Annotated in this window: 107 protein-coding genes (1 of these 107 cut by a window edge); 57 read left to right on the forward strand and 50 right to left on the reverse strand. The window is 70.8% G+C overall.

Translation table 11 applies throughout. The annotated features are described in order from the left end of the window. Positions 1-127: 127 nt before the first annotated feature. On the reverse strand, positions 128-1,648 hold the full coding sequence (locus ACZ7G1_RS02905; RefSeq protein ID WP_470877896.1) for a glycosyl hydrolase family 18 protein: 1,521 nt from the start codon (positions 1,646-1,648) through the stop codon (positions 128-130). Positions 1,649-1,922: 274 nt separating this feature from the next. Between ACZ7G1_RS02905 and ACZ7G1_RS02910 the strand changes: the two genes are divergently transcribed. Continuing rightward, positions 1,923-2,690: an NPP1 family protein gene (locus ACZ7G1_RS02910; RefSeq protein ID WP_470877897.1), complete on the forward strand. Its 768-nt coding sequence runs from the start codon at positions 1,923-1,925 to the stop codon at positions 2,688-2,690. 118 nt (positions 2,691-2,808) lie between these two features. After that, positions 2,809-4,791 (forward strand): CASTOR/POLLUX-related putative ion channel, encoded by a 1,983-nt coding sequence (locus ACZ7G1_RS02915; RefSeq protein WP_470877898.1) that lies wholly within the window; start codon positions 2,809-2,811, stop codon positions 4,789-4,791. Here the strand turns inward: ACZ7G1_RS02915 and ACZ7G1_RS02920 are convergent. After that, positions 4,772-5,557 carry a class I SAM-dependent methyltransferase gene (locus ACZ7G1_RS02920; protein ID WP_470877899.1) on the reverse strand — a complete coding sequence of 262 codons (786 nt, stop codon included), beginning with the start codon at positions 5,555-5,557 and terminating at the stop codon, positions 4,772-4,774. The genes ACZ7G1_RS02915 and ACZ7G1_RS02920 overlap by 20 nt on opposite strands. Positions 5,558-5,641: 84 nt before the next feature. Between ACZ7G1_RS02920 and ACZ7G1_RS02925 the strand changes: the two genes are divergently transcribed. The 4 genes from ACZ7G1_RS02925 to ACZ7G1_RS02940 all read left to right on the forward strand — a co-directional run bounded on the left by ACZ7G1_RS02925 (position 5,642) and on the right by ACZ7G1_RS02940 (position 8,574). Beyond that, positions 5,642-6,346: a VOC family protein gene (locus tag ACZ7G1_RS02925; RefSeq protein WP_470877900.1), complete on the forward strand. Its 705-nt coding sequence runs from the start codon at positions 5,642-5,644 to the stop codon at positions 6,344-6,346. A gap of 74 nt (positions 6,347-6,420) precedes the next feature. Continuing rightward, positions 6,421-6,870, forward strand: coding sequence for a cupin domain-containing protein (locus tag ACZ7G1_RS02930; protein ID WP_470878050.1), 450 nt, complete (start codon positions 6,421-6,423; stop codon positions 6,868-6,870). Between the two features lie 127 nt (positions 6,871-6,997). Continuing rightward, on the forward strand, positions 6,998-7,897 hold the full coding sequence (locus tag ACZ7G1_RS02935) for a GNAT family N-acetyltransferase (protein WP_470877901.1): 900 nt from the start codon (positions 6,998-7,000) through the stop codon (positions 7,895-7,897). A 47-nt stretch (positions 7,898-7,944) separates the two neighbouring features. Continuing rightward, positions 7,945-8,574, forward strand: coding sequence for a class I SAM-dependent methyltransferase (locus ACZ7G1_RS02940; RefSeq protein WP_470877902.1), 630 nt, complete (start codon positions 7,945-7,947; stop codon positions 8,572-8,574). On the opposite strand, the gene ACZ7G1_RS02945 is transcribed toward ACZ7G1_RS02940, so the two are convergent. Beyond that, positions 8,544-9,827: a hypothetical protein gene (locus ACZ7G1_RS02945; RefSeq protein WP_470877903.1), complete on the reverse strand. Its 1,284-nt coding sequence runs from the start codon at positions 9,825-9,827 to the stop codon at positions 8,544-8,546. The genes ACZ7G1_RS02940 and ACZ7G1_RS02945 overlap by 31 nt on opposite strands. 197 nt (positions 9,828-10,024) lie before the next feature. On the opposite strand from ACZ7G1_RS02945, the gene ACZ7G1_RS02950 reads away from it, so the two are divergent. Continuing rightward, positions 10,025-10,585, forward strand: coding sequence for a DinB family protein (locus ACZ7G1_RS02950; RefSeq protein ID WP_470877904.1), 561 nt, complete (start codon positions 10,025-10,027; stop codon positions 10,583-10,585). Between the two features lie 120 nt (positions 10,586-10,705). Further along, positions 10,706-11,227, forward strand: coding sequence for a hypothetical protein (locus tag ACZ7G1_RS02955; RefSeq protein ID WP_470877905.1), 522 nt, complete (start codon positions 10,706-10,708; stop codon positions 11,225-11,227). Between the two features lie 144 nt (positions 11,228-11,371). Here the strand turns inward: ACZ7G1_RS02955 and thpR are convergent, their stop codons facing one another. Both thpR and katG read right to left on the reverse strand, forming a co-directional pair. Beyond that, positions 11,372-11,989 (reverse strand): RNA 2',3'-cyclic phosphodiesterase, encoded by a 618-nt coding sequence (gene thpR / locus ACZ7G1_RS02960; protein ID WP_470877906.1) that lies wholly within the window; start codon positions 11,987-11,989, stop codon positions 11,372-11,374. 177 nt (positions 11,990-12,166) lie between these two features. Continuing rightward, on the reverse strand, positions 12,167-14,389 hold the full coding sequence (gene katG / locus ACZ7G1_RS02965) for a catalase/peroxidase HPI (RefSeq protein ID WP_470877907.1): 2,223 nt from the start codon (positions 14,387-14,389) through the stop codon (positions 12,167-12,169). A 272-nt stretch (positions 14,390-14,661) separates the two neighbouring features. Here katG and ACZ7G1_RS02970 point away from each other — a divergent pair, with 272 nt between their 5' ends. Then, on the forward strand, positions 14,662-15,072 hold the full coding sequence (locus tag ACZ7G1_RS02970) for a Fur family transcriptional regulator (RefSeq protein ID WP_470877908.1): 411 nt from the start codon (positions 14,662-14,664) through the stop codon (positions 15,070-15,072). 73 nt (positions 15,073-15,145) lie between these two features. Here the strand turns inward: ACZ7G1_RS02970 and tpx are convergent, their stop codons facing one another. Beyond that, positions 15,146-15,646: a thiol peroxidase gene (gene tpx / locus ACZ7G1_RS02975; protein WP_470877909.1), complete on the reverse strand. Its 501-nt coding sequence runs from the start codon at positions 15,644-15,646 to the stop codon at positions 15,146-15,148. Positions 15,647-15,877: 231 nt separating this feature from the next. On the opposite strand from tpx, the gene ACZ7G1_RS02980 reads away from it, so the two are divergent. Further along, positions 15,878-17,143 (forward strand): ricin-type beta-trefoil lectin domain protein, encoded by a 1,266-nt coding sequence (locus ACZ7G1_RS02980; RefSeq protein ID WP_470877910.1) that lies wholly within the window; start codon positions 15,878-15,880, stop codon positions 17,141-17,143. A gap of 21 nt (positions 17,144-17,164) precedes the next feature. Here ACZ7G1_RS02980 and ACZ7G1_RS02985 read toward each other — a convergent pair whose 3' ends face one another. After that, a complete protein-coding gene (locus ACZ7G1_RS02985) occupies positions 17,165-17,944 on the reverse strand; it encodes an AraC family transcriptional regulator (protein ID WP_470877911.1) in 780 nt (259 codons plus the stop codon). 90 nt (positions 17,945-18,034) lie between these two features. Between ACZ7G1_RS02985 and ACZ7G1_RS02990 the strand changes: the two genes are divergently transcribed. Both ACZ7G1_RS02990 and ligA read left to right on the forward strand, forming a co-directional pair. After that, positions 18,035-18,877, forward strand: a complete 843-nt coding sequence (locus ACZ7G1_RS02990) for a TSUP family transporter (protein WP_470878051.1) — start codon at positions 18,035-18,037, stop codon at positions 18,875-18,877. 154 nt (positions 18,878-19,031) lie between these two features. Then, positions 19,032-21,110 (forward strand): NAD-dependent DNA ligase LigA, encoded by a 2,079-nt coding sequence (gene ligA / locus ACZ7G1_RS02995; protein WP_470877912.1) that lies wholly within the window; start codon positions 19,032-19,034, stop codon positions 21,108-21,110. Here the strand turns inward: ligA and ACZ7G1_RS03000 are convergent. After that, positions 21,061-21,690, reverse strand: coding sequence for an ankyrin repeat domain-containing protein (locus ACZ7G1_RS03000; RefSeq protein WP_470877913.1), 630 nt, complete (start codon positions 21,688-21,690; stop codon positions 21,061-21,063). The genes ligA and ACZ7G1_RS03000 overlap by 50 nt on opposite strands. 100 nt (positions 21,691-21,790) lie before the next feature. Next, on the reverse strand, positions 21,791-22,348 hold the full coding sequence (locus tag ACZ7G1_RS03005; protein ID WP_470877914.1) for a GlcG/HbpS family heme-binding protein: 558 nt from the start codon (positions 22,346-22,348) through the stop codon (positions 21,791-21,793). A 296-nt stretch (positions 22,349-22,644) separates the two neighbouring features. On the opposite strand from ACZ7G1_RS03005, the gene ACZ7G1_RS03010 reads away from it, so the two are divergent. Beyond that, entirely contained in the window at positions 22,645-23,805 is a 1,161-nt protein-coding gene (locus tag ACZ7G1_RS03010; protein WP_470878052.1) for a sensor histidine kinase, read from the forward strand. Positions 23,806-23,829: 24 nt separating this feature from the next. On the opposite strand, the gene ACZ7G1_RS03015 is transcribed toward ACZ7G1_RS03010, so the two are convergent. From ACZ7G1_RS03015 to ACZ7G1_RS03025, 3 genes are all read right to left on the reverse strand, one after another. Further along, the gene (locus tag ACZ7G1_RS03015; RefSeq protein ID WP_470877915.1) at positions 23,830-24,723 is read right to left on the reverse strand and encodes a LysR family transcriptional regulator; all 894 of its coding nucleotides are present in this window, start codon (positions 24,721-24,723) and stop codon (positions 23,830-23,832) included. A 143-nt stretch (positions 24,724-24,866) separates the two neighbouring features. Then, a complete protein-coding gene (locus tag ACZ7G1_RS03020) occupies positions 24,867-25,562 on the reverse strand; it encodes a type 1 glutamine amidotransferase domain-containing protein (protein ID WP_470877916.1) in 696 nt (231 codons plus the stop codon). A 235-nt stretch (positions 25,563-25,797) separates the two neighbouring features. Then, positions 25,798-26,592: a YqjF family protein gene (locus ACZ7G1_RS03025; RefSeq protein ID WP_470877917.1), complete on the reverse strand. Its 795-nt coding sequence runs from the start codon at positions 26,590-26,592 to the stop codon at positions 25,798-25,800. A 178-nt stretch (positions 26,593-26,770) separates the two neighbouring features. Between ACZ7G1_RS03025 and ACZ7G1_RS03030 the strand changes: the two genes are divergently transcribed. After that, positions 26,771-28,750 (forward strand): SpoIIE family protein phosphatase, encoded by a 1,980-nt coding sequence (locus tag ACZ7G1_RS03030; protein ID WP_470877918.1) that lies wholly within the window; start codon positions 26,771-26,773, stop codon positions 28,748-28,750. A gap of 41 nt (positions 28,751-28,791) precedes the next feature. Continuing rightward, the gene (locus ACZ7G1_RS03035) at positions 28,792-29,295 is read left to right on the forward strand and encodes a DinB family protein (RefSeq protein ID WP_470877919.1); all 504 of its coding nucleotides are present in this window, start codon (positions 28,792-28,794) and stop codon (positions 29,293-29,295) included. Positions 29,296-29,437: 142 nt separating this feature from the next. Here the strand turns inward: ACZ7G1_RS03035 and ACZ7G1_RS03040 are convergent, their stop codons facing one another. Further along, positions 29,438-30,271 (reverse strand): MBL fold metallo-hydrolase, encoded by an 834-nt coding sequence (locus ACZ7G1_RS03040; RefSeq protein WP_470877920.1) that lies wholly within the window; start codon positions 30,269-30,271, stop codon positions 29,438-29,440. A gap of 115 nt (positions 30,272-30,386) precedes the next feature. Between ACZ7G1_RS03040 and ACZ7G1_RS03045 the strand changes: the two genes are divergently transcribed. From ACZ7G1_RS03045 to ACZ7G1_RS03080, 8 genes are all read left to right on the forward strand, one after another. Further along, positions 30,387-31,454, forward strand: coding sequence for a hypothetical protein (locus ACZ7G1_RS03045; RefSeq protein ID WP_470877921.1), 1,068 nt, complete (start codon positions 30,387-30,389; stop codon positions 31,452-31,454). An 82-nt stretch (positions 31,455-31,536) separates the two neighbouring features. After that, positions 31,537-32,832: a helix-turn-helix domain-containing protein gene (locus ACZ7G1_RS03050; protein WP_470877922.1), complete on the forward strand. Its 1,296-nt coding sequence runs from the start codon at positions 31,537-31,539 to the stop codon at positions 32,830-32,832. Positions 32,833-32,978: 146 nt separating this feature from the next. Further along, positions 32,979-33,395: a VOC family protein gene (locus ACZ7G1_RS03055; RefSeq protein ID WP_470877923.1), complete on the forward strand. Its 417-nt coding sequence runs from the start codon at positions 32,979-32,981 to the stop codon at positions 33,393-33,395. Between the two features lie 97 nt (positions 33,396-33,492). Beyond that, positions 33,493-34,350, forward strand: coding sequence for a maleylpyruvate isomerase N-terminal domain-containing protein (locus tag ACZ7G1_RS03060; RefSeq protein WP_470877924.1), 858 nt, complete (start codon positions 33,493-33,495; stop codon positions 34,348-34,350). 171 nt (positions 34,351-34,521) lie between these two features. Beyond that, positions 34,522-36,030 carry a right-handed parallel beta-helix repeat-containing protein gene (locus tag ACZ7G1_RS03065; RefSeq protein WP_470877925.1) on the forward strand — a complete coding sequence of 503 codons (1,509 nt, stop codon included), beginning with the start codon at positions 34,522-34,524 and terminating at the stop codon, positions 36,028-36,030. 222 nt (positions 36,031-36,252) lie between these two features. Continuing rightward, a complete protein-coding gene (locus ACZ7G1_RS03070; RefSeq protein WP_470877926.1) occupies positions 36,253-37,452 on the forward strand; it encodes a S8 family peptidase in 1,200 nt (399 codons plus the stop codon). A 153-nt stretch (positions 37,453-37,605) separates the two neighbouring features. Continuing rightward, on the forward strand, positions 37,606-39,273 hold the full coding sequence (locus tag ACZ7G1_RS03075) for a serine/threonine-protein kinase (protein ID WP_470877927.1): 1,668 nt from the start codon (positions 37,606-37,608) through the stop codon (positions 39,271-39,273). After that, the gene (locus ACZ7G1_RS03080; protein ID WP_470877928.1) at positions 39,270-39,875 is read left to right on the forward strand and encodes a hypothetical protein; all 606 of its coding nucleotides are present in this window, start codon (positions 39,270-39,272) and stop codon (positions 39,873-39,875) included. Before ACZ7G1_RS03075 ends, ACZ7G1_RS03080 begins: the two co-directional genes overlap by 4 nt. A gap of 30 nt (positions 39,876-39,905) precedes the next feature. On the opposite strand, the gene ACZ7G1_RS03085 is transcribed toward ACZ7G1_RS03080, so the two are convergent. Further along, positions 39,906-40,442, reverse strand: a complete 537-nt coding sequence (locus ACZ7G1_RS03085; RefSeq protein ID WP_470878053.1) for an NUDIX hydrolase family protein — start codon at positions 40,440-40,442, stop codon at positions 39,906-39,908. Between the two features lie 325 nt (positions 40,443-40,767). Here ACZ7G1_RS03085 and ACZ7G1_RS03090 point away from each other — a divergent pair, with 325 nt between their 5' ends. From ACZ7G1_RS03090 to ACZ7G1_RS03100, 3 genes are all read left to right on the forward strand, one after another. Beyond that, positions 40,768-41,529 (forward strand): IclR family transcriptional regulator, encoded by a 762-nt coding sequence (locus tag ACZ7G1_RS03090; RefSeq protein WP_470877929.1) that lies wholly within the window; start codon positions 40,768-40,770, stop codon positions 41,527-41,529. A 128-nt stretch (positions 41,530-41,657) separates the two neighbouring features. Further along, positions 41,658-42,047: a hypothetical protein gene (locus tag ACZ7G1_RS03095; RefSeq protein ID WP_470877930.1), complete on the forward strand. Its 390-nt coding sequence runs from the start codon at positions 41,658-41,660 to the stop codon at positions 42,045-42,047. A gap of 5 nt (positions 42,048-42,052) precedes the next feature. Further along, positions 42,053-42,850, forward strand: coding sequence for a HEAT repeat domain-containing protein (locus tag ACZ7G1_RS03100; RefSeq protein WP_470877931.1), 798 nt, complete (start codon positions 42,053-42,055; stop codon positions 42,848-42,850). Positions 42,851-42,879: 29 nt separating this feature from the next. On the opposite strand, the gene ACZ7G1_RS03105 is transcribed toward ACZ7G1_RS03100, so the two are convergent. Both ACZ7G1_RS03105 and ACZ7G1_RS03110 read right to left on the reverse strand, forming a co-directional pair. Further along, positions 42,880-43,998: a serine hydrolase domain-containing protein gene (locus ACZ7G1_RS03105; RefSeq protein ID WP_470877932.1), complete on the reverse strand. Its 1,119-nt coding sequence runs from the start codon at positions 43,996-43,998 to the stop codon at positions 42,880-42,882. Positions 43,999-44,127: 129 nt separating this feature from the next. Further along, on the reverse strand, positions 44,128-44,913 hold the full coding sequence (locus ACZ7G1_RS03110; protein ID WP_470877933.1) for a TioE family transcriptional regulator: 786 nt from the start codon (positions 44,911-44,913) through the stop codon (positions 44,128-44,130). A gap of 58 nt (positions 44,914-44,971) precedes the next feature. Between ACZ7G1_RS03110 and ACZ7G1_RS03115 the strand changes: the two genes are divergently transcribed. Then, positions 44,972-46,210 (forward strand): erythromycin esterase family protein, encoded by a 1,239-nt coding sequence (locus ACZ7G1_RS03115; RefSeq protein WP_470877934.1) that lies wholly within the window; start codon positions 44,972-44,974, stop codon positions 46,208-46,210. A 77-nt stretch (positions 46,211-46,287) separates the two neighbouring features. Here the strand turns inward: ACZ7G1_RS03115 and ACZ7G1_RS03120 are convergent, their stop codons facing one another. Then, complete coding sequence (locus ACZ7G1_RS03120) at positions 46,288-47,328, reverse strand: vWA domain-containing protein (RefSeq protein ID WP_470877935.1); 1,041 nt, start codon at positions 47,326-47,328, stop codon at positions 46,288-46,290. 45 nt (positions 47,329-47,373) lie between these two features. Continuing rightward, a complete protein-coding gene (locus tag ACZ7G1_RS03125; protein WP_470877936.1) occupies positions 47,374-48,414 on the reverse strand; it encodes a GlxA family transcriptional regulator in 1,041 nt (346 codons plus the stop codon). Positions 48,415-48,487: 73 nt separating this feature from the next. Here ACZ7G1_RS03125 and ACZ7G1_RS03130 point away from each other — a divergent pair, with 73 nt between their 5' ends. Beyond that, positions 48,488-49,795 carry an MFS transporter gene (locus tag ACZ7G1_RS03130; protein WP_470877937.1) on the forward strand — a complete coding sequence of 436 codons (1,308 nt, stop codon included), beginning with the start codon at positions 48,488-48,490 and terminating at the stop codon, positions 49,793-49,795. A gap of 88 nt (positions 49,796-49,883) precedes the next feature. Here the strand turns inward: ACZ7G1_RS03130 and ACZ7G1_RS03135 are convergent, their stop codons facing one another. Together ACZ7G1_RS03135 and ACZ7G1_RS03140 are read right to left on the reverse strand one after the other, a co-directional pair. Then, positions 49,884-51,281, reverse strand: a complete 1,398-nt coding sequence (locus ACZ7G1_RS03135; RefSeq protein WP_470877938.1) for a M1 family metallopeptidase — start codon at positions 51,279-51,281, stop codon at positions 49,884-49,886. Between the two features lie 157 nt (positions 51,282-51,438). Continuing rightward, on the reverse strand, positions 51,439-51,996 hold the full coding sequence (locus ACZ7G1_RS03140) for a GNAT family N-acetyltransferase (RefSeq protein ID WP_470877939.1): 558 nt from the start codon (positions 51,994-51,996) through the stop codon (positions 51,439-51,441). Between the two features lie 234 nt (positions 51,997-52,230). Between ACZ7G1_RS03140 and ACZ7G1_RS03145 the strand changes: the two genes are divergently transcribed. Next, positions 52,231-52,911: a DUF4232 domain-containing protein gene (locus tag ACZ7G1_RS03145; protein ID WP_470877940.1), complete on the forward strand. Its 681-nt coding sequence runs from the start codon at positions 52,231-52,233 to the stop codon at positions 52,909-52,911. Positions 52,912-53,099: 188 nt separating this feature from the next. Here the strand turns inward: ACZ7G1_RS03145 and ACZ7G1_RS03150 are convergent, their stop codons facing one another. Together ACZ7G1_RS03150 and ACZ7G1_RS03155 are read right to left on the reverse strand one after the other, a co-directional pair. Beyond that, positions 53,100-54,824 carry an acyl-CoA dehydrogenase family protein gene (locus ACZ7G1_RS03150; protein WP_470877941.1) on the reverse strand — a complete coding sequence of 575 codons (1,725 nt, stop codon included), beginning with the start codon at positions 54,822-54,824 and terminating at the stop codon, positions 53,100-53,102. A gap of 82 nt (positions 54,825-54,906) precedes the next feature. Next, positions 54,907-55,464, reverse strand: coding sequence for a PadR family transcriptional regulator (locus ACZ7G1_RS03155; protein WP_470877942.1), 558 nt, complete (start codon positions 55,462-55,464; stop codon positions 54,907-54,909). Positions 55,465-55,647: 183 nt separating this feature from the next. Here ACZ7G1_RS03155 and ACZ7G1_RS03160 point away from each other — a divergent pair, with 183 nt between their 5' ends. Continuing rightward, positions 55,648-56,076, forward strand: a complete 429-nt coding sequence (locus ACZ7G1_RS03160) for a VOC family protein (protein WP_470877943.1) — start codon at positions 55,648-55,650, stop codon at positions 56,074-56,076. 94 nt (positions 56,077-56,170) lie between these two features. Here ACZ7G1_RS03160 and ACZ7G1_RS03165 read toward each other — a convergent pair whose 3' ends face one another. From ACZ7G1_RS03165 to ACZ7G1_RS03180, 4 genes are all read right to left on the reverse strand, one after another. Further along, positions 56,171-57,046, reverse strand: a complete 876-nt coding sequence (locus ACZ7G1_RS03165; RefSeq protein WP_470877944.1) for a sulfite exporter TauE/SafE family protein — start codon at positions 57,044-57,046, stop codon at positions 56,171-56,173. After that, complete coding sequence (locus ACZ7G1_RS03170; protein ID WP_470877945.1) at positions 57,043-57,624, reverse strand: rhodanese-like domain-containing protein; 582 nt, start codon at positions 57,622-57,624, stop codon at positions 57,043-57,045. Before ACZ7G1_RS03170 ends, ACZ7G1_RS03165 begins: the two co-directional genes overlap by 4 nt. Positions 57,625-57,824: 200 nt before the next feature. Beyond that, positions 57,825-59,213, reverse strand: coding sequence for an MBL fold metallo-hydrolase (locus ACZ7G1_RS03175; protein ID WP_470877946.1), 1,389 nt, complete (start codon positions 59,211-59,213; stop codon positions 57,825-57,827). A 260-nt stretch (positions 59,214-59,473) separates the two neighbouring features. Further along, the gene (locus ACZ7G1_RS03180; protein ID WP_470877947.1) at positions 59,474-60,469 is read right to left on the reverse strand and encodes a zinc-dependent alcohol dehydrogenase family protein; all 996 of its coding nucleotides are present in this window, start codon (positions 60,467-60,469) and stop codon (positions 59,474-59,476) included. 269 nt (positions 60,470-60,738) lie between these two features. Here ACZ7G1_RS03180 and ACZ7G1_RS03185 point away from each other — a divergent pair, with 269 nt between their 5' ends. The 3 genes from ACZ7G1_RS03185 (at position 60,739) to ACZ7G1_RS03195 (ending at position 62,331) form a co-directional block, all read left to right on the forward strand. Further along, on the forward strand, positions 60,739-61,086 hold the full coding sequence (locus ACZ7G1_RS03185; RefSeq protein ID WP_470877948.1) for an ArsR/SmtB family transcription factor: 348 nt from the start codon (positions 60,739-60,741) through the stop codon (positions 61,084-61,086). Positions 61,087-61,178: 92 nt separating this feature from the next. Then, a complete protein-coding gene (locus ACZ7G1_RS03190; protein ID WP_470877949.1) occupies positions 61,179-61,880 on the forward strand; it encodes a 2-phosphosulfolactate phosphatase in 702 nt (233 codons plus the stop codon). Between the two features lie 37 nt (positions 61,881-61,917). Beyond that, a complete protein-coding gene (locus tag ACZ7G1_RS03195; protein ID WP_470877950.1) occupies positions 61,918-62,331 on the forward strand; it encodes a VOC family protein in 414 nt (137 codons plus the stop codon). Positions 62,332-62,365: 34 nt separating this feature from the next. Here ACZ7G1_RS03195 and ACZ7G1_RS03200 read toward each other — a convergent pair whose 3' ends face one another. Beyond that, positions 62,366-62,764 carry a cupin domain-containing protein gene (locus ACZ7G1_RS03200; RefSeq protein WP_470877951.1) on the reverse strand — a complete coding sequence of 133 codons (399 nt, stop codon included), beginning with the start codon at positions 62,762-62,764 and terminating at the stop codon, positions 62,366-62,368. A 52-nt stretch (positions 62,765-62,816) separates the two neighbouring features. Between ACZ7G1_RS03200 and ACZ7G1_RS03205 the strand changes: the two genes are divergently transcribed. After that, entirely contained in the window at positions 62,817-63,809 is a 993-nt protein-coding gene (locus ACZ7G1_RS03205; RefSeq protein ID WP_470877952.1) for a helix-turn-helix domain-containing protein, read from the forward strand. A gap of 82 nt (positions 63,810-63,891) precedes the next feature. Here the strand turns inward: ACZ7G1_RS03205 and ACZ7G1_RS03210 are convergent, their stop codons facing one another. Together ACZ7G1_RS03210 and ACZ7G1_RS03215 are read right to left on the reverse strand one after the other, a co-directional pair. After that, on the reverse strand, positions 63,892-65,709 hold the full coding sequence (locus ACZ7G1_RS03210; RefSeq protein ID WP_470877953.1) for a glycoside hydrolase family 15 protein: 1,818 nt from the start codon (positions 65,707-65,709) through the stop codon (positions 63,892-63,894). Positions 65,710-65,829: 120 nt separating this feature from the next. Beyond that, positions 65,830-67,029 (reverse strand): IPT/TIG domain-containing protein, encoded by a 1,200-nt coding sequence (locus tag ACZ7G1_RS03215; RefSeq protein WP_470877954.1) that lies wholly within the window; start codon positions 67,027-67,029, stop codon positions 65,830-65,832. A gap of 212 nt (positions 67,030-67,241) precedes the next feature. Here ACZ7G1_RS03215 and ACZ7G1_RS03220 point away from each other — a divergent pair, with 212 nt between their 5' ends. The 4 genes from ACZ7G1_RS03220 to ACZ7G1_RS03235 all read left to right on the forward strand — a co-directional run bounded on the left by ACZ7G1_RS03220 (position 67,242) and on the right by ACZ7G1_RS03235 (position 72,429). Then, on the forward strand, positions 67,242-67,805 hold the full coding sequence (locus ACZ7G1_RS03220; protein ID WP_470877955.1) for a dihydrofolate reductase family protein: 564 nt from the start codon (positions 67,242-67,244) through the stop codon (positions 67,803-67,805). 191 nt (positions 67,806-67,996) lie between these two features. Continuing rightward, positions 67,997-69,112 carry a peptidoglycan-binding domain-containing protein gene (locus ACZ7G1_RS03225; RefSeq protein ID WP_470877956.1) on the forward strand — a complete coding sequence of 372 codons (1,116 nt, stop codon included), beginning with the start codon at positions 67,997-67,999 and terminating at the stop codon, positions 69,110-69,112. Positions 69,113-69,226: 114 nt separating this feature from the next. Next, positions 69,227-70,513 carry an MFS transporter gene (locus ACZ7G1_RS03230; protein WP_470877957.1) on the forward strand — a complete coding sequence of 429 codons (1,287 nt, stop codon included), beginning with the start codon at positions 69,227-69,229 and terminating at the stop codon, positions 70,511-70,513. Positions 70,514-70,833: 320 nt separating this feature from the next. Continuing rightward, the gene (locus ACZ7G1_RS03235; protein WP_470877958.1) at positions 70,834-72,429 is read left to right on the forward strand and encodes an alpha/beta hydrolase; all 1,596 of its coding nucleotides are present in this window, start codon (positions 70,834-70,836) and stop codon (positions 72,427-72,429) included. A gap of 27 nt (positions 72,430-72,456) precedes the next feature. On the opposite strand, the gene ACZ7G1_RS03240 is transcribed toward ACZ7G1_RS03235, so the two are convergent. From ACZ7G1_RS03240 to ACZ7G1_RS03250, 3 genes are read right to left on the reverse strand one after another with little or no spacing between them, the layout of a single operon-like run. Then, positions 72,457-73,089, reverse strand: a complete 633-nt coding sequence (locus tag ACZ7G1_RS03240) for a flavin reductase family protein (RefSeq protein ID WP_470877959.1) — start codon at positions 73,087-73,089, stop codon at positions 72,457-72,459. 22 nt (positions 73,090-73,111) lie between these two features. Continuing rightward, positions 73,112-73,822 (reverse strand): Fic family protein, encoded by a 711-nt coding sequence (locus ACZ7G1_RS03245; RefSeq protein WP_470877960.1) that lies wholly within the window; start codon positions 73,820-73,822, stop codon positions 73,112-73,114. Positions 73,823-73,842: 20 nt separating this feature from the next. Next, positions 73,843-74,520: a hypothetical protein gene (locus tag ACZ7G1_RS03250; protein WP_470877961.1), complete on the reverse strand. Its 678-nt coding sequence runs from the start codon at positions 74,518-74,520 to the stop codon at positions 73,843-73,845. A 690-nt stretch (positions 74,521-75,210) separates the two neighbouring features. On the opposite strand from ACZ7G1_RS03250, the gene ACZ7G1_RS03255 reads away from it, so the two are divergent. The 3 genes from ACZ7G1_RS03255 to ACZ7G1_RS03265 are packed head-to-tail and all read left to right on the forward strand — an operon-like array spanning position 75,211 to position 79,018. Next, entirely contained in the window at positions 75,211-78,528 is a 3,318-nt protein-coding gene (locus ACZ7G1_RS03255; RefSeq protein WP_470877962.1) for a tetratricopeptide repeat protein, read from the forward strand. 58 nt (positions 78,529-78,586) lie between these two features. Continuing rightward, positions 78,587-78,808, forward strand: coding sequence for a hypothetical protein (locus ACZ7G1_RS03260; RefSeq protein ID WP_470877963.1), 222 nt, complete (start codon positions 78,587-78,589; stop codon positions 78,806-78,808). A 24-nt stretch (positions 78,809-78,832) separates the two neighbouring features. Continuing rightward, positions 78,833-79,018, forward strand: a complete 186-nt coding sequence (locus ACZ7G1_RS03265) for a hypothetical protein (protein ID WP_470877964.1) — start codon at positions 78,833-78,835, stop codon at positions 79,016-79,018. A 270-nt stretch (positions 79,019-79,288) separates the two neighbouring features. Here ACZ7G1_RS03265 and ACZ7G1_RS03270 read toward each other — a convergent pair whose 3' ends face one another. Continuing rightward, positions 79,289-80,221, reverse strand: coding sequence for a hypothetical protein (locus ACZ7G1_RS03270; RefSeq protein WP_470877965.1), 933 nt, complete (start codon positions 80,219-80,221; stop codon positions 79,289-79,291). A gap of 851 nt (positions 80,222-81,072) precedes the next feature. On the opposite strand from ACZ7G1_RS03270, the gene ACZ7G1_RS03275 reads away from it, so the two are divergent. From ACZ7G1_RS03275 to ACZ7G1_RS03290, 4 genes are all read left to right on the forward strand, one after another. Next, positions 81,073-81,582 carry a DUF6924 domain-containing protein gene (locus ACZ7G1_RS03275; protein WP_470877966.1) on the forward strand — a complete coding sequence of 170 codons (510 nt, stop codon included), beginning with the start codon at positions 81,073-81,075 and terminating at the stop codon, positions 81,580-81,582. 377 nt (positions 81,583-81,959) lie between these two features. Further along, positions 81,960-82,193: a hypothetical protein gene (locus tag ACZ7G1_RS03280; RefSeq protein ID WP_470877967.1), complete on the forward strand. Its 234-nt coding sequence runs from the start codon at positions 81,960-81,962 to the stop codon at positions 82,191-82,193. Positions 82,194-82,423: 230 nt separating this feature from the next. Continuing rightward, a complete protein-coding gene (locus ACZ7G1_RS03285; RefSeq protein ID WP_470877968.1) occupies positions 82,424-82,909 on the forward strand; it encodes a DUF2975 domain-containing protein in 486 nt (161 codons plus the stop codon). Further along, on the forward strand, positions 82,909-83,178 hold the full coding sequence (locus ACZ7G1_RS03290; protein WP_470877969.1) for a helix-turn-helix domain-containing protein: 270 nt from the start codon (positions 82,909-82,911) through the stop codon (positions 83,176-83,178). Before ACZ7G1_RS03285 ends, ACZ7G1_RS03290 begins: the two co-directional genes overlap by 1 nt. Positions 83,179-83,289: 111 nt before the next feature. On the opposite strand, the gene ACZ7G1_RS03295 is transcribed toward ACZ7G1_RS03290, so the two are convergent. After that, entirely contained in the window at positions 83,290-83,895 is a 606-nt protein-coding gene (locus tag ACZ7G1_RS03295; protein ID WP_470877970.1) for an SMI1/KNR4 family protein, read from the reverse strand. Positions 83,896-84,370: 475 nt separating this feature from the next. On the opposite strand from ACZ7G1_RS03295, the gene ACZ7G1_RS03300 reads away from it, so the two are divergent. The 3 genes from ACZ7G1_RS03300 to ACZ7G1_RS03310 all read left to right on the forward strand — a co-directional run bounded on the left by ACZ7G1_RS03300 (position 84,371) and on the right by ACZ7G1_RS03310 (position 86,708). After that, positions 84,371-85,600: a hypothetical protein gene (locus ACZ7G1_RS03300; RefSeq protein WP_470878054.1), complete on the forward strand. Its 1,230-nt coding sequence runs from the start codon at positions 84,371-84,373 to the stop codon at positions 85,598-85,600. Further along, complete coding sequence (locus ACZ7G1_RS03305; protein ID WP_470877971.1) at positions 85,581-86,360, forward strand: 2OG-Fe(II) oxygenase family protein; 780 nt, start codon at positions 85,581-85,583, stop codon at positions 86,358-86,360. Before ACZ7G1_RS03300 ends, ACZ7G1_RS03305 begins: the two co-directional genes overlap by 20 nt. Positions 86,361-86,462: 102 nt before the next feature. Then, positions 86,463-86,708 (forward strand): hypothetical protein, encoded by a 246-nt coding sequence (locus ACZ7G1_RS03310; RefSeq protein ID WP_470877972.1) that lies wholly within the window; start codon positions 86,463-86,465, stop codon positions 86,706-86,708. Between the two features lie 114 nt (positions 86,709-86,822). Here ACZ7G1_RS03310 and ACZ7G1_RS03315 read toward each other — a convergent pair whose 3' ends face one another. Beyond that, positions 86,823-87,572, reverse strand: a complete 750-nt coding sequence (locus ACZ7G1_RS03315) for a transposase (protein ID WP_470877973.1) — start codon at positions 87,570-87,572, stop codon at positions 86,823-86,825. Between the two features lie 253 nt (positions 87,573-87,825). Between ACZ7G1_RS03315 and ACZ7G1_RS03320 the strand changes: the two genes are divergently transcribed. Beyond that, complete coding sequence (locus ACZ7G1_RS03320) at positions 87,826-88,434, forward strand: DUF6082 family protein (RefSeq protein ID WP_470877974.1); 609 nt, start codon at positions 87,826-87,828, stop codon at positions 88,432-88,434. Between the two features lie 417 nt (positions 88,435-88,851). On the opposite strand, the gene ACZ7G1_RS03325 is transcribed toward ACZ7G1_RS03320, so the two are convergent. Further along, positions 88,852-89,454, reverse strand: coding sequence for an Imm21 family immunity protein (locus ACZ7G1_RS03325; protein WP_470877975.1), 603 nt, complete (start codon positions 89,452-89,454; stop codon positions 88,852-88,854). A 336-nt stretch (positions 89,455-89,790) separates the two neighbouring features. Here ACZ7G1_RS03325 and ACZ7G1_RS03330 point away from each other — a divergent pair, with 336 nt between their 5' ends. Both ACZ7G1_RS03330 and ACZ7G1_RS03335 read left to right on the forward strand, forming a co-directional pair. After that, entirely contained in the window at positions 89,791-90,273 is a 483-nt protein-coding gene (locus tag ACZ7G1_RS03330; RefSeq protein WP_470877976.1) for an Imm21 family immunity protein, read from the forward strand. A gap of 401 nt (positions 90,274-90,674) precedes the next feature. Then, positions 90,675-90,809 carry a hypothetical protein gene (locus ACZ7G1_RS03335; RefSeq protein WP_470877977.1) on the forward strand — a complete coding sequence of 45 codons (135 nt, stop codon included), beginning with the start codon at positions 90,675-90,677 and terminating at the stop codon, positions 90,807-90,809. 511 nt (positions 90,810-91,320) lie between these two features. On the opposite strand, the gene ACZ7G1_RS03340 is transcribed toward ACZ7G1_RS03335, so the two are convergent. After that, positions 91,321-92,748 (reverse strand): cytochrome P450, encoded by a 1,428-nt coding sequence (locus ACZ7G1_RS03340; protein ID WP_470877978.1) that lies wholly within the window; start codon positions 92,746-92,748, stop codon positions 91,321-91,323. A gap of 219 nt (positions 92,749-92,967) precedes the next feature. Between ACZ7G1_RS03340 and ACZ7G1_RS03345 the strand changes: the two genes are divergently transcribed. Continuing rightward, positions 92,968-94,077 carry a hypothetical protein gene (locus ACZ7G1_RS03345; protein ID WP_470877979.1) on the forward strand — a complete coding sequence of 370 codons (1,110 nt, stop codon included), beginning with the start codon at positions 92,968-92,970 and terminating at the stop codon, positions 94,075-94,077. Between the two features lie 129 nt (positions 94,078-94,206). Here ACZ7G1_RS03345 and ACZ7G1_RS03350 read toward each other — a convergent pair whose 3' ends face one another. From ACZ7G1_RS03350 to ACZ7G1_RS03395, 10 genes are all read right to left on the reverse strand, one after another. Next, complete coding sequence (locus ACZ7G1_RS03350) at positions 94,207-94,347, reverse strand: hypothetical protein (protein ID WP_470877980.1); 141 nt, start codon at positions 94,345-94,347, stop codon at positions 94,207-94,209. 201 nt (positions 94,348-94,548) lie between these two features. Continuing rightward, positions 94,549-96,807: a hypothetical protein gene (locus ACZ7G1_RS03355; RefSeq protein WP_470877981.1), complete on the reverse strand. Its 2,259-nt coding sequence runs from the start codon at positions 96,805-96,807 to the stop codon at positions 94,549-94,551. Between the two features lie 218 nt (positions 96,808-97,025). Then, positions 97,026-97,613, reverse strand: coding sequence for an NUDIX domain-containing protein (locus tag ACZ7G1_RS03360; protein ID WP_470877982.1), 588 nt, complete (start codon positions 97,611-97,613; stop codon positions 97,026-97,028). Beyond that, positions 97,610-98,182, reverse strand: coding sequence for an NUDIX hydrolase (locus ACZ7G1_RS03365; protein ID WP_470877983.1), 573 nt, complete (start codon positions 98,180-98,182; stop codon positions 97,610-97,612). Before ACZ7G1_RS03365 ends, ACZ7G1_RS03360 begins: the two co-directional genes overlap by 4 nt. Beyond that, entirely contained in the window at positions 98,179-98,700 is a 522-nt protein-coding gene (locus ACZ7G1_RS03370) for an HIT family protein (protein WP_470877984.1), read from the reverse strand. Before ACZ7G1_RS03370 ends, ACZ7G1_RS03365 begins: the two co-directional genes overlap by 4 nt. A 55-nt stretch (positions 98,701-98,755) precedes the next feature. Next, positions 98,756-99,547 carry a methyltransferase domain-containing protein gene (locus ACZ7G1_RS03375; protein WP_470877985.1) on the reverse strand — a complete coding sequence of 264 codons (792 nt, stop codon included), beginning with the start codon at positions 99,545-99,547 and terminating at the stop codon, positions 98,756-98,758. Then, positions 99,535-100,731 (reverse strand): NUDIX domain-containing protein, encoded by a 1,197-nt coding sequence (locus ACZ7G1_RS03380; RefSeq protein WP_470877986.1) that lies wholly within the window; start codon positions 100,729-100,731, stop codon positions 99,535-99,537. Before ACZ7G1_RS03380 ends, ACZ7G1_RS03375 begins: the two co-directional genes overlap by 13 nt. 121 nt (positions 100,732-100,852) lie before the next feature. Beyond that, the gene (locus tag ACZ7G1_RS03385; RefSeq protein ID WP_470877987.1) at positions 100,853-101,902 is read right to left on the reverse strand and encodes a phosphotransferase enzyme family protein; all 1,050 of its coding nucleotides are present in this window, start codon (positions 101,900-101,902) and stop codon (positions 100,853-100,855) included. Continuing rightward, complete coding sequence (locus ACZ7G1_RS03390; RefSeq protein WP_470877988.1) at positions 101,899-103,908, reverse strand: ATP-binding cassette domain-containing protein; 2,010 nt, start codon at positions 103,906-103,908, stop codon at positions 101,899-101,901. Before ACZ7G1_RS03390 ends, ACZ7G1_RS03385 begins: the two co-directional genes overlap by 4 nt. Positions 103,909-104,291: 383 nt before the next feature. Next, positions 104,292-104,681: an ArsR/SmtB family transcription factor gene (locus tag ACZ7G1_RS03395; RefSeq protein ID WP_470877989.1), complete on the reverse strand. Its 390-nt coding sequence runs from the start codon at positions 104,679-104,681 to the stop codon at positions 104,292-104,294. A 95-nt stretch (positions 104,682-104,776) separates the two neighbouring features. Between ACZ7G1_RS03395 and ACZ7G1_RS03400 the strand changes: the two genes are divergently transcribed. From ACZ7G1_RS03400 to ACZ7G1_RS03410, 3 genes are all read left to right on the forward strand, one after another. Beyond that, a complete protein-coding gene (locus tag ACZ7G1_RS03400; protein WP_470877990.1) occupies positions 104,777-106,753 on the forward strand; it encodes a heavy metal translocating P-type ATPase in 1,977 nt (658 codons plus the stop codon). A gap of 228 nt (positions 106,754-106,981) precedes the next feature. Further along, on the forward strand, positions 106,982-107,854 hold the full coding sequence (locus ACZ7G1_RS03405) for an alpha/beta hydrolase (protein ID WP_470877991.1): 873 nt from the start codon (positions 106,982-106,984) through the stop codon (positions 107,852-107,854). Positions 107,855-108,020: 166 nt separating this feature from the next. Further along, the gene (locus tag ACZ7G1_RS03410; protein WP_470877992.1) at positions 108,021-108,407 is read left to right on the forward strand and encodes a VOC family protein; all 387 of its coding nucleotides are present in this window, start codon (positions 108,021-108,023) and stop codon (positions 108,405-108,407) included. Positions 108,408-108,500: 93 nt separating this feature from the next. On the opposite strand, the gene ACZ7G1_RS03415 is transcribed toward ACZ7G1_RS03410, so the two are convergent. Next, positions 108,501-109,460, reverse strand: coding sequence for an NAD-dependent epimerase/dehydratase family protein (locus ACZ7G1_RS03415; RefSeq protein ID WP_470877993.1), 960 nt, complete (start codon positions 109,458-109,460; stop codon positions 108,501-108,503). Next, entirely contained in the window at positions 109,457-110,095 is a 639-nt protein-coding gene (locus ACZ7G1_RS03420) for a hypothetical protein (RefSeq protein ID WP_470877994.1), read from the reverse strand. The genes ACZ7G1_RS03415 and ACZ7G1_RS03420 overlap by 4 nt, the downstream gene beginning before the upstream one ends. Positions 110,096-110,207: 112 nt before the next feature. Here ACZ7G1_RS03420 and ACZ7G1_RS03425 point away from each other — a divergent pair, with 112 nt between their 5' ends. Next, positions 110,208-110,918 carry a TetR/AcrR family transcriptional regulator gene (locus tag ACZ7G1_RS03425; RefSeq protein WP_470877995.1) on the forward strand — a complete coding sequence of 237 codons (711 nt, stop codon included), beginning with the start codon at positions 110,208-110,210 and terminating at the stop codon, positions 110,916-110,918. Here the strand turns inward: ACZ7G1_RS03425 and ACZ7G1_RS03430 are convergent. Beyond that, the gene (locus tag ACZ7G1_RS03430) at positions 110,899-111,069 is read right to left on the reverse strand and encodes a hypothetical protein (RefSeq protein WP_470877996.1); all 171 of its coding nucleotides are present in this window, start codon (positions 111,067-111,069) and stop codon (positions 110,899-110,901) included. The two genes, ACZ7G1_RS03425 and ACZ7G1_RS03430, sit on opposite strands and share 20 nt — an antisense overlap. Before the next feature lie 147 nt (positions 111,070-111,216). Between ACZ7G1_RS03430 and ACZ7G1_RS03435 the strand changes: the two genes are divergently transcribed. Beyond that, a protein-coding gene (locus ACZ7G1_RS03435; RefSeq protein ID WP_470877997.1) for an NACHT domain-containing protein crosses the window boundary here: on the forward strand, positions 111,217-111,330 show its 5' portion. The gene runs 4,179 nt beyond the window's last position; only the first 114 of its 4,293 coding nucleotides appear in the window; it begins with the start codon at positions 111,217-111,219; the stop codon falls past the right edge of the window.

The following is a 111,330-nucleotide window of genomic DNA, read 5'->3' on the forward strand; positions in this document are numbered from 1 at the left end:
GCCCACTCTGACCTCTCCCCCTATCCCGACTCGCTCTCCTACCCCTCCCCCCCCCCCCCCCCTCCCCCCGTCCCCCCCGCCCCCCCCCCCCCCCCCCCCCCCCGCCCCTCGTGGGGGAGAAGGGGGATCAGCAGGCGCCGAGGTCCTGCCAGACGCCCCACTGGCCGGTGGTGCCGGGCTCCTCGCCGGTGGTCCACCACTTGGCCTTCCAGGTGTGGCCCTTGTGGGAGACCTGCTGGCCGCCGGTGTAGACGGCGGTGCTCACCCAGGGGGCGGCCGTGCACTGGGTGGCGCCGCCGGTGACGGTCAGGGTGAGGACGGCCGCGTGGGCGGCGGACGGGCCGGAGCCGTTGATGACGATCTGGTAGGTGCCGGAGACCGTGGCCGCCGTGGTGCCGATGGTCAGGGTCGAGGAGCCGCCCGCGGTGACCGAGGCGGGGCTGAGGGAGGCGGTGACGCCGGCGGGGAGGCCGCTGACCGAGAGGCCGACCGTCTGGGCCGCGCCGGCCGTCACGGCGGTCTTCACGGTGGCGGTGGTGGAGGAGCCGGCGGCGACCGTCGCGGAGGCGGGGGTCGTCGTCACCGAGAAGTCGTCGGTGGGGGCGGTGGTGCCGCTGGTGAAGGGGCTGAAGACGTGGGAGAAGTCCCAGGTGTTCTGCTGGATGCCGGAGCAGTTGTCGGCGGCGGCGCCGCCGGGGCAGCCGCCGTTGTCACGCTGGAGCGCCCAGAACGAGAGGGTGTTGATGCCCTTGGAGACCGCCCAGTCGTACACCGTGCGGGCGTTGGCCAGGGTGAAGGTCTCGGCGGGGCCGAAGTCGTCGACGCCGATCATCTCGGTGACGCCGACCGTGGCCCAGAGCTGGGCAGGGGTCTTGGTGGGGTACAGCTTGGCGAGCTGGTCGTAGAGGCCCTGGGCGGCCGACTTGGTGTCGGCGGCCATGTCGTGGGCCGCGTTGTCGTAGTAGTCGAAGGTCATGAGGTTGACCACGTCGACCTTCGCGCCGTTGGTCACGGCGTTCTTGAGCACGGCGAGGCCGCTGGCGGCGAGACCGTGGGTGGTCGTCGGCAGGGTGTACGAGATCTGGATCTTGCGCCCGTTGGCCGCGGCCCAGTCCTGGAGGACCTTGATGGCCTTGTTCCGCCGGTCGATGCCGGCGGTGTTGTCGAGCGAGTCGACCTCGATGTCCATGTCGAGCCGCGTCACGTCGTAGGTCGTGATGACCTTCTGGTAGACGGCGGCGATCTGGTTGACGTCGGTGCAGCTGTCGGCGATCTCGGTGCCGGTGGTGTCCGCCGTGTACCCGCCGAAGGAGGGGATGACGTCGCCGCCGCGGGACTGGATGGTCTTGATGTCGGCGCCGAAGGTGGCGGCGGCGACCGGCATGCCGGAGTCGCCGTTCCAGTACGCGGTGCACGAGCCCTTGGCCGCCGTCTGGAGGAACGCCATCGTGAGGTGCTTGGCTCCGGACTGGGCGCTGAGGGCGGCCGGGCTCTCGCCGGTCCAGGCCTCGAAGTAGGGGGCGAAGACGTGCTCGGGCAGCGGGGTCGCGGCCTGCGAGGGGGCGGCGGCGACCGTGGCGAGGCCCAGGGCGGCCACCGCGGTCACGGCCGCGGTGAGGGCCGAGCGGAGCGAACGTACGCGTCTCATGGGTCATCCAATGACGTGGGGGAGTGCGCCAACAGGGCTGCCGCGCACGGTTCTTGACATAGGAAGTAGCCCCGCCGTCAGGGGCACGTCAATGGCCTGGACCAAAGTTGGACTAGACCAATTCCGCGATTCCTTGTGTGGTGCATCCAGTGACTGCGGGCGCGTGCTGCCGCGATGCGCCCACCCCGCTCGATTGGTCCAGTGAGCCACGCGGGTGAGCTGTGCATGCCAACATGGGCTCCCCGTACCCTGCCTCCGACCCCAAGGGGACGTAGTGAAGACACCGGCGTACGTCACCAGGGGCGCCCTCGCCCTCACCGGCGCCCTCGCCCTGATCATCGCCCTCCCGACCAGCGCCCTCGCCGCCCCGCCCACCGCCCTCCCCGCCAACGCCGACGGCCTCGAACAGACCTTCCAGCCCGCCTTCGACTACGACACCGACGGCTGCTACCCCACCCCCGCGATCGGCCCCGACGGCACCCTCAACGGCGGCCTCAACCCCACCGGCGCCCTCAACGGCCAGTGCCGCGACTCCTGGGACCTCACCAACACCAACGGCTACGCCCGCGCCAAGTGCAACAACGGCTGGTGCGCGATCCTCTACGGCCTCTACTTCGAGAAGGACCAGGCCCTGCCCGGCAGCAGCCTCGGCGGCCACCGCCACGACTGGGAACACGTCGTCGTATGGGTCCAGAACAACGAGGCGCAGTACGTCTCCACCTCGGCCCACGGCAACTTCGTCACCAACGGCCGCGGCGCCATCCGCTGGGACGGCACCCACCCCAAGGTCGTCTACCACAAGGACGGCATCGGAACCCACTGCTTCCGGCCCGCCAACAGCAACGACGAACCCCCGGAGAACCACCAGCACACCTGGCAGTACCCGAGCCTGGTCGGCTGGAACGGCTACCCCGCCGGAGTGCGCGACAAGCTGAGCCAAGCCGACTTCGGCAGCGCCGTCTTCGGCCTCAAGGACGCCAACTTCGCCGCCCACCTCGCCAAGGCCAAACCGTCCGGCATCCCCTTCGACCCGTACGCCTGACCCGTACGCCTGAACCAGGCTTCGCGCAGTGATCACGAAGGGATGAACCTGCACCGATGGCGCCCCGCCGGCCACGGCGGGGCGCCACTCTGCCGACGTGCGCAAAGAAGGCAACAAGGTGGTTCCGACACAACGGACCACCGCACCGGGACCCTTGGCCGCCGGCCCCGCCACCCCACCCCCACCACGCGGCCGGCCCCCGTACCCGACCCACTCCGCCGAGGCACGCCTCCGCTACTGGTTCGACACCGTCCTGACCCGCGGCACACCCGCACTCGTCGGCTGGCTCGCCCTCGCCTGCCTGCTACTCGTCGTCCCCGTCAGCGCCCTCCTCGTCTGGACCGACGACCACGCGCCGACCTCCCTGCGCTCCCGCGTCGCCGCCGTCTGGCGGAACACCGGACAGACCCTGCGCCTCGGCGGCGAGGTCGGCCCACCCCTGCGCGTCGCCCTCTCCGTCCTCCTCGCCCTCATCGCACTCCTCTACGTCTCCACCCTCGTCAGCCTCATCACCACCGGCATCACCGACAAGCTCATCGCCCTCAACCGCGGCCACTCCACCGTCCTGGAACGCGGACACACCGTCGTACTCGGCTGGTCCGAGCAGATCCCCACGGTCGTCACCGAACTCCTCACCGCCCAGGCCACCACCACCCGTGCCGTCTCCCGCCGGGGCCAGGCCGCCGTCACGCTCCTCGCCGAACGCGCCAAGACCACGATGGAGGAGGAACTCCGCGCCGCCCTCGGCACCACCGGCCGCACCCGGGTCATCTGCCGCACCGGCCGCCCCGCCGACCCCACCGCGCTCGCCCGCGTCAGCCCCACGACCGCCGAGTCCGTGCTCGTCCTGCCCCGCGACCGCCCCCGCGACGACACCGAGACCGTGAAGACCCTGCTCTCGCTGACGGCCGCCGCCGGCCAGGACCACCCGGTGCGCGTCATCGCCGCCGTACGCGGAGACCGCCACCTCACCGCCGCCCGCCTCGCCGGCGGCCCCCGGGCCACCGTCCTCCACACCGACGACATCACCGCGCGCCTCCTCGTCCGATACGCGCGCCGACCCGGCCTGTCCCATGTCCACCAGGAACTCCTGGACTTCGCCGGCCACGAGTTCCACACCCTGCCCGCACCCGGACCCGAGGGCCTGACGTTCCGGAAGGCCTCCGCCCGCTGCCCCGAGTCCTGCGCCGCCGGCCTGGTCCGCCCCGACGGCACCGTCCTCCTCAACCCGCCCGCCGACACCCGCCTCGCCCCCGGCGACCGCCTCCTCGTCGTCGCCGAGAACGCCCACTCGACCCACCCCGCCGACCCTCCGGTGCCCTACGACCCGACAGCCGTCACCCCGCCCCCGCCCCCGGCGCCCTCCCGCCCCGAGCGCTACCTCCTCCTCGGCTGGAACCGCCGCGCGCCCCGCGTCGCCGACCAACTGGCCCGAAGCACACCCCTCGGCACCACCCTCGACGTCATCGCCGCCCCCACGGCCTCGACGCTCGCCGGCATCCGCGCCACCACCCGAGCCGTGGGCCACCGCCTGCCGCTCCTCCACCACCCCGGCGACCCCACCCTGCCGGAGACGACGACCACACGGGACCTCACCGGCTACGACGCCGTGCTCGTCCTCGGCCCCGACCGCCGCCGAAGCCACGCCGACCCGGACGACCACACCCTCCTGACCCTCCTCCACCTCCGGGAACTACAGAGCCGAAACCCGCACCCCACCCCCGTCCACGTCGTCGCCGAGCTGACCGACGACCGCAACCTCCCCATCGCGCCCCGCTCCGCCGCGACCGACTTCGTCGCCACCGGCCGGACCATCGGCCTCCTGATGACCCAGATCTCCCAGAACCCCCACCTGGCCGCCGTCTTCGAAGAACTCTTCGCCGCCGACGGCAACTCCCTCCACCTCCACCCCGCCGCCCACTACGTCGCCACCGGCCGCCCCTCCTCCTTCGCCACCGTCGTCGAATCCGCCGCCCGCCGACACGCCTGCGCCATCGGCTACCGCTCCCACACCCACGGCGTACGCCTCAACCCGCCCAAGTCCCTTGTGCGGCACTGGCACCCCGCCGACCAGATCGTGGTCATCGCCCCGGACCACTGAGCTCCTGGCGCACCGGCTTCCTCGCCTCGATCAGCGTCCGCGCGGAGTGGGCCACGAACGGCCCCTCCGCCCGGATCCGCGCGTCCAGCTCCCTCAACCGGGTCAGCTCCGCCTCGACCGAGAACCCCGGCACGATCCAGATCACCTTCCGCAGGAACCACACGACGGCCCCGACGTCGTGGAACTCCATCCGCAGCCGCTCACCGCGCACGTCCACGACCTCAAGGCCGGCCGCCTCGGCCCCCGCCGCCTCGTCCTCCGCCCGCCTGGCCCGCGCCGCCTCCGGCTGCGGCCCCAGGAAGTACTCGACCAGCTCCCACACGCTCGCCGGCCCGACGTGCTGAGCCAGATAGCTCCCGCCCGGCCGCAACACCCGCGCGACCTCCTCCCACCACACCGTGACCGGATGCCGGCTCGTGACGAGATCGAACGCCTCGTCCCCGAACGGCAGCGGCGGCTCATCGGGATCCGCGACCACGACCACCCCCCGCGGATGGAGCAACCGCGTCGCCCGCGCCACATTCGGCGGCCACGACTCCGTCGCCGCCATCGTCGCCGGCAGCACCGGAACCCCGCCGAGCACCTCCCCACCACCCGTCTGGATGTCCAGCCCCGCCGAGACCCCGGCCAGCCGCTCCCCGAGCAGCCGCTGATAGCCCCACGAGGGCCGCTCCTCCGTGGCCCTGCCGTCCAGCCAGGAAAAGTCCCAGCCGTCGACCGACGCCTCGGAGGCTTCCGCGATGAGTTCTTCGAAGGAGCGAGTCATCCCCCGATCATCTCGCCCCGTGATGTCCACCGGCGACCGATTTCTCCTCGGCGCGGCGCCGCGTGGCCCTGCCAGGATGCGGTCATGGAACGGAAACTCACTCGGCAGGAAGCCTCGGACGCGGTCCAGGACCACGGCTGGCGCTATGTGTTGGGCGCCCTGCAGACCACGGTTGCGGTCGGGAGCACGGCGCAGGCGGTCAGCCTGGCGGCGGCCGTCGTCGCTGCGTGCGGCGACCACGCCGATCGCCACCTCCGGATCGACGTCCGCCCCGACCAGGCGCTCCTCACCCTGCAGTCGCTGGACCACGCGGCGGTCACCACCCTGGACGCCGAGCTCGCGCGCCGGATCTCCGCCACGGCCCGCGAGGCAGGCTTCCTCACCGAGCCCGGAACCGAGCCCGGAACCGGGCCCGGGGCGCCCCGGTCGGTGCAGCTCATCGAGATCGCCATCGATGCGCTGGACATCCCGGCCGTCCGGCCCTTCTGGAAGGCCGTCCTCGGCTACACCGACGAGGCCGGCGCCGACGGACCGGCGGACCCCCTCGTCGACCCCCACCGGCAGGGCCCCGCCATCTGGTTCCAGCAGATGGACCACCCCCGCCCCCAGCGCAACCGCATCCACCTCGACATCAGCGTCCCCCACGACGAGGCCCCCCACCGCATCGCGAGCACCCTCGCGGCCGGCGGCCACCTCCTCTCCGCCACCCGCGCCCCCGCCTTCTGGGTCCTCGCCGACCCCGAGGGCAACGAAGCCTGCGTCACCACCTGGCAGGGCAGGGACGACTGAACCGACGCGCCGGTCGGAGCCGTCGTGGGTGGCTGCTACCTTCCGGAGCCATGACGGACGACGTGTGTGACGACGTGTGTGACGACGTGTACGTGGGCAACGCGGGCAAGGACGCGGCGCTGGACCGAGGATGGCTCCTCGGCCACTTCAAGGACGCCTCGGATCCTCGGCACAGCGAGGACGTGGAGATCAAGTGGGGGGTTCATCCCCCGGGTGACGAGCGGGCTCAGTGGGTGACCGGTGAGGAACGCACCGCTTTGCTGGTGCTCATCAGCGGGCGCTTCCGGGTGGAACTGCCCGGGCGCAGCGTCCTCCTGGCCGAGCAGGGCGACTACGTCGTGTGGGGGCGGGGGGTCGATCACTCCTGGTTCGCGGAGGAGGAGTCGGTCGTGCTGACGGTTCGCTGGCCTTCGGTCCCCGGCTACAAGGTGGCCGAGGAAGCCGAGGAACCCCTCCCTCACGACGTACGGAAATCCGTGGACGGACCCGAGGAAGATCGCGTACGGTGTGAATTCACGCCCTGAGACGAAGCGGAAGGAGGCGAGTGCCGTGCAGTTCACATCCATTCAGCGCTCCCTCGTCCACCGTCCCGGCGTGGTTTCTCCGTTCTGACCGGGAGCGCTTCAAGCGGTTTGTATCCCGGAGGAATTCATGACCGATCTGGTCATTCGTACGTTGTCCGCGAGCGATGCCCATCTCTTCGACGCGCTGCCCGACCCCTTGGGTGCGCGCGAGGGCCATCGGCGCACGCGGTTCCGCCCCGAGTGGAAGCGTGTGGCGCTGCGCGACGGTCACGTGGTGGCGCGTGGCGCGTGGTGGGGCGGGCCGGAGGACACGGAGCCCGTCAACGTCAATTGGTTCGATGTGGCCGAGGGCGAGGAGGAGGCGGGGGCGGAGCTTCTGCGGTCCGCGCCCTGGAAGGTCGAACTGGAGATCAACCTGCCCGGTGGCTGGCGGGAGAAGCCCGAGCTGCGTGCGCCCGGCGAGGCGCGGTTCGCGGCCGCGCGGGCGGCGGGGTACGAGCTCCTGGTGGAGCGGTTCCTGTACCGGTGGACGCCGGAGCGGGGCCTGCCCGAGCGGCCCGGGCGCCTGCGTTTCCGCGCCGAGGCCGACGACGCCGTGTTCTTCGACGCTCTGCGCCGCATCCACTCCGCCACCCTGGACGCGCACGCGCTGAGCGCCATCGAGGAGGGCGGTCTCGACAAGGCCGCGCAGGAGGAGCTCGACTTCTTCCACTGGTGCCCGTCGCCGCGCGAGTGGTGGCAGCTCGCGCACACCGCCGACGGCGAGCTGGCCGGCATCCACATCCCGGCGCACAACCCCTCCGGTCCGACGATCGGCTTCATCGGAGTCGTACCTGAGCAGCGCGGTCGCGGCTATGCCTACGACCTTCTCGCGGAGTGCACGCACTTCCTCGCCGAACAGGGCGCGGAGTACGTCAGCGGAGCCACCGACCAGGGGAACTTCCCCATGGCGGCGAACTTCGCCAAGGCCGGTTTCCCGGTCACGAGCGAACGCGTCAACTTCCACCCGGCGAGCCACGCCGGCTAGCCGGGAGCAGCGGTCACCGTAGCGACGCCACCGGCGGCGTCGCTACGGTGACCGGATGGCCCAGGACGAACGACTGCTTCACGCTTCCTCGTTCGGCGCAGCTGCGGCGAGGCCTGCCCTGTGTCCGCGCCCTGGCCGGGAGCGCGGAGGGCATCCCGCTGCCGGACGGGTCCGTGGACGCGGTCCTGGCGGGCAATGCCCTGCACTGGTTCGACATGGCCGTCGCGGGGCCGGAGATCGCCAGGGTCCTGGCGCCCGGCGGCGTCCTGGCCGGTCTGTGGAACGTCATGGACGACCGAGTCGGCTGGGTCGCCGGCCTCGCCCGGGTCGCCGGGAGCGCGGTCGTCGGCCCGCGCGACACGCCGGCCGCTTGGCGCGCCGAGACCGAGGGGATCCACCTTCCGAAGACCGACCCCACCGCCGCCCGTTTCGGTTCGCCCGAGCGGGCGGAGTTCCCGCACGGGCAGCGCCGGACGGCCGACTCGCTCGTCGCCACGCTCGCGACGCGCGCGGGCCTCCTGGTCATGCCGGAGCAGGACCAGGAGGCCACGTCGGGGCGGATCCGCGGGTTCCTCGCGAGTGAACCGGCAACGGCTCACGGCGAGTTCACGCTGCCGATGCTGACGGCGGTGCTGCGCGTCAGGCGTCAGGCGGGGTTCTTCACGTCGGCCACGTAGGTGGAGGCGCCGACGCAGTCGCGGACCTCGTAGCGGGGGGCGACGGTGCCGGTCCAGCGGAGGAAGCCGGTGGGGCCGGTGGCGGCGGTCATGTCCATGAAGCGGCAGCCTTCGTAGAGGACCTTGCCGTAGGTGGTGGCGGTGGAGCCGGTGGTCACCTGGTGGGAGCCCATGAGCGCGCAGTCGACGTAGCGGACCATGGGGCCGCGGGAGCCGTTGGCCTCGAAGTCGTACACGTGGGTGACGGCGCTCGGGGCCCAGGACTTGAAGCTGTGGGCGGTGTCGTCGCAGGAGACGAAGGTGACGTTGCCCTTGTACCAGCGGGAGTCGATCACCTTGTGGCCCGTGCCGCGGAGTTCGAAGCGGATGCCCTGCGCGTACAGGCGCATGACGGAGTCGGCGCGGGAGCCGGCGTCGGCGGCGAGCTGGAAGAAGGTGCCGGTCGACGCGGAGTCGGTGAGGATGTAGGAGCCGCCGGTGAAGTTCATCGAGCCGCCGCGGGTGTTCTTCACGAACACGCCCGACTGGTACTCCACCTTGCAGTCGCGGAACCAGTAGTTGAGGAACTGGTCCTGCTGGCTCGCCGTCGGGGTCATGCCGATGACGAGGAACGCGTCGGAGTAGGAGCCGCCGACCTGGCAGTGGTCCCAGCCCATCTCGCTGTTCAGGTTGGACGTCGTGGCCGGTCCGTCGAGCCCGATGCCGCGCTTCCAGCTGCCGCGCCACTCGACGTCGGTGTACCAGGTGTCCTGGACGCCGTACGTGGCCGAGGAGTACGCGTAGCAGAAGCTCGACGTCGCGTTCTCGCTGGTGAAGGTCAGCCCGGAGATCCGGATGTTCTTGTAGCGCTGGTAGTTGGTCCACAGCGTCGTGTCGTTCGCCGTGGGCGCGTACACGATCCGGGAGAGGCGCTTGCCGTAGCCGGTGATCGAAAGGCCGTCGACGATCCCGCCGTTGCCCTCGCCGTTGACGTTCGGAAGCAGCGAGTCGGGCTGCGTGAGCAGGTACGTGCCCGGCGGAATGACCAGGACCTTCTTCGGGACGGCGCCCGAGATGGGGTCCGGCTGGAACGAGGCGAGGACCTCGGCGGCGGCCGCGCGGAAGGCGGCGTCGCTGGCGGTGGCGCCCGTCGGGTCCGCGCCCTTGCTGATGACGTCCACGCTGTACGGGTCGTCCCCGGAACCGGCCGCGTACGCCGTGCCGCCCCCGGCCACCACGGCCCCCGCCGCGACACCCGCGCCTGCCGTCGCCATCCCGCGTATGAGAGAACGGCGGTCCATGCTTCCGGTCATTGCTTGCCCCCATAAGTAATGATCATGTGAAAAGACACGCCATCCGATCACGACATCCGTGACGACGCAAGATCACCTCCGTTGCCTCCGCGGCCGGTTGGCGAGGACCGTACGAAACTCGCTGGCGGGCACCGGAGCTCTGGACGATCATGCAAACCATGAGCGACGAACCCGAACGCTGGACCCAGGCGACCGTGTACCCCGACATGTGGGCGGACCCCGACGACGACCCCCGCAACAGGGACGGCAGCAGCCCGGACGGCGAACGGGCCACGCTCGTCGACTTCCTGACGGACTACCGCATCACCCTGCGCATGAAGTGCGAGGGCCTCGATGCCGAGCAGCTCGCCCGCCGCTCCGTCCCGCCGTCCACCATGTCCCTCCTCGGCCTCCTCCGCCACCTCGCCGAAGTCGAACGCGACTGGCGCAACTGGATCACCGACGGAGACCCGCTCCCGAAGCTGTACGGCGCACGCGACGCCGACTTCCACGGTGCCGTCGCGGACCAGTCCGTCGTCGACGGCGCCTACGCCGACCTGGAGCGCGAACAGGCCGCCACGGACGCCGAGCTGTCCCGCTTCCCGGACCTCGGCGAGCGCGTGGGCACGGACGACATCGCCATCCGCGAGCTGATGGTCCACATGATCGACGAATACGCCCGCCACTGCGGCCACGCGGACCTGCTGCGCGAGTGCGTGGACGGAAGGGTCGGCCAGTAGGACGCCCGGAGCCTCGCGCACGGGCCTCCGCCGTCCACCCGCCGGGCCGGTTCACTCGTCATGATGGACCCGGGCCGAGCCGCCCGCGGTGCCCCGGCGCGGTCGGGCAGCGTGGGCCGCATGCAGCCCCGTCGCACCACGCTCGCCCTGATCGCCGTACTGTTCACCAGCGGATGCGTCGCCGTTCCGCGCCCCGCCGCACCCCCCGCGCCGGCCCGGACCGTCCACCTCACCCCGGACGCCGAGCGCGCCCCCAGCCCGCTGCCGCCCTGGCCCGCGCCGACACCGGCCGCGGCCCGGGAGGCCCTCGCCGACACTGACACCGGCACCCGTCCCGAGGCCAAGGCGGCCAAGCCGCCCGCGCGTCCGGCCGCTCGCCAGGCGGCCCCGGAGCGCGCCCACCCGCACACCCCGGTGCGCAACCCCGGAAAACCCAGGAAGCCCGCCGCCGGCAAGCCGAAGCCCGCGGCGCGGAAGACCGCGCCCCGGCCCCCGAAGCGGAACCGCGTCATCCCGACGCCCCGGCAGCAGCAGACCCCCGGACTCCCGCCGGAGATGCGCCGGCTCTGCCGTCAGGCCGAGGGCATCCAGGCACCGATGGGCGCGGCCGGACTCTGCCGGGGCATGTACGGCCGGCCGTGAGCGAGCCGTGGCTCAGTCGTCCAGGGCGTCCAGGACCGCGCCGAGGTCGACGAACTTGACGTTGGTGGCGGGGCGGACGCCGGGTCGTCCGCTTCCGCGGGGAGGGGTACGGACGGTGAACGCGCGCGCGGACCGGGGACGACGTCAGGCGCCGGCGAAGGTCCAGGAGTCGATGTCGGTGTAGCGGATCGGGCCCGGGCCGCGGCCGTAGTCGCTGCCGACGAGGTGGAGGCGTCGGGTGGGCCAGGAGCGGCCGGTGAAGCCGGCGAGGCCGGCGGCGACCTGGAGGACGCTGGTGGGGTCGTCGCGGCGGGCCCGGGCCAGGGTCAGGTGGGGGCGTAGGGGCCGGTCCTCGAAGGGGATCCCGCACTCCTTCACGATCGCGCGGACGCCGGTGGCGAGCCCGTGCAGTGCGTCGGTCTCCCCCTCGATACCGCTCCACAGCACACGCTCGTCGAAGTGGCCGCCGCCGCGCAGCGACAGGTTGAGGGGGCGCCGGGAGGCGGCGAGCGCGGCCAGGGGGGCCCGGAGCAGCGGGACGGTGGCGACGGGGAGCTCGCCGAGGAACGCGAGGGTGATGTGCCAGTCCTCGATGCGGTTCCAGCGCATCCGGGGGTAGGCGTCGTAGGCCGGGCGCAGTGCCTCGGCCAGTTCGTCCTTCGCGTCGTCGGGCGGGGCGAGGGCGATGAAGACGCGTACGGTCGACGTCCGGGGGTCTTCGTCCGGGCGACGTTCCGTGTCGTTCCCGGGCAGCTCGTTCATCGTCCGTCGTTCCCTACGCGCGGTGCGGCCGGCACCCGTTCCGGTGTGCTCTGATCTGCCGAGCGTATGACGTGCCCGGCGAGCGGTGTGCGCCGGGGCACGCGTCGGCCGGCCGGCGGAGAGGCCGGCCGGCCGACGCGGGGGCGGGGCGTGCGGGTGTCAGCGCCCCACGAGCCCTCAGACGAGGTCGAACCGGTCCAGGTTCATCACCTTGTCCCACGCCGACACGAAGTCCTTCACGAACTTCTCCTTCGCGTCGTCGCTCGCGTAGACCTCGGCGACCGCGCGCAGCTCGCTGTTGGAGCCGAACACGAGGTCGGCGCGGGTGCCGGTCCACTTGACGGCGCCCGAGGCGTCACGGCCCTCGAAGGTCGTCTCGTCCTCGGAGGTCGACTTCCACTCGATGCCCAGGTCGAGCAGGTTGGTGAAGAAGTCGTTCGTGAGCTTGCCGGGGGTCTCGGTGAGGACACCGAGCGAGGACTGCGGCTGGGTCACGCCCAGGGCGCGCAGACCGCCGACGAGGACCGTCAGCTCGGGCGCGCTCAGGGTGAGCAGGTTCGCCTTGTCGATGAGCAGGTACTCGGCCGGCAGGCGGGTGCCCTTGCCCAGGTGGTTGCGGAAGCCGTCCACGGTCGGCTCCAGGGCGGCGAAGGACTCGACGTCCGTCTGCTCCTGGGAGGCGTCCACGCGGCCCGGGGTGAACGGCACCTCGATGTCGTGGCCGGCGTCCTTGGCCGCCTTCTCGACCGCCGCGACGCCCGCGAGGACGACGAGGTCGGCGAGGGAGACCTGCTTGCCGCCGCTCTGGGCGGAGTCGAAGGACGCCTTGACGCCCTCCAGGACGCGCAGCACCTGCGCCAGCTCGTCCGGGTTGTTGACCGTCCAGTTGCGCTGCGGCTCCAGGCGGATGCGGCCGCCGTTGGCGCCACCGCGCTTGTCGCTGCCGCGGAAGGAGGAGGCGGCGGCCCAGGCGGCGGAGACCAGCTGGGTGACCGTGAGGTCCGAGGCGAGGATGTCCGCCTTGAGCGAGGCGATGTCCGCGGCGTCGACGAGCTCGTACGAGCGGGCCGGCAGCGGGTCCTGCCAGATGAGCTCCTCGGACGGGACCTCGGGGCCGAGGTAGCGGACGACCGGGCCCATGTCACGGTGGGTGAGCTTGTACCAGGCGCGGGCGAACGCGTCCGCGAACTCCGCCGGGTTCTCGTAGAAGCGCCGGGAGATCTGCTCGTAGACCGGGTCGAAGCGCAGCGACAGGTCGGTAGTGAGCATCGTCGGGAGGTGCTTCTTCTCCGGGTCGTACGCGTCCGGGATGATCGCCTCGGCGTTCTTGGCCACCCACTGGTGGGCGCCCGCGGGGCTCTTGCTCAGCTCGTACTCGTACTCGAACAGGTTCTTGAAGAACCCGTTGCCCCACTGGGTCGGCGTGGTGGTCCAGGTGACCTCGAGGCCGCTGGTGATCGCGTCGGGGCCCTTGCCGGTGCGGAAGGTGTTCTTCCAGCCGAGGCCCTGCGCCTCCAGCGGCGCGGCCTCCGGGTCCGCGCCCACGTTGTCCGCGGGGCCGGCGCCGTGGGTCTTGCCGAAGGTGTGACCGCCCGCGATCAGGGCGACCGTCTCCTCGTCGTTCATCGCCATGCGGCGGAACGTCTCGCGGATGTCACGGGCCGCGGCGATCGGGTCCGGGTTGCCGTTCGGGCCCTCCGGGTTGACGTAGATGAGGCCCATCTGGACCGCGCCGAGCGGGTTCTCCAGCTCGCGGTCGCCGGTGTAGCGCTCGTCGCCGAGCCAGGTGGTCTCGGGGCCCCAGTACACGTCCTCGTCGGGCTCCCACACGTCCGCGCGGCCGCCGGCGAAGCCGAAGGTCTCGAAGCCCATCGACTCCAGGGCCACGTTGCCGGTGAGGATCATCAGGTCGGCCCAGGAGAGGTTGCGGCCGTACTTCTTCTTGACCGGCCACAGCAGACGGCGGGCCTTGTCCAGGTTGCCGTTGTCCGGCCAGCTGTTCAGCGGCGCGAAGCGCTGCTGGCCGGCACCGGCGCCGCCGCGGCCGTCGCTGATCCGGTACGTGCCCGCGCTGTGCCAGGCCATGCGGATCATGAACGGGCCGTAGTGGCCGAAGTCGGCGGGCCACCAGTCCTGGGAGGTCGTGAGGACCTCCGCGATGTCCCGCTTCACGGCGGGCAGGTCGAGGCTCTCGAAGGCCTTGGCGTAGTCGAAGTCCTCGCCCAGGGGGTTGGCCACGGCGGGGTTCTTCGCGAGGATCTTCAGGTTGAGGCGGTTCGGCCACCACTGGCTGTTTCCGCCGCCCTGGGTCGGATGGGGGGCACGGTCGTGTGCGACCGGGCAGCCGCCCGCGCCCTCCGCCTTCGCGTCGGTGACGATTGCATCATGGTTCTCAGACATGGGAATCCTTCCGGACCAGCCGCGGCCTCGGCGACGCGGGACCGGTCATATGGGTGGGACCAGTCGTATGGCGAGACACGTGGGGACGGCCCGTCGCGCGGGCGGCGGCCACTCCGTGGGATCGGTGCTTCATACTCTCCGTCTCCCGCCGCGCTGGAGTCTTCCTGTCCCTTGGCCATCAACAAAACCGATCCTACGATGGACCTTGTCCAAGTCAAGAACCACGCCAAACGCCTGTCCGATAGCCGACGAGCCGAACGAGGTGAGCCGACGTGAACGACCTGCTGGAGCGACTGCGCGCGCGAGGCTGGCGGATGACGTCCCAGCGGCGTGTCGTCGCCGAGGTCCTGGCCGGTGACCATGTGCATCTCACCGCGGACGAGGTCCACGCGCGCGCGGTGGCCCGTCTCCCCGAGATCGCGCGGGCGACCGTCTACAACACCCTCGGCGAACTGGTCACCCTCGGCGAGGTCGTCGAGCTCTCCACCGACGGGCGCGCCAAGCGCTACGACCCCAACGCCCACCGGCCGCACCAGCACCTGGTCTGCTCCGGCTGCGGCACCATCCGGGACGTCCACCCCACCGGCGACCCGCTGGCCGACCTGCCGCACGGCGAGCGCTTCGGCTTCGCCGTCTCGAAGGCCGACGTGACCTACCGGGGTCTGTGCCCGGCGTGTGTCTGAGGACGGGAGGAGCCCCTCCGCCGCTGTCGGTGGAGGGGCTCCCTTGGTGCGCCGCGGCCGTGGCCGCCGGTGACTACTTCAGGACCGCGAGGGCGGCCTCGTAGTTCGGCTCGTCGGCGATCTCGCCCACCAGCTCGGTGTGCAGGACCTGGTCGTTCTCGTCGAGGACGACGACGGCGCGGGCGGTGAGGCCGGCCAGCGGTCCGTCCGCGATGTCCACGCCGTAGTTGGTGTGGAACTCGCGACCGCGGAGGGTCGAGAGGTTCTTCACGTTCTCGAGGCCCTCGGCACCGCAGAAGCGCGCCTGCGCGAAGGGCAGGTCGGCGGAGATGCAGAGCACCACCGTGTTCTCCAGGTCGCCGGCCTTCTCGTTGAAGGCGCGGACGGAGGAGGCGCACGTCGGGGTGTCGACGCTCGGGAAGATGTTCAGGACCTTGCGCAGGCCGGAGAAGTCCGCCAGGGACTTGTCCGCGAGCCCGTCGGCGACGAGCGTGAAGTCGGGGGCCTGGCTGCCGGGGGCGGGCAGGGTGCCGGCGACCTCTACCGGGTTGCCCTTCAGGGTGACCTTGGCCATGGGAATCTCCTTCGGACGATGTAAGCGGCAACGTGGAGTAACCGGGGGAATCGTACGGCGTGAGGACCTGCGGAAACGAAACGGGCATCACCCGAGGGCCGCGGAAGGGCCCGCTCCCCAAGGGCGACGAGGGGTGTCGAACCCCTTGACGCCCATTTAACTCACTCCTTAAATCATGTCTGCGTTGAAGTGGCTCGACCTGTCCCCCCACATCCCACGGAAGAGAGAGTCATGCCCTCCTCCCGTTCAAGGCTGCGCCGCCCACTGGCCACCGCCATCACCGCCCTCGGCTTCGCGCTGGCCCTCACGGCGCTCGGCCCGGGGCCCGCCAAACTGGCGCCACCCGCCCCCGCCGCCCAAGCGGCCGCCGTCACCTTCTCCGACGACTTCGACGGCCCGGCCGGATCCGCCGTCGACGGCTCGCGCTGGCAGATCGAGACCGGCGACAACGTCAACAACCACGAGCGGCAGTACTACACGGCCGGCAACCGCAACGCCGCCCTCGACGGCCAGGGCCACCTGGTCATCACCGCCCGCAAGGAGAACCCTGGCAACTACGGCTGCTGGTACGGGAGGTGCGAGTACACCTCCGCACGCCTGAACACCGCGGGACGGTTCACCACCCGGTACGGCCACGTCGAGGCCCGCATGAAGGTGCCGCGCGGCCAGGGCATGTGGCCCGCCTTCTGGATGCTCGGCGACGACATCGGCCAGGTCGGCTGGCCGGCCTCCGGCGAGATCGACGTCATGGAGAACGTCGGCTTCGAACCCTCCACCGTCCACGGCACCCTCCACGGACCCGGCTACTCCGGCTCCGGCGGCATCGGCGCCGCCCACACCCTGCCCGGCGGCCAGGCCTTCGCCGACGCCTTCCACACCTTCGCCGTCGACTGGTCGCCCGGCCGGATCACCTGGAGCGTCGACGGAACCGTCTACCAGACCCGTACCCCCGCCGACCTCGGCGGCCGGACCTGGGTCTTCGACAAGCCCTTCTTCCTCATCCTCAACCTCGCCGTCGGCGGCTACTGGCCCGGCGACCCCGACGGCTCCACCGCCTTCCCTCAGCAGCTCGTCGTCGACCACGTCCGCGTCACCACCGCCGACGGCCCCGCCACCGCGGGACCCGTCACCGGCATCGGCGGGAAGTGCGTCGACGTGGCAGGCGCGAACACCGCCAACGGCACTCCCATCCAGCTTTACGACTGCAACGGCACCCCGGCGCAACAGTGGACCCTCGCCGCCGACGGATCCCTCCGCGCCCTCGGCAAGTGCCTCGACGTCACCGCCGCCGGAACCGCCGACGGCACCCCCACCCAGCTGTACGACTGCAACGGCACCGAAGCCCAGCGGTGGACCGCCAACAGCGCCCGCGACATCGTCAACCCCCGCTCCGGCAAGTGCCTCGACGCCACCGGCAACAGCTCCGCCAACGGCACCCGCCTCCAGATCTGGACCTGCACCGGCGGCGCCAACCAGAAATGGACGGTGACCCGCTGACCCGGGCCTCCACCGCTCGCCTCAGGAGCGGCCCGACGTCCGGCCCGCGCCGAAACGGGACGGCGGAAGGCCGAACGCGCGCGTGAAGGCCGCCGTGAAGGCGGCCGGGGAGGCGTAACCGAGCCGGGCCGCGACCTCGGTGACCGAGGCGGTACGCAGGAGGGGCAGCGCGGCGAGGAGCCGGGCGCGGGCCCGCCACACGGCGGGGCTCTCGCCCGTCTCCGCGCGGAAGCGCCGGGTGAACGCCCGCTCGCTCAGCGCCGTACGGGCCGCCCACTCGGTGTTGGTGACACCGGCGTCCGGCGCCGCGAGATAGGCGCGGCACAGGGCCGCGAGGTCCTCGGACGCCGGGGTGCCGACATGGAACGGCAGCGGGGCACGCGCCGCGATCTCGTGCAGGAGCAGCGTGGCCACCGCGCCCTCCCGGCCCGCGACGCTGTAGTCGGCCGGGAACTCGACGGCGGCCAGCAGCAGTTCACGCAGCAGCGGCGGTACGTCGACCACCGTGCAGCGAGCCGGCCACCACGGGACGGCGCCGGGCTCCACGTACAGGCTGCGGGTGCTCACCCCCAGCATCCGCACCCGGTGCAAGGTGGCCGCCGGGATCAGGACGGCCCGCTCGGGCGGCACCGTCCACGTGCCGTCGGCGGTCTCGACCACCATCACGCCGGTCGCCCCGTACAGGAACTGCGCCCGCCGGTGCTCGTGCCAGTCCAGGACCCGGCCGTCCGGGTAGTCCGTGCCGATCGGCAGGACGGCCCGGTCGACGTGGTCGACCTCGTCCAGCGGGATGTTCTTCACCGGCCCACCGTAGTGGCCGAGACGCGAAGGAATCCCGCCGACCATCGCATGCGGGCACCACCCGCGCCCTGATGGGCTTGATCCATGGACATCAACATGGTGGTACTGATCGCGATCGGGCTCCTCACCGGGGCGACGACCGTGCTGTTCGGCTTCGGCGGCGGCTTCGTCGCCGTCCCCGTCGTGGTCTGGGCGGACGCCGCCCTCGGCACGGACGCGATCCGCGTGGCCACCGCCACCTCGGCCCTCGTGATGGTCGTCAACGCGGGCTTCGCCACCGCCGTCACCCCGCGGAGCGTCCTGCACGCCCTCCGCGGAACCGGCACCCTGCTCGCCCTGCTCGCGGCCGGCGCCTGCCTCGGCGCCTGCGCCACCCGCTACGCCCCACCCGCCCTCACCCGCTGGGCCTTCGTCGCCTACCTCGCCCTCACCGCCCTCGACCTCCTCCTCCGCCCGGGCTTCCTCCGGCCCGCGAGCCTTCCCGAGCAGGCCTCGGAGACCAGCGGACGGCCGCTCCCCGCCACCGCCGGCCTCCCCATCGGCGCGGTCGCCGCGTTCCTCGGCGTGGGAGGCAGCGTCATGACCGTCCCCGCCATGCGCCGGGCCGGGCACCCCATGCGGTTGGCGACCGCCCTCGCCAACCCCCTCACCCTCGCCATCGCGCTCCCGGCCGCCCTGGTCTCCCTCGCGGGCTCCCCGCCCCTCGCCGCCACGAAGACCCCCACCGGACCCGCAGGCCCCACCGACCCCGCCGGCCCCATCGACCTCATCGGCCTGGTCGACCCCTACGCCGCCGTCGCCCTGCTCCTCGGCGCCCTCCCCGTCATCGCCGTCCTGCGCCGCCGCCCGCCCCGCATCCCCGACCGCACCCACGCCTGGTCGTACATCGGGCTGCTGGCCGTGGTCACCGTCGCGATGGTCGTACCGGCCTGACGGCCCGCCAGGACGGCACCGACTCGCGACCCTGACGGGTGACCCCGACTCGTGACACCGGCTGGACGGCAAGGCGGCAAGGGGCGGGCGGCACCGGCTGGGTGCGCACGGCGGCCGAGGGGCGTTGTCAGTGGTGTCCGCAAGGATGGTTCCCATGACGATCACCTCCGCCGATGAGGCGCGCTCCAGCCTGCCCGGGATCTCCACCCCCGCCGAGTACGACGCCGCCGTCGAGCGGCTGCGGGAGGCGTCGCGCACGTACTTCGGCGCGGGATACAGCCTGATGGACGACGCCACCTACGACCGGCTGCTGATAGCGGTGAAGGCCTGGGAGACCGCGCATCCGGACGAGGTCGCCGAGGACTCCCCGACGGGCCGGGTGGCCGACGGGGCGGCACCGGCCGGCGACGTCGCGCACACCACGCTCCTGCTCAGCCTCGACAACGTCTTCACGCCCGAGGAGCTGGAGTCCTGGGGCGCCTCGCTCCGGCGCCGTCTCGGACACGAGCCGACGGGCGGGTTCACCGTCGAACCGAAGATGGACGGCGCGGCCATCGCGGCCCGCTACCGCGACGGACGCCTTGAGCGGATCATCACGCGAGGCGACGGCACGCGGGGCGAGGACGTCAGCCACGTCATCGGCACGATCGTGGGCCTGCCCGAGCAACTGGCGGAACCGCTCACCTTCGAGGCGCGGGGCGAAGTCCTCTTCACCCAGGAGCAGTTCGAGGCGGCCAACGAGGTGCGTACGGCGCACGGCGCGGGCGTATTCGCCAATCCGCGCAACGGGGCCGCGGGTACCCTGCGGGCCAAGGACCGGCCCTACCGCCTCGCGATGACGTTCTGGGCGTACGGCGCGGTCGCGCTCGACGGCGGCGCCTTCCCGCCCGCGGGGGCCACCCACGCGGAGACGCTCGCCGCGGTGGAGCGGGCCGGGGTGGGCACGACGGCCGCGACCCCGGCCGGCCTGCACGTGGTGGCGACCCTTGCCGAGGCGCGGCAGCGGGTCGACGCCATCGCCGCGATGCGCGCCACCCTGCCGTTCGGCATCGACGGCGTCGTCATCAAGGCCGACAGCGCCGCCGAACAGGCCGCCGCGGGCCTCGGCAGCCGCTTCCCGTACTGGGCCATCGCCTACAAACTCCCCGCCGTCGAGCGGCAGACCGTGCTGCGGGAGGTGATCTGGGAGGTCGGCCGCACGGGCGTCCTCGCGCCCACCGCGATCCTCGACCCGGTCGACCTCGACGGCTCCACCGTCACCCGCGCCACCCTGCACAACCCGGCCGACATCCTCCGGCGCGACCTCCACCTCGGTGACACCGTGACGGTCCACAAGGCCGGCGACATCATCCCGCGCGTCGAGGCCGCCGTCGTCGAGCTGCGCCCCCAGGACGCCGTCCCGGTCCCGCTGCCGCGGGAATGCCCGCACTGCGGCGGGGAGATCGACCGGAGCCAGGAGCGGTGGCGTTGTGCGAAGGGGACCGCCTGCGCGCTCGCGCCGCTGATCGAGTACGTCGCCGGGCGCGACATCCTCGACATCGACGGCCTCGGCAGGAAGTACGTCGACGCGCTCATCGCCGCCGGTGAAGTAGCGGACGTCGCCGACTTGTTCACCCTCACCGAGGAACAGCTCACGGTCGCCTCGGGCAGCGCCAAGCGGGGCGCGAAGCTGGCCGAGCAGATCCGGCTCGCCAAGGACCGGCCCCTCAGCCGCGTCTTCTGCGCGCTGGGCATACCGGGCACGGGACGGCGCATGTCCCGGCGCATCGCCGAGCACTTCGGCACCATGGAGGCCATCCGCGCGGCCGACGCGGCCGTCCTCCAGGACGTCGAGGGCATCGGTCCGGAGAAGGCGCCCGTCATCGTCGAGCAGGTCGCGGCGCTCGCCCCGGTGATCGACAAGCTGACAGCCGCCGGCGTCTCCATGACCGAGCCGCGGCAGCCGGGCGACGAGGAGGCACCCGACGGGCCCCTGACCGGAAAGACCGTCGTCGTGACCGGGAAGATGACAGGCCCCCTCGACGGCTGGGGCCGGTCCGAGATGGGCGCGCTGATCGAGAAGGCCGGCGGACGCGCGGGCAGCGGCGTCAACGCCCGCACGACCTACCTGGTGGCCGCGCCGTCCGCGAGCGGCAAGCCGAGCTCGAAGGCCGTCAAGGCCCAGGAGCTCGGCGTCGAGGTCCTCACTCCGGAGGCCTTCGCCACCCTCGTGGCGGAGTACCTGGAGCCCTGAGCAGCGCCGCGATCTCGGTGAACCCGCGGCGTTCCGCGTGGTGCAGGGGAGGGACGCCGTCGGCGTCGGCGAGGGTGGGGTCGGCGCCGGCGGCCAGGAGGAGTTCCACGACCTCCTGGTGCGCACGGCCGCCGTCGCCGAGGATGACGGCCTCCAGGAGGGCGGTCCAGCCGAGGTCGTTGACGTGGTCGACGTCGATGCCGGTCTCCCGCAGCACCGCGCGGACGTAGGGGACGTGGCCGCGTTCGCTCGCGGGGATCAGGGATACCCCGCCGAAGCGGTTGCGCAGGGTCAGGTCCGGGCCGGCCGGCAGCAGGGCGCGCATCATGTCCACGTTGCCGGTCACGCCGGTGACGAGCCAGGCGCTGTCGTGGCGGCGGTCCTGGGCGTCGGGATCGGCCCCGGCCGCGACCAGGACCCGGGCGGCCTCGACGTGGCTGCCGAGCGAGGCCAGCAGCAGGGGCGAGCGCAGCTCTTCGTCGCGGGCCTCCACGGAGGCGCCCGCCTCCAGGGCGGCGCGGACCTCCTGGGCGTCGCCCCGGCGGGCGGCGGCCAGCAGGCGGTGGTTGCTTTCGCGCATGTCGGTCCTCCTCGGCCCGCACAACGATGAGGGAAAGCCGACGGCACCCGTACGGGGGGACAGGTGCCGTCGGCGTCTGTGGGGTGTCGCTCGCCGGGGATTACTTGTTCAGGGCGGCGACGCCGGCCTGGGCGAACTTCTCGTCGAGGTCGCCGGAGGGGGCGCCGGCGACGCCGATGCCGGCGATGGGGGCGCCCTTGGCGGTGACGGGGGCGCCGCCGGCGAGGAAGAGGGTGCCGGGGATGTCCTTGAGGGTGGGGGCGTTGGTGAGGCGCTTGGCGAGCTCGGAGGTGGGGGCGTTCCAGGAGACGGCGGTGTAGGCCTTCTTGACGGCGGACTCGTAGGACTGCGGGCCCGCGCCGTCGCCGCGGAGGGTGACGAGGGTGTTGCCGTTGCGGTCGACGACCGCGACGGAGACGCGCTGGTTCTCCTTCTCGGCGGCGTCCAGGGTGGCCCGCGCGGCCTTGGTGGCGGCCTCGATCGTCAGGTGGGTCGACTGCGTGGTGTTCTTGTTCGCGGCGTCGGCCTTGGCGACGGCGGCGGCCGCGGCGGCCGGGGTGGCGGCGTTCGCGGAGACGGCGCCGAAGGTTCCGGCGGCGAGGGCGCCGGCGGCGACGGTACCGGTGAGGACGCGGGTACGCAGGGACAGCTTCTTCATGGTCGTCATCTCCTTGGGGATCGGCCCCTTGGGGGCTTCGGGAAGCGTCTGCGTTCCCGCTCTGACATCCATCCTGGGGGCGGATGCGGCCCTCACCGGTCGGCCTACAGGCTCCGCCCGGCGCTCCCGGCGGGGGACCCAGGGGTCAGCCGATCGGATGATGCGGAATTGATCAATCCGGATAGCCTGGGGCCGGGGGAACGAGCGGAGAAGAGGAGCGAACGGTGCGGACGAACGAGCGGGCGCCCATCGGCACGGAGGACGCCGACCCCGACGCCGGCTGGCTCGCGACCGTCATGCACGTGGCGTTCTTCGTCCTCCTCTGCTCGTCGCTGACCCGCTACCTGATCGTCCACCCCGGCGCCCGCAGCACTCCCTGGGTGATCGTCCTCGCCGCCCTGCTGTCCGGGCTGTACGTCCTGGGCCCCGTCCTCGGCCCCCGTCGGGCCCCGGCCCGCGGCTCCGCCCGGACCCCGGCGGGACCCATGATCTGGCTGGCCGCCGTGATGGGGACCTGGCTCGCCCTGGTGTTCCTCGCGCCGAGCTTCGGCTGGTGCGCGGTGCCGCTCTTCTACACGGGCCTGCGTTCGCTGCGCATCCGGTCCGCGATCATCCTGGTCACCGTGATCACCGCCTGTGTCGTGGCCGCTCAGGTGAAGCTGCGGCTCCGCTTCGGCTTCGACCCGAACCTGATGTTCGCCCCGCCGGCCGTCGCCGCCGTCGCCACGGCCGTTTTCATCTACTCCCAGCGCCAGGCCGACCGCCTGCGGACGGTCATCGCCGACCTCGTCCGCACCCGGCGCGAACTCGCCGCCACCGAGCGGCGTGAGGGCACCCTCGCCGAGCGGCAGCGGCTGTCCATGGAGATCCACGACACCCTCGCGCAGGGCCTGTCCAGCCAGCAGATGCTGCTCCAGGCCGCCGACCGGCTGTGGGACACCGATCCGGTGGCCGCCCGCCGTCACGTCCGTACCGCCACGACCATCGCGGAACAGAACCTCGCCGAGGCCCGCCGCTTCGTCCACGACCTCGCGCCCGCCGACCTCGCCGACGGAGGAAGCCTCGACGACGCCCTGCGTACCCTGGCCGCCCGCGAGACCTCCGACACCCTGCGGGTCCACTTCCACCAGGACGGCGTCGCCACCACCGCCCTGCCCGAGCGGGTGCGGTCGGCGCTGCTCCGGATCGCGCAGGGCGCCCTTGCCAACATCCGCGAGCACGCCGACGCCGAGTCCGCCGCCCTCACCCTCACCTACCTCGACGACCAGGTCGTCCTCGACATCGCCGACGACGGCCACGGCTTCGACCCGGCCGACACCCCCGGCGGAGTCCGCGGCCACGGCCTGCCCGCCATGCGCGTCCGCGCCCGCCAGCTCGGCGGCACCCTCACCGTCGAATCCGCCCCGGGCGAAGGCACCGTACTCTCCGCCGCCATCCCCCTCACCCCCGCGACCTGACCCCGCCCGCCACGTCCTGCCGAGTCACCAGCCCCGCCCCGCGTCGATCAGCAGATCGCGGACCCGCGTGACGTCGGGGTTGTCCGGACGCCCGGGCCGCTGCACCAGGTAGCCGGTGTTGATCGGCGGATCCTCGGGCTCGTGCAGCAGGACGAGCGCACCGGAGGCGAGCTCCGCCTCGCACAGATAGCGCGGCAGGACCGAGAAGCCCGCTCCGGCCGTGACCGCCGCGAGGACACCGCGCAGATCGGGCACGGTGACCGCGGCGGGGCAGGACAGCCGGGCGCCGAAGACATGGCGCCAGTAGCGCCGGGCGATCGGCAGATCCTCCGCGTACGCGACCAGGGGTACGCCGTGCAGCGCCGCCGGCCCCTGACCGGCGAGACCCTCCCTCGCGCGGTCCGCCCAGACGGGTGCGGCCACGAGCACGAACTCCTCGTCCATCAGCGGGACCGCGACCAGCGTCCGCCCGCGCGGCCGGAACGTCGCGACGACCAGGTCGTGCCGGCCCGCGCGCACCTCGTCCAGGAGCGGTTCCGTCAGCCCCGGCGTCACCCGCAGCCGCACCCCCTGCGCGGCCAGCGGGGCGAGCGCGGGCAGCACCCGCGTACAGAGGAGTTCGGCGGGCCCGGCCAAGTGCACCGGCGCCGCCCGCTCGTCGCGCGCCTCGTCCTGTCCGGTCGCGGCCGCCAGCGCGTCCAGGGGAGCGGCGACCCGCGCCGCCAGATCGTGCGCGACGGGCGTCGGCGCGACCCCTCTCGGCAGCCGTACGAACAGCTCCCGGCCCGTCTGGCGCTCCAGCGACCGGATCTGCGCGGTCACCGTCGGCTGCGAGAGACCGAGCAGCCCGGCGGCCGCCGTGAACGACCCGGACCGGTGGACCGCCAGGAAGGTGCGCAGCAGATTCAGGTCCGTCACCGCGGTGACACCGGACAGCGGCACTGACCCGGTGCCATCGGAATGCGTATGAACCACGCGGAAACCCTACCGACCAGCCTATGGACGCACACACGAAGACGCCGGCCGCCCCCGGACGAGGGGCGGCCGGCGTCCCGTACGGTTCAGCCCAGCATCTTGACGACCTCGGCCGCCAGCGGCGCGGAGGAGGCGGGGTTCTGCCCGGTGACGAGGTTGCGGTCGATCACGACGTTGGGGGCCCACGGCTCGCCCACCCGGACGTTCACGCCGGCCTCGACGAGGCGGGTCTCGAGGAGCCACTTCGCCTTGTCCGCGAACCCGGCCTGCGTCTCCTCGGCGTTGGTGAACGCGGCGACCTCGTAGCCGGCGAAGGCGTTGGTCCCGTCGGCCCGCGTGGCGGCGAGCAGGGCGGCCGGCGCGTGGCAGACGACCGCCAGCGGCTTGCCGGACTCGAGCGCCGCGATCAGCAGCGCGCCGGAGGTGGCGTCGACCGCGAGGTCCTCCATGGGGCCGTGGCCGCCGGGGTAGAAGACGGCGTCGTAATCACCCAGCTCCACCTCGTCCAGCCGGATCGGCCTGTTGAGCTCCTCCATGGAGGCGAGCGTGGCGGCGATCCTGTCCGCGCCCTCCTGCCCGCCGTTCGCCTCCGGCGCCAGGCTGCCCTGGTCCACCGTCGGCACCACACCCCCCGGCGTGGCCACCACGATCTCGTGCCCGGCCGCCGTCAACGCCTCGTACGGCGCCACGGCCTCCTCCGCCCAGAAGCCCGTCGGGTGCTTCGTCCCGTCCGCGAGCGTCCAGTGGTCGGCGCCGGTCATCACAAAAAGGATCTTCGACATGCGTTCACTCCAGGAGATTCGGCCCCTCAGGACCCCGGGACCACGACTGCCCGCCCGGACGCTCCCCCCTCGGAACGTCAGTGCGGCGATGTCCTCGAACGTAGCCCCGCCCGTGAGACGCCACCAATGGAGAAGCCGATGCCCGCCATCGGCATCCCGATGGCTCGGCGGGGAATACCCACGCTCCACCCGCACCCGACCGACCTGCCGGACCCCTCGCTCGCGCCCCGGCGCGTCAGCTGTCCTCGGCCCGCCGCTGGCGTGGCACGGCCACGCCGTCCGGCCGCCTCGGCGGCGGGCCGAAGCGGACCGGAACGCCGGGGGAGTACAGGACGCTGACGGGCTCGCCGAGCGGACGGGGGAAACCGGCGGCGGTGAGCAGGCTCTCGTCGAGCGAGAGCAGGCGGGCGCGGTGGAGGGGCCAGCGGGGGTGGGTGTTCGGCAGGTAGAGCGGCCGCCCGCGGAAGGAACTGTGCATGCCCCAACGGGCGGTCAGGAAGTGTTCGAGCGCCGTCGGTTCGTCGACCCGCTCCCCGATGTCCACCGAGAGCGCGCTGTGGGCCCCGCGCGGCCCCGGCCACCTCCGCCTGCTGCTGTACGTCATCGTGGAGCCCTCGCTCCGTATGCTCATCCGCGACCAGACGTAGGGGAGGCGGAACGCCCACCTGCCGACCGCCACCGGCAGCAGACGGGAAGCGTCGAGCGACCGGAAGACCACCCCGCGCCGCCCGTGGCCGTCCACCGAGTACAACCGCACGTTGGTCTCGGGGAAGGTGCCGAGGTACGGGAATCCCGGCAGCCGGAACCAGCCGACCCGGTGCATCCGGAACGCCACGAGCCCCACGTACGTCACCCCGTCCAGGGTGTCGGGCACGGTACCCGCCGGCAGCAGCGGCGCCACCTCGGCGGGCTCCACCGCCCAGTGCAGGAACGCCAGATCCAGCCAGGACTGGGTGAGCAGCGTCCGGTCCGTCCGGTGCGGCGGATCCGCCGACACGGGTTCGGGCTCCACGGCGGGCGTCTGAGGCATCGCAGCAGTATCCAGGACGACGGCCGGGGACGCGCCCGTTCCGCTGGTCACGATCGCCGGCCGGAGGCGCTCCAGAGCCCGCGTGGCGCACCGGGATATGCCAGGTGACCAGCGAAGATGTGGAAATGCACGGCGTTGGTGTGGGGAGAGACGGGCGGACGTCCGGGGCGGGGGCGCGATGAGTCCGGAGCGGGCACTCGATCCGGAATGGTTCGACGCGACGATCGCGGCCGTCGCGCTGCTGGCCGGGCCCGAGCACCGGCTGATCTACACCAACGAGGCCTTCACCCGCCTGTTCGGCGCGCGGCCGGTCGGCCTCCCGGCCCGGGACGCCTTCCCGGACCCGGACTCCGGGCGGTTCCTGTCCGTGCTCGACGACGTACGGGACACCGGACGCGCCCGGCAGGTCACCGGCGCCCGCGAGACCGACCCGGGCGCCCCCGAACAGTCGGCGCGCTTCGTCTACTCGTGCAGCCCCGTCACCACCGGCGAGGGCGCGGGAATCCTGGTCGTGGCCATGGACACGACGCCGGAGAGCCGCGCACTCCAGCGCTACGAAGCCCTCGTGTCCGCCGTCTCGCAGATGGTCTGGGTGATGCACGGGGACGGCTCCATGGAGGAGGTCGTACCGGGCTGGCGGCAGCTCACCGGAGCCCCGTGGCACGGCCGCGCCGACGAGGACTGGTACGCCTTCGTGCACCCCCGCGACCGGGAGAGACTCGGCGAAGCCTGGCGTGCGGCCGCCGAGCCCGGCGGCACCGGCGTCTTCCAGAGCACCTTCCGGATCCGGGCCGCCGACGGCTCGTACCGCCACCTGTCCACGCGCTGCGTCCCGGTCGTGCACGAGGGCCGGGTCACCGAGTGGATCGCGGCGACGGCGGACGTCGAGGACACCTGGGGCACGCACCTGCGCGAGAGCCTCCTCGCCCAGGTGGCGGCGGTCTCCGGCGGAAGCCCGGAGGAGGCGTTCGCCGCCGTCGTACGGGTGGTGGTGCCCGAACTCGCCGACGCCTGCCTCGTCCTGCTGCTCTCCCACGAGGAGTGGCCGCTCCCCGAGAACGCCACCGTCACCGCCCGCCGCGTGGCCTCCGCCACCCGCCCCGGCCTGCCCGCCCCGCCCGCGCTCCTGGGCCAGCGGGTCACGGTCACCGCGACCGTCCGCGAGGTGCTGGAGAGCAGGGTGCCGCGTACCTTCCTGCTCGCGGAGGGCGGCTCCGTGCCACCCGGCCTCGTCCCCGCGGTCACCGAGCGGTGGCTCCTCGCCTCCGGGGCGACGAGCCTGACGCTGGTCCCGCTCGTCGTGGAGGACATCGTCCTGGGGTACGCGGCCACCAGTACCAACGGGGACACGCCCGTCCCCGCGGCGGCCGACGTCGAGCTGCTGCGCGAGGTGCTGCACCACGCCCAGCGGCCGATCCGCAAGGCCGTCGACCTCCAGCAGGCCCGCCGTACCGCCCTCGACCTCCAGCGGGCCCACCTCACCCGGCCGCCGGAGGTCCCCGGCGCGAGCCTCGCCGCCTGCTACCAGCCCGCCAGCTCCTCACACGAGATCGGCGGCGACTGGTACGACGCGATCGTCCAGCCCGACGGCGGCCTCGTCCTCGACATCGGCGACGTCGCGGGCCACGACCTCGCCGCCGCCACCGCGATGGGCCAGCTCCGCAGCATGCTCCGCGCCCTCGCCTGGCACAAGGGCCCCGCCCGCACCCCCGCCACCGTGCTCTCCATGCTCGACGACGTCGCCGAAGGCCTCGCCGGCGCGCCCTTCACCACCGCCGTCCACGCCCACCTCCACCGTCGCCCCGACGGCACCTGGCACATGACCTGGTCCAACGCCGGGCACCCGCCGCCCCTCCTCGTCCCGGCCCAAGGCGCTCCCCGCTTCCTCACCGGCAGCGGTGAGGACCCGCCGCTCTGCGTCGGCTCCCGTGTCGCCCGTACGAGTCACCACCACACCCTCGAACCCGGCGACACGCTCCTCCACTACACCGACGGCCTCATCGAGTCCCGTACCGGCTCGCTCGACGACGGCCTCCGACGCCTCGCCGAAGCCGCCGCCCGCCACCGCGCCCAGCCCCTCCCCGACCTCCTCCGCCTCCTCGACGACCTGTCCGACCACCGCGACGACACCGCGATGCTCGCCTTCCGCGCCGGCTAATTCCGTCGACATCCCGGAGCCGATCGGAGACGCTTCGCACGATGAGCACAATCGATGACACCCCAGCCGCGTGGGACGAGCGCACCCAGCTCAACACGTTCCTCGACTACGCCCGCGAGACTGCCCGCGCCAAGTGCGCGGGGGTCTCCCCGGAGAACGCCGTCAAGGCGCTCCTCCCGGGCTCGCCCCTGATGACCCTCAACGGAGTGATCAACCACCTCCGCTGGGTCGAGTACTACTGGTTCCAGGTCGTCTTCCTCGGTGAGGAGGACGAAGGCCCCTGGACCGAGGAGGACCCGGACCGCGAGATGCGCGTCGCGGTCGATTTCCCCCTCGCCCAGCTCCTCGACGAATACGCGGAACAGAGCGCCCGCTACCGCGAACTCGCCGCCGCGAACGACCTCGACGCCAAGGCCAAGAACCCCGTACGCGGCGGCCTCCACGTCGACCTCCGCTGGATCCTCCTCCACCTCACCGAGGAGACGGCCCGTCACAACGGCCACCTGGACATCCTCCGCGAGATGCTCGACGGCAAGACCGGCTAGACACACGAACTGCCCCCGGCACCTTGGACGAGGTGCCGGGGGCAGTTCGCAAAAGCGCCGCCGAAGCGCCGCCGAAGCGCCGTACTAAAGCGTCGTACGAAAGCGTCGTACCAAAGCGTCGTAAGAAAGCGTCGCCGAAGCGTCAGGAAGCCGCGAGCTCCGCCGCGACCGCGTCGGCCCCGAGGGCGATCATCCAGGTCAGCGGGAGGTCGGGGGCGAACTCCTGGAGGCGGCGGTCGAGTTCCTCCTTCGCCGCATCGGTGAGCGTGGGGCTGCCCTGCGCGAGCTCGCGGACGGCCTCGCGGTAGTACGCGAGGTACCGGTGCTGCGCCGTGAGCACCTCGACACCCGTCGGGGCGCCGTGACCGGGCAGCAGGGTGCGGGCCCCGGCCAGGTCGGTGGTGAGGGCGGCGAGCGCGTCGAGCCAGAGCGCGCCGTGGCCGTCGGCCGTGTACGGGTGGGTGCCGTGGAAGGCGAGGTCGCCGATGAAGGCGGTGGGCGCGCCGCCGTCGACGGAGGCCAGGAAGTAGCTGTCGGCGTGGCTCTCGGCCGGGCCGACGTGACGGGCGGTGAAGGTGACCCCGCCCAACTCCACCGTGTCACCGTCCTGCAGGAGGACCGTCGGGTACGCGGTCACCGCGGGCCACTCCTCGCCGTACACCGGCCCCCACTGCGCCCGCTTCGCGTCGGCGATCTCGACGATGGCCTTGCCGACCGCCTCGGTCGCGTAGACCGGGACGTCCCGGCCGTCCACGAGCGCGTGCACGCCGTTGAAGTGGTCCGGGTGCGCGTGGGTGACGAGGACGCCGAGCAGCGGCTTGCCGAACGCGGCGACCTTCGCGACGAGTTCGGCGATGTCGGAGTTCAGCAGGTTGGTGTCCACCACCACGAGGCCGCTGTCGGTCTCCACGATGTAGGAGTTCACGAACAGCCCGGCCTCGGAGCCGGTGTGGGTGTGAATCGTCAGGTCGGACACGAGAGTTCCCCCAGATGGTTCGAATGTGATCGACACGAAACCTAGCCCCGATGTGAAGACTTGTGAAGTCCGATGTGAAGAAACTTCACACGGCTATGCTGTGCCGGCGATGGGCATGTCCACGGAAGACGAACGACTCCTTGCGTTCGCCGAGATAGCGCTGCACAACGGCTCCCCAGGCGAGGCACTCGACGCCTTCGCCCGCGTGCCGGGCTCCGCCGCGCGGTTCGGCCTGGCCCGCGCACTGGAGGCACTGGACCGCAAGTCCGAGGCCGCGCCCCTCTACGAGGCACTGTGGCGCGAAGCGGAACCCGGCTCATCGGAGCGGGCCGAACGAGGCGTCGCCCTCGTGCGCTGCCACTCCCAGGCCGGCGACCTGGCGACCGCGGTCGAGCGGGGCGAACAGGCCCTCGCCGACTTCACCGACATCGGACACCCCTGGCACGAACAGGCCGTACGGCTCGGCGTCACCCTCGAAGGCGCCTACAGCCGGCGAGGCGAACTGCGGCGCGCGAACCGGCTGTTGCGCAGACTCCGGACCGTCGCCGACGAACTCGGCGCGCCCGGCGCCCTCGGCGCCGTCTGCTGGAACGCGGCACTCAACGCGTACTGGCTGGGCCGCCCCGAGGAAGCCTGCGAACTCTCACGCCAGGCCCTCGCCCTGTTCGGCGAGACCGAGCACCACCTCAACCTCGCCACGGTCCGCGGCATCCACGGCAGGATGCTCGGCCGGGCCCACCCCGACCGCCGGGAGGAGGCCCTCACCCTGCTCCTGCGCGCCCACTCCGAGCTGTCCGAGCTGGACCAGGGCTACCTCCTCATCGACTGCGAGACCGAGGTGGCCGACCTCCTCGTCCGCTCCGACGAGCCCGAACGGGCCCTGGCCTACGTCCGTACCGCCCTCGCCCGGCCCCAGACACCCGCCACCCTCGCCATGGCCGACAGCCGCCTGGTCCTCGCCGAAGCGCTGCTGGCCACCGGAGACCTGGCCGGATGCCAGGCCGAGATCGCCCTCGCGACCGCCATCCTCGACGCCACCCAGGGCACGAACCGCATCCTGCTCGCCCGGGAATGGCACCGCGCGGCCGGCCTCCACCGCGCCTACGGAGCCGTGGACGCCGCCCTCCACGCCTACCGCCAGGCCCTCCTCCTGGCAGGCCCGGGCCCCTCCCTCTGGAGCTGAGCCCACCGCGGCGACCGGGCGCGCACCGGGCGGACGCAGGGGCCAGGACCGTACGGCCGGACACCCCTTAGGATCGGTCGACATGACTCCCGACGAGCAGACAGGCAGCCGGATCCGCACCCTGCGGGTCACCCAGGGGCGCTCGCAGGCCGACCTGGCCGGCCCCGGCATGTCCGCCAGCTACCTGTCGATGATCGAGTCGGGATCCCGCGCCGCTTCGCCCGCCGCGCTCCGCCACCTCGCCGCACGCCTCGGCACCACGGTCGAGTTCCTCGCCCGGGGACAGGAAACCGACACCCGCACCGAGACCGAGAGCCGGATACGGATCGGCCTGCTCGCCCTGCGGGCCGGTGACCCCGAGCAGGCCCTGGCCCTGCTCGACGGCCTCGACGGTCCGGCGGCCGCCACCGGCCGGCTGCACGCCCTCGAACGCCTGGGGCGGCTCGACGAGGCCGCCGACGGCCACGAGGAGCAGCTCGGCCACGCCGAGCCCGGCTCCCTCCCGTGGGCCGACCATGCCGTCGACCTCGTCCGCTGCTACCTCACCGGCGGCGACCTCTACTCGGCGGCGGAGCTCGCCGAACGCGCCTTGGCCGTCTACGAGCAGCGCGAACTGCTCTGGTCCGACGAGGCGACCCGGCTCGCGATGCTCCTCGCCGAGGTACGCGCCCAGCAGGGCGACCAGGAGGAGGCCCACGCCCTCCTGGAACGCACCGGGCAGGCCATCGCCGCCACGCGCACCCCCACGGCGCGCGCCCAGGGATACGCCCGAGCCGCCCGGCACGCCCACGACGAAGGCCGATTCCCCGAGGCCCACACCCTCTCCACCAAGGCCCTGGCCCTCTTCGGCCAGACGGACCGGCTCCTCGACGCCGCCAACCTGCGCGCCCTCACCGGCGTGCTCCTCGCCGAATCCCAGCCCACCCGCCTGCCCGAGGCCGTACGGCTCCTCGACGAAGCCCGCACCGACCTCCTCGGCCTCGACGCCGCCTCCGACCTCTCCCGCTGCGAACTCGCCCTCGCCGGCCTCCTCGTCCGCACCGACGACCCCGCGCGGGCCCGACACCACGCCCAGGCCGCCCTCGACCGCGCGCCCGACACCCACGGCACCCAGCGCGCCCACGCGCACATCGTCCTGGCCGAGGCCTCGCTCGCCCACGGCGACCACACCGCCGCCGCGACCTCCCTCACGGCGGCCACCGCCCTCCTCTCGGCCCTGCCGCCCGGCGACCGCCAGGCCACCCAGTGCTGGCACCGCGCCGCCCTCCTCCACCAGCGCCTCGGCGCCCCCGAGGACGCCATGCACGCCTACGACCAGGCACTCCGCGCCGCGGGTCACGCCGTCGCCCCACCGGCCCGCGCCAGGACGACGACGTAGCGACCTCCTGACCGCGGGCGCGGCCCCGTGCGCGCCCAGGCGGCATCAGGTCCACTTTCGGCGGCACCCCGGGGCGTCGCCCCGGCCTTCGGCGACGCGTCACCTACTCTCCCGAGACCGACGCCTCATCACCGAAGGAGACACCCATGCCCTCGCGCCTCAACCCGTACATCAGCTTCAACGGCGACGCCCGGCAGGCGATGGAGTTCTACAAGAGCGTCTTCGGCGGCACCCTGGAGATCAACACCTACGGCTCCTTCGGCCAGGCAGAGGCCGGCGACGCCGCCGACAAGATCATGCACAGCATGCTCGAGACCGCGGGCGGCTTCACGCTCATGGCCGGCGACGTCCCGCCCGGCATGGACTACAACCCCGGAACCAACATCGCGGTGAGCGTCAGCGGTGACGACGACAAGGAACTGCGCGCCTACTGGGACAAGCTCTCCGGCAACGGAACCGTCACCGTCCCCCTGGAGAAGCAGATGTGGGGCGACGTCTTCGGCATGTGCACGGACAACTTCGGCATCACCTGGATGGTCAACATCACCGAGCGCCAGGCCTGAGCGACCACCCACGTGCGACGACTCGCGCAGGGCTGTCGCAACCGAGCTACTCCCCGGTAATCTGCGGGCCCGATCCGTGGCTCACAGGGGGAGTGGTATGGGTACGGTCAGCACGTTCGATCCCGTCGTCGAGCACGAGAGGACCCGGGCGGCCCTGGCCGCCGCGGTCCCCCGGCTCGTCCGGCTGCTCCGGCAGGTGCCGGACCGGAACGCGCCCTCCGGCGTCCCCGCCTGGACGGTGGGCGACGTCGGCGCGCACCTCGCCTCCGTCTACCTCGCCTACTGCTCCCTCGCCTTCGACGACAAGGCCGTCGACTGGGACGGCCTCCTCCCGCCGCCCGGCGAAGGGTCGTTCGGCGAACGGATCACCGCGATGAACGCCACCTCCATCGGCCTCTTCGGCGAAGAGGAACGCGCCCGCCTGGGGGACGTCGTCGCCGAGCGCGGCGAAGCGTTCCTCCGCGGCACCGAAGGCCTCGCCCCGGACACCCCCGTCGCCATCCCCTGGTTCGGCCGCGACCTCACCCTCGCGGCCCTCACCGGCCTGATGCTCAGCGAGAGCCTCGTCCACGGCCTCGACATCGCCCGCGGCGGCGGCCTGCCCTGGCCCATCGGCCCCGACGAGGCCCGACTCGTCCTCGGCCAGATCATGCCGACGATCATGCCCCTGGGCCTCGACACCGAGAAGGCCCGCGGCGTCACCCTCGCCGTCGACCTCGTGGTCAAGGGCGGCCCTCGCCTCACGGTCGTCATCGAGGACGGCACGATGACGGTCACCCGTGACGCCCCACCACGCCCGTACGACTGCCGCCTCACCGTCGCCCCGGTCGCCTTCCTCCTCGTCTCCTTCCAGCGCACCCCGATCTGGAAGCCCATCCTCCGCGGTCAGATGCGCGCGGGCGGACGCAAGCCCTGGCTGGCGACACGCCTCAGCGAACTCGTCGTGAGCCCCTGACCGTTCGCAACACCCGGCACGGGGCACGAGGCTGCCTTGGCGAGTGGAGGAAGTCGACCAATCGCCCACTCGGTGATCGAAATTCGATCAATCGACAGTTTCGCATTGACTCGATCATCGAGCGCACCTAGCTTCTGGCGGCACCGGACCGTCAGAAAGGTGTCGCGCCACATGACCATCAGAGCAGTTTCCGTACGGCAGTTGACGGGCCGCGGCCTCATCGCCGTGGCCCTCGCGTTCGGCGGAACCGTCACCCTCGCCGACGTGCGTGCCTCGGCCGAGGGGAGTACGACCTACGTCGACTGCGCGGGCCCGGCGGGCGGCGACGGCAGCCAGGGGTCGCCTTTCAACAGCATCGCCCAGGCCAACGGGAAGGTGTACGGCCCCGGTGACACCCTCGCCTTCGCCGCCGGCGCGACCTGCGTCGGCGCGCTCGCGCCCCAGGGCAGCGGGACCGCGACGGCGCCGATCACCCTCACCGGATACGGGACCGGGGCGCTGCCCGTGATCGACGGTGGTGGGGCGGCGAGTGCGGTCACGCTGACCAACCAGGACCACTGGCGGATCAGCGGCCTCAAGCTGACCAACCCCGCCGCCGCGCTCGCCCGTCGGACCGGGCTGCGGATCTCCGCCACCGACGGGAAGGCGCACCGCGGCTACGACATCGGCGGGCTCGTCATCGACCGGGTCGCGGGTCAGACCAACAAGAACAGCCCGACCACCGAGGACTTCGTGCAGTCGGCCGGCATCGTCACCGGCGCGAGCGGCACGAACTCGACGCTCAACGACGTGCACGTCCACGACAACCAGATCAGCAACACGGGTGGCGGCGGGCTGAAGATCCGCGTGGGGGCCATGGCGGTCAAGGGGACCGGGGTGCTGATCGAGAACAACGTGATCAGGGACGTGGGCGGCGACGGGATCATCGCCAGCTACGCCGACGCGCCGATGATCCAGTACAACAACGCCTCCGGTGTCGGCAACGGCGTGTACCCCTTCTCCGGTGGGAACTTCGCCGGAATCTGGGTGCTGGGCGACCGGGACCCGACCATCCAGAAGAACGCCGTGTACGGGATCACCCGGATGTCGGTGGCCGACAGCCAGGCCTTCGACTGCGACTGGGGGAACACGGGCACCTGCACGATCCAGTACAACTTCAGCCGCGACAACATCGGCGGCTTCTTCCTCGACTGCGACGGCTGCGGGACCATCGGCGCCGCGAAGCAGGTCATCCGGTACAACATCTCCGAGAACGACTGCCGGATGAGCAGCGTCAGCGCGGGCCGCTCGGCCCTGCACATGTACAACAACGTCTTCTACTGCACGGACAAGAAGTTCAGCATCACCCTGCCCGACGAGAGCGTCGTCGAGAACAACATCTGGGTGGGGACGAGCGACTCGCGACTGCCCACCGGGCCGGGCGTCTCGTGGCTGTGGAACGTCTTCCAGGGCGTGCCCCGGCCGACCGCCAACGGCATCGTCGGCGACCCGCAGTTCGTGAATCCCGGAACCGGCGGCGACACCATCCACTCGGTCGACGGGTACAAGCTGCGGGCCACGTCGCCGGCGCTGAACAACGGCTCCGTGATCACCGGCAACGGCGGCCGCGACTACTGGGCGAACCCGGTGTCGGCGACGACGAAGCCGCACCGGGGCGCGTACAACGGCCCGGGACTGTAGGCGCTCCGGCCGGGCGCCCGGCCGGACGTGAACGTGTGTGTTTCAGGGAGGAGTTCGTGGGAGGAGGTGTGCGAGGTGGAGGCGGTGCGGAGGGCTTTTTAAGAAACCTTGTTGAATAACTCCGTACCGCCGGTTCGCTCTTGATTTGCTCCTGCCAATCCGCACAGGGTTCTCTCGAACGTTTGACGCCCCACACGTCAACACGAGGAGAGAACCACTTCCATGGCAACTCACAAGCGATCCCACGGTCTTCGCAACGCGGCCATAGCCACAGGTGTGGCCGGCGCCGCGGTCGCGGCGGTGTTCGCGAGCAACCTCGCCGGGGCCGCTGCCCCGGCCGAGGGGACCGTGCACGGACTCGGCGCCCCGGGCGCCGTGGACGGCAGCTTCGTCGTCATCCTCGACGCATCCGCGAACAAGGACGACCTGGCGAAGAAGTACGGCGGCAAGCTCGAACGGGCCTACGGCTCGAAGGTCAACGGCTTCTCCGCGTCCGGCCTGACCGTCCAGGAGGCCAAGCGGCTCGCCGCCGACCCGGCCGTCGGAACCGTCGTACAGAACAAGCGGTTCACCATCAAGGAGACCCAGGAGAAGCCCCCGTCCTGGGGCCTGGACCGGATCGACCAGACCGAGACGGCGGGCGACGACAAGTACACCTACCCCGACGGCGGGGGAGAGGGCGTGACCGCGTACGTCATCGACACCGGCGTCCGCGTCTCGCACCAGGACTTCGGCGGCCGCGCCACGCACGGCTTCGACGCCATCGACAACGACGACACGGCCGACGACGGCAACGGCCACGGCACCCACGTCGCGGGCACCATCGCCGGCACCTCCCACGGGGTCGCCAAGAAGGCGAAGATCGTCGCCGTGAGGGTCCTCGACGACAACGGCTCGGGCACCACCGAGCAGGTCGTGGCCGGCATCGACTGGGTGACGAAGAACCACTCCGGACCCTCCGTCGCCAACATGAGCCTCGGCGGCGGCGCCGACGAAGCGCTCGACGAGGCCGTCCAGCGGGCCATCGCCTCCGGCGTGACCTTCGCCGTCGCGGCCGGCAACGAATCCGCCGACGCGGGCCAGGGCTCGCCGTCCCGCGTCCCCGAGGCCCTCACCGTGGCCTCGAGCACCAAGGACGACGAGCAGTCCGACTTCTCCAACTTCGGTGCGGTCGTCGACCTGTACGCCCCCGGCTCGGACATCACCTCGGCCTGGAACGACAGCGACACCGGCACCAAGACGATCTCCGGCACCTCCATGGCCACCCCGCACGTCGCGGGAGCCGCCGCCCTCTACCTGGCCGCGCACCCGTCGGCGACCCCGGCCGACACCGCGACCGCGCTCACCGAGGCGGCCACCCCGGACGCCATCAAGAACGCCTCCTCCGGCACCGCCAACAAGCTCCTCAAGGTCACCCCGTAGCCCCACCCACGGCAAGACCCGCGAACGGACGGCCCCCCACACCGTGGGGGGCCGTCCCCATTTCGACATCTCCCTCCCCTTCCCCGGGAACCGGCCGTGGCGAGAATCTGTCCCTGTGGACGAAGGCGGCCACGGCGCCGAGGGGGTACGCGAATGAGCGCATGGGTGATCCCGGGATACACGGAGTCCCGAGAACTGGGGGCGGGCGCCAGCGGACGAGTGGTGCTCGCCACGCACGACGCGACCGGGGTCCCGGTCGCGGTGAAGTACCTGGGGGAGCGCCTCCGTTCGGACGAGGCGTTCGTACGGAACTTCCGGTCCGAGGCCCGTCTCCTCGGAACCCTGGACACCCCGCACGTCGTGGGGTTCTACGAGTACGTCGAGGCACCCCAGGGCGCGGCGATCGTCATGGAGCTGGTGGACGGCGTCGCGCTGCGCGCCCTCCTCGCCCGCGAGGGCTCGACCGGACCCGAGGCCGCCCTCGTCGTCCTGAAGGGCTCACTCCTGGGCCTCGCGGCAGCGCACCGGGCGGGCGTCGTACACCGCGACTACAAGCCCGAGAACGTCCTCGTCGCCGCCGACGGCTCATCCAAGCTCGTCGACTTCGGCATCGCCACCGGACAGGACAGCAGGCCCGGCATCGCCGGAACCCCCGCCTACATGGCCCCCGAACAGTGGAACGGCGCCCCCGCGTCACCCTCGGCCGACGTCTACGCGGCCACCGCGACCTTCTTCGAATGCCTCACCGGACGCAAACCCTTCGCCGGCGACAACTTCGCCGAACTCGCCCTCCAGCACCTGGAGGCCCCCGTACCCGACGGGCAGGCCCCCGAGCCCCTGCGCCCCCTCATCCGGCGCGGCCTCGCCAAAGCCCCGCACGAACGGCCGGAGAACGCGGCCGCCTTCGTCGACGAACTGGAGGCGGTCGCCACCGCCACGTACGGCCCGGACTGGGAGGAGCGAGGTCGGGGGCGCCTCGCCGCCCTCGCGGCACTCCTTCCCCTCCTCTTCCCCTCCTCCGGTGGTACGGCCGAAGGCGCGACCGCGTTCGCCACCACGACCCTTGCGCCGCCACCGCCACCGCCACCGCACCGCCGTCCGCGCCTCCCGCGCGGAGTGCCCGCGGGCGCGGCCGCCCTCGTCCTGGCACTCCTCCTCGCTCTCGCCGCACGCGCCGGCGGTGAACCCTCGGACGGCGACGAAGCCGCGCAGGCCTTCGCGACGACGAGCACCACACCGACCACCTCCCCACCGGACCCGAGCGCCTCCCCACCCCCGACCGCGACTCCGACGGAGCCCCGACCCTCCGCCTCCTCCGCCACCCCGTCCCCGACCGAGACCCCCGATCCCTACCCGACCGAACCCACACCGACCGACACCACCACCACCGACCCGGCCACCACGCCCCCGTGGACACCACCACCCACGCCCACCACCACACCGCCCACGACCCCACCGACGACGCCTCCCACCACGGCCCCGACGACGACACCACCCGTCTCCGTGAAGGCGGTGTCCGTCACTCGCCTGCGCCAGATCGGGCCCACGACCGCCGAGGCCGTCATCGACATCACGACGGACGGCGCGGGCCCGGTGACGCTCGCCGTCGAGTGGTTCACCGGAGACCAACAGGGCTCACCGGGCGCCCCCGACGGCTCGGAGACCTTCCGGCGCCAGGGAGCCACCCACTACACCCTCACGCTCACCCACACCGTCCGCGGCTCCGGCTGCTACTGGGGAGCGCGCGCGAGCACCGACCCGGCCGCCGCGAACGGCGGCTCCTTCCAGCAGGTCTTCATCCGACGGTGTGTGATCACGTGAACGACGACGACTACAGCGCCACCCAACTCGGCAGCCACTGGTTCGAAGGCCCGACACCCGACCCGACCCCCGACCGCGTCGAGGGCGAGATCCTGCGCTTCGGGCCTGGCGTCACCGCGGTCGCCGCCTACCGCGCCCAGAACACCCCCACCGCCGCCCAGATCTGGCACGGCACCCTCCCCGGCGCCCCGCCACCACCTCCGCCCCGCCGCCGATGGCCACGGCGCTACGTGCCCGCCGCCCTGATCCTCGTCGCCGTCCTGGCCTTCCTCGCCTGGCGGGAGTACGGCCCCCGGGCCGCGGTCCGGGCCGTCGCGGTCACCGCCCCCGACCGGCCGCTCGCCTGCGACGGCACCGCCGGCGTGGTCGGGGTCGTCCGCACCGACGGCCGCCCCGGCACCCTGACCTACCACTGGGAGCGCAGCGACGGCACCCGATCCGCGCCCCTGCGCGAGAGCCTGACCCGCGGACAGGAAGAGGCCCGGCTCCACCTCCTCTGGACCTTCCACGGGCCCGGCTCCCACCAGGCCGTCGCACGCCTCGTCATCACATCCCCCGGCACCCACACGGCCGAGGGCACCTTCACCTACCGCTGCGGCTGAACCCGCCCGCGGAAGGACACGGCCAAGGGATCAGTAGACGTGCCCCACATGGGCCAGCGCCTGCTTCAACAAGACCCCACGACCGCCCGGCATCTCGTTCTGCACGGCCGGCGAGGCCGCCTCCTGCGGGCTGAACCACACCAGGTCAAGCGCGTCCTGCCGCGGCCGGCAGTCACCGGTCACCGGCACCACGTACGCGAGCGACACGGCGTGCTGGCGCGGGTCGTGATACTGCGTGATGCCGGCCGTCGGGAAGTACTCGGCGACGGTGAACGGCTGCAGGGAAGCGGGCACCCGGGGCAGCGCCACCGGCCCGAGGTCCTTCTCCAGATGACGCAGCAGCGCGTCACGAACCCGCTCGTGGTGCATCACCCGGCCGGACACCAAAGTCCGGCTGATCGTCCCGTCCGCCCCGATCCTCAGCAGCAGGCCGACGCTGGTGACTTCCCCGCTGTCGTCCACCCGCACGGGCACGGCTTCGACGTAAAGGATCGGCATCCGGGCCCTGGCCATGTCCAGTTCATCCGTGGTCAGCCAGCCGGGCGTGGTCTCAGTCATGTCGGACATCGCCTGATCATACTTTCCGGTCCCCATTTCGGCCCAGGTCACGTGTCTGCCACGCGGGTGGGAATCCCCACGGCGAACGCCGCGGGGGACCCCGCGCCGCCGGTGGCGGGAATACGCCGGGCGTAAAACCGCCTACGGGGGGACTTGTCGGACACCGGCCGCTCTGATTACGTCGGCCACTCCCCGCCCTGCGCGGCCACACCCCACCCGACCTGCCACTTCTCCCCGCGACCCCCCCCCACTGGTGTCCCCTTCCTCCCCTCGCCGCGTCCGTCCATGGACACCGGCACCGGGCACCCGCACCTGCCCGAACGGAAAGACCCCTGTGACGGAAGCTCACCCAACAGAACCCAAGACCCTCATCCAGTCCGTCCAGCGCGCGCTCCGCCTGCTGCGCGCCCTCGACGGGCGAGGCGGCCGCGCGAGCGCCAAACAACTCGCCCGCGACGTCGACCTGCCGCTCCCGACCACGTACCACCTGCTGCGCACCCTCACCCACGAGCGGCTCGTACGGAACGACCGGCAGGCCTACGAACTGATCGAGGCCGCACACGGCCCCGCCGCCGACGAGGCCGCGTTGCCGGTCCAGGGATGGGTCGACCACCTCGGCGACCGACTCGGCGCCGCTGTCTACTTCGTGACCTACCAGGACGGCGAGATCCGGGTACCCGCCGTCTCCCGGGACCCCGACCGCCCGCCCGTCGACGAATGGGCCGCCTTCGACGCCACCGGCCACGCCCACGCCGCCGGTCAGGCGATCCTCTCCCACCTCGACGAGGACATCCGCGCCGACCACCTCGACCGCCACCCCGTCACGGCCCTCACCCGATTCACCGTCCCCGGCCGCACCGCCCTCGAACGCCGTCTCAGCGCGATACCCCGTGGCCTCCCGGTCCTTGAACACCAGGAGTACGCCCTCGGTACCGTCTGCGCGGCCGTCCCCATCATGGTCGGCACCTCCGTCGCCGCTCTCGCCCTCTCCCTCCCCGCCACCCGCGTCCACCACCTCAAGCCGCTCACCTCCCACCTCCAGTCCCAAGCCGAATCCGTCCTCCTCAACCTGACCTTCGGCGTCCACCCCTCGTGACGCCCCCACGCGGCGCGACCCGGGCCCTACGCGCGGTCCCGGAGCCGGCATCGGCCCCGGAGCCGTGCCGCGGCCCATTTGTCGGGAAGGGCCCCGCGTGCCCAGCCCCGCCCACTACCGTGATCCCCATGAGCCCGGACGCCAACGATCCCGAGCACGAGTGGCCGCTGCCGCCACCCTGGATGTGGAACTGCGAAGAGTGCGTCGACCGCTATCGCACCATGCGGCACGTCGGCGACCGGATCGCCGAACTCCGCATGACCGGCGAACCCGACATCGACTGGGACCCCTTCGACAGCACCGTCACCACCCAGATCGCCCTGGGCGCCCACATCGCCCTCAAGCACCACGACCTCCTCCCCGACTGGGACCCGGCCTGCACCACCTGCGCCCGCCACCAGAAGCAGCTCGCCCGAGAACCCGAACCGGGCCCCCACCGCGACGCCGACGTCCAATCCGGCAACGAACACCTCGCCCGCCACGTCTACGCCCCACCCAAGATCGTCGGGCTGCTGTAGACACCATGGCGATGTTCGTGCACTTGACCTCGGCGGCGAACGCGCAGCGCATCCGACGCTCCGGGATCAGGGCCGGGGACCAGGGGCGGGGCGGAGAGCGCGGGGTGTACTGCTTCCCGGTCCTGCGGTCGTTCACCCTCACCCACCAATGGGCCCGCGAGTTGACCCGTTTCGGAACCCGGGGCGGCCTTGTGGCCGTCCACATTCGGCTGGACGACGACGTGCCCGTGCTGGCCGGCCGCTATGCGGACCGGTCGCGCGACGCCTCGTCCGCCGTTCCCGCGGCCGAGGCGGTGCGGCGGATCGCCGCGCTGCCCGACCCGCGCGGATGGGAGGTGTTCGTGCCTCGGGCCATCCGGCCCCGCGAAGTGCACCGGATCCGCACCGCGCCGCGGATCGCGGGCTGGCGCTACTGGCCGGACTCGCACGGTGTCCGCCCCTGCACCTGCGACGGATGCCGCGTGCGGGGCGAGTACGGAGGGCGGCGCCTGCGCGAGCGACGTCCCCATCCCCTGGACGGACCGCCCCCGCCGGCTGACGTGCTGCTCGCCAGGGTCAGGGCCGCCGGCGACCCTGGAGACCCCGCCCAGTTGCGTGAGGCGCTGCACTGGTTCGGCATGCGTCGACGTGGACCGCTGTCCCAACTGGCGCTTCTTGCCGCCCACCCCGACCCCGGCGTCCGGGAGGACCTGGTGTGGGCGGTCGCCCGCTGGTCCACGCCCGGCGTCGCCGATCTCCTGGACGGTCTCGCTGACGACCGGCACCCCGCCGTCCGGGAGGCGGTGGAGGGCGTCCGCGAGTAGCGGTGATCACCGCACCCCTCGGCGGCGCCTCAGAGGGCGGCAGCGGCTATGTCCAGGTAGCGCTTCTCGACCAGCTTGGTGTCGTTCGTGAGCGGCACCAGTGAGTACACGAGGCTTCGGCGGAGGTCTCGGGTGGCGAAGAGACCGTTCGTGTAGCCGCCGTAGCTTCCGGACTTGCCGTACACCTCGGTGCCGTCCGGGAGCTTCGCGTACTGCACGCCGCCCAGGGTGAAACCACGCTCGGCGTGCCGAGGGAGCTCGAAGAGCAGTTTCTGCTGGGCCGGGGGAAGGAGGCGGCCGCGCAGCAGTTGGGTCAGGAACCTTTCCAGGTCGGGTGCGTTGGAGACCATTCCGCCCTCGGCCCAGGCCCACGGGTCGGTGGGCGGCAGCTGCGGTGCGAGCGCCGGCGCCCGAAGCTCCGTCTCTCCCCACTTCGGCACGTAGGTGTGGCGCAGCTCCAGCGGACGGATGATGCGGTGCTTCACCTCGTGGGCGTAGGAGTGGTGGGTGACCTTCTCGACCACCATGCCGAGGAGGAAGTAGTTCACCCCGTTGTAGACCTGCGGTATGTCGGCTCCGGTGACCGGCTCGCCGGCCTTCGCGCACTCGGTCACCGTCTTCACCAACTCCGCCGGCGTGTAGACCGCATTCGGCTCCCAGCAAGCCGCTCGCGGGATGCCGCTGGTGTGGCTGAGCAGCTGCCCCACGGTGATCGGCTCCCAGTGGGCCGGCAGCGTGCCCGGCAGCAGCTCCTGCACCGGAGTGTCCAGCGAGAGCCTCCCCTCGGCCACCAGCTGGAGCACGACGGTGGACGTGAACAGTTTCGTGATGCTCCCGATGCGGAACGAGGCCGCCGGGTCTTCCGAAACCGCACCCATCGTCCCCGTCCACCGCCCGTCGCGCCCACCGACGCGGGCCATGATTCCCGCGAACAACCCGTCCGCAGGGGTGCCGAGCGAGGCCTGCAGCGCCGCCGCGTCGATCCGTCCGTCCGCGCCGACCGTGACCACCGGGCCAGGCTGCCCAGCTGCCGCAGTCGCGGGGAGCGCCGTCGCACTCGCGGGCAGGGCCGCCGTAACCGTGAACAGAGCGGCGCCGGCAGCGGCCATGGCGAGCCAACGGGAGCTTCGGGAAATCGTCTTCGTCATGGCTTCAGCCTTTCAACTCCGCAGGTCACCGCACTATCGGGGATTCCCCTGGGGCCACCCTGAAGTGCCCCCTGGGGTGTTCCCTAGGTGGCGCTCAGTCAGGTCGGCTCCATCGGCGTGGAGTTCGTGTCACTCGCTCGTAGTGACCTGGCGGAGGTACGCGTCCAGGCGGGCGGCACCGGTCAGCATGGAACGGCCGCGGGTGGAGAGGCGGGTGTGCCAGTCGTGCAGGGTGTCCTTGAGGGGGTCCAGGCCGCCGGCGGTGCGGACTTGGGTGATCAAGGGGGCGATGCGGGCGAGAGGGTAGCCGCCGCGTCGGAGCTGGTGGGTCAGGCGGGCGTCGCGTACGGCGGCGGCGTCGTAGAGGCGGTAGCCGGTCAGCGGGTCCCGGCGGGGGCGTACCAGTCCGGCTTGCTCCCACGCGCGGAGGGTCGCGGGCCGGACACCGAGCTGTTCGGCCAGCGGGCCGATGAAGGTGTCGACGGTGTCGGAGCCCGTGGGGCGGGCGGCGGGTGAGGACCAGGTCGCGGACCGGGACCTCGAAGGCCGCCGGGAGCCCGCACCGGACTCGAGGTCCCGTAGGGCCTCCTCCACGGCCTGGAGTGTCCTGCGGTCGTCGAGGAGTCGGGCATGGCTGTCGTCGATGAGACGGAGGGCCTCGTCGGGGGTGCCTTGGTTCACGGCCTGCATGATCGCGGTCGCCGTCTGGTGGCCGTGGCCGGGGACGAGGGCGAGGAAGGCGCGGAGGGCATGGGCGTGGAGGGGGGTGTAAGTGCGGTAGCCGTGGGGGGTGCGGTGGGCGGTGGGGAGGATGCCGGAGTCCTCGTAGTTACGGATCGCTTGAGTCGACAGACCGTGTTCGCGTGCCAGATCGACCGGCCTGAGCCGCTCACCGCTTTGAAGGTTTCGACCCATGAGCGCCAGGATATCGCGCAAAAGTTTCAACCGAACCTTCAACGATAGCGTTGAAGGTATGGAAGCTGACATCAAGGACATCACCCATCCCGTGGAGGCTGCCGCTGTCATGCGGCTGTTCCCGGAGCGGCCCGCGGTGCTGGCGCTGGGGGAGCCCACGCATGGCGAGGAACTGCTGCTGGAGGTGCGCAACGAGCTCTTTCGGGAGCTCGTGGAGCAGGAGGGGTACCGGACGATCGCGATCGAGAGCGACTGTGTGCGGGGGCTGCTCGTGGAGGAGTACGTGCGAGGGGGCGCGGGCACACTGGACGAGGTCATGGAGCGCGGCTTCAGCCATGGGTGGGGCGGCTCGGCGGCCAACCGCGAGCTCGTGCGATGGATGCGCGAACACAACGCCGGGCGGCCCGCGTCAGAGCGGATCGGCTTCGCCGGCTTCGACGGGCCGCTGGAGATCGCCAGTGCCGAGAGCCCCAGGCGAGCACTCACCGCACTGCACGGATACCTCGCCCCCTGGCTGGACGCCGATCTGCTCGCCTGCACCATGGAAACGCTCGACGCACTGCTCGGCGGCGACGAGCGCTGGACCGAACCCGCCGCCATGATGGACCCGACCCGGTCCTTCGGGCAGTCCGCCGAAGCCGCCCGACTGCGGCTGATCGCTGACGATCTGGCAGCGCTGCTCCACGCGCAACGGCCGCACCTGATCGCGGCGACCTCAAGCGAGGACTTCGAGCGGGCGAGCCTGTTCGGGCGTACCGCGCTGGGTCTGCTCCGCTACCACCACTGGATGGCCGACGCCTCGCAGGCGCGGCTGAACCGTCTGGTCGGGCTGCGGGACCAGATGATGGCCGAGAACCTCCTCGCCCTCGCCGCCAGGGGGCCCCTCTTCGTCCACGCCCATAACACTCACCTCCAGCGGCGCGAGAGCTCGATGCCGATGGGGGGAATGATGCTGAGGTGGTGGAGCGCCGGGGCGCTCGTCCGTGCCCAACTGGGCACGGAGTACGGGTTCGTGGCCACCGCGCTCGGCACGATCCGGCACCAGGGAGTGGACACGCCGCCGCCGGACACCGTCGAAGGACTCCTGCACGCGCTCCCGCAGGACCGCTGCCTCGTCGACGCCCACGAGCTGGCCACCGCTCTCCATGACGTCCCGCCCGCACCCCGTGTGTCCCCCTGGTTCGGCTACGCCCCGCTCGACCCGGCCCACCTGGCGGACAGCGACGGCATCGTCTTCCTCAAGGACAGCCCCCAGAACAGCGCACAGAGCAGCCCACAGAACAGCCTCCAAAGCTGACGCCACCCATGCGACCGTGCCATACCGGCGAGCCCCGGACGCCGACGCGTTCGGGGCTCGCCACGGGATTCGGGTCGTCAGTTCATGATGAGTAGCTGGGTGTTCGCGACGAGCTTGCGGTTCACGCTGGTGCTCTGGATGAAGATGGTGAAGTCGTCGTTGTGGTCGGGCTTGACGCGTACTTCCACGTCGGGGAGGCCGAGCAGGGCGCGGGCCTCGGGGCCCGTGTAGACGTGGTCGGTCTTCTTCTCCAGGACGGCGATCTGCTTGCGCGCCTGGACCTTCTCGGACTTGCTCAGTTGGTAGAAGGCGCCGCCCGTGCGGTAGGTGTGGCCGCATTCGACTACCCACTCGCGGATGCCGGCGTCACGGGCGACGGGGACGAGCTGGTACGCGGACGGGTCGGCGGGGGTGAGGCCGGCGGCCTTGATCGTGTCCTTGTTGACCGCGTCGGCGCCCGTGGAGAATACCGCTCGGGAGCCGCGGATTCCCTTGGTGCGGCCCACCATGAATTTCTCGGTGGCTTCCTGGATGACCTGTCCGGCTTCTTCGAGACCCTGAGTGCTCGTGGCATCCCAAATGGCGACGTTCTCCTTGGGGAAGCCGTACTGCATGGCCTCGCGCTTTCCCATTTGGTCCGGGACGAGAACGGCCAGCGTCCAGTTGTCCTGCTGGGTCTCGATCATCGAGGAGACGGCCTGGACCAGCGCGCGCGCATTCCAGGCCGGGGTGTCCGGGCAGCGGTGGCTGGCGTTTTCCTGGCCGTCGGTCAGGATGAAGGTCAGGAAGCTGTGGTCGCCGTACAGCTGCGCCGTCTGGGCCAGCTCACGCTGGGACTTCAGTGCCGCGGCGAGCAGCGAGGTCATTCCGCCGACCCGGTACATCTGCTTCAGGGACGGCATGCGCAGCACGTCCTTGTCGTAGATGACGCATTCCACCGCGTCCGCGAAGACGTACACCGTGACACGGGTTTCCTGGTCCAGTTCCCGTGAACGGCGGGCGAGGTAGGCGATCTGCTGGTCGGCTACGTCGACGACCTTTCCGCTGAGGTGCGACATCGACGAACTGGCGTCCAGCACAAGAGCGACGTGATTGATGTAGTTCTGGTTTCCGGACATGGCAGATCCCCCTGCATCAGTTCCCGACTTGATGCTCCTACCGTCTCATCCACCACTGACAATCGGCCCTGGCTCCCGATCCGCCTCACGGGCCGCCCGGCCGGCCTCGTCAGCGCGGAAGGTACGTCGATAGGCGGCGGGTGTCGTGCGCAGGGCTTCGTGGAACCGGCGGCGCAGGTTGACCGCGGAGGAGAGGCCGACCCGCTGGGCGATGGTCTCCACCGGCAGGTCCGTCTCCTCCAGCAGGGCGCGGGTGGCGGCGAGCCGCCGGTCGAGGAGCCAGCGCCCGGGGCTGATGCCCAGTTGTTCGGTGAAGCGACGGGTCAGGGTGCGGGGCGAGACCCGGGAGCGCTCCGCCATGTCGGCGACGCTGACCGGCTGGTCGAGGCGACCGGTCAGCCACTCCAGGAGAGGGGCGAGCGAGTCGGCGACGGGCCCGGAGGTGGGAAGTTCGGCGTACTGGAGCTGGCAGCCCTCGCGGTGCGGCGGCGTCACCATCTGACGGGCGATGCGCATCGCGTACGCGGCTCCGTGGTCGGTGCGTACGAGGTGCAGGCAGAGGTCCACGCCCGCCGCCGATCCGGCACTCGTGGCGACGTCTCCGTGGTCCACGTACAGCACGCCGGGGTCGACCTGGACCCGCGGGAACAGGGCGGCGAGTTCCGCTGCCTGTGCCCAGTGCGTGGCGGCCCGTCGGCCGTCGAGGAGCCCGGCGGCCGCGAGGACGAACGCGCCCGATGAGATGCCGACGATCCGCGCGCCGCGCCGGTGCGCCCGGCGGACGGCGGCGACCACAGCCGGTGGCACGGCGGCGCCGGCCGGCTGCCGGCGGCCGGGGACCAGCACCGTGTCGGCGCGCTCCAGCGCGTCAAGGCCCGCCGTGACCAGCATGTCGAAGCCGGCCTGGGTGGGCAGCGGGCCGGGGTGCTCGGCGCAGACCTCGAAGGCGTAGCGCGGCGGAATCGCCGGGCCGTGGTCGCCGAACACCTCCGCCGCGCAGGCCAGCGGGAACGTCGACTGCGGGGCCTGGAGCAGGGCCACCACCCGGTGTGGCGCCGGGGACTTCGCCGGCGGACGAGGCGTCATGGCGCGAAAGTACCCCATCGTGTCGTTCGGGACACTGGGGGCCGTCGATTGGTGTAGACCAGGATGGCGAGCTGTGACCACCACGCACGATCAGACCCCTCTGTCCCCACCTTCCTCCTCCCTCCACCCCTCCACCGCACCCCCGCTCTGGGACCGGCGCTTCACCCTCTACTTCACCGCCCGCACGGTCTCGCTCGTCGGCGACGCGATGATGCCGGTGGCCGCGGCGCTCGCGATCGGCGCGCTCTACGGGATCTCCGGTGTCGGCTACGTCCTCGGCGTCTGGACCGGGACGTTCGTCCTCCTGGTGCTGTTCGGCGGCGTGCTCGCCGACCGGTTCGGCGCGCGCCGGATGATGGTCGGCGCGGATCTCGTACGGGTCGTCACGCAGGGCGTGCTCGCCCTGGCGTTCTTCGCCGGACCGCCGCCGTTCTGGCTGCTCGTGACCATGGCGGCGGTGGCCGGTGCGGCCGTCGCGATGTTCCTGCCGGGGGTCAACGGGATGGTCCCGCTCGTTGCCCGCGACCCGCAGCGGGCCAACGCCACGCTCAAGGTGGCCGACGCGCTCGCCCACCTGCTCGGGCCGGCCCTCGCCGGGCTGCTGATCGCGCTGACCAGCGCCGGAACCGTGTACGCGATCGACGCGGGCACGTTCCTGCTCAGCGCCCTCTGCCTGGCGCTCATCCGCCTGGCCCCCGCCGGCGCGCCCCAGGACAGTGACGCCGACTCCGCCGCCCCCAGCGCGAGTTCACTCCGCCGCGACCTACGGCAGGGCTGGCACGAGTTCCGTGCCCGCACCTGGATGTGGGCGGTGATCCTCATCTGGGTGGTCTACGGCGTGCTGCTCTTCGGTCCCCTCGTACCGCTCTGCTCGGCGCTCATCGGCACCAGGCTCGGCCCGAACGCCTACGGCCTCGCCGTGTCCGCCCTCGGCGTCGGGACCGTACTTGGCGGCCTCCTCGCCCTCCGCGTACGCCCGGCCCGCCCCCTGGCCGCCGGTGCCGTGGCACTGACGCTGTACACCGCGTTGCCCCTCTGCGTCGCACTGGGCGCGGGGCTCCCGGGGCTCCTCGCGGGCCATGCTCTCGGCGGCGGCGCGTTGGCGTTCTGGTCGGTCATGTGGGCCACGAGCGTGCAGACCCACACCCCGCCCGCTGTCCTCAACCGTGTCACCGCGTACGAACTGGCCGGATCGGTGTCCGGCATCGCCCTGGGCCAGATACTCGCCGGCCCGGCCACCGGGTCGTACTCGCCGGACCGGCTTCTGCTCGTCTCGGCCGGCACCTGTCTGGCGGGCTGCGCGGCGCTGCTCGCCATCCGGCCGATCCGGAACCTGCGCCGCGCCGCCGCAGCGGAGAGGGACGAGCCCGGGGCCGCGTAGAGGGACGAGCCCGGGGCCGCGTAGAAGGGCGAGCCCGAGGCCGCGTAGAGGGAGCGGGGCCCGCGCGGCGGAGTCGTACCCGCCGGGCTCAGGAGATCCGGTGCCCCGTCCAGAACGGGCCCAGGTCCTTCGACGTCGCCGCCTGGGCCGCTCGCTTGAAGTCCGCGGTGGTGGCGACGCCCAGCCAGTGGTCCTGGACGTAGCCGCGCAGCATCGTCGCCATCGCGCGCTTGCCCAGGACGCGCTCCAGGTCGTGCAGGGCGCAGGCGCCCCGCATGTAGACGACGCGGACGAACTCCGAACGGTGGCCGTCCGCGTAGTAGCCCATGGACCGGGTGAGTCCGGCCGTGTCACTGGGCCAGGCGCCCTGGTCCTTCCAGCAGGTGGCGGTGGGCTCGCCCCCGTACACCTGGTTCGCGTACTGGGCGAAGCTCTCGTCGAGCCAGGGCGAGGTGAACTGGTCGTTGCCGACGATTCCGTAGAACCACTGGTGGGCTATCTCGTGCACGACGGCCGAGCCGCCGGGTTCGGTCCACAGCAGCACGAGGCCGGGGAACTCCATGTTCCCGAAGTCGTCGATCGTGTCGCTCATGACGAGGTCGAGCTCGCCGTACGGATAGCGCCCGAACCGCTCCCCGAACTCGTCGACCGAGCCGAGCGCCTCCTTCAGGTCGACGGCGACGCCCTCGGGCGTCGTCGTGTCGGTCCAGTACGCGTTCAGCCGCACCCCACCGGGCGTCGTCACCGTCCTCGACCGGAACGGCCCCGCCGCCCACGCGAAGTCCCGCACCCCGCGCGCGACCCTCGTGGTGACCGCGCGGCCCGCCGCCCCCGCGCTCCGGGTCGTCGTGCCCGTCGCGGGCACGACGAGTCCCTCCGGGTGGTCGAGCACCACCCGGAAGTCGCCCACCACCGTGTAGAAGCTCTCACCGAACCCCACGTCCGGGTCGAGGTGTCGACCCTCCGCGTCCCGCACGGACAGCAGGGGCAGCGCGTTGCCCAGATACCGGTACGCCCCGTCCTTGCCGAAGCGGTGGACCCGGTCCGGGACCGTGATCGAGACGTCGAACGAGACGCTCGTGCGCGCCCCGTACGCGAGCGGCTCGGGCAGGTCGATCCGCAGCGCCGTACAGCCGACGGTGAGCGGTGCCGGCGTACCTCCCCTCACCTTGCTCACCCGGACCGGCGACGGCGCCCCGTCCGCCCCGCAGCCGTCGGCGCCGTTGCCCCACAGCCGTATGTCCACCGAACTCAGCGGCTCACGGGACGCGTTGCGGAACGACACCCGTTGACGACCGGTCCACCGCGACCCGTCCGCGTCGGCGCGCAGCGACACGTCGTAGACAGGTCGGTCAGGCGTCGCCCACCCTCCGGCGGGAGTCGTCACGGGGTCCGCGACGTCCCGCGCGGCGGCCGTCTGAGGGACGAGCAGCAGAAGGGCCACGACGGCGAGCCACGGCGCACGCCAGAACCTGATCGAGGTCATGGGGGAAACGCTAGAACGCGCGTACGCCCGGACGCATCAGTTCCGCGCCACCATGGCGAGGACTCGCCGTCCAGCGGCGCATGGGAACCTTCGGGCGCCGTGCGGGAGCGGGGGAGGAGCAGCCGACTCGCGGCAGGCGCTTGCTGAGTGCCCGCCCTCACCGCACTTCGAGCAGCATCACGTCGTGCGGGTCCCCTTCCGCACCCCATAGCCGCGTCTCGCCGACTTTGCGGTATCCCCAAGCCCGGTAGGCGGCCGAAGGCGCCGTGCTCGCCGGGTTGACGTTCAGGAGCACCCGCTCGGCCCCGATGCCGTCGAGGAGCGTCATGTGGAGGCGCCGGGCGACCCCCTTCCCGCGCCACGGTCCGCGTACGGCGAGCTCCAGAAGCCCGAAGGTACGGTGCCCGTCCTCGCGCCGCATGTCATCGGACACTGGTTCGGTGAGTTCGTCCCACCACACCGCGTCGGCCGCGAGCGGTTTCCCGTACGCCATGCCGATCGGCTCGCCGTGCTCGTCCCTGGCGAGGACGGCCCGGAAGCCGAGGGCGGCGGCCTGGAGGGGAAACCGGCGGAACGCGGCGTCGACGTCGTCCTCGGACTCGCAGTAGGGCGGCTCGGCGAACGCCTCGGCGTAGACCAGCCGGAACGCGCCGGTGGCCCGCACGGCCCCGACCCCGTCCATGGCCTCGATCGTGATGGTCTCCGGCAGCGTCATGTCGTCCCCCTCGAACGGCCCCGCGAGTCCGGGAACAGCGCCTGAGCGGCCGCCGCGACCCCCGGATCCTGACCAGCAGATCCTAGGCACGAGGGTCGTGCCGCAGGGGATGGGTTTCCTGGGGCGGACCGTGGTGAATTCGGTAAGGGGCTGTCACCGAACCGTGAAGGTGGCGCGCGAATCTGGTGTCCACCACAGCGCAGTACGTGCGTTGTCATCGGGGGGAGTACCGCCATGAGCACCGTTCGCAGAGCCGCAGTCGTCCTCGTCGCCGCGTCCGCGCTGGCGCTGACCGCGTGCGGGCCGTCCGAGGACGGGGCCGCGGGCGGCACCGAGACGCCGACCGCGGCGCCCACCGCCACGGCGCCCACCGCCTCGGCCTCCCCGTCGACCCCCGCCGACCCGACGGGCTCCGCCAAGCCGTCGGCGCCCGGGAAGACCTCGAAGCCGTCCGCGCCGCCGGCGCCCTCCAAGCCGGGCAAGCCGTCGACGGACCCGGACTACGGCGTCTTCCCCTGTAGCACCTACGACGTCACGTTCACCGCGAGCCTGGCCGAGGCCACGACCAGCAGCTACCTGCTGAAGATCACGAACAAGTCCGGGAAGCCGTGCCGCGTGCTCGGCCACCCCATCGTCACGTTCGGCGGCCTTGACGGGGCGGCGACGGAGCGCGGCACGGCACCCGGCATCGAGGACGCGATCCGGCTGGAGCCCGGTCAGTCCGCGTACGCGGGGCTCATGGGCGGTCTGAAGGGCCCCAAGAGTAAGAGCGTCTCGTCGATCGCGATGACGATGAACACCGAGTCCGATCTGACGCAGGTGCCGCTCAAGGCCTCGACGCCCGGCATGAACGTCTCCACCGACAACTCCGTGACCGCGTGGATGGACAACGCGGAGGACGCGCTGAGCCTGTAAGGCGCGACCGCCGGGCCGGCGGTCGCCACCGCGCCCGGCGCGGAGTAGGACGCCACCCGCTGGACTCGCTGCGGGTCGACGGCGACCGGGGCCAGACCGAACTGCTCCAGACCCGGGACCCGACCGCGCGGGAAGCGACGAACCGTCACCTCCCGCGCGGCCGGACGGCCCCTGAGGACGTCAGCCGGTCAGGGCGTCATCTCGTACGCTCCCGACAGGGCCTCGACGCGCTGCCAGACGCGCTCCGAGCGGGCCTCGTCGACGACGGGGCGGCGGACGGCGCCGAGGGCCCAGAGCTGCTGGGGCTCGGTCGCGGAGTCCTTGCCGTGGAGTTCGACGGCGTGGGCGGAGAAGTCGCGGACGAGGACGGCGAACAGCTCGTCGAGCACGTCCTCGTCCAGACCGGTGAGGGCGGCCTGCTCCAGGACCAGCTGTCCGTGGACGACCAGCGCGAAGAGCTGGCCGACGGCCAGGAGCAGGTCGAGGTCGCGGCTCTGCCGCTCGTCGGGCGCGGCCTTGAGGACGAACTCGCAGAGCGCGTCGGCCTGTTCGCGGAAGCGCGCCACGTTGGGCAGGTGGGCGTACGCGTCGTAGGCCGCGCGCCAGTCGTGGAAGCGCACCGAACCGAGACCGCGGGCCGGGCCCTGGCGGAAGAGGAACGTGTCGTCGGCCGCGTCCAGACGGGTGGGGACGGGCTCGTACGCGACCGGGTCCAGCAGGTGGTTGCGCATGAACTTCAGGATCAGCGCCAGGTTGACGTGGACCGTGCCCTCCAGCTTGGGGAGCCCGCGGATCTCCACGGCGGCCTGGGCGAAGTAGTTGTCCTTCTCGAAGCCCTTGGCGGCGATGACGTCCCACATGAGGTCGATGACCTTCTCGCCCTCCGTGGTCACCTTCATCTTCGTCATCGGGTTGAAGAGGAGGTAGCGACGGTCGTCGGGGCCCGCGGTCCTGAAGTAGTCGACCGCGCGGTCGCTGAACAGCTTCATGCCGACGAGGCGCACGTACGCGTCGGTCAGCTCGCGCCGCACGTGCGGGAACGCGGTGACCGGACGGCCGTACAGGATGCGGTTCTGCGCGTGCGTGACGGCCTCGTACATCGCGTGCTCGCAGATGCCGATCGACGCGGTGCACAGGTTGAACTTGCCGACGTTGACGGTGTTGAGGGCGGCGTCGAAGGCGGCGCGGCCGGTGTGCAGGACGTCCTCGGCGGCGACCGGGTAGTCCGCGAGGCGGAACTCGCTCACGTACTTCGAGGAATCGACCACGTTCTTGACCAGCTGGTACGCCGGGTGGCGGCTGTCGGCCGCGAAGAAGACGTACCCCTCGGGGCCCTCGACATCGGTCCGGCGGCCGAACACGGAGACGAGCCCGGCCGCGTTGCCGTTGCCGATGTAGTACTTGGACCCGGTCGCGCGGAAGCCGCCCTCGCCGTCGGGCTCCAGGAGCATGTCCGTGGAGTAGATGTCGGCGCCGTGGGACTTCTCCGACAGACCGAAGGCGAACACCTCCCCCTGGTCCAGGAGTTCCGCCGCACGCGCGCGTGCGGCAGCGTTGTCGCTCTGCCAGACCGGGCCGAGGCCGAGGATGGTGACCTGCCAGGCGTACCAGTAGTCGAGGCCGTAGAAACCGAGGATCTCGTTGAGCGCGGCGATGCGAGCGGTGTCCCACCGCTTGTCGCCTCCCTGCTCGCCCGCGTCGCCGGACGGCGTCAGGAACGTCGAGAAGAGGCCCTCCTCGGCCGCGAACGCGAGGAAGTCCCCGAGCCACGCGCGCGTCCGGTAGTCCTCGATGATCCTCCGCTTGCCGCGCGCCTCGAACCAGTCGACGGTCGCGCGCAGCAGTCGGCGCGTCTCCGGGTCGAAGTGCGCGGGGTCGTACGTGCGCGGGTTGAACAGCAGCGGGTCGGCCATGACGTCCGCCTTTCCGGCTAGGGATGAGGGTGGTGGTGCGGGAAACGGTCGTACGGAGCGGGGCGCAGGGGCCCGGGTGCGCTCACTGCCCCGTGCGGAACCGGGCGAGCGTGGCGAGGACGTCGTCGAGCCAGGCGATCATCATCTGTTCGTACGCGATGCCGCCTCGGAGCACGACGTGCTGGAGTTCCCGCTCGGCGTCGAGCGGGCCGTCGCCCGCGGGCTCGCCGAAGTCCCGGGCCTCGCCGGCTCGGTAGTGGGCGAGACGCCCCTCGTGTGCCGCCCGGTGCCGCTCGACCTCGCCGATCAGGGCGGCCGGGTCGTCGAAGGCGGCCCCCCGGATCTTCACGGCGAGGTCGTGCCGGACGCTTTCGGGCTCGATCGGTTCCGCCAGCCACCCGGCGAGGGCTTCTCGCCCGGGCGCGGCGACGGAGTACTCCTTCTTGTCCGGCCGGCCTTGCTGAAGGACCTCCCGGACGTCGATCCAGCCGTCCTGCTCCATGCGCTTGAGCACGCGGTAGATCTGCTGGTGGGTGGCGGTCCAGAAGTATCCGATGGACCGCTCGAAGCGCCGGGCCAGCTCGTAGCCGGAACCGGGCTTCTCGAGCAGGGATACGAGGATCGCGTGGTCGAGCGCCATACGCCGGATCTTGCTATGCAACGAGGTGCATAGCAAGCGAGGCGGAACCGGTGAGACACGGCTCACCTCCGCCTCAGGGCCGAGCGACCGGCCGCGCTGCCCGCCCTCAGGACAGGCCGGCCGACAACCGGCCACCCCGAAAAGGGGAGGCGGTCGTCTCAACCCCCTTGTTACGGTGCGCCGGTGTCAGCGACCAAGCACTTCCAAGTCACCTTCGACTGCGCCGAGCCGGAGCGCCTCGCTCGCTTCTGGTGCGAGCTGCTCGGGTACGTCGTACCGCCTCCGCCGGGCGATTTCGCCACGTGGGACGAGTACAAGAACGCGCAGGCGCCCGAGGAGCGGGACTCCTGGTTCGCCTGCGTCGATCCGTCGGGCGTGGGCTCCCGCTTGTTCTTCCAGCGCGTCCCCGAGGGCAAGGTCGTCAAGAACCGGGTGCACCTCTGCATCCGGGTCGGCAACGGCCTCGTCGGAGAAGAGCGCCTCGCCAAGCTCGAGGCCGAGTGCACGCGAGTCGTCGCGCTCGGAGCCGTACGCGAGCGGCTCCTCTACGACGGCCACGACTCGTGCATCGTGATGCAGGACATCGAGGGCAACGAGTTCTGCATCGACTGAGAGCGGCTGTCGCTGCGCGTCCGGTGGACGAGAGGGGAGCGGTCCGTGCTTTCGGACGGACCGCCCCCGTGGCTCACGCGGTTTCCGTTGCTCCTCAGGCCCGGTGTGACTCCGAGCCGGTACGCGGAGCCCGCGTGTTCTGCCGCAGCCGTACGGCGATCATCGCGGTCGATACGGCTCCGACGGTCGCCCAGGTGGCCGGATGGGTCCACAGCGCGGTGTCGAGCTGCTGCGCCAGGACGAAGACGCCCATGACGACGACGAACCAGCCGAAGGCCTTGCGCAGCGCGTCCTGGGGGATGCGTCCCGCGAGTCGGCCGCCGATCAGACTGCCGACCACGGCCGCCGCGGTCACCGTCAGGGCCAGGCCCCAGTCGATCGACACGCCGGAGAGGTGACCGGCGAGTCCGGCGAACGACTTCATGGCGATGACCAGGAGCGAGGTGCCGACCGCGATCCCCATCGGCAGCCCGCCGAGGATGGCCAGGGCGGGAACGACGAGGAATCCGCCGCCCGATCCGACGAGACCGGTCACGGCTCCGACGACGAGACCCTCGACGGCGATGTGCTTGAGGGGCAGGTCCTTGTGCGCGGGCCGGGTGCGCTCGCGACCGGGCCGGGGCTTGCGGAGCATCGCCGCGGCGGTGGCGAGCATCATCAGGGAGAACGCGACCAGCAGCACCGTGCCGGGGATGTAGGCGGCGAGCCGCCCGCCGCCGTACGCGCCCGCCATGCTGAACGCGCCGAAGAGCAGTCCGGTCCGCCAGCGGACCCGGTGGGCCCGGGCATGCGGGATGAGCGCGGCGAGGCTGGTGACCCCGACCACGAACAGGGAGGTGGCGATCGCCTCCTTGGTCTCCTGCCCCGCCAGGTAGACCAGGATGGGCACGGTCAGGATCGAACCGCCGCCGCCCAGGATGCCCAGGCTGACCCCGATCAGCAGCGAGACCGCCACGATCAGGGCGGTCACGCCGCGCTCCGCAGCTCCGTGATCACCGTGCCGATGTCGGTACGAGGGCCCCGGTTGTACGGCAGCTTGGACAGCAGGACGCCCATCATGCAGGAGTTGCTGAGCGCCGCGTACGTCAGACCCGCGCCCACCGCCGTACCGATGAGGTGGGCACCCGGCACCAGGACGCCGACGAGTCCCGTGGCGAGCACGATCGAGCCCGCGACCAGGCGGACCTGGCGCTCCATGTCCCAGCGCTCGGGACCACGGTTCACCGGCGCTTCGACCGCCTCCCAGGCGACCATTCCCCCGTCGAGGACCCGCAGGTTCGGCAGTCCGGCCTCGGCCAGCGCCTGCTCGGCCTGCGACGCGCGGGCTCCGGAACGGCAGACGAGCACGACCTCCTCGTCGAGGTGCGCGCGCAGCTCCGCGCGGTGCTCGCGCAGCGTGTGGAGCGGCACGTTGTAGGAGCCGGGTATGTGGGCGGTGCGGAACTCGGCGGGCGTGCGCACGTCGAGGAGACGTGGCGCGCGTCCCTCCTCGGTGAGCTTGCGCAGGGCGGCGGGGGTGATGGACGGGGTGGGGCGCTGGGCGCTCATGTGTGACTCCGGCTGAACAGGATGGAATACCCAGGGGGGTATGTGTGGGGGTAGGAAGGGCCCCGGGCGGTTGACCCTTGGCGGGTGCGGGTGCGGGTGCGGGTGCGGGTGCGGGTGCGGGTGCGGGTGCGGGTGCGGACGCGCACGCAGACGCCGACGCGCACGCGGTGGCGGCGGCTCGTGAGGGCCGCGGCGCCCGGTCAGGCGTCGACGGATTCCGTGGCCAGGGCCCAGGCCGCGTAGCCGCCGAGGATGTCGGAGACGTCCTCGATGCCGCGGTGGCGCAGGAGGCTGGCGGCGATGGAGGAGCGGTGGCCGCCGGCGCAGTGCAGGACGAGCGGCCGGTCCGCGGGGAGCTCGCCGGCGTGCGAGGGAAGTTCGCTCAGCGGGATGTGCAGGGCCTCGGGGATGAAGCCGTTGGCCTCCCGCTCGCCGCAGGTGCGGACGTCCACCACGAGCGGCGGGTTGTTCCCGGCGAGGGCGGCCTTCAGGTGGGCGGCGGTGATGCGGCTGGCCGGCGTGACGTCGTCGTCCATGACGCGGAGCGTGTCCTCGGGGTTGCGTACGTAGCCCACCACACGGTCGAAGCCGATGCGGGCGAGGCGCGTGACGACCTCCTCCTCCCGGTTCTGGGGCGCCATGACGACCAGCTCGTCGGCCGGGGCGAGTACGGTTCCGGCCTGCTCGGCGAACCTGCCGTCGGCGGGCACGTTGACCGCGCCGCGCAGGTGCCCGGCGGCGAACTCCTGCGGGTCGCGGGCGTCGACGACGACCGCCCCGCCGGCGCGCAGCCCGGCGAACTCGGCGTGCGTCAGCGGCCGGGCCGAGGCCGTGGCGTCGTAGCGGACGCGGTCCTTGCGGTTGAGCTCGGCGTCGTACGCGAAGTAGCCGGGCGCGGCTGACTGCCCCGCGGTCACCAGGGCGACGAACCGCTCGCGGCTCATCGGCGCGCAGGCGTAGTTGGTGGCGCGCTGCTCCCCGATGGTGGACTGCTTCTCGGTCGACAGGTTCTTGCCGCACGCGGACCCGGCGCCGTGCGCGGGGAAGACGCGGACCGCGTCGGGCAGCCCCATCAGCTTGTTCTGCACGCTGTCGTGCAGCATCGCGCCGAGCTCCTCGGCGGTGACGCCGACCGAGGCGAGGAGGTCCGGGCGGCCGACGTCGCCGATGAAGAGGGCGTCACCGGTGAGCACGCCGTACGGCACCTCGTCGTCGGCGTGCTCGTACACCAGCACGCTGATCGACTCGGGCGTGTGCCCGGGGGTCTCCATGACCTCGAGTACGACGTCCCCGAGCGCGATGCGCTCGCCCTCCGCGAGCTTGCGGATCGGGTACTCCGTCTCCGCGCGCGAGCCGTAGCCGATCCACGCGCCGGTCTCGTCCGCCATCTCCAGGTGCCCGGCGACGAAGTCGGCGTGGAAGTGCGTGTTGATCACGCCGACGACGGTGAATCCGCGTGACCGTGCGTCCGCGAGGTACTCCGACACGTCCCGGCGCGGGTCCACGACCACGGCCTGCCCGGTCGTCTCGTCGGCGATCATGTACGACGCCTGCGAGAGACAGTCCAGGTAGTACTGACTGAAGAACACGGCGAATCCCTTCCCGAAGAAACGCGCACCCGGGGCGGGTGCGAGGGCTGACTCCCGCGGGGGAGTCCTGGTGATCGAGATCGGCCCGGGTGGCGGGCGTCGAGGGCTCCGCTCCAGGTACCCCCGGGGGTATCTCTGATCCTGACCGTATGGCCATCCCGCGCTGGAAGTCAAATACCCCCCTGGGTATCAGGGGGGTATCGGGTGGAGGTAGGGGATCTGCCGACTCAATATACCGGTGGGGGTATGACGACCTGCGTCTACGAGTGCTGCACGGTGACGACGATCTTGCCGACCTGCGTGTTCGATGCCATGTGGCGGTGGGCCTCGGCGATCTCCGCCAGGTCGAAGGTGCGGTCGACGACGGGGTCGAAGGAGCCGCCGCTCAGTCCGGCGTTGACGAACGCGATGCCGCGACGCAGCCGCTCGGCGTCACTGGTGATCTCGAAGAGGCTGTACGTGCTCGTGCTGAGCGCCGGGTACGAGTGGGCGTTGGGCAGCGGGGTGGTGCGGCGGTCCAGGGTGCCGTAGATCACGAGGCGGCCGCCGGGTGAGATGCCCAGTGCGAGCGTCTCCACGCCGGGGCCGGCGATCGGGTCGAAGGCCAGGCGGACCCCCTCGCCTCCGGTGATCTCCTTGACGCGGGCCGGAAGGTCCTCCTCGTCGGTGACGATGACGTCGGCGGCGCCCGCGTCGAGCAGGGCCTGCCTCTTGTTCGCGCCGCGGGTGGTGGCGATCGGGACGGCGCCGATGCGGCGGGCCGTCTGGATGGCGGCCAGGCCGACGCTGCTGGAGGCGGCGGTGATCAGGACGTGGTCGCCGGGGCGGACGAAGCCGTTCTCGGCGAGCGCGCCGTACGAGGTCAGGTAGGCCATCCACACGGCGGCGGCCTTCACCGGATCGATCCCGGCCGGGAGCGGCACGACCGCGGCGGCCGGGACCAGTACGTGATCGCCGTACGTGCCGTACTCGGTCTGGTGGAACGCGGGGACGACGCCGACCGGGTTGCCGACCGCGAGGCCGCTGACGCCCTCGCCGACCTCCTCGACGGTGCCTGCGGCCTCGTAGCCGAGGGTGGAGGGGAACGACGGCTGGTAGAAGTACCCGCCCTCCCGGTACATGACCTCGGCCCTGTTCAGGCCGATCGCGTCCACCCGGATGAGCACCTCGCCGGCGCCCGGGGTGGGGGTGGGGACCTCGCGGAGGGTGAGTACCTCGGGACCGCCGATCCGGTCGAAGAGAACCTGCTGGGACATGGCAAAGACCTTTCGCGTGCGGCGAGTTGGTACGTTCCCGCCGCACGTGCGGCGGCGGGACGTCGCGGCAACGAAAGCACGTATGACGATGACCGTCAAACTTTGACGCTCATCGAAGCTCCGTAGGTGTCGAAATTTGACAGCCATCGAAATGTGTGGCGTGGGTGAACCCCATGGCAGAGGGGCGTCCGGACCGCCGGCATGGTCGGCGTGTTCGATCGGCGTCGTAGCATGGGACCACCGCGTCGACCAGGTCAGAAGGAGACACCGTGGCCCGCCCCGGCACCACCCCGCGCACCGTGGAACACCCCGACCTGGCCGATGTCACCCTCCAGCAGATCCTTGAGGCGCTCGTCGACCCGGTGCGCCGCGCGGTGGTCGTCCAGCTGGCCCGTGCCGGCGACGACATCAGCTGCGGCACCTTCGAGGTCCCGGTCTCCCGCTCGACGCTCACGCACCACTTCAACGTCCTTCGCGAAGCCGGCGTGATCCGGCAGTACTACATCGGGGCCACCAAGATGAATGCCCTGCGCGTCGACGAGGCGGAAGCCCGCTTCCCCGGCCTCCTGTCGGCCCTGGTCGCCGCATCCCGCCAGGAATCGGACGGCGCGGCCTGAGGCTGCCGCACTTCCCTGCCCTTCGGCCCGCAAGGCCCGGTTCGCTTCCGAAATCCGGTGCACCGCCGCGCGGCGTACGTGATCATGGACCGATGGACGCTCGTTTCCTCGGTATCCCCGAGTTGACCGAAACCCCCTCCACGGCGGTCGTCATCGACGTCATGAGGGCCTTCACCGTGGCGGCCTGGGCCTTCGCCCAAGGGGCCGAGAAGATCGTCCTCGCCGAGTCGCTGGACGACGCCCTGGCACTCAAGTCCCGCCACCCCGACTGGGTGGCGCTGAAGGACGGTCCGCCCGCACCCGGATTCGACGCCGTGAACTCGCCGGGCAAACTGCGGTCCGTCGACCTCGGCGGACGGACCGTCGTACAGAAGACCACGGCGGGTACGGTCGGCGCCCTGGCCGTCAAGGACGCGTCACTGGTGCTGTGCGCGAGCTTCGTCGTGGCGGAGGCGACGGCACGGCTCCTGCGGGAACGCCGATCCGCCGACGTGACGTTCGTGGTCACCGGCGAGGACGGCCGTGCCGACGAGGACCTCGCCTGCGCCCAGTACATCGCCCGACGGGCCGACGGGACCGGGGGAGGCGCGGCCGACTTCCTGCGCCGCGCCGCCGAGTCCCGTGCCGCGGCCGAACTGAACGAGCGCGTGCGCCAGGGCGTCCACCCCGACGACGTCGCCCTCTGCCTCGAACTCGACCGCTTCCCCTTCGCCATGGTGGCGGCACCGGAGGACTCGCTCATGGTCCTCCGCCCGCACGCCCTCCCCGTACCCGCCGAAGAGCCGCCGATCTGACCACCGGGCGGAGTCTCGGACGGTTAGAAATGTCCCCATGGAACTCACTCAAGTACGTCTGCTGGTCTCCGACTTCCCCACCATCTACCGCTTCTACCGGGACGTCATCGGCCTCAAGCCCCAGTTCGACGCCGAGTCAGGCCCGTACGCCAAGCTCAGCCCCGACACCGGACACGCCGCGATAGCCCTCCAGGACCGGGCGCAGATGGCCGGCGTGCTGGACCGGTCGGGCGTGGCACCCCAGGGACTCCGCTCGCTCGTCGCGCTGCGAGTGGACGACCTCGACGCCACCCACGCCGAACTCGTCGCACGAGGAGCCGAGTTCAGCAGCGAACCCGCATCCATGGGTGATCGGATGCGGGTCGCGTACCTGGAGGACCCGGAAGGGAACGTGATCGAGCTCCAGGAGTGGCTGGCGCTGCGCGGGCAGGGCGACCGCGCGGGGGAGTAGGGGAGGGGGCGCGCGCGGAGGATTCCGCGCGCCCTCAGAGGTCGAGGGCGTGGCCGGTCGTCGCGTCGACGTGGTCGGGGACGTCGTCGTGGCGGTCGCCGACGGTCGACGTGCCGGTCGGCTCGAACAACAGGATCGCCGCGCCGGACGGAGCCGACGGCTTGTGCTCGGTCCCGCGCGGGACGGCGAAGACGGACCCGCGGGGCAGCGTCACCGTGCGCTCACCACTGTCCGGCTCACGCAGGGAGATGTGCAGTTCTCCTTCGAGTACGAGGAAGAACTCGTCGGTGTCGTCATGGACGTGCCAGAGGTGCTCGCCCTCGACCTTGGCGATCCGGACGTCGTAGTCGTTGACCTGCGTGACGATGCGGGGGCTCCAGAGGGCGTCGAAGGAGGCCAGAGCCTTGGCGAGGGATACGGGCTGATTGGTCATGGACTCATCCTGCGGGCTGTCGCCCGGCCGCCGTGAGTGCTAGGAATCGCACATGGCGAAAGAATCCTCGCAGCGGGACCGTACGGCGCACCCGCACAAGGTGGTCGTGATCGTGGACGAGAACTCGAACCCCTTCGAGCTCAGCTGCGCGATCGAGATCTTCGGTCTGCCCAGACCGGAGCTCGGCCGCGACCTGTACGACTTCAGACTCTGCTCTCCCGAGCCCGACACGTTGATGCGAGACGGCTTCTTCACCCTCACAGGAGTCGCGGGACTCGACGCGGCCGACGACGCGGACACCCTGATCGTCCCCAACCGGCCCGACGTCGAGGTGCCCCGCCGCCCCCTCGTCCTGGCCGCCATCCGACGAGCACACGCGCGCGGCGCCCGACTCATCGGCTTCTGCAGCGGCGCCTTCACCCTCGCCGAGGCCGGTGTGCTCGACGGACGCAGGGCCACCGCCCACTGGCAATGGGCCGACGGCTTCCGGGAACGCTTCCCCGCCGTCCACCTCGAACCGGACGTCCTCTTCGTGGACGACGGCGACATCCTCACCGCGGCGGGCAGCGCGGCCGCACTCGATCTCGGACTCCACGTCGTCCGTCGCGACCACGGCGCGGAAGCCGCCAACTCCGTCAGCCGACGCCTCGTCTTCGCCGCCCACCGCGACGGCGGCCAACGCCAGTTCGTCGAGCGCCCCATGCCCGACCGCCCCGACGAATCCCTTTCCCCCGTCCTCGCCTGGGCCCAGGAACGCCTCGACTCGCCCCTCACCGTCGCGGACCTCGCCACCCGGGCGGCCGTCAGCCCCGCGACCCTGCACCGCCGCTTCCGGGCACAACTGGGAGCCACCCCCCTGGCCTGGCTCACACGTGAACGCCTCTCCCTCGCCTGCCGCCTGATCGAACGGGGCGAGCAGCGCTTCGAGATCGTCGCCCGACGCAGCGGCCTCGGCACCGCCGCCAACCTCCGCGCCCTCATGCGCCGCGAAACGGGCATCACCCCCACCGCGTACCTGCGCCGCTTCGGCCCCGCCACCGACTGACGTCCCGAGCCACCCCCGCCGGTCTCAGCGGTCCAGGGCCACCCCCGCCGGGCTCAGCGGTCCAGGGCCACGCCCGCCGGGCTCAGCGGTCCAGCGCCTCGTCCAGGGAGAGGGCCGCGGTGATGAGCGCGAGGTGGGTGAACGCCTGCGGAAAGTTGCCGAGTTGTTCGCCGGTCGGGCCGATCTCCTCGGCGAAGAGCCCGACATGGTTCGCGTAGGTCAGCATCTTGTCGAACGCGTACCGGGCCTGTTCCAGCCGGCCGGCCCGGGCGAGCGCGTCGACGTAGAGGAAACTGCAGAGCGAGAACGTACCCTCGGAGCCGCGCAGACCGTCGGGCGAGGCAGCGGGGTCGTAACGGTAGACCAGGCTGTCGGAGACCAGCTCGGCGTCCATCGCGTCCAGCGTGGACAGCCAGCGCGGGTCCCGCGGCGAGACGAAACCGGTGACGGGCATGAGCAGCAGCGAGGCGTCCAGGACGTCACTGCCGTAATGCTGGACGAAGGCCTGGCGCTCGACGGACCACCCGCGCTCCATCACCTGACGCAACACCGCGTCACGAGCCGCGGTCCAGCGCGGAAGGTCGGCCGGCCGGCCCAGCTCGTTGGCCATCCGCACCGCACGGTCGAACGCCACCCAGCACATCACCCGGCTGTACGTGAAGTCCTGGCGGCCACCACGCGTCTCCCAGATCCCCTCGTCCGGCCGGTCCCACTGGTCGCACAGCCAGTCCACCGTGCCGGCGAACCGCTGCCAACCGTCATACCCGGCCAACTGCGCCAGATCACGCGCCTGCGCCAGGGCGTAGACGGCCTCGCCGTAGATGTCGAGCTGAAGCTGGTCGGCGGCCCCGTTACCGGCCCGCACCGGAGCCGACCCCCGCCAGCCCTCCAGATGCTCCAGCACCTCCTCGTGCAGATGCGGATCCCCGTCCACCCGGTACATGATCTGCAACGGCTCCCCGCTGACCGTACGACCGGCCCGCAACCGCGCGCCCAACCAGCGCCGGAACGCGTCCGCCTCCTCCGTAAAGCCCAGGTCGACCATCGCCCGCACCGACAACGAGGCATCCCGCACCCACGTATACCGGTAGTCCCAGTTCCGCTCCCCGCCGACCTGCTCCGGCAACCCCATCGTGGCGGCTGCCACGGGCGCGCCCGTCGGCGCGTACGTGAGCAGCTTCAACGTGATCGCCGAACGGTTCACCTGCTGCTGCCACCGCCCCCGATACCTGCAGCGGCCGATCCACTCATGCCAGAACGACCGGACCCCGTCGAACGCCGCCCGCAGGCTCACCTCATCCGCCGGCGCCGGCGGCTCCGCCCCCGGCCCGTCCAACGTGAGCACCGCAGCCGCCCGCTGCCCCGCCGACAACTCCACCGACGCCGTCACATCCTCGCCGTCACGCTCCAGCGCGACCGCCCCCAGCACCTGAAGATGCGCGGTCGCCGACGCGCCCGCGAACCGCGCGTTCGCGCCATCCAACCCCAACTCATGCCGCTCACGCCCGTAATCGAACCGCGGCCTGCACTCCACCGCGAACCGCACCGTGCCCCGCACCACCCGCATCACCCGCACCAACGTGTGCCGGTCCACCGCCACCGTCGGATCCGCCGCCAACGGCATGAAATCGGCCACCTCACCCACCCCGTCCGGCGTCAGGAACCGCGTCAACAACACCGCGCTGTCCGCCAGATACAACTGCCGCACCGTCGTACCCGGCGCCTCCACCGTGATCGAGAAATGCCCGCCCCGCTCATGATCCAACAACCGCCCGAAAACACTCGGCGCATCGAACCGCGGCGAACAGAACCAATCCACCACCCCCTCCGCCGACACCAACGCACACGTCTGCAAGTCCCCCACGAGACCGTGATCGGCGATCGGCGGATATCGATGCATCGGCAGCGTCCTCACGAACCAGGGAGCGGTAGACGGTCCTCCACACCACCCTGCGACCAGCCGCACCACCGAGCCACCGCCATTACTCCAAACGGTGCCACCCTCCCCCCCACCCCCCCCTCAGTACGTGAACGTCGCCGGGCCCCCGGGCAGCGACTGCTCACCGAACGCGTTCGTGACGACGACCGGGACAGTGCCCAAGATCCCCAGGAACGGCGGGATGACGACGAGCAGATGCGGCGAAGACGGTACGACGCTGAGCGCGCCGACCCCGTTGAACGTGACGGCGCTCGAGGCGTCGAACCCGACGCCCTTGATCACAGCCTTGCCGCCGGTCCCGAGCAGACCCGCGGCGGTGTTGGGACTGATCTCGTTGACGACGGGCGGATTCACGCCGACCTCGATCGACAGCTCGTCGAGCACCGGCGCTATCGGCAGAGCAAGGCCGACCGCGCGGGTCGGATTGGTGCTCGTAGAGCTGGGCAGCATCTCGTCGCCCTGGACGAGGAGGCCGATGACCTCGTCGTTTGCGTTGACCAGCACGGACCCGGAGTCGCCGTGCCAGATGAAGAGCCCTCCGACGGGGAACGTGTCGACGCGGAGGCGTTCGTCCCCGACCTGCCCGGGGTTCATGTGGGCGACGACGACGCCCTTGGTGAAGCCGGTCGAGCGACCGCGCTTCCTGACGGCCGTCCAGAGATGGTCGCCGGGTGGGGCCGTGGACGAGCCTTGGAGCGCCCCGATGTCGAGCACGCTGCAGTCAGGAGTCCCCCGGCTCGGATCCGGGGCCAGGGTGGCACAGTCCCAGTCCGTCCCCTGCAACTCCACCGTGCCGATCAGCGCGGACTGGGGAGCCCCGGGCTGCGGCTGGAACATCTCGTCCCCAGGTGCCGGCGTCACATGGTTGGCGGTGAGCAGCACCCTGGACCCGTCGGTGCGCCGCTGTGCCACACACCCCAGCGTCCCGATGAACACCTGGAACGGGTCGTCCCACCCGATCGACACACCACCACGCGGCGCCTGCACGAACGTCGAGTCGTTGAGCAGCGCGAGCTCCTCCGGCCGACTCTCCACGACATCCGTCACGTACCCCTCCCACGACCGCGGGACCGTCTCCTCCCGCGACAGCTCCCCGGACGGCCGCTTGTCCGGCACGTACACGATCAGCGCGATCTCCTCGACGTACGTCCCCCCGACCCGCTTCAAGCCGACCCCGTACGACACCTCCCCAGGCAACACGCCCTCGTACGCGCTCCTCAGCGCCTCCAGAGCCTCATACGCGGCCGACGGAACAGCCACCGGCACTCCGGGTTCCCGCATCGGAATCCCTCCGCTCCACCGAAAGGATCACCCTCCTTCCAGTGTGCCGAGCCGCTCCCACCCGGGCGACCGGATCTTCCCGGCCCGACGTGACCCAGGGTGAACCCGACGACGCTGAGTCACCCGACTCGACAGCCAGGACCGAGCACCGATGAATTTCCCGCGCCGTGTCGGTCCGAACCCGTGAGACCCACTCACGGAAGGCTGGCACCATGCGGAAACTCATCTACGGCATGAACCTGAGCCTGGACGGCTACATCGCCGCGCCCGGCGACGACATCGGCTGGAGCGTGCCCAGCGACGAGATGTTCCAGTTCTGGTCCGACCAACTCCAGGCCACCGACCTCACCCTCTACGGCCGCAAGCTGTGGCAGACCATGAGCTCCTACTGGCCCACCGGCGACCAGCAACCGAACGCCACCCCGGCGGAGATCGAGTTCGCCCACCGCTGGCGAGACATGGCGAAGGTCGTCTTCTCCTCGACCATCGACCAGGTCGACTGGAACACCCGCCTCGTCACCGGCGACGCCGTCACCGAGATCACCCGCCTCAAAGCCGAGGACGGCGGCCCCATGGACATCGGCGGCGCGACCCTCGCCGCCACAGCCATGCGCGCCGGCCTCATCGACGAATACATCCTCGCGACCGCCCCCGTCCTCGTAGGCGGCGGCACTCCGTTCTTCACCACCCTGAGCAACTGGGTCGACCTGAACCTGGTGGAGACCCGGACGTTTCCCGACGGCATCGTCCTGACCAGGTACGAGACACGGCGCTGAGTGGCTTGCCGCTGTCGCACGGGGTGAGCGGCATGAGTACGACCGGCGTGCCGTCGGGTCTGAGTACGTGCCGCGAAACTTGAGAGCCCGCAAGTCCGGAGAGACGATGGGAGTAGCCGGGGGGACCAGCAAAAGCGGTCAGGAATAGGGACCGGGGCGGGGAAGACCCACGCGGGAAAGGCGGTTTCGCCATGGCGCTGCTGAAATCCGCCCGCTTCCGAGGCGACCCGATACTGGAGAAGGTACGTGCGGGGACGACGTCCTCGTACCTCAAGTACGGCCAGTCCGGGAACCACATCCAAGCGGTGCAGTACGGGCTGATCGACCTGGGCTACAGCATCCCGAGCGGCGCGACCGGGAACTTCGGGAACCAGACCTCCGCCGCTGTCGTGCAGTTCAAGCAGGACCAGGTTCCACCCCTGACGCCCGGCGACCCGGTGGTCGGCATCGGCACGATGACCGCACTGGACGAGGCATGGGCCATGCCGTGCGCGGACCGGGACGAATGGCTGTCCTGGCAGACCCGGCGGATACCCGCCTACGACTTCAACCGCAGCCGGGAACTCGCGAGGCTTCCGATCACCTCGTACACCTTCAACCCCGTGTCCGCGGTGATCCCGTCCGCGTTCCGCAGCGCGATGACCACCGGCCTCGTAGCTCTGCTCGACCCGACCGGTTCACCCGACGGACCCTTCACCCCACCGGCCACCTGGGGCGCCAGCCCGCTCGACCTGGAGCACTGCCACATCGTGGTGGACACGCCCTCGGCCGCGGCCGCCTGGTACAACCCGCGGAACAAGTACATCGCTCTCCGGACCCGATCCACCGCACTCATGGCCGAGGCCGACCTTTCCGGCCACACCAGATTCGGTCCCGCCTGGACCGCGGTCTACAAGAACCTCCTGACCGCCCCGACCGTCGGATCCACCCAGGGTTACCTCTCCCAGTACACCGACTTCCTCAAGGACGTGCTGAACACCTGCACCGCGACCCACCAATCGGTACGCCTGCTCTGGCACACGTTCGACTCTGACAACTGGCGCCCCGTCGGCATGGCCGACAACGACCCCCGCCGCGCCTGGTGGAACGAAGTCGTCCCCCACCCCTCCGGAGTCACCCACCCGCCCTTCGGCAGCAACGAGGGAGCCGTCGGGGCGCACACCTTCATCCTGGGTGACCTCCAATTCGTCATCGACGAGTTCGCCGTCATCACCGCCCTCGCCCCCACGTACGTCGAGGCCGCGGCACTCGTCGATCTGGAGGAGGCGCACATCTTCGCTGCCATGCAGGGCTTGCCGTACCCCTGAAAGGGGCGGGGTGGGAGGCGGGGGGAGAGAGCGACCGGCGCCCTCGGCGCGGGCTGTCCCGCCAAGGTGACCCTGGCCACAACCTGCGCAGATGCCACTGTTAGCATCATCGGCATGATCATGACGGGGGCCAAGAAGAAGGTACCCAGCGGTCCGGAAGCCGGTCCGCAGAGAGCCCTGATCATCTCCAGTTTCGTCAGCAGGGTGGGCAACGGGCTTTTCAACACCGCCGCCATCCTCTACTTCACGTTCGTGGTGCACCTGCCCGCGACGCAGGTGGGTGCGGGCCTCACGATCGCCGGCCTGTGCGGCCTGGCGGCCGGCATCCCGGCGGGGAATCTGGCCGACCGGTACGGGCCGCGCGGAGTCTGCCTGGCGAGCCACGCTCTGCAGGCCGTGACGATGGCGGCGTTCGTCTTCATCGACAGTTGGCTCGCGTTCACGATCGTCGCCACCCTGGACCGGCTGGCCGCCACGGCCGGCGGCGCGGCGGGCGGCGCGCTCGTGGCGCGCGTCGGCGGCGAACGGCCCGCCGCATTCCGGGCCAGGCTCCGGACGTACGTCAATCTCGGCGTCGTCGTCGGCACGCTCGGCGCGGCCTTCGCGATCCAGATCAATACCCGCCCCGCCTACACCGCGCTGATCCTCGCCAACGCGGCCAGCTTCGCCCTCGCCGGCCTGATCGCGTTCCTGGGCGTGCCGAACTTCCGCCCCCTGCCCCAGCCCAAGGAACACCGCCAGTGGTCCGTGCTGACCGACCGGCCGTACGTCTCCTTCGTCGCCCTCTACAGCGCCATGGGCCTGCAGTACCAGACCGTCTCCCTCCTCCTTCCGATCTGGCTCACCGCCCACACCGACGCCCCACGCTGGACCGTGGCGGTGGTCTACGCGGTCAACAGCGGCGTCTGCGTCCTCCTCCAGAGCAAGCTCGGCTCCAAAGTCGAGACCAACCGCCAGGGCGGCCGCGCCTTCCGCCTCGCCGGCCTCCTCTTCCTCATCAGCTGCCCGCTGATGGCCCTCACCGCGAACGTCCCCTCGTGGGTCGCCCCCACGCTCGCCATCCTCGCGGTGTGCATCCACAGCGTCGGCGAGGTCTACGAGTCCTCCGGCGGCTACACCCTCGCCTACGGCATCGCACCCGACCACGCCCAAGGCCAGTACCAAGGCCTCTTCGGCATCGGCTTCAACGCCGGCCAAGCCGTCGCCCCCCTCATCCTCACCGGCGCCGTCCTCGCACTCGGCCACACCGGCTGGTTCCTCCTCGGCGCCTTCTTCGCCGCCGTCGGCGCCGCAGGCCCCCCCATCGCCGCCTGGGCCGAACGCAGCCGCCCCAAGGCCCCGAGCACGGAACCCACCGAGCCGCGCCGACAGGGCGAGTCGTCCCTCGTAGAAGCCGACTAGGCCGGCTGGGTCGACTAAGCCGACGGGGCCGACTGGGCCGGCTAGGCCGACTCGCTCCCGGTACCTCCGCCGCGCCCCTCGGGCCCGGACACCGCCACCCGCCTGAAGAGCCCACCTCGACGCGTCGGCCACGTCAGGCCAAGCACCAGCGGGTTCGTGAGAGGAACCATCTACGCGCACCGGACGAGTATCCAGGAACAGGCCGGCCGGGCGAGCAAGTGAAGTCGTGCGGGTGCCTGGGGATTTTCAGGGGCGAACCCTGATCGTTTTCGGGGATCTCCCGGAGTCGCCCGGGGTACCTGCCGTCCTAGCGTGGAGGTATGCCAACTTCACGACGAATCAAGGTCTTCGCGACAATCGCGGCAGTATTAGCAGTTGCCGCGACGCCCACCGTCACCGCTGCTGCGATCACCCCGGCAGCAGCCACGATCACACCACCCGCCATCGCCACGATCACCACCCGCGCCGCCACCCACCCGAACCCCCTCACCCGCTTCCACACCCAGCGCATCGCCTGGCACACCTGCACCACCGGGCCCACCGACGATGTCGGCCAGTCGCTGGACGCGGCCGGAGCCGACTGCGCCGACATCACGGTGCCCCTGGACTACACCGACCCTCGCGGCCGTACGATCACCGTCGCCATATCCCGCCTGAAGGCCACGGACACCACCCACCGCATCGGCGCGCTCCTCCTCAACGACGGCGGACCGGCCGGCCCGAGCCTTCACATGCCGGTGACCAAATCGGCGGTGATGGGGGAGGTCGCCCATCGGTACGACTTGATCGGCATGGACCCGCGCTTCGTCGGGCGGAGCACGCCGCTGGACTGCGGATGGGACCTCGGCTCCGCTCTCGTCCGTTCGGCGGGAGACGACCGGGCGGCGTACCGGGCGGAGGTCGCTCTCGCCCACGAGTTGGCAGCGCGGTGCAAGAGCACCAACGGCGATGTGCTGCCGTACGTGACCACCCGCAACACCGCGCGCGACATGGACGTCATCCGCGCGGCCCTCGGCGAGAGGGCCGTCTCCTACCTCGGCTACTCCTACGGCAGCTACCTCGGCGAGGTCTACACCCAGCTCTTCCCGGGCCGCGTCGACCGCGTCGTGCTCGACGGCGTCAACACTCCGGCGCACTACACCCAGACCCTGCTACGCGGCGCGGAAGCAGCCAACGAGGAAGCCCTGCGCGCATGGGCGTCATGGGCAGCGGCACGGCACGGCACCTACGGGCTTGGCGCCACGCGCGACGAGGTGCTGGCGACGGTGGAGCACATACGCGAGGCCGCGTCGCGGGAGCCGCTGCGGATCGGTACGACGTACCGGGTGGACGAGCATGTGCTCCCCGCCCTGTTCATAGGCGGTCTGGGCAGCGACCTCGACGCGCGCCGCGCCGCGCTGGCGGAGACCGTACGGTTCCTGGCGCGCGCTGCGGAGCGGGAACCGGTCGAGCCGTCCGAAGCGCTCGCGGGGCAACTCGAGTTCCTGCTGACCGACGCAGGCTCGGCCGCCTCCAGCCAGATGACCGCGATCATCTGCGGCGACGTCGCAGAGCGGCGAGGCGTCGGCAGCTACTGGCGCGCTGTCGAGGATTCCCGCGCTACGTCTCCGCTCGCCGGCCCCCTGGCCAACAACATCACCCCCTGCGAGTTCTGGGACCGCCCCACAGAGGCACCTACCGTGCTCGACAACGACATCCCCGCTCTCCTCATCAACGCCACCGGCGACCCCCGCACCCTCTACTCCGGCGCCCAAGCCATGCGCGAACAGTGGCCCAGCTCCCGCCTCCTCACCGTCAAGGGCGCCCTCCAGCACGGCCTCTACGGCGAGTACGGCAACACCTGCGTCGACGAGCGCGTCAACGCCTACCTCCGCACCGGCCGGCTCCCCGCACACGACCTGACCTGCCAGGCATAACGGACAGACCCACCCCGGGCAGGAGCCTCAACGCTCAGTGGGCGTCTGCGAGGTGAAGCAGTGCCCGAGCTCGGGGGCGAGGCCCTGATAGTGCCGGAAGTTGAAGATGAGCGGGCTCCACAGCGTCGGGTCGATGTGCTGGGTACCGGGCACGACAATGCGCCGGTCGGCGTGCACGCGCGTGACAGCGCACTCCACTATGAGGAACTGCCCCTCCGCCTCCGGCGAGCTGCGCCGGACCCGTGCTTCGAGCTGGATCGGACATTCGGCCACGCGCGGAACACGTACCGTCTCGGACGCCACAGGCGTGAGACCAGCAGCGCCGAACTTGTCCGGTTCGTAGCGGTAACCCCGTGCCTCCTTTGCCGCGGGCACGGGGTGGGCACCCGTCAGCGGGGCAAGCCGCTCCACCGCACGCCACAGGTCAGGGGAAGGGAGGCTGATCACAAGCTCAGGCCGGGCAGCCAGGTTGGCCGCTGTCTGGCCGTCGGCGCCGAGCCCGAGTACCACGGTCTGCCCGAGCGCCCAAGCAGAGGAGACAGGGGCCAGATTGGTCGAACCGTCGGCGTTCTCGGTGCTGAGCAGGGCAACGGGGGTTCCGAAGTACAAAATGCCGGGGGTGATCACCGTGTAAGAGCTTGCTCGCGTCGCTGTCGTCATGGAACACGAACCTAGGATCCGGTTACTTCGGCGCCGGCCGAACCGTCCCCAGGCGGGCCTCGGCCCAAGAGCCGCCTTCCAGCGAGCCACCATGGCGTAGGCGACGTCCCGCCGCGTCGAGCAGAACGCCGAGCAGCAGGGCCAGATCGGCCGCCCCCTCGGCGTCGTCGGCCCAGCGAGTGGTCTGGAGCGGGTGGACCTGTTCGAGGGCGGCCTGCTCCCGGGCCAGTACGAAGGCGACGGCCAGCAGTGCCGCGCGGGCGTTCCCGTCGTCGAACGGATGGAAGAAGAGGACGTCGAGGTATGTCCGGGCAGCGCGCGAGGGGAGAGGGAGGTCGGGTTGGGTGCTCTCGGACAGGCATTGCTCGAACGACGCCCGCGTGCCGGGTGCGATGCCGTAGCGTTCCCGCCCTGCCTTCGCGAAGGCAGGGGCCGTACGGAAGACGGGGGTCGTCGGAAAGTCGGCCTCGGCCTCGGCGTCGCCGGATACGGTCCGCTGCCAGCCGGCCATGAGAGCGAAGGTCAACCGGCCGCCTGCCCTGGCATCCGTCAATGCCAGATCGAGAGCGCTCAGCACCCTGACGGTGCCTTGGGGATCACGGCTGCCTCGGGTCGCCGTGAAGAAGTCCCGGAAAGCACCCCGATGTGTCCCCGCATCGGCGGCCGGGACACCGCGCCAGCTCGGCCACGAGATCTTCGGCCGGATGCGCAGCCAGTCGGCGAGGGCGTCCATCGGCTGGTCAGTCACAGGCATCAGCCGTCACGGCCCACGCCTCGGGCGAACCGCGAGCTCACCGAGTCGATCACCGTGATGTCCGGCGCGACCCAACTGTCGAACCGCCCGCCCACCGCGCCCTCCACGAGCTCCCCGGCCCGGGTCTCGTCGATGCCGCTGCAAGCGAGGAACCAGCGGAGTACCTGCATGCAGTGCCTGTACCAACCGCTTTCTGCCTGCGTCCGGTCGGCCACCACGGTGACCAGACGCGTACACGCCCGCTCCCAGTACCAAGGATCCACCGAGGCAGCGGACCCGGCTGAAACCGGAGGCGGCGCCAGAGCCCCGAAGCGCTCGGCGAGCTCCTCCAACCATTCACGCCATTCGACCAACGCCGCGACGACCAGCGGGGCCGTATCCTCCGCCGTCGAAACCGAATGCGCCGGGCAGCACCAGGCGCCGACGACCCCGCCGTCCATGTCGGCTTCCCCTACCGACCAGTTCCACCCGCATGCCCAGCGGCCGTATCGGTCCACCAGCAGCTCGGTGACGGGTGCGAGCGAGGTACCGCGCTGCTCACGGGCTGCCTCGGGGCTGGGCAGCAAGGGCGCGACCAGACGGGCCAAATCCCGCGCCGCACCTTCGTTCAATTCGAACGGGTGCCGTGCCGGATCCACGTCCGCCCAGTTCAGGTTCCATGCCCACAACTCAGTCACCCCGCCACAATGCCCTGTGCCGCTGCCTACCTCCACTCAGATCTTCGTGGAAGCCCGCTGGTACGGGATGAGATCCGGCGACGACTGGGCCGTTTGGAACATCGCTGAGGAAGGAGCAGTCGTGCGCGACTACTACGCGGAGGATGCCTACCCGCATCGGCCGACCCCTGCGCGCCGCCAGTGTGAGGCCGGGCGGCGGGACTCCACCGAGGAGGCTGCGGGTCCCCGACTGCTGTGTCGAACGGGGCTGTTGGGTAAGACTTGTTGCTGCGGTACTTCGGGGTGGTACTCGCGGGGGAGGGGAACCGTGGACAAGGGCGTCTCGTTGGCCGAGGCCTTGCACCAGGTGCGTCAGGCGCATGCGCATGCGCATGTGTCGTACGTGGCGGGGGGCGCTCGTGAGCCGTTCTGCCGCGCCCGTGTTCTCCCCATCCCTGCCGTCACCGGCCCGACGGAACAGCGTGCTGCCATCACCAGACGCCCTACAGGGGGACAGCGCGTCGAGGCCGCCGGAGGTGTGCGGTGAATCCGGAGCGCCTCGCATGGGTTCGGACCGGAGATCCGGAGGGTTTCGGGTCGGGCTATCTGGTCGGGCCGCAGCTGGTTCTGACCGCGCTGCACGTCGTACGGGCTGAGGGACGATTGGCGGAGCACGTACAGGTAGGAGTCGGACACCCGCACTTCGGGACCGTGGATCACCGCCGGGCTCAGGTGTGCTGGCCGGACCCGGACGCCCCCGCCCCCGCCCCGGCCTCCGGGCGAGGCGTCCTCACCCCCCGCCCCCTGGACATCGCCCTTCTCTGGCTCGACGAGCCCGTGGCGACAGCCGGGGGACCGGTGACCTGGGGTACCCCCAGTGGCACCCGCCCCATCCCGTACATGGGCGCCGGATTCCCTGCGTTCGCCGCCGATGCCGGAAGCATCGTGCAGGTCGAGGCGTTGCGTGGCGAGCTGTCCGCGGTCTCGACGTCCTCGGCCGGGTGGGTGCTGGACTGCCATGTGTGGCCGGCGGCGGGCCGTAACGGCGAGCGGCCGTGGGCGGGGGCGTCCGGAGCGGCGGTTTTCTGCCACGGGCGACTGGTGGGAGTGGCGGTCGAGGACAACCGCACCATGGACTGGCGCCGTCTGCATGCCGCCCCCATCCACGAGGCCCTCACGCTGCCCGGATTCGCGGAACTCGTCACCCGTAAAGGACATCCCGGCACCGCACCCGTACCGGAGCCGGTGACAGCCGTACCCGAGGCGGCCGGCGAGCCAACCACGGGCGCCACCAGTGGCAGGCCCACGGCCACCGCGTCACCCGGTATGACCGAGGCGGCGTCGGCTTGGCCCGTGATTGTGGGCCAGGTGCCCACCCTGGCAACTGCCCTTCAGCCGCGGGACGAGCTGAGGGCGCAGATCGAGCGGGCGCGATCGGTCAGCGGGGCGGTGGTGCTGACCCAGGTGCTGTCGGGCGGCGGCGGGGTGGGGAAGACCCAGTTGGCCGCGGCCTGTGTCAGCGATGCGCTGGCCGAGGGAACGGAGGTCGTCGTCTGGGCACCCGCGGCCGAGCCGCAGCAGGTGATCGCCCAGTACGCTCAGGCAGCCGCGCATCTGCGTCTGACGGGCGCGACCGGTGAAGATCTGGAAGCCGATGCACTGACCCTCCTGAACTGGCTGGCGACGACGTCACGACGGTGGCTGGTGGTCCTGGACGATGTGACCGACCCGGTCGCGTTGGGCGAGTGGTGGCCGGTGAGCCGCAGTGGCAGCGGTTGGAGTCTCGCCACTACGCGCCTCAACGATGCCCGGCTCACCGGGGGCGGACGTACCCGCGTCGACATCGGTATCTACACACCCGAGGAGTCCTTCTCCTACCTTGGCGAGCGGCTGACCCGAGACGACATGGGGCACCTGCTCGACGAGGAGGCCGATGCTCTCGCCGACGCCCTCGGCCACCTTCCCCTCGCGCTCGGCCTCGCCGCGGCCCACATGCTCAACGAGGAACTCACCTGCGCCGAATACCTGGAGCTGTTCAACCGGCGCGCCACGCGCCTGGGCGACGCACTGCCCGCATCGGCCGACGCCGAAGGCTACGGCCGGCACATCTCCGTGGCTCTGCTTCTCGCCCTCGACGCGGTCCAACGCGCCGACACCACACAGCTCGCCACTCCCATACTGTGCCTGGCCGCCCTGCTCGACCCCGCGGGGCACCCCCACGCGTTCTGGTCAGACCGACTCGTTCTCGAATACCTCGGCCACTACAGCCCCGACGGCCAGCCGGTCCCCGCCGATCAGGCCCGTGCCGTGCTGCGGCTCCTGCACCGCTACGCCCTGATCACCCACGACCGCCGAACCGAACCACGAGCCGTACGCATCCACGCCCTGACCGCCCGCGCCGTCCGTGAAGCCACCCCCGCGGCCGATCTCCAGCACCTCGCCACCGCGGCGGCGGAAGGCCTTATGGACATCTGGCCCGACGTCGATCAGGCGCTCCCCGACCTCGCTGCCACACTGCGCGCCAACACGGATGCCCTCGCTCTCCACAGCGACGGCCGGCTCTGGCATCCGGTCTTCCACCGCGCGGGCGACAGCCTCTTGGGCGCCGGCCTGATAGGCAGCGCCACCGCGTACTGGCAGCAACTGGTCGCCGCCGAGGAGTACCTCTTCGGCGCCGACCACCCCCACCTCCTCAACGCCCGCGCCCGCCTCGCCATCTGCTACCGACGGGGCGGCTGGACCGAAGAAGCCATCGAGCTCCTCGAACAAGTGGTCGTCGACAGCGAACACCTCCTCCCTCCCGACCACCCCGACACCCTGCTCCGCCGCAACAGCCTCGCCAGCGCCTACCTCCAAGCGGCCCGCACCGAGGAAGCCAACGCACTCCTCGAACAACTGGTGGCCGACAGCGAACGACTCCTCGGCCCCGACGACCACACCACGCTCCTCGCCCGCGCCAACCTCGCCGGCTCCTACCAGCAAGCGGACCGGATCGACGAAGCACTGGACCTACAACAGCGGGTGGTGGCCGACAACGAACGACTCCTCGGCCTCGACCACCCCAACACCCTCACCGCGCGAAACAACCTCGCTCGCCTCTACCAGAAGGCCGGCCGCGCGGAGGAAGCACTGACCCTGCAGGAGCAGGTGCTGACCGACAGCGAACGACTCCTCGGCCCCGACCACCCCGACACCCTGCTCGCCGCCGCCAACCTGGCGGCCTCCTACCAGCAGGGTGGCAGGTTCCAAGAGGCCATCGCCCTTTTCGAGCAGGTCGTCCCGGCTCGTGAGCAAGTCCTCGGCCCCGACCACCTCGACACCGTCATCGCCCGCGGCAGCCTCGCCGGGGTCTACGAACGAGCGGGCCGAACCGATGAAGCCATCGACCTCCTGGAGTCCGTGGTCGCGGCATGCGATCGACTCCTCGGCGTCGACCACCCCGACACCATCTTCGTCCGCCACGGCCTCGCCGGCATCTACGCTCGCGCCGACCGCACGGACGACGCACTCGGCATGCTCTGGCGCGTCGCGTTCGACAGCCGCCGCCTCCTCGGCGACGACCACCCCCTCACCCTCGACACCCGCAACGAACTAGGCGCCTTCTACGAACAAGCCGGCCTGCTCCCGGAATCGAACGAAACCCGCGAGCGCATAGCCGCCGACGTCGAACGGCTCCTCGGCACCGCCCACCCCGACACCTTCCTCATCCGCAACAACCTCGCCACCCACTACGAACAAACGGCCCGCTTCCCCCAAGCCATCGAAGCCCGCCAACGCCTCGCGACCGACGCCGCCCACTTCCTCGGCCCCGACGACCCCTTCACCCTGACCACCCGCACCAACCTCGCCCTCTGCTACCACCAGGCAGGCCACACCACCCAAGCCATCACCCTCCTCCAACAGCTCTCCGCGGACTCCACCCGCCTCCTCGGCCCCACCCACCCGGACACCCTCGCCACCGAGGCCTACCTCACCTCCCTCCTTCAGCCACGAAACGAATCCGGACCAGGAGCCCCAGACCAGGGCTAGGCCAGCCATGCCCGGCCTTTGCCGACTCGCCAAAGATCCTGCTTGGGATCATGTCCGGATGGATCTCGACCTCGCCCCACCGACCGGCATCGGCCCGTTGCGGATCGGCATGACTCGCCACGCGGCCAATACGGCGCTGGACTCACTCCGCGATCCCTCCGCGCTCTCGGAGTCCGATCAGCCAGGACACCACGTCTTCCGCCCCAGCGGCCTGATGATCAGCATCCACTGCCTGCACGACCAGCTCGAAGCCATCGAACTGGGAAGGCCGTCGTCCTAAACGGACCGCGTGTCATTCCAGGGCGTGGACGTGTTCGTCCTTCCGGCCCGCGAGGTCGTCCGACGCGTCGCCGCATTCACCGTGGTCGAGGAGGATCCCGACGACCATGCCTCATCCATCGCCCCGGACCTGCTGCTGAGCTTCTGGCGCCCATTCGCAGCCGACGACGAGCCCGCAGAGGAACAGGGGTACTACTTCAGCTCGGCTTGATGGGGCTCGTTGAAAATCCCCACCCCCCCTGCTCGGGGGTGACCCCAGACCTGCTCGATGGATCTCCCCACGTCGCTAGCAGCCAGCCGGTTCCAGGGGCGGTGCGTGGCCTTTCGGTCACGCACCGCCTGCTGAGGAGGGCTTGTGCCAGAGGCTGCCTGCGCGTGGGAGCTCGTGCTTGGGAGGCAGCCTTTCATCGCGGTGTGCGCGCTCCTGGCGGTACAGCGGTACATCCGGATGTAACGGTCAGTGCGAGAACTTCGGCAGGGCTCAGACGCGGGGCCAGTCCTGGCCGGCTGTCGCCTCGCGTGCGACCTGACGCCATTGATTCTCTCCGCCGGGCAGGGGCCAGGCCCAGGTCGGCTGTTCCGCGGTGTTCAGGTCGTGGAGGAGGCGGACGAGCTGTGGACCGGCGGTGGCTGCACCGTCTGGGACTGTGGGGCCGCGGACGGCGCGGAGTCCGGCGAAGCGTGCCAGTTCGTCCTCGTAGAAGCCCACGGCCTGCTCGATGCGTGCGGCAAGGTCGCCGCGCGGCACCGTGCGGTGCAACTGCAGCAGCGGCGGCTCGACGGATCCGGCGATTGCTGCTGCGAGCCGCGCGTGACCGTCCAGGATCAGATGGCAGTCCAGGCCGCTTACCCACCACAACAAGACGGGCGGGAGCGTTCCTTCACGGGCCTGCTTGCGGTACGCCTTGACCCGGCTGTCGTCGGAATCGGGCATCGGCCGCAGCGGCAGGACCTCCCATGAATGAGAATGGAAGAACCAGTCGATGTATCCGTCCGGATGGCCGTCGACGAGCATCGAGCCCCAGTACTCGGCGTGCGAAGTGCCATGGTGACGCCAGCGCTGGAGCGGGCTTTCACACGAGAGCAGCCACCGGCCCTCGTGCAACGGGCTGTTGGGCGAATCGATGAGGTACTGCGCAAAGCGGTGAGCCCATCGCTCCGGGCTGCCCGCCAGGGCTCGCGCCACATCGGCACGCAACGGCGGGACAAAGGAGCGGTACTCGTCAGTGCGCCAGAAGTCCACGCCCTGGAGCTGCTCGTCGACCACAGCGAGCAGCACGGGCCGCGACAGCTGGGAGACCAGGAGTTGCGGCCCCGCACTGAACACGCACAGCCCCGGCTGGTGGCGGTCCTGCACGTCCAGGGACAGGCCCACCCACGTGCCGTCGTCCCTCGTCACATCGCTGCGCTGCATGCCGAGAGCGTAGACGCTGCTGCGATGGACAACCTTGACCGTCCGACACCCCCAACACTCCGCGAACCTGTGACCTCGGCCGGAATCACGCGCCGGTGCTCGTTGAAGCTCCTCACTCCGTTGAACTCCGGACCGAATGAGGCGACGAGCGGCCCTGGCCGATTTCAGAGATCCCCATCATCCTGGCGCGGCCCGGCTACTACGACACCCCAGCCCAGGCCGCGGAGCGCCTCCAACAGACCCCTTGACGGCCCGGCCATGAGACCAGCAGGCTTCGCCTCCGCGTCGAGCCGAGGCCGGTCCGGTCGTACATCCGGTCCTTGATCATTCGGTGCGGTCCGGCCAAGCGGTGGGCGGGGGAGGGTTGTCGTTCGCTCTCCGCTGGGGTGGGTACTCGATCGGGTCGGCTTCCCAGTACCTGTCCTCCCCTCGGTAAACGACCCGTCCAGGACGTGGGTTGGGTCCGCCGTCCCGGCCGGCGTGCCAATAGATGAGCGCGACCACCGCCCCCAGGAAGAGGACCATTCCAAGAGCGGCCCACGCTGCCGGGTCGCCTTCGGCGAGCCGAGGCCCGCCCCTGGTCCAAAGGAAGCGCCCGAGCCGCCAAGCCGCCATCACCAGCACAAACGCGAGCCCGAGGGTAAAGGGCAGAAAAACCAGCCCAAGGCCCAAACAGCCTTTGTCCACGCTCCGGTTCCTCATTGCAGCCCCCCGCCCTTCGCCCCCGCGCCGCTGGATGTCGCCGGGGCGGGCATACCCGGCCCGGGCAGGCACGACACCGGTCGCGGACTCGACACGGAGCGACGCTCGGGGAAGGGCTGTTGTCGGTGCGGCGTGGGAGAGTCCAGGCCATGACGTCGCCGGAGGGCCTTCAGCGAGCGCTGCCTGTGATCGTCGGACGTGACATGTTCGACGCTCTCGTGATCAGGACCGACTTCAACGACGACGAGTCGTGGAATGCGGTGGTCGGGGAGCTGCGCCGGCCATGGGGGCCGGCTGGTGAGTTTCCCGCGAGGGTGCAGGTGGTTGATGCGCCTGCTTGGTCGGGGGCGACAGTCGATGAGGTTCTTGCCGCAGTCGACGAAGACGAGTATCTGAGCGTTGTCTTCCTCGCCGACCGCCGCACGATGGAGTCGCCGGTACGAGGGCTGCTGGCTTTGACGACCGTCTGGGAGGACGAGGGCGACCTTGATCCCGTCTACTACCAGGAGCTCATCGAGTCGCCGGAGCCCCGGGAGTTCCGAACCGTCCCCGCCGCTGTGCACGCGGTCCATACGACCGTGACGCTCGGCAACATGGGCTTCGTCGAATTCGCCGCGGCAGCTTCCGCAGAGCCTGATCAGGTCCTGCGGCCCGCGTGACGGGTGCGGCGGGCAGCCGTTGCCTTGGAAGGGCGTCCAGGGCGTCCAGGGCGGCCGAGGTCCTCATTTCGAAGCGGTGGGCCTTGTCGCCCCGCCAAGCGGCTCACACCAACGGTGTAATTCGTGTACGGGGGGCGTCGTCGCAAGCAGCGTGCACAGGGCGTTGAGAGAACGGCTTGGGGGGTGAATGGCCAGGTCATCGAAACGAGGGGGGATTTTCAACGGGCTGTTGGAGAAGATCGTTTCTGCGGTTGGGTGGGGCAGAGATTCGATATCCGGCATTGGAGTGAGACGCCGTGTCTCGTTGTGGGGCGGTGGCGTTTGACCGCGCGACGGGCACTTTCTGGCACGTCATTCCGAGATTTCGAGGAGTAGCTATGCGTTCTCTGGCCGCGTCTGTCCTGGCTGTCGGCATTCTGCTGGGTGGGGCAGGTGCCGCGCTCGCCCACGACGGTGTGGGGATCGGGGGCTTCTCCGAGGGCGGCGCCGGGTTCACGTCGCACTGTTCGGTGTCGGGCGTTCCGGCCGTGTACGGGACGATCTTCACCGGGTCGTGCTCGGACGCGGGCTGGGAGTACGGCGCGGAGTACACGCACTTCGGCGTCCACTGATCTGTGGCCTTCCCCGGTCTCTAGGCAGCGCTCCTAGCCGGGCCTCACGCGGCCTGTGCGGATGTACGGCCTGCGGCGACGGGCTCGCTCTCATTCGAGGGCGGGCCCGTCTGCTGTGTGAGCGGGTGGTGGGGCGCTTCGTGCAGGTTCGAGCCGGCAGTGCGTCCACCCCTTGCTTGATCTATCGAGAATCGATAGATTCCCATCGAAGGTCGATGGAGGGCTGAGGCATGGGAAAGCTGGCGGTGGGCGCGCTGCGCGCCGTACTCGTCGTGGTGCTGACCGGCACTGTGTTCGTACAGGTCTTGATGGTGTGGGCGTTGGCCACCGATCCCGAGGACGGGTCACTGCCGCTTACGCCGCTGCGCCTGGTCACGATCCTGGGCATGGTGTCTGCCCAGGTCGCGATGGTGTGCGTGTGGCGCCTCGTGGCGATGGTGCGGCGCGGGACCGTGTTCTCGCACGCGGCATTCCGGTACGTGGATGGCGTCATCGGCGCGATCGTGGCGGCGGCGCTCGTGTGGTTCGCGGTCACGGCCATCAACGCGCCCGGTCAGCGGGAAGACCCGGGCGTCACCGTCATCATGGCCGGGATCGGTGTGGCCATCCTGGGTGTCGCGCTCATCGTCCTCGTACTGCGCATGCTGCTCGCGCAGGCCGTCGCCCGCGACGGTGAAGCCACCCGCATGCAGGCCGAGCTAGACGAGGTCATCTGATGCCCATCGCCGTCGACATCGACGTGATGCTCGCCAAGCGCAAGATGTCTGTCGGTGAGCTCGCGGACCGCGTAGGCATCACGCCCGCTAACCTGGCCGTACTCAAGAACGGCCGAGCCAAAGCGGTCCGCTTCGCGACCCTCGCCGCGCTCTGCGACGTACTCCAATGCCAGCCGGGCGACCTGCTGCGCTGGGAGCCGGAGGACATTGAGGCCTCCGAGGGCGTCGAGGGCGAAATGACGATGCCGGGCGGCGCAGCTAGCCCGTGAACGTCGACCGACCGGCGCCTCGTGTCGGCCTGGTCGCGGGGGGGCCTTAGAGGTCATCTCGTTTGGCTGTGCGGGCACCGGTGGTCGCCTGTCGCTGCCGTGGCGGAAGGGTTACATGCCGCGGTCCGGCCCGCTCCACGGTTCCGGCCGTTCGTCGGCAGACATCGGAAGTCGGCACAGCTGTACCGGGCCGGGGTAGAAGGCGGAGGTGTTGGGGCCAGTCATGTCTTCACCGATGAGGTAGCGGTAGAGCCATTCGGCGAAGCTCATGTCGTACCGTGCCCAACCGCCTTCGCCGTCTTCGACCAAGAGCCAAGGGGTCATGTCGTCCACGGCCATGATGAAGATCGTCTCGCCTCGGTCGGTGCTGGCGATCGGCCACAGTCCGTTGCGGGTGCCGAAGCTCAGTTCCGTGAGTCCGAACAGCACACGGGGATCGTCATCGGCGTCAAGGTCAAGTTCATTCCAGGGCACGTCGTTCCAGGCCCGGACCGTGTCCGCGATCCACTGGCGCAGGTTCCATCGCTCGGTCGCGGGATGGAGCAGGCGCAGGTGTCCGTTGAGGTCGATAGGAGCGTAGGCGTCCACGAGGGCCTGATAGTCGGTCGGCAGTCGGGTGTCGAGTTGTGCGTGGAGCCGGTCCCAGGCGGTGGGGTCCGCGTAGCGGTTCTGGTCCGGGCCGAGCATCGCCATGGTGGCGGCCAGGTAGTCGGTCATGGCGTTCCTCGTTGGTGTGTGCCGCCTGTGCGGGAAGCAAGCCCTCTTGGGGTATTCGGGGTATGGCAGGGATCATCCCAGTCCGGAGGGCTCGCCGGTCAGGCTGTCAGCCTGCGGTAGCGGATCAGGACCTTCGCCGGACACCGCCCTGGGGTCGTACTGGAGCGGGCGGAGCCACCCGCTGGAGCAACTCCCACAACCCATCCCGGCGTCAGATGCTCCACGGTCGCCATCGCGGCCGCCAGCCCAGTGATCAGCCAGTTGAGACTACCTCTTAGGTCGTGTGTGGCACCCGGGCTCCAGGTGCGCCAAGTCGCCCGTTGCTCGCTGTCGAACCCCGTGAGAGCATCAAGGTTCAACGGTCCGTCAACTCTCATTGGTTCTTCGCAGCGCGAATGAGAGAGCGCGGGCCGTTGCCATGTCCATGGGTTGGATGAATCCATCCGAGAGCTGCGAATGGGGCGGGTACGGGCCGATGCACACAACAGAGCCGACGGAAGCCTGCATTGAGGATGCGCGCAATGTCCTGATCGTGCCTTCGCGCTTGAAGGACATGGACTTGGTCAGGGAGTTCTTCGGGGTCGTTGTCACGCCGGATGACCTTGATTCCGGCTCGGTCGACCTCAGGCAGAAGAACGTTTATGTGTGCGGTGATCTGTCGGAGATGGACACGGATCAACTTCTGGCGGCTGCTTGGGTGTTCGTCATCCGAGAGCTCACGCAAGGGTACGGCGAAGGTGGTGGGCAGACGTGGCCCCTCGTCGGTCTAGGTCGAGTTCCCGTCCGCGTGCACGGTGCCGGCGTGTACTACCGCCAGTTCTTCGAGCCCGATGCCGACCACTTTGGACGGATCAGTGCGGAGCACGTCTTCCAGTCCCTGACGGAGTCCACCAAGCCGGGGACGGCCCGTCGCAGCGGAATCTATCTGACGCCGGTCACGCGAGACGGTGACGAACTGCGCTTCCGGCTGCTCCGGTGTTCCACGAACCTTTCGGGTCCGACGGAGGGCTTTGGTCCGACCGACACGAGCATTGTCGAGGATCTGAACCGTGAGGCCGCCACCGTCTTCCGGAATCACGCGCCGCTCAATCATGTCCTCGCTCAGATCTACCACAACACCCTCGCTACGACTGAGCGCAAGCAGTCGAAAGCCAAGATCTCGGCCCACGCAGACAAGACCAAGGACATGCCCGTCAACGGAGTCATGGCCTTCTGCACCTTCTACGACGGGCTCGACGAGCTGGAGCCTCTGCCGGGAGAGCCATTCGACTTCGGCGTGAAGGGTGCAAGCGGGCTGACCAAGCTCCACTTTCGCCTGAAGGAGCCGGTCGAAGGGTGTGAGAGGGCCGAGCTGCCTTCGCAGTTCACCCTGACCCTGTATCCCGGCTCCGTCTTCTTCATGCCGCTGTCCGTCAACCGTCTGTACACGCACGAAATCCGACCCGCAGCGCTGGACGCCGAATTGCTCCCGACGCGCCTGGGGTACGTGGTGCGCTGCTCGAAGACCGAAGCCGTTCACAAAGACGGCCAGACGTTCCTTCAAGCGGCTGGTGCATGGGTGAAGTTGGAGGCGCCCACGCCGGCCGGAATGGACGAGCTGCGCAGGTTGTACGCCGAGGAGAACAGGACCTCGTCGTTCATCGATTACGGCGACCAGTTCCTCTTCAGTATGAACACGGGAGACTATGTTGCCCCTCGGGTCTAGCATCTCGGATCACGTCCTCTCCTGCGCCTTGTCAGTGGAGGGAAGTCTCTTCGAGGAGCTGTCGGCGTCGGCTCGTCTGGAGGACGTAGGCAAGGGGCGGCGTGGTGCCGTCCTCGCCAAGGTCGACGAGGCGGGTGGTGTACCTCTCGTGCGTACGACCACGCGATACGGCAGTCCGGCGCAGCGATTTCGCGGCGTGCACGAACGGCTGGCGCGGCAGATTCAAGAGCGACTGTCGATTCCGGTCGGCTTCAACAACGCGCTCATCGAGAGCTACACGAACGCGTACAGGAGGATGGGTAGCCATTCCGACCAGGCTCTCGATCTGGCAGACGAGTCGTTCATCGCCGTTTTCTCCTGTTATCGACGCCCTGAGGTCGGTCCGCCGAGGAAGCTGATCTTCGAGTCGAAGGGGTCCGGTGGTGAGGACTTCGAGATCGACCTTGCGCACAACGGTGTCGTCGCGTTCTCGGTCGAGTCGAATCGGAGTCTCAGGCACAAGATTGTGTTGGAGGGGCCGGTCGGGGCTGAGGATAACGAGTGGTTGGGTGTGACGTTCCGAACGTCGAGGACGTTCGTCCGTTTTCGCGACGAGATTGCCTATCTTGCAGGGGGTGAGCGGCTCATGCCGGCTGACGATGAGCAGCAGAAGGAGTTCTACCGACTGCGCCGTCGTGAGAACAATGAAACGGACTTCACCTACCCCTACCCCTCACTGACGTACACCATCAGCGAGAGTGACCTGCGGCCGCCCGTCTGACCCCGCTGCTGGTGTGATGGATGGTTGCCGTGACTGGTCGGCGCGTCTGGGTGGCTGGATGCGGATCGACGTGTCGAGATGGGCCGAGGGTAGGAGGGTGCGGTGTCCCAGGAAGAACGCGATGCCAGGTTGGGGTTGACGGGTCTGACCGGCGCTGAGAGGGAAGCTCGTATACGCCTGCTGAAGGAGCAGATCGAGCGGAGCGCCGCTGCGGCGAAGTCCGCGCTCCAGGCGCAGCGGAAGGCCAGGAGCGCGGCGGCGGGGGAGGCCGCTCCGGCCGTCTCCGCCGGCGAGGGGGAGAGCCGGGACATGGACGGTGGTCCGGGCAGGGGCGGCGACGTGGGGTGATCCGGCCGACCTGGACCTCGTGGGTGACCCGCGCCGCGGACTGGGGAGTATCGCCGATGCCTGGCGTTGCTGCGTTCAGCGTGGTCGGAGATCGGCTGGGATGAGTGAGCGCTTTCAGCGTTGACGCTCCAGGGTGAGAACGGCTGCGGCGATGACGGTCATGCGATTGGGGCTGCAGCGGGCTTTGCGGAAAATGCGCCAGGACTTGAGTCGCGCGACGCTCCGTTCGACCGGTGCTCGCGCCGCTGACAAGGCCCGGTTGATCGTCTGCTGGGTCGTGGTGAGGTCCCGGTTCGGGAGCCGTCTGATCGGTGTGGTCACCCAGGGCCCGGCCCCGATGTAGGCACGGTCGGCGAGGACGGGGACGCCCTGACGTTCGCAGATCCGGATGATGCGGTGGACGCGGGCCGCGGTCAGGTCGTGCGTGCGGCCGGGCAGCGCGGGTGAGATCCACAGCAGATTTCCCGCGGGGTCGGCCACGACCTGCACGTTCATACCGTGGCGGCGGTGCTTCTGGGAGAAGTCCGCCCGACTGTCGCCGACCCGGTCGCACTCGGCGAGCGTCCCGTCGAGCAGGACGTAGTCCGGATCGGCCTCGCGCAGGACCCGCAGGAGGCCCGGTGCCCGGCCGGACAGGTGCTGGACAACGGCCTGGACATAAGCGTGGGCGGTGCCGACGGATATGCCGAAGCCGGCGGCGATCTGCGCGAGCGTGTCGTGCCGGCGAAGGTAGACCAGGCCCACGAGGGCCCGCTGGTGGGGCGGCAGCTTGCAGCGGCGGTCACCCTCACGGGTGACGATGAGCATGGATACCCACTCGACCAGAGCATGAGGCAGGTCGAGTGCGGCAGGATGGGGAACCAACAGGGCTCCTGTGCCGGTGGGTTGAGACTTCGAACACCTCCCTCAACGGCACGGGAGCCTTGTGCGTTGCGGTCCCCATCCTGACTCGGCCTGCGTCACTCGATCAGTGGCCACGCTGAAAGAGCTCAGTGCCCCTTGCGAGGGGTGCATGCCGGCTTCATTGTGGTCAGCGGACCGGCGGCCGGCGTTCGGGGGGCGTGTGATGGCGGGTAGTGGTGGGGAGCGGCGTTGGCGGTGGGTGGGGAAGGCCTTCGTGTACGGCCTGCCCGGGGTGGGGCTGCTGGGGCTGATCGTTGCCACGCCGTTCGTGTTGGAGGTTCTGGCTCCGGCGAGTGCTGACTGGGGGCAGCTCAGCGACATCAGCCAGGCGTACGGGGCTGTGTCCGTCGTGCTGTCGGCTGTTGCGCTGGCCGGCGTGGCATTCTCGCTGCTCTACCAGGTTCGGCAGGCGTGGACGAGTAATGAACAGGCCATCAGAGACAGCCATTTGCAGCTCGCGACGCTGGCGTTGAGTGACCCGGATCTGCTTCAGGCGTGGTCACCGCCGGTTGCGCCCGTGACGTTGAAGCGGCATCAGCAGCATCTGATCACGTCGCTCGCGCTCGGCGAGTTGCTGCAGCGTTTCCGTATCCGCCATTTGTCCAGCGAGAAACTCGCGGTGAAGCTCGACGGACACTTCCGCGGTGAGATCGCGCGAGAGCAATGGGAACGCGAAGGGCCCGGCTGGCGCCGCACCATGGAGGCCGGCGATCGCCGGGACCGCGCGTTCGTGCGGTTGGTCGATGAGCGCTATCGGGCAGCGGTCGCGGCAGGGCCTGCGGCGCCTCGGGTGGAGTTCCAGGAAGGGCCGGGTAGGCCGTAGTCGGTCCGGGGACAGCTAGGCCGAGTCTGCCGAAACGGGCGGCAGGCTGTCGGTCGAAGCCGGGCTCTCCTCCGAGAACGACCGCAGGTTCCTGCTCGCGCTCCAGCCCGACGAGAGCCGTCTCGCGCGGTGGCACGGCGTCGAGCTCCAGAGCGAGTGGGACGTCATGGGCGAGGGCGCCTCCGGACGGCTCGGCAGCGCGCCCTGACGCCTTGAGGCTGCGTAGGTCAGAAGCAGGAACGTTTGTCGACGGGTTCCGGGAACGACCGCGGTGGTCCCGCCCGGCAGATGTCGGCGAAAAGTAGGAACACGTGTCCGTGGTGCCGCGCCGGGAGCGGTGGACACCCCAGCAGGTGCGCGGTCAGGTCGTGGGCTATCAGCTTGTGTCCGACTGCTTCTGTTCCGACAGTACGGGGGTCAAGCGGTAGGTATCGGATGAGTGGCGGCGGGGAGGAGCTGGACTACACCAACCCAGGGGAACTCACCGGTCTTTTGGTAGGCACGGACTTCCCATCGCCCTGCAGGCACAACAACCGGGGCCTCGTCCGGTTGTCCTCTGCCGTCGGGGTAGGGCACGCCGAGGTCCTTGCCGGCCTCGGCAGAATCCATGAGGACCGCAGGGCCATCGGTATCCCAGACCCCGCAGACCTCCCACGGGGTCGCGGGGTCACTCAGGACGTCCTCTGCGGCGGCGAGAAGTTCGACGTCGGAGTCAGCGGCCAGCCACCGCAGGAAGATCCTCCGCTCGGGCAGGTAGCAGGTGGTGGCGGGCTCGTCTCCCAGCACCAGCGCGGACGCAGGGCGAGCGTCGCCCAGGCTGATCGCTTCGGCGTAGTCCTCAACCGCGCAGGCTCGGTCGTAGTCGTCTGGCTCGTCGGTGCCACCGACGATCACACCGTCCTCGGTGCAGCCGCCCCACTGGTGCAGCGCGGACACGGGAACGACGATCAGCGGTCCACCCATGGAATCCACCCAGGTCAGACCGAGCCCGTGGCGGATGGCGTTGGCCCTATCACTCATGCGCGTAGTCTGCCCTTGCCCAGTGACAGGACGTCCTCGCCCCCCTCGGCAGAGGCATGGCCCTGAAGCAAGGATCCGGACGTTCCTCAAACTCAGGGACATCACTTTCCTAGGAGGAAAGCCGTTCCTGGCTCTGGGCAATGCACGTTCCTGAAACTTGGTTCTGGCACAGATCTTGGGGAGCCGTCGCGGAGGGTAGCGGCATCGTTCGATTGCAAGGGATGGTCACGACCCTGGGCCCGTCACCACGCACCTCGACCACCACAGGCATGAGCCTTGTCCGACCCGGCACATACGCTGGCGCCACGGAACAGAGATCCTGAAGCTGGAGGCGGCATGTCGTTGACGTGGCTGGAGACGGAGGGCGGCCCGTTCATCGTGGTTCCACGTACCGCGCTGCCGCACTGGTCGGGAACGGAGGGCGACTACGACCGGGCCTGCGAGGTGATGGATCTCGTCGGAGTCCTCGCACTGCCTGACGGAGCCGAGGCACTGGTCCTCGGGGACGAACCTCTCTCCACCGCCTACCTTCCCGAGCATCGAGTCCTCGTCCGCTGGTACTACGCGGAGAGCGAGGACGGTGTCGCGGACATCATCCGGGCTGGACTTGCCACCGCCGCGTGGGAGGAAGGACCCGTACTGAGCACCACTGGCGAGCTCGTCATGTTCGACGCCGCCTACTTCGGCACCGAGGTCGGGACACTCGCAGACAGCACCGCTCTCGAACTCGCCGCTGGACGCTACCGGGTGGACTCGGCAAGCATCGAACCCGATGACCTGACGTCCTTTCGCGTCCACCGATTCGTCGAGCTGGCCTGACCCGATGTTGGGACAGATCATGGGGAGTCGCTCTGAGGTCACTGAAGCAGGGTCATCTTAAGATCGAGGCGACCTGCCTCCCTGGAGCCTCGGGCCTTCCTGGGGGCTGCGGGTTGGCTCCCCCCCCCCGGAGGAAGCCGCAAGGTGGGAGCCGCCTTGGCCCGACTGGCGGCACGCTGATGCGGACGACCTGTGCCAGCGGCTGGAGTGGCCGGTACGAGTGCTGGGCCACGTCGCTCATGGCAGCTGGCATCCGGCCCTGGGGGCACGTCCCACCTCAAATGAAGGGGCCATGGAGGTAGCCCCAGGGGGTACGCGCACGAGCTCCGAAACTCATTCCTGTCTACGCACACCGCTTCATACCTGCGGGTCGCGAGACCCTGGGACATCCGGTCCTGTCAGTGTGGGGAACCGACATTATCTGTTACGCCCAGGATCCGGCCGACTACATGGACCGTGAGCTCGTCGAGGTCGACGAGGGCGCGCCCTGGCCAGCGCAGGCGTTCGCGCCGTTCTGGAAGGACTTCCTCAACTGAGATCGCCCCCGGCTGGTGCCGGTCGCAGATGACCTCTGTTGTGCCGGGGGGATCACGGCATCGGAGCCGGCCTGGATAGTTCCGTTCATTGGCGTGACCCCGCGCCACTTCCACCGGGTGGTGCGGGCGCTAGGGCGCGAAGGCAGCGACGTTGCGAAACGAGGCCGCCCGTGGGGGACTCCGCGCCGAACAGTACTCGGCTCGTCCGCGCCGCCCCAAAGAACGTTAAAGGGACAGCCCTTCGAGGTCTTCTCATTTGGTGGCCGCCTGTGGGGAATCTGCGGCAAGTTGAGCCATCTCGTGCAGTCGGTGCCAGTAGTGAGGGGTGTCCGCCTCGCCGAGTACAGGTATGACCCGGTCTAGGCGGGAGATGCAGCGAAGCAGGGTGCTTCGGCTCCCTGCTTCGAGCTCGCCGCTGTTCTTGATCCATGCGAAAACACAGCCTGCGGTGTCCGAGTCCAGCATCACCAGGTTGAAGCCGGCGCGACAAGTCCCGGCCGATAGGTGGCCGTCAGGGGGACTCCATCGTAGGGGTGTGCGTGTGGGTGGGGGTGCGTGGGTGGGCGCGCATGTGGAGGTTGCGGAGTTCGAGGGAGACGGCGGGGGTGAGGCGGCCGGGGTGGGTGGGGAGGGGGTGGAGGCGCCAGTGGGAGGTGATGGTGGCTAGGGCGAGGGTGGTTTCGGTGATGCTGAAGGAGTCGGCGATGCATTTGCGGGCGCCGGCGGCGAAGGGGAGGAAGGCGTGGCGAGGTGGTTGGGGGTGGGGGGAGGACCAGCGGTCGGGGGAGAAGGAGTGGGGGTTGTCGTAGAGGTCGGGGCGGTGGTGGATGAGGTAGGGGCTGTAGGCGACGGTGGTGCCGGCGGGGAGGAGGTGGTCGCCGAGGGGGGTGTCGGTGGTGACGACGCGGGTGAAGAACCAGCCGGGTGGACGGAGGCGGAGGGTTTCGTTGATGACGTGCTCGGTGAAGGGGAGGTGAGGAAGGTCGGCGTGGGTGGGTGGTGCGCCGCGTAGGACGGTGTCGACCTCGGTGTGGAGGCGCTGCTCGACTTCGGGGTGGCGGGCGAGGAGGTCGAGGGCCGAGGAGAGGGTGGCGGCGGTGCTCTCGATGCCGGCCAGGATGAAGGAGACGATGGTGTCGTTGATTTCGGCGCCGGTCATGCCGGGGCGGTCGTCTTCGGGGTCGTGGGCCGCCAAGAGGGCCGAGAGGAGGTCGCCGTAGTCGGTGCCGTCGGCGCGGCGTTCGGTGGTGATCCGCTCGACGGTGGCGTGGAGGCGGGCGCGGGCGGCGAGGTGGGCGCGGTTGCCGGGGGTGGGCAGGCGGTCCAGGGGCGGGATCAGGAACATGCGCTGGTAGAGGCTCTTGACCACGGTGGTGACATCGCTGACGAGCTGGCTGTGCGCGGTCGCGGGCAGGCTGTCGGAGAAGAGGGTGGCCGTGATGATCCGGGAACTGGTCGTCATCATCTCGGCTGGGATGTCCAGGACTTGGTTCGGGCGCCAGGAGTCCGTCGTCTTGCGCACGCAGTCGGTCATGATGCGTGCGTAGTCCGGAAGCCGGGCCTGGTGGAAGGCCGGCTGGGAGAGTCGCCGTAGCCTGCGATGGGCCTGATGGGGGCAGGAGACCACGCCGTCTCCGATCACCTCGCGGAGCCGGTCGTACAGCGGGCCGCCCTTGTCGAAGGCGCGGTCGTCGAGCAGGGCTCGTCGGGTCAGTTCCGGGTCGCAGATCACGATCATGGAGAGGGGGCCGAGTCGGATGCGGACCAGATCGCCGACGGCGGGGAGGGAGTTCAGGAACGCCAGCGGATCCCGGAGCAGGGGCAGGGCGTGCCCGAGCAGGGGGAGCGCGCGAGGAGCCGTGGGGATCGAGGAGAGGGGCTTCGTGATGCGCTGAGGCGGGGAAGCGGCTGTGCTGGGGTGATCATCTTGTCTGTCCACGCGTTGTATCTAGCGGAGCCTTGTGGCGGCAGATGGGTTCGGAGTGGGAAGGCGCAGGTCAGGGGAGGCGGGGCGGGTGGCGGAGGGTTGACGATCGGTCAATCGACTGTTGCCGCTGTCGTCTTCAGGCGTGATCGTCGTCGGTCAAACCCGTGGTCAGTGGCGGGGGGATCCAGCAGACTTCCGAACGTACTCTCACCCTCTGCTCAGGAGACCTCGTTGTACACGCACGACCTCGGGTCCGTCTCGCTGGACCCGTCACAGGAACGGTTCCTGTCCACGATCGCCGACGCGTACGTCCAGACCGGCGAGTGGCCGACGTGGCACTACGTGCAGGCGGTGTACGAGCGCCGCGGTGAGGACGCCGAGACGCTTCTGGCGAGCCTTCCCATCGTGGGCAGCGCCGGGGTGGGGTCGGTGTTCTACGGCTTCACCACCCGCACCGGATGGCTCCAGGCGGACGAGAGGATCGGCTTGACGGTCGCGGCCGCTCTGCCGTTGCGGGAGCTGCGGCCGCTGCTGGCCGAGCCGTTCCTGCTGGTGGTGCAGGACATGATCACTCTCCAGAACTCCATCGTGCTGGACCCCAGTGGCATGAGCCAGGCCGTGCTGGACAGCCGGGAACTCGCCGCAGTTCACCGCGGGATGCCCGAGAGTTTCATCGACCGGCTTCCCGAGCTGCTCGACAGCGAGCCCGCGACGCGTTCCATCGGGCCCGCCGGCGCCTCCCGTGGTCCGGCGGGGTGGCGGCGCGGCATCACCGGCAGCGTCTACGCGGTGCGGGGTGCCACGAGCCTCGACGAGTACGTGACCGCCACATGCGAACTCGTCCGCAAGTGGGAGCGCGGGCAGCTTGCCGTACGCGGTCCCGCGCCCGACTTCACCGAGTTCCAGGGCATCCCGGTACCCGCGGAGGAACCGACACCGGACATGTACATCAGCCAGAACCTCCTCGACGAGCTCGAAGCCGCCGGTTCCGCGTCACCGTGGAAGGTCGACAAGCTGCTCGGCCTCCTCGGCGAGCTCAACAGCAACCACGCCGCCGGTCACCCGTACTCCTGCCTCGTGCTGATCCGCGCCGTCATGGACCACGTGCCGCCGTTGTTCGGACAGAAGGGGTACGCGGGGATCCTCAGCTCGGTGAAGCTGGGCCTGACCGACACCAAGTACCTCAAGAGCCTGGGTGAGTACCGCAATCCCGGCGACGACGTGATGCACCGGCAGGCGAGCACCGTCGCCACCGTCATCGACATGACCGACGTCCCGCCGCCGTCGTACGTCAGGGCGCTGGTGAATCAGGTGCTCATCGCGTTGAGGAACTCCGCGTGAGGCGCTCCTGAGCCAGCCCTCGGTGTACGCGTACCTCGCCCCGCCGCTCGGGGACGGCTCTGGTACCCGCGACGGACAACCTGACGGCCTTGCCTGGCTCTCAGCCGCGGGCGGCACCCGTCGGCCAGATCACCCGGCCCGGACGGGGACTTGCTGATGCTGGGCGTACGTCACGACGTCGGCGGTGCCGCCGGGGCCTCGGGCGATGTGGCCGTCCCAGACGGCGAACTCCTCGTCGACGTGGTCGACGAGGAGTTCGCTGCCGGCCATGTGGGCGTGGGAGCCGGAGGCGTCGAGCCCGGTGTGGTGGACGACTACCGCCTGGGTTCGATGGCGGGGGGCAGGCCATGGTGGCCGGTGATGCCGAGTCTCATGTGCGCATGGTGCCGTGAATGGGCCCGGAGTGGGGTGGCGTTTGGTCGGGGTGGGGCCGTCGGCGGGGCCGGGACGCGGGTGTGGGTGCGGGCGGGGTCAGGGGCGGGCGCGTGGCACGGTCAGGGCCTTGTGGACGCGGGCTCGGATGTCGTTCGGTGTGAGTGGTGTCGGGTGGCGGAAGTCGATGTACCGGGGTTCCCAGGTGTTCGTGAAGTGGATGAGGCCGTGGAGGGTCGCGTCCGGCGCGGGTTCGTGGTGTGTGTCGTCCTTGTCTTTCGCCCCCGCGGTGCCCTTCGTGTCGTCTTGCGGGGCATCCGGAACGCAGGAGCTGAGGGCCGACGGACGGAGCCTGCGCGTCTTGCGGGACTGGCCGAGCGCCTGAGCGGCGAGTCGGCAGTACCGCTCCCAGCCGGGCCGGTCGGTGTGGACGAGGAGGACCAGGCGGGTGGGCTTGAGGAGGCGTACGGCTTCGGTCAGTTTCCAGAGGGTCTCGGGGGAGTCAGCCGCGGGGATCACCGTGAGGGCGCTGTGCGGGAGCAGCTCGGAGACCGTGGCCTGCCAGTTGTGGGGTGGAAGTCTGAGGCGGGCCGCCCAGGGGAGCCTTCCGTCGCCGTCGGGGCCGGCTTCCTCGGGTCCTCTGACGGCCACGAAGAGACCGTAGACGCGGAAGATCTCGGTGAGGGCCCGCTCGACGGGCATCTTCGCGAGGGGGGCGCTGCCTGTCGCGCGAGGTAGGAGGTCCTCGCGCGTGGGGCGCATGTAGAGGACGCAGGGTTCTCTGGTGACGTCGGACGGGGTGATCTCGCGCTCCGCGTACAGCAGTTGGGAGCGGGCGAAGAAGGCGAAGTCGAGTGCCAACGGGAGCAGGCAGACGAGGGCGGTCCACAGGATGCCCAGGGGACCGCGTCCGGCTCCCACGAGGAGGTAGGCCAGGCAGACGGTGGCGACGGCGAGAGACCCGTGGATCTGAGCTCGCCATCTGGTGTGGTGCGGTGTCGTCGGATTCCACTTACCGGTGGGCCAGCGGACCGGGGGAGTCTCCCGGTCCGCCCAGTCGACGGCCGCCGGCGCGTTCTCTTCGGCCTCCGGGCCGTGTACGACCTTCACCTCGTCGAGACTCGCGTTCTTGGCCCGCGCCGCCATCTGCCCGTAGCTGCCGGCGACCCAGAGGCCGAGCCAGCAGAAGATGACCACGGTCGCCGCCGAGAAGCGCCCGGGGAAGAGGAGCTGGAAGAGCACGACGAAGCCGGGAAGGCCGAATCGAACCCAGAAGGAACCCCACCGGATCTGCATGCGGCTGTCGTACGCGTCGGGGTAGCGGGCACTGCCGGGGAGTTGCCGTTCCAGATCCGCCAGGAGGGGGTTGAGGCGGTGGCGTACGACGGCCTTCCAGCGTGCCCGTTCCGTGGCCCCGGGCTCCGCCGTGGAGTCGAAGCTGACGAAGGACGCGCTCCAGTCGGGGCCGAAGCGGACGACGCCACGAAGGGGGCGCTTCCGCCTCCCTCGTCGCGGGTCGTGGAGCGAGGGGTACGGGGGGAGGTCGGGGGCCTCGGGGAAGTTGCCGTCCTCGGCGTGGCGGCATGCGAACCAGGCGGCGGCCTGGGAGCGGAACCGCTCGTACTCGTGCTCGTCACCGCAGACGAGCAGGACGATGCGGGAAGGATCGAGGAGGCGTACGGCCTCGCTGTATTCCCACAACGTGCCCTTGGCCGACTCGCTCTCCGAGCCGACACCGGCCACGAGGAGCACCAGACGCGCCCGCTCCATGAACCTGCGGACGGTGGGCTTCCACTCCCTGCCGAGGTAGAAGCGCTCGGCGCCCGGGAACGGGTAGCGCTCCCGAGGCCTCCCCACCCCCACGACCTTCCCGAGGCGACGGAAGGGCCGTATCACCCGCTCTTCCTTCGTCAACTCGCTGTCCGGATCACCGAAGTTGAACCAGGCGCCGAACGCGATACCGCTCCTGGTGATCACCCGGTCCTGGGCGAACAGCCGGAGGTCCTGCCCGAACGGACGCAGATACAGGACGTACGTCCCGTCCTCCGGCTCCTTGCCGGCGGCGAGCGGCAGCTGGATGCGCAGCCGCGAGTGCAGGCTGACCTCTCGCTCCAGCTCCAGGGCCAAGAGGCTCATCACGGCGCCGATCGGCACGAGCGCGACCGACGTCCACGGCAGCGTGCCCGCCGCGATGTCGTCAGCGAGCTGCGCGATCGGCAGAGTCAGAAACCCGATCCAACACAGCTGCATCATGCTGCGGACCGCGATGAGCCCGCCGGACCGTTGCAGGACGAGCGCGAACGCCGAGCCGTCCTCGTCGATCTCCTGGCCGTATCCCCGTTCCGAACCGTCCCCCACCGTTCAAGTAGGCCATACCCAGGGGGAATTGGAAAGCCTCTCCCATGGCATGGTGCCGGTATGACCGAGGCGCCCGACATCCTCTGCAACCAGTCGCTCCCTGCCCGGACGCCCCGGGATCCTCGATCCATGCGCGTGAACTTCGACGGGGCCACCCCGATCCCGGGAGGGCTACTGGATCTGCCGTCGATAGAGGGGCGGAGATGGGGCGGCGGACCTCAGGACTCTCCGCGTGCCGTGGCGGTCTCGTCTTGGGGGTCCCAGTCCCAGTTGCCGAAGTAGGTGGCGACTCCGGATCGGCGGGCCTTTGCGATGGCGGAGAGGCGGGCGAAGTCTCTGGGAGGCATGAGGGGTTGCCATTGGTCGAGGGGGAGGACGCGGGCTTCGTCGTGTTCGGTGGGGGCGAGGGTGAGGGTGGTGATTTGTTGGGGGGTCAGGCGGCCGCCGTCGAAGACGAAGCCGGTGGTGGCGAGGGGCCAGGAGGCGCCGGGGAGGCCGAAGACGGCGGCGAGGAGGCGGGGTGGGCCGGGGGTGAGGAGGCCGGTTTCCTCGGTGGTTTCGCGGACGGCGGTTTCCCAGGGGCGTTCGCCGGGTTCGGCGGTGCCGCCGGGGAGTTGCCAGGGGTGTTGGGGGCTGTAGGTGGAGTGGAGCTGGAGGGGGTGGTCGTTGAGGTCGGTGAAGAAGAGGGCGCCGAATACGGTCGCCTTGGGGAGTAGGGCCGCGTATTCCTCGGGTGGGAGGAGCTTGGTGGGTGAGGGCTCGCGTTCGGGGCTTGGGGTGGGGAGTGGGCCCGAGGTGGGTGTCATGGGGAGGGAGCTCCTGGGAGGGGAGGCCGGACCTGTGAGGCTCGGGCCGGGATGAGGTGGAGGCGGTTGAGGTGGAGGTGGTGGAGGTCGGGGGTGTAGGCGATGGGGTCGTCGGGGGCTTGGAAGTGGAGGGCGAGGGGGGTGCCGGAGTTGTAGGCGTCGAGGCCGGCGCGGCAGTAGGCGACCATGGGGGAGGGGAGGGCGGTGAGGGGGAACCAAGACATGGCGTCGCATTTGGCGGGTTCGGCGATGCGGGGTGTGCCGTGCCAGTGGTGGACCTCGAAGAAGAAACCGATGCGTTCCTGGCCGCCTGGGGGTCGGTGGTGGATCGTGACGGCCGCTCGTACGTCGGATGGGTCCACGCGGAGACCCGTTTCCTCCAGCGTCTCGCGTACGAGGGCGGCGACGACGGTCTCTCGTTCGACGTGGCCCGAGGGCGCGTGCCACAGGCCGGCCGCGTACACGTCGCCGGCGCGGCGGGTCAGCAGCACCTCGGGGCCATGGGTGCCGGGGCGGACGGCGAGGAGGTGCACGTCGACCGGAACGGTGTGGCGGCTGGGGCCGCTCATGCACCGCCTCCTTCCGTCAGGAGGAGTCGGAGTGCGGAGGCGTCGGACTGCAGGAGGGTCTCGTCGTGGCGGCCGTTGGTGAGGAAGTGCCAGGGGAGTGGGCCGCCGGGGGCGGGATCGGTGTCGGCGGAGTAGCGGGGGTAGAGGTGGGTGTGGAGGTGGGGGACGCCGTTGCCGAGAGTGGAGTAGTTCATCTTCATCGGCTCGTAGAGGGTGGTGAGCGCTTTGCCGAGGGTGAGGGTGTCGCGCCAGTAGGCGGCGGCTTCGGCGTCGGGGAGGTCGGTGGGCTCGGCGACGTGAGGGGCGCCGCGGTGGATGAGGACGCAGTAGCCGCGTACGGAGCCGCTTCGCCAGAGGTAGGCGTTGGCTGCTTCGCCGCGGCGGAGGAGGATGCCCCAGCCGATGTCGTCCGAGGCGTAGTCGTTGGCGCACATGGGGCAGCCGTCGCCGGCGCGGTGACGGAGGAAGTCCGTGGCCCAGTCGGTGGGGGAGCGGTGCGGGTCCTGGTGGCGGGACATGAGCGCTACCTGTCTGTGAGTGCCGGTAGGAGGGGCGGCTTTCTGGCGGGGCCCGTCATGGGGTAGGTCGGTCGTGTTCGCGGCGGGCCAGTGTGTGGAGGAGGCGGCCGAGTTGTCGGTACGGGTCGCGGGTCGATGCGGCCCATTCGGCCTCCAGGGCCTGGGCGTATACGGCGGGGGGTGGGTCCCAGTGGTCGTCGTGGTGGTCGGTGAAGATCCGGAGGCCTTGCCAGGCCAGGGGAGTGAGGCCTTGCTCGGTGGCGAGGCGGTTGAGTTCGTCGGCTGTGTCTCCGCGCGTGGTGAGACCGAGGTTGCCGACGCTCGTGGCAGCGCCGTGTTCGATGAGGGAGCTTGCGGTGGGGTAGTCGCCGCTAAGGGCTTCGCGGAAACCGATGGACGCCCGGTTCTTGGTGAGAAGGCTGAGGAGGCCGCCCGCGTCCACGAGCTCGGACAGGCGCGCGACCGCGCCCGGTGTGTCCGTCAGGTACATCAGCACGCCATGGCAGCACACAGCGTCGAAGCGTTCGTGAGGGAAGGGTAGTTCGTCGATGCCGGCGTGGAGGAGCCGTACGCGGTCGGCGAGTTCCGGGTGGATGGTCAGACGCCGGGCTGCCTGGGCGAGCATCTCGGCGGAGGGGTCGGCGGCGGTGACGTGGTGGCCGGCGGCGGCGAGCCTGAGGGTCGTCTCGCCGTCGCCGCAGCCTGCGTCGAGGACCCGTACGGGACGGGCGGGCAGTTCGGAGAGCAGACGGCGGGCGACGAGGTCGTGGCGCAGTCGGCCTCGTGCCGTACGGGAGTGCGCGGTGTAGGCGGGGCCCACGGCGGCGAAGTCGGTCAACGCGTCCACCCCAGCTCTGTGTAGCCGCGGCCGGCCTGGATGCCTTCGACCGCCGCGCGCGTGTAGGCAACGGTCGCCTCGGGCAGGTCCTTGGCGTTCCACCACTGCCATCCGACGCACTTGTCCGGCTCGCGCACCTCCGGCACGCCTTCCCAGTGACGAGCACGGAAGAAGAGCTGGATCCTCGGCGTGCGTCCCGGCTCCACCATGTGCACCGTGTGGACGAGTTCGAGATCCGCCGGGTCGATCACGAGCCCGGCCTCCTCGCACGCCTCGCGGACCAGGCAGGCGGTCGCCGCTTCCGCCTCGCAGTGGCCCGCCAGGACGTGCAGGAACCCGCCCGCGTAGGGGGAATCGGGGTGGCGGCGGCCGAGGAGGACCTGGCCGTCGCGTTCCAGGTAGAGGTGGGCGCCGACGATGTGGGGGACGGTGCCGGGAGGGGGCCCCGCGGGTGCTGGAGTGGGTGCGGTGGGTGCGGTGGGTGCGGGGATGGGCACGCGGGCGGCGGAGGTGGCGGTGGCGTGCTCCACGGCGTACGGCCGGAGGTCGGCGATGCGCAGTCCGGCCACGGCGCCGGCGTTGAACGGGCGGATCGTGCCGTCGAGGCCGGATGCGGCGAGTTTGGCCCGCAGGGTGGGGGAGGAGACGTCGTTGAAGGGGAGCCATTGCGCGGCTGTCACTTCTTCGGGCTGGAGGGTGAGGGCCTGGGTGTCGTCGGTGAGGTGGAAGACGAAGCGGAAGTCGTAGTGGTGGTGGGCGGGTTCGGCTGTGGAGGGGCGTGAGGGGGTGCCCTGGGCGGCGTCGGTGTCACCGGTGGCTGCGATGGCGTGGATGTCGATGTCGATCGGTTCGTCCCGGAACTCCCGCGTGAGGGCGAGGCGGTCGGCCGGGATACCTGTTTCCTCCCGGACCTCGCGCAGCGCTGCGGCCAGCAGTGATTCGTCCGTGGCGTCCACGTGGCCACCGGGTGTGAGCGGCAACCCCGTGCCTCGGTGGTGTACGTGCAGGACGCGTGCCCTGGAGTCGATCACGACGGCGCCGCAGGTGACGTGGCCGGGGAGAGTGGTGCGGTGTGTGGGGTCGGCGGGGGCGTCCAGGGCGGCCAGTAGTGCGTTGAGGGCGGGGCGTTCGGTGGGGTGGCGGGTGAGGTAGGCGGTGAGAAGTGTGCGGATGTGGGTGAGGGAAGGCGGCATGTCGGATCCTCGCGGAGTTCGACGGGCGGGTAGGTGGGCGGGTAGGTGGGCGGGTGAGTGGTCGGGCGAGAGGCCGGAGGAGGGTGGCCCCCGCCGGTGCGGCGGCGGGGGCTTGGGGGAATCAGGTGAGGTGGTTGCGGAGGATGTGCTCGGCCTCGTCCAGTCGTTCGCGGAGGATCGCGGCGGCTTGGTGGCGGGCTCGGGCGTAGGCCTCCAGGGACGGGGTGACGGGGCCGAGGTCCTCGGCGACGGTGTTGAGGGGGTAGACGGAGAGGGCGAGCATGGCGGCGGTCACCCGTGCCACGGCGGCGAGTTCGTCCGCGCTCACGGTCGGGTGCCGGCGGTGGTAGGCGGCGGCGAGGCGGGCCAGGCCGGTGGGCCAGTCGGGTTGGCTGAGCACGGTGCGGGGGTCGAGGGCGAGGCGGCCGAGTTCCCAGACGGGGGATCGGCGGATGGGTGGGTGGAAGTCGATGACGGCGGCGACTGTCTCGTCGTGGAGGAGGACGTTGGGGCCGGAGAGGTCGCCGTGCACCAGTTGCGATGTCATCGTCCGCGGGGCCTTGTCCAGGAGCTGCTGTACCTCCGGGAGGCGCGCCAGCTTTTCGTGGGCGGTGGTCACTGCCCACCGTTCGAAGGGTGTGGCCGGGGGAGTCTCCTCGTACCAGGACAGGAGGCGTTCCAGTCGTGTGGCGCTTCGTGTGGGGTCGATGGATCTGTCCCTCGGGCCGAGCGAGGGCGGGCCGAAGGCGTGGCGGGCGAGGCCTCGGTGGAGGCGTCCGATGGTGTCGCCGACGGCTTCCCAGCGGCGGCCGGTCAGGCGGCCGTCGGCGGTGACCGCGTCGGGGAAGAAGCGGGTGACGGACATCGCGAGATGTCGGTGTCGGGCGATGAGGCGGTTGTCGGTCGCCGTGTAGAGGGCGGGGGCGACGGGGACGCCGCATTGGCGTGCGTGCTCGCTGAGGGCGACGGCGGCCTCGGTCTTTTCGAGGTCGGTGCCGGGGGCGTAGGTCTTCGCGAACCAGTGGCGGCCGGAGGTCGCTTCGCGGGCGATGTAGTTCTGGGTGGCGGTGCCGGAGGGGCCGGCCGCGACGGAGGAGGGCTGGATGCCGAACTCGGTGGTGAGGAGGAGGGTGACCAGGGAGATGCGTGACTCGGGTGAGGTCGGGGTCATGACGGCACCTCTCCCTCGCCGAGGACGGTGGCGGGCTCGACGGGTGTTCCCTGGGCCGGCAGCGAGGGGGCGGTGAACTGGCGGGCCTGGAGTTCGTAGGCCTCGCGGAAGGCGCCGGTGCTGGTGGCCGGGTCCATGAGCTGGGCGAAGGTGCCGTGTTCGACGACGCGGCCCTCGTCGAGTACGTAGATGAGGTCGGCGTGGCGGACGCTGTGGAGGCGGTGGGTGATGAGGACGGTGGTCTGGCCGGTGCCGGCGAGGCGGTGGATCTGGTCGAAGACGCGCTGTTCGGCGGCGGGGTCGAGGGCGCTGGTCGGTTCGTCGACGATGAGGACCTGCCCGTCGCGGGCTTTGCCGCGGGCGAGACCGATGCGCTGCCACTGTCCGCCGGAGAGTTCGTGTCCGCCGCGGTAGCCGCGGGCTAGGAGGGTGCTCAGGCCGCGGGGGAGCCCTTTGATGACTTCGTCGGCTCCCGCGTAGGCGGCGGCGGCTTCGATGAGTGTGTCGTCCATGGCGACGCCGCTGCGGCCGATGCCGATGTTCACGCGGGCGGTGAAGGGCCATCGCTGGAAGTCCTGGGCGACCAGGGCGACGCGCGAGAAGATGCGGGCCCGGCAGGCGTCGGCGGCGCTGGCGTCTCCCCACATGACGCGGCCCGACGCCGGCAGGTGGAGGCCGCAGAGGAGTTTCGAGACGGTGGACTTGCCCGAGCCGTTCTTGCCCACCAGGGCCACCGTCCGGCCGCGGGGGATGACCAGATCGACTTCGCTCAGGGACGGCTCGTCGGCGCCGTGGTAGGAGAAGCTGACCTTCTCGAAGCGGATCGCGTCGAAGTCCTCGGGCACTTCGACGCCCGTCTCCGGGATCGCGCGCCGCTCGGCCTCCGTACACAGGCGTTCCAGGTCGGCGACGAACAGGGACTCTTCCTGGATGTCGGTGACCCGCAGCACCAGATCGGTGATGCTCGCGGAGCCGGCCCGGATCGCGAGGACCGCGGTGCCGCCGACGGCGAGGGCCATCTGCCCGTTCCAGAGCAGGAGTCCGAGCACTCCGTACGCGGCTACCGTGGCGACTCCGCGAGCCCCGTCGGCGAGCAGGCCGGTGCGAGCCGCGACCCAGGCGAGGCGGGTCTGTTCCCGCTCGCTGGTCTCCGCCATGCCCCGGAAGTGTTCGAGGAGGAAGGGACCCACGTCGTGGACCCGGACCTCCCCCGCCGCCTGCTGGTCGATGAGGAGTCGGCTGATCAGCTGGGCGGCGCGTGCGTGCTGGACGAAGCGGTGCCAACTCGCGTACCGGGCACGGGCCATCGTGAGCGAGCCCCACGCGCTGGGCAGTGCCATCGCGAGCAGGAGCGGCAGGAGGGCCCAGTGCAGCACCGTCAGTACGCCGGCGGCGGCGAAGAGCGAGATCGCCGAGGCGACGACGGCCGTGCAGTAACCCACCATGCGCCGGGCCCCGTCCGCGCCCCACTGCGCCGAGTCCATCAGCTTGTGGAAGGCGTCGTCCTCGATGGCGTCCATCTCCACTCGGGCGACGAGGCCCAAGTAGCGCTCGGTGGCTACTCGTTGGACCTTCGGCTCCAGGACTCCGGTCGACGCGGTCGACGCCGATCGGAGGAGTGAGGAGATGACCGACATCACCGAGACCAGCACCAGGGCCGGAAAGGAGGCGCGCAGCCGGTCGGCCAGTGTCCCGGCGGCCAGCAGTTCGGCCAGGAGCTCGTTGACCGCCACCAGGGTGAACGCCTGGGTCAGGCCACGGCCGAACTCGCTGACCGCGACCGTGTACAGGGCCCTCCGGTCCGCCCGCCTGGCCAGCCGGACGGCGACGGCGACCTGGCGGGGGAAGCTGACGGCCATGCTCCACATGCCGAGCTTCACCCAGGTGCCGCGGTACTGGTTCCACCCCTGGTCGTAGTCGAGCCGACCGCCGAACAACAGCTGCTCGGAGGCCGAATGAGGCTCCGCCCCGGCTGCGTCGAGCGGTTCCTTCGCGCTGGTCCTCATGCCCCCCACCTCGTATCCGGACGTGCTGAGCGGAAGACGCCGGTAGTGAGGCGGGGCAGCGTGGTGGTGATGTCGGCCCCGGGGAGGGGCTGGAGAGGGCGGGTGGGGACGTGGGCGGTGAGGCGGTCGGGGAGGGGGTACATGGCGGGCTCCAAGGGGAGGGGTTCGGGCTTGTCGGATGGCTCAACGACAAGGCCCGGCCCGTCGAACACACGTCTTTCGGACGGCGTACGAAGCCCATGGCGGAGCGAATGCGCGTTCGTGCTGGATGCACCGACCCTTGCGGGGAGGGGGGTGTGCCCCGGCGAGGGTGTGGCCGAAACGCCGACATCGAGAGCGGGCGGCCTCGGAACGGGACGGCGGGTCGTCCCCGCGCGGACGCGTCAGTCGGCGAGTGCCGGTGCCGCCTGGCCGGTGGAGGTGTCGCGGAGGCCGAGGCGGAGGTGCTCGACGTGGAACAGGGCCTGGTCGAGGAGTTCGGCGACGTGGTTGTCGTAGAGCGAGTAGACGATGGACCGGCCCTGGCGCTCGCCGGTGACCAGGCCGAGGTTGCGCAGGAGGCGCAGCTGGTGGGAGCAGGCGGAGGCTTCGAGGCCGACGGCTTCGGCGAGGTCGCCCACCGGGCAGGGGCCTTCCTGGAGGCGGGCCAGGATGCGGAGGCGGGACGGGGTGGCGAGGGCCTGGAGGGTGGCGGCCACGTCGGCGGCGCCCACGGCGTCGAGGCGCTCGCGGGTGGTGGCGCTGTTGCTGGCGGTGACGTGTCCGTGGCCCATGACACCATCATACCGGCGATACCTGAAGACCTGTTCAGATGTTCCTGTATGGTGGCCGACGTTCCCGCAGTCCGCCCGCGAAGGGTCCGTTCGTCATGTCTTCTGTTCTGGATCGGCGCCCCACGCCCGCCCCCGGGGTGCCGCGTGCCACGGCCGCGAAGCGGCGCACGCGGGTGCTGGCGCTGCCGGAGGCCCGCTGGGCGCTCGCCGCGCTGGTCCTGTTCCTCCTCGCCCTGCCCGTCCACCTGCTCGGCGGGCCGGCGTGGCTGTCGGGCGCGCTGTTCGCCGCCACATACGTCACGGGCGGTTGGGAGCCGGGGTGGGAGGGCCTGAAGACCCTCAAGGGCAGGACCCTGGACGTGGACCTGCTGATGGTCGTGGCGGCCCTCGGTGCGGCCGCGATCGGCCAAGTCCTCGACGGCGCGCTGCTCATCGTCATCTTCGCCACGTCCGGCGCCCTGGAAGCCGTCGCGACCGCGCGGACCGCCGACTCGGTGCGCGGGCTGCTCGATCTCGCGCCCGCCACCGCCACCCGGCTCCTGCCCGGTGGTACCGAGGAGTGCCTCCCCGCGGGCTCGCTCGCGGTCGGCGACACCCTCCTGGTGAGGCCCGGCGAGCGGATCGGCGCCGACGGGCGGGTCCTCGACGGGGCGTCCGAGGTCGACCAGGCCTCCATCACCGGCGAGCCGCTGCCGGTGGCCCGGCAGGCCGGCGACGAGGTGTTCGCCGGTACCGTCAACGGCACCGGAGCCCTGCGGGTACGGGTCGAACGCGACCCGTCGGACTCGGTGATCGCCCGGATCGTGAAGATGGTCGAGGAAGCCTCCGAGACCAAGGCCCCCACCCAGCTCTTCATCGAGAAGGTCGAGCAGCGCTACTCGCTCGGCATGGTCGCCGCCACCCTCGCCGTCTTCGCGATCCCGCTCGCCTTCGGTGACGACCTGAGCGCTGCTCTGCTCCGCGCGATGACGTTCATGATCGTCGCCTCACCGTGCGCCGTCGTGCTCTCCACGATGCCGCCCCTCCTGTCCGCGATCGCCAACGCCGGGCGGCACGGCGTCCTCGCCAAGTCCGCAGTGGTGATGGAACGCCTGGGGCAGATCGACGCCGTCGCCCTGGACAAGACCGGGACACTCACCGAAGGCACCCCGCGCGTCGCCGAGATCCTCCCCGCCCCCGGCTCCGGGCTGGACGAGCACGCTCTCCTGGCGCTGGCCGCCGCGGCCGAACATCCCAGTGAGCACCCGCTGGCGCGCGCTGTCGTCCGAGCGGCCCGGGAGCGCGCCCTCACCGTCGCCGACGCGGTCGACTTCAGCTCCCGGCCCGGCGCGGGAGTGACCGCCACCGTCGGCGGCCACGCCGTCCAGGTCGGCTCCCCGGCGACCCTGGCGGATGCCGCCGGGCCCGAGATCGCCCACGCCGTCCAGGAACTCGAAGAACAGGGCCGTACCGCGGTGATCGTCCTGCGCGACGGCGCCCCCGCCGGCGTACTCGGCATCGCCGACCGCCTTCGCCCTGACGCTAAGGCCACGGTCGCCGCACTCACCACACTCACCGGCCGCCCCCCGGTCCTCCTGACCGGCGACAACGAGCGAGCCGCCCGCCGACTGGCCGCCGAGGTCGGCATCACCGACATCCGCGCGGGGCTGCTCCCGCAGGACAAGGTGGCCGCCGTGCGGGCCTGGGAGGCCGAGGGGAAGCGAGTCCTCGTCGTCGGCGACGGCGTGAACGACGCCCCTGCCCTGGCCGCCGCCCACTCTGGCATCGCGATGGGCAAGGCAGGTTCCGACCTCGCCCTGGAGACCGCCGACGCCGTCGTCGTCCGTGACGAACTCGCCGCCATTCCGGCCGTGGTGGAGCTGTCCCGCACGGCCCGCCGCCTGGTCGTCCAGAACCTTGTCATCGCCGGCGTCTTCATCACCGCCCTAGTGGCCTGGGACCTCATCGGCGAGCTCCCGCTGCCCCTCGGCGTCGCCGGTCACGAGGGCTCCACCGTGATCGTCGGACTCAATGGGCTGCGCCTGCTGAGCGAGCGGGCGTGGGTGAAGTTCCCTGGTGGGGGCGCTGCTTGAGGTGGGCCTTCCGGGGCCGGGGTCGGGGCTGGAGCCGTGCGGACCGCGCCGAAAATCGGTTGGCGGACCGCCAAGCGCCTGTTACGTTGCCCGAGGCCGTGCGAGAGAACGAGGAGGTGGTACCCGTGAACGCAGTTTCGACATGGGTGCTCCCCTCCGGGGTCACGGTCGGGCGATAGGCAGGTCGTCCGGGAGCGCCGTACACGAGCACTCCCGAAAGGCACGACCATGCGATTCACCTCCGAACAGCGTCTCGACGACGGTGTCCTCGAGCGCACGTTCCTGCTGGGCGAGATCCCCGGCATCTTGTGGACGCCCGCGTCCGTCTCCACGCCCGCGTCCGTCTCCACGCCGGCGTCCGACTTCACGCTCGCGTCCGTCTCCACGCCCCCGTCCGACTTCACGCCGACGACCGTCTCCCCGTCCGCAGCCGCGCCCGTCTCCGCACCGGCATCCGACACCGCCTCCGCGCCGGTGCCCCTGATCCTGCTCGGCCACCCTCCGCTCGGACTGGACAAGATGTACCCGCAGCTGGCGGCGCGAGCCAGGCAAGCCGCCGCGGACGGTTTCGCGGCGGCCACCATCGAGCTTCCCGGCAGTGGGGAGCGGCCTCGCTGGGCGGCTGCCGAACAGGCGCGCGCGGACCTGCGGCAGGCGATGGCCGCCGGAGAGCCGGTCAGCGAGGAGATCGTCGACGCCCTCATCCTCCCGCTCGTCGAGAGGGCGGTCCCGGAATGGCGGGCGGCGCTCGACGCGCTTCTGGCGCTGCCCGGGATCGGCGGGCCGGTGGGGTACTCGGGCGGGGTGATCTCGATCGGGACCCGGCTGGCGAGGGTCGATCCGCGCATTTCGGCCGCGGTGCTGTACGCGGGGAGTTTCATTCCTCGGGCCGTGTTGGCGGAGGCGCCTGAGGTGAGCATTCCCCTGCACGTGCTTCTGCAGTGGGACGACGCGGGTAATGACCGGCAGGCGTCCCTGGACCTGTTCGACGCCTTCGGTTCGAAGGAGAAGACCCTGAACGCGAACATGGGCGGGCACACCGGGGTTCCGCGGTTCGCCGGGGAGGAGGCGGCCCGGTTCTTCGTACGGCACTTGAAGTGAGGGCGGGCGGCTGGGCCGGGGACCTGCGGGTGCGGGTGGCTCATCCCGTCGGTCGGTGTGGCGGGGTAACGTGATCATGATGCTCTGGGGGGTGGGGCTCGCTCCGCGTACCCAGGCACCGTTTTCGGCGTACGAGTAACAGCCCATAAGGAGCAGGGGACCGACCATGCGAGTGAAGGCATTCGACCACCTGGTGCTCAACGTGACCGACGTCGAGCGGTCGTTGGAGTTCTACACGGAGCTTCTCGGCCTGGCGCCTGAGCGGGTCGAGGAGTGGCGGGCGGGGAAGGTGTCCTTCCCGTCCGTGCGCATCGACGAGAGCTCGGTGATCGACCTCTTCTCCCGTGCCCGGGGTGAGTCCAACGTCGATCACATCTGCCTCGTCGTCGACCCGCTGGACTGGCAGGAGGTCATCGATTCCGGCCGGTTCGACGTCGTAGAGGGTCCGGTTCCGCGCTGGGGCGCTCGTGGTTCGGCGCAGTCGGTGTACGTGAAGGACCCGGACGGCAACACCGTGGAGCTGCGGTGGTACCCGCAAGACGTGACGGACTAAGGGGCGGCCGACGCCTCTCCGGAAGCGCGAGGCGCGTCCGGACGACGCTCTCCGGAAGCGTGTCGCGCTTCCGGAGGGCGGGCCGCCGAGTGGTCACTTCCGGCGAGCGCGGTAGGCCGCGACCGTCTGCTCCATGGCCTCCTCCGTCGGGGTGGCGAGGGCGCCGAGGCGGTCGCGGATGAGGGTGGAGTCGACGACGAAGGGCTCGGCGAACTCGTAGCGCATTTCTATGAGTTCGCGCACGGTGGGGTTGAAGGCGCCCAGGGCGTAGAGGGCGAACGTCGGCATGCGGCGCAGGCGGGCCGTGCCGGGGCGGCCGGTGGCGTGGTGGGCCAGGCCGACGAGCTCGCGGGTGGTGCGGGTGTGCGGGTCGTTGGGCAGGTGCCAGACGCGGCCCGGGGCGTCGGGGTGGAGGCCCAGGAGGGCGAGGGCCTCGCCGATGTCGGGTACGAAGGTGTACGTGTGGGGCTGGTCCGGGTCGCCGAGGACGGTGGCCGTGCGGCCGGCCAGGAGGGCCGGGAAGACGAGGTCGCCCAGGTTGGACTGGGCGCCGCCGCGCGGGCCGAAGTAGTCGGAGGCGCGGCCGATGGCGATCTCCGCGCGTCCCGCCTTGTGGGCCGCGAGGAGGTCTCGGGTCATGTGGCCCCGGAGCCGGCCCTTGCGGGTGGTGGCGGCGTCGGGGGTCTCCTCGGTGAACGGGCGGCCGCCGGGGGAACCGTAGCTGTAGACGTTGTCCATGGAGACCATGCGGGCGCCGTTGGCCTCGGCGGCGGCGAGGACGCCGGCCTGGAGGGCGGGGAACTCCTGCTGCCAGCGGTGGTACGGCGGGTTGAGTGCCTGGTAGACGACGGTGGCGCCGGCCGAGACGGCGGTGGTGAACGCCGGGTCGGCCGCGTCGCCTGCGGCGACCTCGACGCCGTCGGGGACGTCCGCGCTGCCGGAGCGGTTGACGATCCGTACGGATTCTCCCCGGCGTACGAGTGCCTCGGCGATGGCCGTGCCCACGGCGCCGGAGCCGAAGATCACGTGACGGGGGGCGGTGGTGTGCTTCATGCGTCGACCTCGTGGAGGGAGTCCGAGCCGGCGGTCCGGTCGGGGCTGGTGGGGGCGGGCAGGAGTGCCTGGAGCAGGATGCCGGAGAGGGCGGAGACGGTGAGGGCGCCGGTGGCGCCGAAGACGGTGAACCGGGCGTCCACCCCGACTCCGGCGAGGGTGGTCACCGTCCAGCCGGCCGCCCAGAGGGCGGGCATGGCCGAGGCCCAGAGCCACCGGCGGCGTGCTGTCCGGGGGAGGGCGGCGGCCTGGGCGATGCCGAGCAGGAAACCCTCGGCGGCGCCCATGAGCGCCAGCGAAGCGAGATCGGTCCGGTGGTCGACCAGGGCGGAACCGGCCAGGAGTCCGAGTCCGCTGCCGGCCGCGGTGGCGGCGGCCCAGCGCGCCAGGTTGAGCCGGCCGGCGGAGACGAGTGCCTGTCCGGCGCCGAGCACCGCGCCCGTCACGCCTCCGCCGACCAAGGCGCTGATGGTGTCGTCGACGGGGCCGCCGGCCGCGCGGCCGGCGAGTCCGGCGATCGGGAACGCCAGGAAACCGGCCGTCCACCGGAGCCAGCCACGCAGGGCGGGGCGCCGGGAGCCGCCGACAGGGGGGTGCTCGGCGACGCGCAGGGGGACGCGTATGGGGACGCGCATGGGGACCGCCTCCAATTTCTGTACGCTGTCCATTTAATGTACGCCGTGCAAAAATGAATCGTCAAGGCGCGAGCGCGGCCAGATGGCGACACCGGATGAGGGAGGCGTACGGATGGCACAGGACACGCCGCCGGCGAAGCGGGGCCGCAAGCGGGCGGTCGCCGAGGAAGAGGTCGTCGCGGCGGCCATCCGCCTCCTCGGCGCCCGGGGCGCCGACGCGGTCAGCATCCGGGGGATCGCGGCCGAGCTGGGGCTCGCGCCCAACGCCGTCTACACCTACTTCCCGGACCGTGCCGCGGTGGTCGGCGCCGTCGTCGAGCACCTGCTCGGCGAGACGGACCTCGTCGCCCTCACCGCTCCGGGCACACCCTGGCGCGACCGCGTCCACGCACTCGCCACCGACCTGCGGCGCCGCCTCCTCGCCCACCCGGGCGCGGTCCACCTGCTGCTCTCCGGCCCCATGGACGGCCCCCACGCCCTCGCGCTCGGCGAAGCCCTCCTCGACGTCCTCGCCGACGCCGGCCTCGACCCGGCGGACGCCGCCCGCGCCTCCTACCTGCTGATCGTCCAGGTCCTCGGCGCCATCGCCCTCGAAGCCGCCGAACTCCCCTCACCCGACCCGGCGCCCCCCGTCGCCGAGCGGGTCGCGGCGCGCCGGGAGCAGCTCGGCGCCATTCCGGCCGACCACTACCCCCGTACGGCCGAGGCGGCGGACACCATCGCCCGGTTCGTCTCCGACGAGCAGTACGCGTGGGGACTCGACCGGGTCCTCGACGGGATCGCCGGGCAGGCGAAGGGAAGCGTCAGCCGCCGCAGGACTTGACGATCGCGTAGACGATGCCGGCGAGGATGATCAGCCCGCAGCAACCGCCCCCGTCGTCATCGCCGTCGATCGAGTTCCTGATCCGCCGGCGCTCGTCGCTGCGCCCCTGCTCGTACGCCTGCTGCTTCTCCCAGTCGCCGTAATAGCTCATGACACCCCCGCGTCATCGCAACCATGTGCGAGTTTGATTCCCTCGCGGGGCGCGGTCAGGCGTCCGCTGGCAACGCTGAACTGTGGCTCCTGAGAACCTTGTTGAGCGCTAAAGTCTGAGGTGTCGACAGGGACCGGGGGAGGGGACATGGCCGCCGAAGCCTCCCGCTGGCTCATCGTCGCCGGCACCGCCACGTACGAGCACCAGCACGCCCTGCCGTGCGTGCCCGAAGACCTGGAGGTCGTCAGCGGCCTCTTCGGT

This window comes from Streptomyces sp. NPDC037273, from assembly GCF_055603625.1.

Bases quoted from the DNA above. Each gene is read 5' to 3' on its own strand.
- ACZ7G1_RS02935 (WP_470877901.1), top strand. From the start codon at position 6,998: ATGACCGATCTGGTCATTCGTACGTTGTCCGCGAGCGATGCCCATCTC.
- ACZ7G1_RS03405 (WP_470877991.1), top strand. From the start codon at position 106,982: ATGCGATTCACCTCCGAACAGCGTCTCGACGACGGTGTCCTCGAGCGC.
- ACZ7G1_RS02925 (WP_470877900.1), top strand. From the start codon at position 5,642: ATGGAACGGAAACTCACTCGGCAGGAAGCCTCGGACGCGGTCCAGGAC.
- ACZ7G1_RS03035 (WP_470877919.1), top strand. From the start codon at position 28,792: ATGAGCACAATCGATGACACCCCAGCCGCGTGGGACGAGCGCACCCAG.
- ACZ7G1_RS03225 (WP_470877956.1), top strand. From the start codon at position 67,997: ATGGCGCTGCTGAAATCCGCCCGCTTCCGAGGCGACCCGATACTGGAG.
- ACZ7G1_RS03190 (WP_470877949.1), top strand. From the start codon at position 61,179: ATGGACGCTCGTTTCCTCGGTATCCCCGAGTTGACCGAAACCCCCTCC.
- ACZ7G1_RS02950 (WP_470877904.1), top strand. From the start codon at position 10,025: ATGAGCGACGAACCCGAACGCTGGACCCAGGCGACCGTGTACCCCGAC.
- ACZ7G1_RS03285 (WP_470877968.1), top strand. From the start codon at position 82,424: ATGGGAAAGCTGGCGGTGGGCGCGCTGCGCGCCGTACTCGTCGTGGTG.
- ACZ7G1_RS03075 (WP_470877927.1), top strand. From the start codon at position 37,606: ATGAGCGCATGGGTGATCCCGGGATACACGGAGTCCCGAGAACTGGGG.
- ACZ7G1_RS03005 (WP_470877914.1), bottom strand. From the start codon at position 22,348: ATGAAGAAGCTGTCCCTGCGTACCCGCGTCCTCACCGGTACCGTCGCC.
- ACZ7G1_RS03210 (WP_470877953.1), bottom strand. From the start codon at position 65,709: ATGCATCGATATCCGCCGATCGCCGATCACGGTCTCGTGGGGGACTTG.
- ACZ7G1_RS03030 (WP_470877918.1), top strand. From the start codon at position 26,771: ATGAGTCCGGAGCGGGCACTCGATCCGGAATGGTTCGACGCGACGATC.
- ACZ7G1_RS03095 (WP_470877930.1), top strand. From the start codon at position 41,658: ATGAGCCCGGACGCCAACGATCCCGAGCACGAGTGGCCGCTGCCGCCA.
- ACZ7G1_RS03115 (WP_470877934.1), top strand. From the start codon at position 44,972: ATGGAAGCTGACATCAAGGACATCACCCATCCCGTGGAGGCTGCCGCT.
- ACZ7G1_RS03145 (WP_470877940.1), top strand. From the start codon at position 52,231: ATGAGCACCGTTCGCAGAGCCGCAGTCGTCCTCGTCGCCGCGTCCGCG.
- ACZ7G1_RS03370 (WP_470877984.1), bottom strand. From the start codon at position 98,700: ATGTCCCGCCACCAGGACCCGCACCGCTCCCCCACCGACTGGGCCACG.
- ACZ7G1_RS03050 (WP_470877922.1), top strand. From the start codon at position 31,537: ATGACTCCCGACGAGCAGACAGGCAGCCGGATCCGCACCCTGCGGGTC.
- ACZ7G1_RS02920 (WP_470877899.1), bottom strand. From the start codon at position 5,557: ATGACTCGCTCCTTCGAAGAACTCATCGCGGAAGCCTCCGAGGCGTCG.
- ACZ7G1_RS03180 (WP_470877947.1), bottom strand. From the start codon at position 60,469: ATGTCCCAGCAGGTTCTCTTCGACCGGATCGGCGGTCCCGAGGTACTC.
- ACZ7G1_RS02955 (WP_470877905.1), top strand. From the start codon at position 10,706: ATGCAGCCCCGTCGCACCACGCTCGCCCTGATCGCCGTACTGTTCACC.
- ACZ7G1_RS03365 (WP_470877983.1), bottom strand. From the start codon at position 98,182: ATGAGCGGCCCCAGCCGCCACACCGTTCCGGTCGACGTGCACCTCCTC.
- ACZ7G1_RS03020 (WP_470877916.1), bottom strand. From the start codon at position 25,562: ATGTCGAAGATCCTTTTTGTGATGACCGGCGCCGACCACTGGACGCTC.
- ACZ7G1_RS03150 (WP_470877941.1), bottom strand. From the start codon at position 54,824: ATGGCCGACCCGCTGCTGTTCAACCCGCGCACGTACGACCCCGCGCAC.
- tpx (WP_470877909.1), bottom strand. From the start codon at position 15,646: ATGGCCAAGGTCACCCTGAAGGGCAACCCGGTAGAGGTCGCCGGCACC.
- ACZ7G1_RS03060 (WP_470877924.1), top strand. From the start codon at position 33,493: ATGGGTACGGTCAGCACGTTCGATCCCGTCGTCGAGCACGAGAGGACC.
- ACZ7G1_RS03200 (WP_470877951.1), bottom strand. From the start codon at position 62,764: ATGACCAATCAGCCCGTATCCCTCGCCAAGGCTCTGGCCTCCTTCGAC.
- ACZ7G1_RS03170 (WP_470877945.1), bottom strand. From the start codon at position 57,624: ATGAGCGCCCAGCGCCCCACCCCGTCCATCACCCCCGCCGCCCTGCGC.
- ACZ7G1_RS03205 (WP_470877952.1), top strand. From the start codon at position 62,817: ATGGCGAAAGAATCCTCGCAGCGGGACCGTACGGCGCACCCGCACAAG.
- ACZ7G1_RS03025 (WP_470877917.1), bottom strand. From the start codon at position 26,592: ATGCCTCAGACGCCCGCCGTGGAGCCCGAACCCGTGTCGGCGGATCCG.
- ACZ7G1_RS03135 (WP_470877938.1), bottom strand. From the start codon at position 51,281: ATGACCTCGATCAGGTTCTGGCGTGCGCCGTGGCTCGCCGTCGTGGCC.
- ACZ7G1_RS03215 (WP_470877954.1), bottom strand. From the start codon at position 67,029: ATGCGGGAACCCGGAGTGCCGGTGGCTGTTCCGTCGGCCGCGTATGAG.
- ACZ7G1_RS03360 (WP_470877982.1), bottom strand. From the start codon at position 97,613: ATGACACCCACCTCGGGCCCACTCCCCACCCCAAGCCCCGAACGCGAG.
- ACZ7G1_RS03295 (WP_470877970.1), bottom strand. From the start codon at position 83,895: ATGACCGACTACCTGGCCGCCACCATGGCGATGCTCGGCCCGGACCAG.
- ACZ7G1_RS03400 (WP_470877990.1), top strand. From the start codon at position 104,777: ATGTCTTCTGTTCTGGATCGGCGCCCCACGCCCGCCCCCGGGGTGCCG.
- ACZ7G1_RS03110 (WP_470877933.1), bottom strand. From the start codon at position 44,913: ATGGGTCGAAACCTTCAAAGCGGTGAGCGGCTCAGGCCGGTCGATCTG.
- ACZ7G1_RS03270 (WP_470877965.1), bottom strand. From the start codon at position 80,221: ATGCAGCGCAGCGATGTGACGAGGGACGACGGCACGTGGGTGGGCCTG.
- ACZ7G1_RS03065 (WP_470877925.1), top strand. From the start codon at position 34,522: ATGACCATCAGAGCAGTTTCCGTACGGCAGTTGACGGGCCGCGGCCTC.
- ACZ7G1_RS03100 (WP_470877931.1), top strand. From the start codon at position 42,053: ATGGCGATGTTCGTGCACTTGACCTCGGCGGCGAACGCGCAGCGCATC.
- ACZ7G1_RS02945 (WP_470877903.1), bottom strand. From the start codon at position 9,827: ATGGCGACGGCAGGCGCGGGTGTCGCGGCGGGGGCCGTGGTGGCCGGG.
- ACZ7G1_RS03240 (WP_470877959.1), bottom strand. From the start codon at position 73,089: ATGACGACAGCGACGCGAGCAAGCTCTTACACGGTGATCACCCCCGGC.
- thpR (WP_470877906.1), bottom strand. From the start codon at position 11,989: ATGAACGAGCTGCCCGGGAACGACACGGAACGTCGCCCGGACGAAGAC.
- ACZ7G1_RS03230 (WP_470877957.1), top strand. From the start codon at position 69,227: ATGATCATGACGGGGGCCAAGAAGAAGGTACCCAGCGGTCCGGAAGCC.
- ACZ7G1_RS03085 (WP_470878053.1), bottom strand. From the start codon at position 40,442: ATGTCCGACATGACTGAGACCACGCCCGGCTGGCTGACCACGGATGAA.
- katG (WP_470877907.1), bottom strand. From the start codon at position 14,389: ATGTCTGAGAACCATGATGCAATCGTCACCGACGCGAAGGCGGAGGGC.
- ACZ7G1_RS03325 (WP_470877975.1), bottom strand. From the start codon at position 89,454: ATGAGTGATAGGGCCAACGCCATCCGCCACGGGCTCGGTCTGACCTGG.
- ACZ7G1_RS03350 (WP_470877980.1), bottom strand. From the start codon at position 94,347: ATGGCCGGCAGCGAACTCCTCGTCGACCACGTCGACGAGGAGTTCGCC.
- ACZ7G1_RS03390 (WP_470877988.1), bottom strand. From the start codon at position 103,908: ATGAGGACCAGCGCGAAGGAACCGCTCGACGCAGCCGGGGCGGAGCCT.
- ACZ7G1_RS03105 (WP_470877932.1), bottom strand. From the start codon at position 43,998: ATGACGAAGACGATTTCCCGAAGCTCCCGTTGGCTCGCCATGGCCGCT.
- ACZ7G1_RS03195 (WP_470877950.1), top strand. From the start codon at position 61,918: ATGGAACTCACTCAAGTACGTCTGCTGGTCTCCGACTTCCCCACCATC.
- ACZ7G1_RS03220 (WP_470877955.1), top strand. From the start codon at position 67,242: ATGCGGAAACTCATCTACGGCATGAACCTGAGCCTGGACGGCTACATC.
- ACZ7G1_RS03300 (WP_470878054.1), top strand. From the start codon at position 84,371: ATGCACACAACAGAGCCGACGGAAGCCTGCATTGAGGATGCGCGCAAT.
- ACZ7G1_RS03420 (WP_470877994.1), bottom strand. From the start codon at position 110,095: ATGCGCGTCCCCATACGCGTCCCCCTGCGCGTCGCCGAGCACCCCCCT.
- ACZ7G1_RS03425 (WP_470877995.1), top strand. From the start codon at position 110,208: ATGGCACAGGACACGCCGCCGGCGAAGCGGGGCCGCAAGCGGGCGGTC.
- ACZ7G1_RS03140 (WP_470877939.1), bottom strand. From the start codon at position 51,996: ATGACGCTGCCGGAGACCATCACGATCGAGGCCATGGACGGGGTCGGG.
- ACZ7G1_RS03275 (WP_470877966.1), top strand. From the start codon at position 81,073: ATGACGTCGCCGGAGGGCCTTCAGCGAGCGCTGCCTGTGATCGTCGGA.
- ACZ7G1_RS03245 (WP_470877960.1), bottom strand. From the start codon at position 73,822: ATGGACGCCCTCGCCGACTGGCTGCGCATCCGGCCGAAGATCTCGTGG.
- ACZ7G1_RS03235 (WP_470877958.1), top strand. From the start codon at position 70,834: ATGCCAACTTCACGACGAATCAAGGTCTTCGCGACAATCGCGGCAGTA.
- ACZ7G1_RS03305 (WP_470877971.1), top strand. From the start codon at position 85,581: ATGTTGCCCCTCGGGTCTAGCATCTCGGATCACGTCCTCTCCTGCGCC.
- ACZ7G1_RS02905 (WP_470877896.1), bottom strand. From the start codon at position 1,648: ATGAGACGCGTACGTTCGCTCCGCTCGGCCCTCACCGCGGCCGTGACC.
- ACZ7G1_RS02980 (WP_470877910.1), top strand. From the start codon at position 15,878: ATGCCCTCCTCCCGTTCAAGGCTGCGCCGCCCACTGGCCACCGCCATC.
- ACZ7G1_RS03055 (WP_470877923.1), top strand. From the start codon at position 32,979: ATGCCCTCGCGCCTCAACCCGTACATCAGCTTCAACGGCGACGCCCGG.
- ACZ7G1_RS03070 (WP_470877926.1), top strand. From the start codon at position 36,253: ATGGCAACTCACAAGCGATCCCACGGTCTTCGCAACGCGGCCATAGCC.
- ACZ7G1_RS03395 (WP_470877989.1), bottom strand. From the start codon at position 104,681: ATGGGCCACGGACACGTCACCGCCAGCAACAGCGCCACCACCCGCGAG.
- ACZ7G1_RS03045 (WP_470877921.1), top strand. From the start codon at position 30,387: ATGTCCACGGAAGACGAACGACTCCTTGCGTTCGCCGAGATAGCGCTG.
- ACZ7G1_RS03120 (WP_470877935.1), bottom strand. From the start codon at position 47,328: ATGTCCGGAAACCAGAACTACATCAATCACGTCGCTCTTGTGCTGGAC.
- ACZ7G1_RS03260 (WP_470877963.1), top strand. From the start codon at position 78,587: ATGGATCTCGACCTCGCCCCACCGACCGGCATCGGCCCGTTGCGGATC.
- ACZ7G1_RS03010 (WP_470878052.1), top strand. From the start codon at position 22,645: ATGCACGTGGCGTTCTTCGTCCTCCTCTGCTCGTCGCTGACCCGCTAC.
- ACZ7G1_RS03415 (WP_470877993.1), bottom strand. From the start codon at position 109,460: ATGAAGCACACCACCGCCCCCCGTCACGTGATCTTCGGCTCCGGCGCC.
- ACZ7G1_RS03290 (WP_470877969.1), top strand. From the start codon at position 82,909: ATGCCCATCGCCGTCGACATCGACGTGATGCTCGCCAAGCGCAAGATG.
- ACZ7G1_RS03155 (WP_470877942.1), bottom strand. From the start codon at position 55,464: ATGGCGCTCGACCACGCGATCCTCGTATCCCTGCTCGAGAAGCCCGGT.
- ACZ7G1_RS03125 (WP_470877936.1), bottom strand. From the start codon at position 48,414: ATGACGCCTCGTCCGCCGGCGAAGTCCCCGGCGCCACACCGGGTGGTG.
- ACZ7G1_RS03430 (WP_470877996.1), bottom strand. From the start codon at position 111,069: ATGAGCTATTACGGCGACTGGGAGAAGCAGCAGGCGTACGAGCAGGGG.
- ligA (WP_470877912.1), top strand. From the start codon at position 19,032: ATGACGATCACCTCCGCCGATGAGGCGCGCTCCAGCCTGCCCGGGATC.
- ACZ7G1_RS03410 (WP_470877992.1), top strand. From the start codon at position 108,021: ATGCGAGTGAAGGCATTCGACCACCTGGTGCTCAACGTGACCGACGTC.
- ACZ7G1_RS03380 (WP_470877986.1), bottom strand. From the start codon at position 100,731: ATGCCGCCTTCCCTCACCCACATCCGCACACTTCTCACCGCCTACCTC.
- ACZ7G1_RS03000 (WP_470877913.1), bottom strand. From the start codon at position 21,690: ATGCGCGAAAGCAACCACCGCCTGCTGGCCGCCGCCCGCCGGGGCGAC.
- ACZ7G1_RS03385 (WP_470877987.1), bottom strand. From the start codon at position 101,902: ATGACCCCGACCTCACCCGAGTCACGCATCTCCCTGGTCACCCTCCTC.
- ACZ7G1_RS03280 (WP_470877967.1), top strand. From the start codon at position 81,960: ATGCGTTCTCTGGCCGCGTCTGTCCTGGCTGTCGGCATTCTGCTGGGT.
- ACZ7G1_RS03330 (WP_470877976.1), top strand. From the start codon at position 89,791: ATGTCGTTGACGTGGCTGGAGACGGAGGGCGGCCCGTTCATCGTGGTT.